The sequence below is a fragment of the Sinorhizobium sp. CB7 genome, from assembly GCF_041357635.1.
Classification (GTDB): Bacteria; Pseudomonadota; Alphaproteobacteria; order Rhizobiales; family Rhizobiaceae; genus Rhizobium.
In genome coordinates this window covers 171,941-287,283 of record NZ_JAULLL010000011.1, presented here as the reverse complement: position 1 = coordinate 287,283, position 115,343 = coordinate 171,941, and the positions used below count along the sequence as shown (strand labels likewise).

General features: G+C 58.9%; 107 protein-coding genes and 3 pseudogenes (2 of these 110 running past the window's edge). 58 read left to right on the top strand and 52 right to left on the bottom strand.

Annotation, left to right across the window (positions count from 1 at the left end; all coding sequences use genetic code 11):
- From AAE029_RS22115 to AAE029_RS22105, 3 genes are all read left to right on the top strand, one after another.
- Nucleotides 1-565, top strand: the 3' portion of a protein-coding gene (locus tag AAE029_RS22115; RefSeq protein WP_371075043.1) for a hypothetical protein. The gene continues 107 nt to the left of window position 1, outside the view; only the last 565 of its 672 coding nucleotides appear in the window; its start codon lies off the left edge, out of view; the stop codon is at nt 563-565.
- A gap of 201 nt (nt 566-766) precedes the next feature.
- Complete coding sequence (locus AAE029_RS22110) at nt 767-2,434, top strand: AAA family ATPase (protein WP_371075042.1); 1,668 nt, start codon at nt 767-769, stop codon at nt 2,432-2,434.
- A complete protein-coding gene (locus AAE029_RS22105; protein WP_371075041.1) occupies nt 2,431-3,324 on the top strand; it encodes an HNH endonuclease in 894 nt (297 codons plus the stop codon). The genes AAE029_RS22110 and AAE029_RS22105 overlap by 4 nt, the downstream gene beginning before the upstream one ends.
- 309 nt (nt 3,325-3,633) lie before the next feature.
- Here the strand turns inward: AAE029_RS22105 and AAE029_RS22100 are convergent, their stop codons facing one another.
- A complete protein-coding gene (locus tag AAE029_RS22100) occupies nt 3,634-3,978 on the bottom strand; it encodes a hypothetical protein (RefSeq protein WP_371075040.1) in 345 nt (114 codons plus the stop codon).
- Between the two features lie 391 nt (nt 3,979-4,369).
- Here AAE029_RS22100 and AAE029_RS22095 point away from each other — a divergent pair, with 391 nt between their 5' ends.
- Together AAE029_RS22095 and AAE029_RS22090 are read left to right on the top strand one after the other, a co-directional pair.
- Nucleotides 4,370-4,555: a hypothetical protein gene (locus AAE029_RS22095; protein WP_371075039.1), complete on the top strand. Its 186-nt coding sequence runs from the start codon at nt 4,370-4,372 to the stop codon at nt 4,553-4,555.
- A 73-nt stretch (nt 4,556-4,628) separates the two neighbouring features.
- Complete coding sequence (locus tag AAE029_RS22090) at nt 4,629-5,171, top strand: hypothetical protein (protein WP_371075038.1); 543 nt, start codon at nt 4,629-4,631, stop codon at nt 5,169-5,171.
- Nucleotides 5,172-5,597: 426 nt separating this feature from the next.
- Here the strand turns inward: AAE029_RS22090 and AAE029_RS22085 are convergent.
- The 3 genes and pseudogenes from AAE029_RS22085 to AAE029_RS22075 form a co-directional block, all read right to left on the bottom strand.
- Nucleotides 5,598-6,374 (bottom strand): annotated as a pseudogene (locus AAE029_RS22085) (IS256 family transposase); the annotation flags it as partial.
- An 84-nt stretch (nt 6,375-6,458) separates the two neighbouring features.
- The gene (ltrA, locus tag AAE029_RS22080) at nt 6,459-7,976 is read right to left on the bottom strand and encodes a group II intron reverse transcriptase/maturase (RefSeq protein WP_371075037.1); all 1,518 of its coding nucleotides are present in this window, start codon (nt 7,974-7,976) and stop codon (nt 6,459-6,461) included.
- Between the two features lie 612 nt (nt 7,977-8,588).
- Nucleotides 8,589-9,071: pseudogene (locus AAE029_RS22075) on the bottom strand (transposase); the annotation flags it as partial.
- 523 nt (nt 9,072-9,594) lie between these two features.
- Between AAE029_RS22075 and AAE029_RS22070 the strand changes: the two are divergent.
- From AAE029_RS22070 to AAE029_RS22045, 6 genes are all read left to right on the top strand, one after another.
- Entirely contained in the window at nt 9,595-10,512 is a 918-nt protein-coding gene (locus AAE029_RS22070; protein WP_371075036.1) for a recombinase family protein, read from the top strand.
- A 561-nt stretch (nt 10,513-11,073) separates the two neighbouring features.
- Nucleotides 11,074-12,288: a plasmid partitioning protein RepA gene (gene repA, locus AAE029_RS22065; RefSeq protein ID WP_371075035.1), complete on the top strand. Its 1,215-nt coding sequence runs from the start codon at nt 11,074-11,076 to the stop codon at nt 12,286-12,288.
- Nucleotides 12,285-13,274 (top strand): plasmid partitioning protein RepB, encoded by a 990-nt coding sequence (gene repB / locus AAE029_RS22060; protein ID WP_371075034.1) that lies wholly within the window; start codon nt 12,285-12,287, stop codon nt 13,272-13,274. Before repA ends, repB begins: the two co-directional genes overlap by 4 nt.
- A gap of 187 nt (nt 13,275-13,461) precedes the next feature.
- A complete protein-coding gene (gene repC / locus AAE029_RS22055; RefSeq protein WP_371075033.1) occupies nt 13,462-14,676 on the top strand; it encodes a plasmid replication protein RepC in 1,215 nt (404 codons plus the stop codon).
- Between the two features lie 1,040 nt (nt 14,677-15,716).
- Nucleotides 15,717-16,244 carry a transposase gene (locus tag AAE029_RS22050; protein ID WP_371075032.1) on the top strand — a complete coding sequence of 176 codons (528 nt, stop codon included), beginning with the start codon at nt 15,717-15,719 and terminating at the stop codon, nt 16,242-16,244.
- A 250-nt stretch (nt 16,245-16,494) separates the two neighbouring features.
- The gene (locus AAE029_RS22045; protein ID WP_371075031.1) at nt 16,495-16,935 is read left to right on the top strand and encodes a hypothetical protein; all 441 of its coding nucleotides are present in this window, start codon (nt 16,495-16,497) and stop codon (nt 16,933-16,935) included.
- A 76-nt stretch (nt 16,936-17,011) separates the two neighbouring features.
- Here AAE029_RS22045 and AAE029_RS22040 read toward each other — a convergent pair whose 3' ends face one another.
- Nucleotides 17,012-17,929: a nucleotidyl transferase AbiEii/AbiGii toxin family protein gene (locus tag AAE029_RS22040; RefSeq protein WP_371075030.1), complete on the bottom strand. Its 918-nt coding sequence runs from the start codon at nt 17,927-17,929 to the stop codon at nt 17,012-17,014.
- Entirely contained in the window at nt 17,919-18,749 is an 831-nt protein-coding gene (locus AAE029_RS22035) for a type IV toxin-antitoxin system AbiEi family antitoxin domain-containing protein (protein WP_371075029.1), read from the bottom strand. Before AAE029_RS22035 ends, AAE029_RS22040 begins: the two co-directional genes overlap by 11 nt.
- Before the next feature lie 459 nt (nt 18,750-19,208).
- Between AAE029_RS22035 and AAE029_RS22030 the strand changes: the two genes are divergently transcribed.
- From AAE029_RS22030 to AAE029_RS21980, 11 genes are all read left to right on the top strand, one after another.
- A complete protein-coding gene (locus AAE029_RS22030) occupies nt 19,209-21,341 on the top strand; it encodes a ParB/RepB/Spo0J family partition protein (RefSeq protein ID WP_371075028.1) in 2,133 nt (710 codons plus the stop codon).
- 101 nt (nt 21,342-21,442) lie between these two features.
- Nucleotides 21,443-22,099: a hypothetical protein gene (locus tag AAE029_RS22025; RefSeq protein ID WP_371075027.1), complete on the top strand. Its 657-nt coding sequence runs from the start codon at nt 21,443-21,445 to the stop codon at nt 22,097-22,099.
- Between the two features lie 75 nt (nt 22,100-22,174).
- Nucleotides 22,175-23,365, top strand: a complete 1,191-nt coding sequence (locus AAE029_RS22020; protein WP_371075026.1) for a DUF932 domain-containing protein — start codon at nt 22,175-22,177, stop codon at nt 23,363-23,365.
- 109 nt (nt 23,366-23,474) lie between these two features.
- Nucleotides 23,475-23,729: a DUF6117 family protein gene (locus AAE029_RS22015; protein ID WP_371075025.1), complete on the top strand. Its 255-nt coding sequence runs from the start codon at nt 23,475-23,477 to the stop codon at nt 23,727-23,729.
- A 131-nt stretch (nt 23,730-23,860) separates the two neighbouring features.
- Nucleotides 23,861-28,252 (top strand): strawberry notch-like NTP hydrolase domain-containing protein, encoded by a 4,392-nt coding sequence (locus tag AAE029_RS22010; protein ID WP_371075024.1) that lies wholly within the window; start codon nt 23,861-23,863, stop codon nt 28,250-28,252.
- 12 nt (nt 28,253-28,264) lie between these two features.
- Nucleotides 28,265-29,299: a toprim domain-containing protein gene (locus AAE029_RS22005; protein ID WP_371075023.1), complete on the top strand. Its 1,035-nt coding sequence runs from the start codon at nt 28,265-28,267 to the stop codon at nt 29,297-29,299.
- Nucleotides 29,300-29,624: 325 nt separating this feature from the next.
- Entirely contained in the window at nt 29,625-30,566 is a 942-nt protein-coding gene (locus tag AAE029_RS22000) for a DUF2493 domain-containing protein (protein ID WP_371075022.1), read from the top strand.
- 83 nt (nt 30,567-30,649) lie between these two features.
- Nucleotides 30,650-30,910: a type II toxin-antitoxin system Phd/YefM family antitoxin gene (locus AAE029_RS21995; protein ID WP_371075021.1), complete on the top strand. Its 261-nt coding sequence runs from the start codon at nt 30,650-30,652 to the stop codon at nt 30,908-30,910.
- Nucleotides 30,900-31,319, top strand: coding sequence for a hypothetical protein (locus AAE029_RS21990; RefSeq protein WP_371075050.1), 420 nt, complete (start codon nt 30,900-30,902; stop codon nt 31,317-31,319). Before AAE029_RS21995 ends, AAE029_RS21990 begins: the two co-directional genes overlap by 11 nt.
- A gap of 621 nt (nt 31,320-31,940) precedes the next feature.
- Complete coding sequence (locus AAE029_RS21985; protein WP_371075020.1) at nt 31,941-32,264, top strand: DUF736 domain-containing protein; 324 nt, start codon at nt 31,941-31,943, stop codon at nt 32,262-32,264.
- Nucleotides 32,265-32,321: 57 nt separating this feature from the next.
- Entirely contained in the window at nt 32,322-32,654 is a 333-nt protein-coding gene (locus AAE029_RS21980) for a hypothetical protein (RefSeq protein WP_371075019.1), read from the top strand.
- A gap of 64 nt (nt 32,655-32,718) precedes the next feature.
- Here the strand turns inward: AAE029_RS21980 and AAE029_RS21975 are convergent, their stop codons facing one another.
- Nucleotides 32,719-32,997 (bottom strand): HU family DNA-binding protein, encoded by a 279-nt coding sequence (locus AAE029_RS21975; protein WP_371075018.1) that lies wholly within the window; start codon nt 32,995-32,997, stop codon nt 32,719-32,721.
- Between the two features lie 396 nt (nt 32,998-33,393).
- On the opposite strand from AAE029_RS21975, the gene AAE029_RS21970 reads away from it, so the two are divergent.
- Complete coding sequence (locus tag AAE029_RS21970; protein WP_167383835.1) at nt 33,394-33,558, top strand: hypothetical protein; 165 nt, start codon at nt 33,394-33,396, stop codon at nt 33,556-33,558.
- Between the two features lie 185 nt (nt 33,559-33,743).
- Here the strand turns inward: AAE029_RS21970 and AAE029_RS21965 are convergent, their stop codons facing one another.
- Entirely contained in the window at nt 33,744-34,019 is a 276-nt protein-coding gene (locus AAE029_RS21965) for a WGR domain-containing protein (protein ID WP_371075017.1), read from the bottom strand.
- Nucleotides 34,020-34,525: 506 nt separating this feature from the next.
- Here AAE029_RS21965 and AAE029_RS21960 point away from each other — a divergent pair.
- From AAE029_RS21960 to AAE029_RS21875, 18 genes are all read left to right on the top strand, one after another.
- Entirely contained in the window at nt 34,526-35,011 is a 486-nt protein-coding gene (locus tag AAE029_RS21960) for a hypothetical protein (protein WP_371075016.1), read from the top strand.
- Between the two features lie 1,277 nt (nt 35,012-36,288).
- A complete protein-coding gene (locus tag AAE029_RS21955; RefSeq protein ID WP_371075015.1) occupies nt 36,289-36,624 on the top strand; it encodes a hypothetical protein in 336 nt (111 codons plus the stop codon).
- Between the two features lie 80 nt (nt 36,625-36,704).
- The gene (locus tag AAE029_RS21950; RefSeq protein WP_371075014.1) at nt 36,705-37,247 is read left to right on the top strand and encodes a hypothetical protein; all 543 of its coding nucleotides are present in this window, start codon (nt 36,705-36,707) and stop codon (nt 37,245-37,247) included.
- A gap of 328 nt (nt 37,248-37,575) precedes the next feature.
- Nucleotides 37,576-38,214 (top strand): hypothetical protein, encoded by a 639-nt coding sequence (locus tag AAE029_RS21945; RefSeq protein ID WP_371075013.1) that lies wholly within the window; start codon nt 37,576-37,578, stop codon nt 38,212-38,214.
- Between the two features lie 11 nt (nt 38,215-38,225).
- Complete coding sequence (locus AAE029_RS21940; RefSeq protein WP_371075012.1) at nt 38,226-38,681, top strand: hypothetical protein; 456 nt, start codon at nt 38,226-38,228, stop codon at nt 38,679-38,681.
- 137 nt (nt 38,682-38,818) lie between these two features.
- Nucleotides 38,819-39,964: a lytic transglycosylase domain-containing protein gene (locus AAE029_RS21935; RefSeq protein ID WP_371075011.1), complete on the top strand. Its 1,146-nt coding sequence runs from the start codon at nt 38,819-38,821 to the stop codon at nt 39,962-39,964.
- A complete protein-coding gene (locus tag AAE029_RS21930; RefSeq protein WP_371075010.1) occupies nt 39,961-40,332 on the top strand; it encodes a TrbC/VirB2 family protein in 372 nt (123 codons plus the stop codon). The genes AAE029_RS21935 and AAE029_RS21930 overlap by 4 nt, the downstream gene beginning before the upstream one ends.
- A gap of 3 nt (nt 40,333-40,335) precedes the next feature.
- On the top strand, nt 40,336-40,662 hold the full coding sequence (locus tag AAE029_RS21925; RefSeq protein WP_371075009.1) for a VirB3 family type IV secretion system protein: 327 nt from the start codon (nt 40,336-40,338) through the stop codon (nt 40,660-40,662).
- Nucleotides 40,663-40,665: 3 nt separating this feature from the next.
- Nucleotides 40,666-43,185, top strand: a complete 2,520-nt coding sequence (locus AAE029_RS21920; protein ID WP_371075008.1) for a VirB4 family type IV secretion/conjugal transfer ATPase — start codon at nt 40,666-40,668, stop codon at nt 43,183-43,185.
- Nucleotides 43,163-44,335 carry a lytic transglycosylase domain-containing protein gene (locus AAE029_RS21915; RefSeq protein ID WP_371075007.1) on the top strand — a complete coding sequence of 391 codons (1,173 nt, stop codon included), beginning with the start codon at nt 43,163-43,165 and terminating at the stop codon, nt 44,333-44,335. The genes AAE029_RS21920 and AAE029_RS21915 overlap by 23 nt, the downstream gene beginning before the upstream one ends.
- 20 nt (nt 44,336-44,355) lie before the next feature.
- Entirely contained in the window at nt 44,356-45,147 is a 792-nt protein-coding gene (locus AAE029_RS21910; protein ID WP_371075006.1) for a conjugal transfer protein, read from the top strand.
- Complete coding sequence (locus tag AAE029_RS21905) at nt 45,144-45,386, top strand: hypothetical protein (RefSeq protein WP_371075005.1); 243 nt, start codon at nt 45,144-45,146, stop codon at nt 45,384-45,386. The genes AAE029_RS21910 and AAE029_RS21905 overlap by 4 nt, the downstream gene beginning before the upstream one ends.
- Nucleotides 45,362-46,435, top strand: a complete 1,074-nt coding sequence (locus AAE029_RS21900; RefSeq protein WP_371075004.1) for a type IV secretion system protein — start codon at nt 45,362-45,364, stop codon at nt 46,433-46,435. The genes AAE029_RS21905 and AAE029_RS21900 overlap by 25 nt, the downstream gene beginning before the upstream one ends.
- Nucleotides 46,436-46,485: 50 nt before the next feature.
- Nucleotides 46,486-47,220: a virB8 family protein gene (locus tag AAE029_RS21895; protein ID WP_371075003.1), complete on the top strand. Its 735-nt coding sequence runs from the start codon at nt 46,486-46,488 to the stop codon at nt 47,218-47,220.
- A gap of 8 nt (nt 47,221-47,228) precedes the next feature.
- A complete protein-coding gene (locus tag AAE029_RS21890) occupies nt 47,229-48,050 on the top strand; it encodes a TrbG/VirB9 family P-type conjugative transfer protein (RefSeq protein ID WP_371075002.1) in 822 nt (273 codons plus the stop codon).
- 9 nt (nt 48,051-48,059) lie between these two features.
- Entirely contained in the window at nt 48,060-49,397 is a 1,338-nt protein-coding gene (virB10, locus tag AAE029_RS21885; protein ID WP_371075001.1) for a type IV secretion system protein VirB10, read from the top strand.
- Nucleotides 49,394-50,443 carry a P-type DNA transfer ATPase VirB11 gene (virB11, locus tag AAE029_RS21880; protein WP_371075000.1) on the top strand — a complete coding sequence of 350 codons (1,050 nt, stop codon included), beginning with the start codon at nt 49,394-49,396 and terminating at the stop codon, nt 50,441-50,443. Before virB10 ends, virB11 begins: the two co-directional genes overlap by 4 nt.
- Nucleotides 50,412-53,210 carry a type IV secretory system conjugative DNA transfer family protein gene (locus AAE029_RS21875; protein WP_371074999.1) on the top strand — a complete coding sequence of 933 codons (2,799 nt, stop codon included), beginning with the start codon at nt 50,412-50,414 and terminating at the stop codon, nt 53,208-53,210. The genes virB11 and AAE029_RS21875 overlap by 32 nt, the downstream gene beginning before the upstream one ends.
- A 508-nt stretch (nt 53,211-53,718) precedes the next feature.
- Here AAE029_RS21875 and AAE029_RS21870 read toward each other — a convergent pair.
- Complete coding sequence (locus AAE029_RS21870; RefSeq protein ID WP_371074998.1) at nt 53,719-55,065, bottom strand: hypothetical protein; 1,347 nt, start codon at nt 55,063-55,065, stop codon at nt 53,719-53,721.
- 9 nt (nt 55,066-55,074) lie between these two features.
- Entirely contained in the window at nt 55,075-55,368 is a 294-nt protein-coding gene (locus tag AAE029_RS21865) for a hypothetical protein (protein WP_371074997.1), read from the bottom strand.
- A gap of 390 nt (nt 55,369-55,758) precedes the next feature.
- Here AAE029_RS21865 and AAE029_RS21860 point away from each other — a divergent pair, with 390 nt between their 5' ends.
- Nucleotides 55,759-56,094, top strand: a complete 336-nt coding sequence (locus tag AAE029_RS21860; protein ID WP_371074996.1) for a helix-turn-helix domain-containing protein — start codon at nt 55,759-55,761, stop codon at nt 56,092-56,094.
- 36 nt (nt 56,095-56,130) lie between these two features.
- On the opposite strand, the gene AAE029_RS21855 is transcribed toward AAE029_RS21860, so the two are convergent.
- Genes AAE029_RS21855 through AAE029_RS21830 form a run of 6 tightly spaced genes read right to left on the bottom strand, consistent with a single transcriptional unit; the run spans nt 56,131 to nt 59,330 of the window.
- Nucleotides 56,131-56,700 carry a hypothetical protein gene (locus tag AAE029_RS21855; protein ID WP_371074995.1) on the bottom strand — a complete coding sequence of 190 codons (570 nt, stop codon included), beginning with the start codon at nt 56,698-56,700 and terminating at the stop codon, nt 56,131-56,133.
- The gene (locus AAE029_RS21850) at nt 56,697-57,068 is read right to left on the bottom strand and encodes a hypothetical protein (protein ID WP_371074994.1); all 372 of its coding nucleotides are present in this window, start codon (nt 57,066-57,068) and stop codon (nt 56,697-56,699) included. Before AAE029_RS21850 ends, AAE029_RS21855 begins: the two co-directional genes overlap by 4 nt.
- 8 nt (nt 57,069-57,076) lie before the next feature.
- A complete protein-coding gene (locus AAE029_RS21845) occupies nt 57,077-57,388 on the bottom strand; it encodes a hypothetical protein (RefSeq protein WP_371074993.1) in 312 nt (103 codons plus the stop codon).
- Nucleotides 57,389-58,012: a thermonuclease family protein gene (locus AAE029_RS21840; RefSeq protein ID WP_371074992.1), complete on the bottom strand. Its 624-nt coding sequence runs from the start codon at nt 58,010-58,012 to the stop codon at nt 57,389-57,391.
- Nucleotides 58,009-58,632, bottom strand: coding sequence for a thermonuclease family protein (locus AAE029_RS21835; RefSeq protein ID WP_371074991.1), 624 nt, complete (start codon nt 58,630-58,632; stop codon nt 58,009-58,011). Before AAE029_RS21835 ends, AAE029_RS21840 begins: the two co-directional genes overlap by 4 nt.
- Before the next feature lie 17 nt (nt 58,633-58,649).
- Nucleotides 58,650-59,330: a thermonuclease family protein gene (locus AAE029_RS21830; RefSeq protein ID WP_371074990.1), complete on the bottom strand. Its 681-nt coding sequence runs from the start codon at nt 59,328-59,330 to the stop codon at nt 58,650-58,652.
- A gap of 127 nt (nt 59,331-59,457) precedes the next feature.
- Here AAE029_RS21830 and AAE029_RS21825 point away from each other — a divergent pair, with 127 nt between their 5' ends.
- From AAE029_RS21825 to AAE029_RS21805, 5 genes are read left to right on the top strand one after another with little or no spacing between them, the layout of a single operon-like run.
- Nucleotides 59,458-59,856, top strand: a complete 399-nt coding sequence (locus AAE029_RS21825; RefSeq protein WP_371074989.1) for a hypothetical protein — start codon at nt 59,458-59,460, stop codon at nt 59,854-59,856.
- Between the two features lie 7 nt (nt 59,857-59,863).
- Complete coding sequence (locus tag AAE029_RS21820) at nt 59,864-60,613, top strand: ParA family protein (RefSeq protein ID WP_371074988.1); 750 nt, start codon at nt 59,864-59,866, stop codon at nt 60,611-60,613.
- A gap of 5 nt (nt 60,614-60,618) precedes the next feature.
- Nucleotides 60,619-61,017: a hypothetical protein gene (locus AAE029_RS21815; RefSeq protein WP_371074987.1), complete on the top strand. Its 399-nt coding sequence runs from the start codon at nt 60,619-60,621 to the stop codon at nt 61,015-61,017.
- A gap of 4 nt (nt 61,018-61,021) precedes the next feature.
- Complete coding sequence (locus AAE029_RS21810) at nt 61,022-61,414, top strand: hypothetical protein (protein ID WP_371074986.1); 393 nt, start codon at nt 61,022-61,024, stop codon at nt 61,412-61,414.
- Nucleotides 61,380-63,398, top strand: coding sequence for a relaxase/mobilization nuclease domain-containing protein (locus AAE029_RS21805; protein WP_371074985.1), 2,019 nt, complete (start codon nt 61,380-61,382; stop codon nt 63,396-63,398). Before AAE029_RS21810 ends, AAE029_RS21805 begins: the two co-directional genes overlap by 35 nt.
- 61 nt (nt 63,399-63,459) lie before the next feature.
- Here the strand turns inward: AAE029_RS21805 and AAE029_RS21800 are convergent, their stop codons facing one another.
- From AAE029_RS21800 to AAE029_RS21770, 7 genes are all read right to left on the bottom strand, one after another.
- Entirely contained in the window at nt 63,460-64,044 is a 585-nt protein-coding gene (locus AAE029_RS21800) for a hypothetical protein (protein WP_371074984.1), read from the bottom strand.
- Between the two features lie 395 nt (nt 64,045-64,439).
- The gene (locus AAE029_RS21795; RefSeq protein WP_371074983.1) at nt 64,440-65,492 is read right to left on the bottom strand and encodes an alpha/beta hydrolase family protein; all 1,053 of its coding nucleotides are present in this window, start codon (nt 65,490-65,492) and stop codon (nt 64,440-64,442) included.
- Entirely contained in the window at nt 65,482-67,089 is a 1,608-nt protein-coding gene (locus tag AAE029_RS21790) for an RcgA family putative transporter (protein WP_371074982.1), read from the bottom strand. Before AAE029_RS21790 ends, AAE029_RS21795 begins: the two co-directional genes overlap by 11 nt.
- Before the next feature lie 187 nt (nt 67,090-67,276).
- A complete protein-coding gene (locus AAE029_RS21785; RefSeq protein ID WP_371074981.1) occupies nt 67,277-67,810 on the bottom strand; it encodes a hypothetical protein in 534 nt (177 codons plus the stop codon).
- A 421-nt stretch (nt 67,811-68,231) separates the two neighbouring features.
- Entirely contained in the window at nt 68,232-69,137 is a 906-nt protein-coding gene (locus AAE029_RS21780) for a LysR family transcriptional regulator (RefSeq protein WP_371074980.1), read from the bottom strand.
- A gap of 494 nt (nt 69,138-69,631) precedes the next feature.
- Nucleotides 69,632-70,375 (bottom strand): SDR family oxidoreductase, encoded by a 744-nt coding sequence (locus tag AAE029_RS21775; protein ID WP_371074979.1) that lies wholly within the window; start codon nt 70,373-70,375, stop codon nt 69,632-69,634.
- Nucleotides 70,376-70,386: 11 nt separating this feature from the next.
- Nucleotides 70,387-71,169: an SDR family NAD(P)-dependent oxidoreductase gene (locus AAE029_RS21770; protein WP_371074978.1), complete on the bottom strand. Its 783-nt coding sequence runs from the start codon at nt 71,167-71,169 to the stop codon at nt 70,387-70,389.
- A gap of 491 nt (nt 71,170-71,660) precedes the next feature.
- Here AAE029_RS21770 and AAE029_RS21765 point away from each other — a divergent pair, with 491 nt between their 5' ends.
- Both AAE029_RS21765 and AAE029_RS21760 read left to right on the top strand, forming a co-directional pair.
- Entirely contained in the window at nt 71,661-72,515 is an 855-nt protein-coding gene (locus AAE029_RS21765) for an SDR family oxidoreductase (RefSeq protein WP_371075049.1), read from the top strand.
- 31 nt (nt 72,516-72,546) lie between these two features.
- Nucleotides 72,547-73,248, top strand: coding sequence for a RibD family protein (locus tag AAE029_RS21760; RefSeq protein WP_371074977.1), 702 nt, complete (start codon nt 72,547-72,549; stop codon nt 73,246-73,248).
- 74 nt (nt 73,249-73,322) lie between these two features.
- Here the strand turns inward: AAE029_RS21760 and AAE029_RS21755 are convergent, their stop codons facing one another.
- Both AAE029_RS21755 and AAE029_RS21750 read right to left on the bottom strand, forming a co-directional pair.
- Nucleotides 73,323-75,233 (bottom strand): methyl-accepting chemotaxis protein, encoded by a 1,911-nt coding sequence (locus tag AAE029_RS21755; protein ID WP_371074976.1) that lies wholly within the window; start codon nt 75,231-75,233, stop codon nt 73,323-73,325.
- A gap of 524 nt (nt 75,234-75,757) precedes the next feature.
- Nucleotides 75,758-76,531, bottom strand: coding sequence for a DeoR/GlpR family DNA-binding transcription regulator (locus AAE029_RS21750; RefSeq protein ID WP_371074975.1), 774 nt, complete (start codon nt 76,529-76,531; stop codon nt 75,758-75,760).
- A 188-nt stretch (nt 76,532-76,719) separates the two neighbouring features.
- Here AAE029_RS21750 and AAE029_RS21745 point away from each other — a divergent pair.
- Nucleotides 76,720-77,216 (top strand): annotated as a pseudogene (locus AAE029_RS21745) (NAD(P)(+) transhydrogenase (Re/Si-specific) subunit beta); the annotation flags it as partial.
- A gap of 120 nt (nt 77,217-77,336) precedes the next feature.
- Here the strand turns inward: AAE029_RS21745 and AAE029_RS21740 are convergent.
- From AAE029_RS21740 to AAE029_RS21685, 12 genes are all read right to left on the bottom strand, one after another.
- Complete coding sequence (locus AAE029_RS21740) at nt 77,337-78,203, bottom strand: N-acyl homoserine lactonase family protein (RefSeq protein ID WP_371074974.1); 867 nt, start codon at nt 78,201-78,203, stop codon at nt 77,337-77,339.
- Nucleotides 78,175-78,675, bottom strand: a complete 501-nt coding sequence (locus AAE029_RS21735) for a hypothetical protein (protein WP_371074973.1) — start codon at nt 78,673-78,675, stop codon at nt 78,175-78,177. Before AAE029_RS21735 ends, AAE029_RS21740 begins: the two co-directional genes overlap by 29 nt.
- A complete protein-coding gene (locus AAE029_RS21730; RefSeq protein WP_371074972.1) occupies nt 78,675-79,718 on the bottom strand; it encodes an aldo/keto reductase in 1,044 nt (347 codons plus the stop codon). Before AAE029_RS21730 ends, AAE029_RS21735 begins: the two co-directional genes overlap by 1 nt.
- 249 nt (nt 79,719-79,967) lie before the next feature.
- Entirely contained in the window at nt 79,968-80,918 is a 951-nt protein-coding gene (locus tag AAE029_RS21725) for an L-threonylcarbamoyladenylate synthase (RefSeq protein ID WP_371074971.1), read from the bottom strand.
- Between the two features lie 181 nt (nt 80,919-81,099).
- Nucleotides 81,100-82,080 (bottom strand): aldo/keto reductase, encoded by a 981-nt coding sequence (locus AAE029_RS21720; protein ID WP_371074970.1) that lies wholly within the window; start codon nt 82,078-82,080, stop codon nt 81,100-81,102.
- Between the two features lie 3 nt (nt 82,081-82,083).
- A complete protein-coding gene (oiaX, locus tag AAE029_RS21715) occupies nt 82,084-83,373 on the bottom strand; it encodes a 3-oxo-isoapionate-4-phosphate decarboxylase OiaX (protein ID WP_371074969.1) in 1,290 nt (429 codons plus the stop codon).
- 5 nt (nt 83,374-83,378) lie between these two features.
- Nucleotides 83,379-84,413: an aldo/keto reductase gene (locus tag AAE029_RS21710; protein ID WP_371074968.1), complete on the bottom strand. Its 1,035-nt coding sequence runs from the start codon at nt 84,411-84,413 to the stop codon at nt 83,379-83,381.
- A 66-nt stretch (nt 84,414-84,479) separates the two neighbouring features.
- Nucleotides 84,480-85,478, bottom strand: a complete 999-nt coding sequence (locus tag AAE029_RS21705) for a substrate-binding domain-containing protein (protein WP_371074967.1) — start codon at nt 85,476-85,478, stop codon at nt 84,480-84,482.
- 94 nt (nt 85,479-85,572) lie between these two features.
- Nucleotides 85,573-86,535: an ABC transporter permease gene (locus AAE029_RS21700; RefSeq protein ID WP_371074966.1), complete on the bottom strand. Its 963-nt coding sequence runs from the start codon at nt 86,533-86,535 to the stop codon at nt 85,573-85,575.
- Between the two features lie 36 nt (nt 86,536-86,571).
- Nucleotides 86,572-88,104 carry a sugar ABC transporter ATP-binding protein gene (locus tag AAE029_RS21695; RefSeq protein WP_371074965.1) on the bottom strand — a complete coding sequence of 511 codons (1,533 nt, stop codon included), beginning with the start codon at nt 88,102-88,104 and terminating at the stop codon, nt 86,572-86,574.
- A 70-nt stretch (nt 88,105-88,174) separates the two neighbouring features.
- The gene (locus tag AAE029_RS21690; RefSeq protein ID WP_371074964.1) at nt 88,175-89,062 is read right to left on the bottom strand and encodes a 3-keto-5-aminohexanoate cleavage protein; all 888 of its coding nucleotides are present in this window, start codon (nt 89,060-89,062) and stop codon (nt 88,175-88,177) included.
- A gap of 10 nt (nt 89,063-89,072) precedes the next feature.
- Nucleotides 89,073-90,425 (bottom strand): four-carbon acid sugar kinase family protein, encoded by a 1,353-nt coding sequence (locus AAE029_RS21685; RefSeq protein WP_371074963.1) that lies wholly within the window; start codon nt 90,423-90,425, stop codon nt 89,073-89,075.
- Nucleotides 90,426-90,571: 146 nt separating this feature from the next.
- On the opposite strand from AAE029_RS21685, the gene AAE029_RS21680 reads away from it, so the two are divergent.
- On the top strand, nt 90,572-91,366 hold the full coding sequence (locus AAE029_RS21680; RefSeq protein WP_028754333.1) for an SDR family NAD(P)-dependent oxidoreductase: 795 nt from the start codon (nt 90,572-90,574) through the stop codon (nt 91,364-91,366).
- 103 nt (nt 91,367-91,469) lie between these two features.
- On the top strand, nt 91,470-92,171 hold the full coding sequence (locus AAE029_RS21675) for a FadR/GntR family transcriptional regulator (protein WP_371074962.1): 702 nt from the start codon (nt 91,470-91,472) through the stop codon (nt 92,169-92,171).
- Between the two features lie 188 nt (nt 92,172-92,359).
- On the opposite strand, the gene AAE029_RS21670 is transcribed toward AAE029_RS21675, so the two are convergent.
- The 15 genes from AAE029_RS21670 to AAE029_RS21600 all read right to left on the bottom strand — a co-directional run bounded on the left by AAE029_RS21670 (nt 92,360) and on the right by AAE029_RS21600 (nt 108,913).
- Nucleotides 92,360-93,190 carry an oxidoreductase gene (locus tag AAE029_RS21670; protein WP_371074961.1) on the bottom strand — a complete coding sequence of 277 codons (831 nt, stop codon included), beginning with the start codon at nt 93,188-93,190 and terminating at the stop codon, nt 92,360-92,362.
- 408 nt (nt 93,191-93,598) lie between these two features.
- Nucleotides 93,599-94,072, bottom strand: coding sequence for an RpiB/LacA/LacB family sugar-phosphate isomerase (locus tag AAE029_RS21665; RefSeq protein WP_371074960.1), 474 nt, complete (start codon nt 94,070-94,072; stop codon nt 93,599-93,601).
- A gap of 10 nt (nt 94,073-94,082) precedes the next feature.
- On the bottom strand, nt 94,083-94,850 hold the full coding sequence (locus AAE029_RS21660; RefSeq protein WP_371074959.1) for a triose-phosphate isomerase: 768 nt from the start codon (nt 94,848-94,850) through the stop codon (nt 94,083-94,085).
- 43 nt (nt 94,851-94,893) lie between these two features.
- Complete coding sequence (gene fba, locus AAE029_RS21655) at nt 94,894-95,943, bottom strand: class II fructose-bisphosphate aldolase (RefSeq protein ID WP_371074958.1); 1,050 nt, start codon at nt 95,941-95,943, stop codon at nt 94,894-94,896.
- A gap of 6 nt (nt 95,944-95,949) precedes the next feature.
- Entirely contained in the window at nt 95,950-96,972 is a 1,023-nt protein-coding gene (locus AAE029_RS21650; protein ID WP_371074957.1) for a class 1 fructose-bisphosphatase, read from the bottom strand.
- Entirely contained in the window at nt 96,969-98,963 is a 1,995-nt protein-coding gene (tkt, locus tag AAE029_RS21645; protein ID WP_371074956.1) for a transketolase, read from the bottom strand. The genes AAE029_RS21650 and tkt overlap by 4 nt, the downstream gene beginning before the upstream one ends.
- A gap of 501 nt (nt 98,964-99,464) precedes the next feature.
- Nucleotides 99,465-100,412 (bottom strand): LysR substrate-binding domain-containing protein, encoded by a 948-nt coding sequence (locus tag AAE029_RS21640; protein ID WP_371074955.1) that lies wholly within the window; start codon nt 100,410-100,412, stop codon nt 99,465-99,467.
- Nucleotides 100,413-100,464: 52 nt separating this feature from the next.
- Nucleotides 100,465-102,081 carry a ribulokinase gene (locus AAE029_RS21635; RefSeq protein WP_028754325.1) on the bottom strand — a complete coding sequence of 539 codons (1,617 nt, stop codon included), beginning with the start codon at nt 102,079-102,081 and terminating at the stop codon, nt 100,465-100,467.
- A 2-nt stretch (nt 102,082-102,083) separates the two neighbouring features.
- Entirely contained in the window at nt 102,084-102,794 is a 711-nt protein-coding gene (gene araD / locus AAE029_RS21630) for an L-ribulose-5-phosphate 4-epimerase AraD (protein WP_371074954.1), read from the bottom strand.
- Between the two features lie 12 nt (nt 102,795-102,806).
- Nucleotides 102,807-103,781, bottom strand: a complete 975-nt coding sequence (locus tag AAE029_RS21625) for an ABC transporter permease (RefSeq protein WP_371074953.1) — start codon at nt 103,779-103,781, stop codon at nt 102,807-102,809.
- Nucleotides 103,774-105,309 carry a sugar ABC transporter ATP-binding protein gene (locus AAE029_RS21620; RefSeq protein ID WP_371074952.1) on the bottom strand — a complete coding sequence of 512 codons (1,536 nt, stop codon included), beginning with the start codon at nt 105,307-105,309 and terminating at the stop codon, nt 103,774-103,776. Before AAE029_RS21620 ends, AAE029_RS21625 begins: the two co-directional genes overlap by 8 nt.
- Before the next feature lie 52 nt (nt 105,310-105,361).
- A complete protein-coding gene (locus tag AAE029_RS21615) occupies nt 105,362-106,438 on the bottom strand; it encodes a sugar ABC transporter substrate-binding protein (protein ID WP_371074951.1) in 1,077 nt (358 codons plus the stop codon).
- Between the two features lie 90 nt (nt 106,439-106,528).
- Complete coding sequence (locus AAE029_RS21610; RefSeq protein WP_371074950.1) at nt 106,529-106,933, bottom strand: cupin domain-containing protein; 405 nt, start codon at nt 106,931-106,933, stop codon at nt 106,529-106,531.
- Nucleotides 106,930-107,400 carry a cupin domain-containing protein gene (locus AAE029_RS21605; RefSeq protein WP_028754319.1) on the bottom strand — a complete coding sequence of 157 codons (471 nt, stop codon included), beginning with the start codon at nt 107,398-107,400 and terminating at the stop codon, nt 106,930-106,932. The genes AAE029_RS21610 and AAE029_RS21605 overlap by 4 nt, the downstream gene beginning before the upstream one ends.
- A 10-nt stretch (nt 107,401-107,410) precedes the next feature.
- Entirely contained in the window at nt 107,411-108,913 is a 1,503-nt protein-coding gene (locus tag AAE029_RS21600; RefSeq protein ID WP_371074949.1) for an aminoacyl-histidine dipeptidase, read from the bottom strand.
- A gap of 655 nt (nt 108,914-109,568) precedes the next feature.
- On the opposite strand from AAE029_RS21600, the gene AAE029_RS21595 reads away from it, so the two are divergent.
- The 6 genes in view from AAE029_RS21595 to AAE029_RS21570 are tightly spaced (at most 54 nt apart) and all read left to right on the top strand, a layout consistent with a single transcriptional unit that may run on beyond the window.
- Entirely contained in the window at nt 109,569-110,699 is a 1,131-nt protein-coding gene (locus tag AAE029_RS21595; RefSeq protein WP_371074948.1) for a substrate-binding domain-containing protein, read from the top strand.
- Nucleotides 110,700-110,753: 54 nt separating this feature from the next.
- Entirely contained in the window at nt 110,754-112,337 is a 1,584-nt protein-coding gene (locus AAE029_RS21590; RefSeq protein ID WP_371074947.1) for a sugar ABC transporter ATP-binding protein, read from the top strand.
- Nucleotides 112,327-113,307: an ABC transporter permease gene (locus tag AAE029_RS21585; RefSeq protein WP_112434807.1), complete on the top strand. Its 981-nt coding sequence runs from the start codon at nt 112,327-112,329 to the stop codon at nt 113,305-113,307. Before AAE029_RS21590 ends, AAE029_RS21585 begins: the two co-directional genes overlap by 11 nt.
- Nucleotides 113,308-113,337: 30 nt before the next feature.
- Nucleotides 113,338-114,198, top strand: a complete 861-nt coding sequence (locus tag AAE029_RS21580) for an NAD(P)-dependent oxidoreductase (protein WP_112434808.1) — start codon at nt 113,338-113,340, stop codon at nt 114,196-114,198.
- Nucleotides 114,199-114,226: 28 nt separating this feature from the next.
- Nucleotides 114,227-114,934 (top strand): GntR family transcriptional regulator, encoded by a 708-nt coding sequence (locus tag AAE029_RS21575; protein ID WP_028754312.1) that lies wholly within the window; start codon nt 114,227-114,229, stop codon nt 114,932-114,934.
- A 13-nt stretch (nt 114,935-114,947) separates the two neighbouring features.
- On the top strand, nt 114,948-115,343 hold the 5' end (the start) of the coding sequence (locus tag AAE029_RS21570; protein ID WP_371074946.1) for an isocitrate/isopropylmalate dehydrogenase family protein. Its footprint extends 720 nt past the window's final position; 396 of the gene's 1,116 nt are visible here — the first part of the coding sequence; the start codon lies at nt 114,948-114,950; the stop codon falls past the right edge of the window.

The window sequence follows — 115,343 nt, the reverse complement described above, 5'->3', positions numbered from 1 at the left end:
GGCAGCAGCGCTGAGCTTTAAGACGCACGCGTCTCTACTTGCAGCCATACGGCAACAGCCTGGGTACCGACCATTGATTGGCGATTTTCAAGTCAGCGCTTTCCTTAGGAGGCTGACCTCGTTCAATATTTCCACATCTGTGGCAGCTATCTCTATTCAAGCTGAAGAGATTCGTGCCCTACCTGATCGTACGTGGCTGGACGCAGGCAGGGCTGGGATCGAGCTAAGGGATGTTTGGTTTCACGAGTGCAAGTTGCGCGACATTCCTTTCCTCTACGTCGTTCGCAATAGGAAATACGGGGAGCTTCATTGGGACTGCGTCTCCATCGACCCTGGGCACGAGTCGCATGTCCAAGGGCAGGAAGGGACGGAGCTGGTGAGGTCGATGTTCTCAACCTATCAGACGATCGCTGGAAGGCTCCCCAATAAATCGGAGTTTTTCGGTTCGAGTTTCGTCGGATCGATAAAAGGCCTGCCATTGGAGCTTCTCGGTGACATGGCCGATGAGATCTTCATGTCTCTCTATCGGCCGCTACAGCGATACAAGCTCCCAACCATAAATTGAATCAAGTCTGGAGAACAGCCATCGCCACATTCCCGTTTCCGCGAACGTCGTGTTCGGGAAAAAGCGCAACATCGATATTGTTGTCGGTGCCGTCCGGGTGTTCCGGCTTGGACGCGCTCTGGCGACAGCCCGCAAAGGTGCCCAATGAGCTCGGGCTTGAGGAACAATCCGTTTCAAATATTCCCTTGAGGAGATAGAGCGTTGACGATCACCGTTCAGTCGCCGAACCGAAATGGCATAAGCCCTTTCTCGACGATCTTCGCCCTTCAGCAGGACAATTGGAACGACTTCAGCTTTCGGACCCTCTATCACCTGTATCATCGGACAGATGATCCACATGAGCCGCCGACGTTGATCGGCGGCGTGAAGATATTGCGCGAGGGGCAAACAAAGTTCGATGATCTTCAAATCGGGCGAGATTTCGAGAGCCTCGATGATCGGTTCTGCTCGGTTGGCAGCTCGCTCGATTACTACCAGCGGCTTAATGAGATACCGCGACCTCAGCGTGATCAGATCCTGGATTCCTTGCGCGACGTGGTCGCTTTTCCCGAACTGCGCGACCGTTTCAGGAATGAACCCGGCTGGTCAATCTCGCTCTTCCGCGACAATCCCGATCCCGACGGATTTCTTGAGGATGCTCATTCGATCTATTCCGGCAACTTTTCAGAGATCGCCGATGTCAATCAATCCCTCACCTTCATTCCGGCGAATTGGGGCACATCAGTCTCTCTCGATTTTGACGCGCCGCGGCCCAATCTGCCGTCTACGCTTATTTGGCCCATGCCCGGAAAGCTCCCCAAAGGGCTTCCACGTCGTATCATTGCTATGATCGGGCGCAATGGCTCGGGCAAGAGCACGCTCCTTTCGCGCATCGCGCGCGTCGCGTACTCACCGCCCTCTGAACGCCTAAGGGCGGAAATCTCTGCCATCGGTCGGTTCGAACCGCTTTCCGTGGGTTTCATCAAGATCATCGCGATCTCATATAGTGCTTTCGACAACTTTATCGTTCCCGGTCTCTATGAAACGGACTTGCAGCAGATTGCAACTGACATCGAGAAGGGAAAGGGGCGATACATCTACGCTGGCCTCCGAGACATCGTTGCCGAGGTCCGTGACGATTTAAGGACCGCAGCAGCGAGAAATCTCCCGGTTTCTGAGAGGGCAGTCGTCGCAACACAGGATCGGCGGACAACAACACGATTGAAGTCGCTCGACCAGCTCGCAGATGAGTTCGACCGGCTGATCCAACAAATTTCCCTGAATAATGATGGCCCCCTGCTCGACGAGGCTCTTAAGCCAATTTTCGATGATCCGTCATTTGCTGATGTCGAAAGCCTACAGCTTCTCGAAATGGTAGGGAGCGATGCACGATCAGCCTTCCTTAGTTGGAGCACAGGACACAAGATCGTTCTCCATGTGGTTGCCTCGCTTGTGGCCCATGCCACTCAGAAGTCGATCGTGCTATTCGACGAACCAGAGACACATCTCCATCCACCGCTGATCGCGGCTTTGATGCACTCCCTCCGAATAGTGCTTGAGCGAAAGAACGCGGTCGCGATCGTCGCTACCCATTCTCCCGTTGTTCTCCAGGAGACTCTCGCACGTCATGTGAGAATTGTTCGCCGGGCGGGAAGCCATTTCGATGTTATCGCCCCAGGCTCGGAGACCTTCGGGGAAAATGTCGGAACTCTGACCTACGACACCTTTGGTCTGACGGCAAAAGCGACTGACTTTCATGCGGTGCTCGATTGGCTGATCGAAACTCACTCATCGCTCGACGAAATCAACCAATTCTTTTCGCCCCGACTGAGCGGTCAAGCTCTCGCGTACGTTATGGCTGGTTTGGCGCGAAAGGCTCAACAGCAGTGAGGAATCTGCCGCTTCCGTCCCGCGATCACGTCAGGCAGCACCTGACAACTGCGCTTGAAGTGTACGAGTGGAACGACGTTGCATACGGCTATCCCGCGACGGACGCCGAGATTGATGCTGTGATCGCTCTGTACGATGCCTACGATCTCGGAGGCGGCTCGCCAGATGAAAACCTCAAGGGTGGTGACCTCAACGCGGCTTTGAAGAGTGCGATCCAATCAGCATATGGTTTTACACAGGTTAGCAGGAAACTCGCGTCCATTCGCAATGACCTCATGCGCGGAGTCGAGCACTGCCCCATTTGCGGCATATCGGCTCCACGTCAGCTTGACCACTACCTTCCCAAAGCGACGTTCCAACCTCTTGCTGTATATACCCGCAACCTCGTGCCAACCTGCGGAGAGTGCAATCAATCAAAATCCGCTACTGTTGCAGCGGCGGCTGGCCAGCAGTTCGTTCATGCATATTTCGAGCAACTTCCACAGGTCGACTTCCTTCAAGCCTCACTGACAACTGATGGCGGCCTCGTGGTCAATTTTCACATAGATGGGAACGTCGGTCTGCCGCAGTTACTCCACGAACGCCTAACCTTCCAGCTGGTTCGGCTCCACTTAAATGAGCGCTACGCTCGTGAGATTAACACCTATCTTACTGGGCACACGGTGGCCCTACACCTGTCGTTCCGTCTTGGAGCCAACGCTGGAGTACGGGACTTTCTCATACAACAGGCACAGGTTGAGTTTGCTCGGTTTCACCGAAACCATTGGCGGCCGGTGCTCCTACGAGCGCTCGCCGCCGATCACGGCTTTTGCAATGGCGATTTCATGAGCATTCTGCCCACACCTGCCGCCGACCTTCCGATGATCGAAACTCTTGTCGTCGGTGAATGAAGCCTCCAGAAGATGTTCGACGAAGACTGCGATTGAACGCAGCGAATGCGGGTCGGTGGTCCGACCCGTTTAACGCAAAGGGGCCGAGCCGGAGCCACGAGGATTGCCGCAGAATGCAGATGCCGGCCCATGGCTCATTTAAATAGCGGTTTAAGCACATTACCGAAATCCGGTGCTTGAAGGTTAGCAACCGCTCTCAACACAGTGGCCAGTTCGTAGGCCCTCTTCCCTGTAGTCTTTACTGCGTCCTCCCCGCCAAACGGGTTGCCTTCAAAGTTGTCGACGAAGCGGGCACCAGCAGCCTGAGCCTCACACTCGTTCAAAAAAGGTCATGACGCGGTACACAATCTTCGGATCAATAGAGTGCCAATCGACATCTGCCGGATAAACAGGCGCCTCGGGAAGCATTATTCCGAGAGGCGTCTTTGTCTGCTCATAATGCGCCTCGGATGCGTCCAGCAACTCCGCGCACTTAATAGCGTATGCTTCAAGCGCGGTGGCAATCCGAATGCATAGATAGATCCGGTCGCGCTTGCGGCTCGATTGACCTCGGAAGTAGTCTACTATGAACGACGCGGAGCCAGAGACGATCCCCGTGCCCAGGACGGCCAGTATGATTTCCTTCGTCGTCCAGATTGAGATTTCGTCAGCCATATGCCCCTCGAATACCGCTACGACAGGACTTTCATGGTGCGCGACCGGCGTCAACCGGGTCCACGCAACCGGTGCTCTTCCGAACTCTTAAGCAGTCGAACGACGTTAGGATGCATTCCTGCCTCTTCGGTCGAGCGCTATGTCCAAAAACAGCTTGATCATGCCAGTGGGGAAACGGCCCGCAAATACCAGCGCCGGCGACCGCTTCGCGTCAATATCACCAAAGCCTCAGGCTTTGAGGGGCCCTCCTCTGCCCGATGTGAAAATCGTTAGGCGAAAATGGGGTTTCGGATTTTCAGCTTAAAGGTCCAATCGATATCGGAAGGTAAATGCCATCAATTCTGCCCCGCTTAGTACTTGGGGCAAAAGCGGGTGGCAGCGCGGTCCTGCCATGAAGAACCTGCTTTCCTCCCCTGAGCATGCCGACACGCTCTCACTTGATGCGTTGAGCAGTCTTGTCTCTGGTCTGCTGGAAACGTCGCAGCACGCGGAAGCCCGGTTCGACAAGCTTGACAGCGACAACGTCCAGGTTCGGGATGAAAATGCCAACCTTCGCCTTGAGAGGGAAACGAACTAGAAGGCCATCATCGAAAACGACAACCGGGTGAAGTATCTGATAAAGTCCTTTATTGTGGGTAGGAGGGCACATCGTGAAACTGGGATTTGGAGATGAACTTTCTAAAATAGATCGGTACGATCAACTGGCCGCCATTCGAAAGGGCGAGCCGTTACCACCCCCGACCGGAAAGCCCGCTGAACTTCACACGCCCTCCGAGCGTGAAGGCCTACGGCTAAGAAACGAGCGATGGCGGAAGCAAGAGGAAGACCTTGCCGTCGCTTTGGCGACCCTACGTCGAGACGCGATACGGGACGAAACAATCAAGGCCGCAGCGGCTGCTATTCAGCATGCGGGTATCAGTGCTGCCGGAAGAATCCGAGGCAAGACGCTGCTGATCGGGGCGGCTGATAATACGAGTCCTGAATATTCCAAAGCGATCATCAGAGAGAAGTTAGCCGAGGCTGAGAAACCAGGAGCGCCGCCTTGGGCGCTCGTCCTATGGAAGGCTGCCCTTGCCTCAGTTGAGCTGAAAGTGCAGGTGGTTATCGCCGTACCTCCCGTAACCGTTTGTTTCGAAATCGACCTAATCAAATTCGCCACAGAGGTGAAACGACTCCGAGAGCTCGAGATTTGAACGATTTAGCATGTCGGAAAATTGCGATTTCGAAGATATGGAAGTCCCGCCATGTCTTGCGCTTCGCTTCCTAGGATTTTTACCGACCAGATCCTGTCCCAAAGCCGCGTTGGAGTTATTAGGCTGTTCAAAAAACGTGGTGCCCGCTCACTCGATGCCATCACCACGAGTCACGTCTGGCCACACACCAACCATTGAACAACGATCTGCAGGATTTGGTATCTAGCGGAGATCTCGGGCGGCACGATGAGCCATGATGGTCTGATCGCCCGCGATACCCCGCTCCGTTTGATGAAGACGTGCCAGCTGCCCCCCCTCTCCTTTCGCAACTCCCACTACGCAGATTTCCCGGGATCAGCTGAACGCGCGCGCTGCTGTCAATGCCGCGTGAAATTTACCCAAAAGTGCCGAAGTAAAATTCCCCACTTATGCCGACGTGGACGACAAGGAGAGATGGCCATTTTTCGGTGGCCTGCCGCGCGGTTTTGGTGGCGGCGCGAAGGCGGGCGGAGTGATGAGCGGATCATCGCTCATTGTGGCGATTGTCTCAAGTGTCATGTAGCGGGATCGCTGGACGGCCCATTCATTGTTCTGTTCGAGCAGCAGCGCACCGACCAGGCGCACGATGGCGTCGTCGTTGGGGAAGATGCCGACGACCTCTGTGCGCCGCTTGATCTCGCCGTTCAATCGCTCAATCGGGTTGGTCGAGTGAAGTTTGGCCCAATGCTGCTTGGGAAAGGTCATGTAGGCGAGCACGTCTTGCTCGGCACTGTCCATGAGACTGGCGAGCTTCGGTACCTTTGCCCTGATCTGGTCGGCGACGTTGCGCCACTGAGTGCTTGCGGCCTCCGGCGTGTCCTGAGCGAAGGCCGTGGCAATGAAGGCGGAGACAACACGGCGTCCGCTCTTTCCAGCATGGGCCAAGGCATTGCGCATAAAGTGCACCCTGCAGCGCTGCCAGGTGGCGGAAAGCACCTTCGATACTGCGGCCTTGATGCCCTCATGGGCATCGGAGACGACGAGCTTGACGCCACGCAGGCCCCGCCTGGTCAGCTTTCGAAGAAACTCGGTCCAGATCGCCTCGGCCTCGGACGTGCCGATCTCCATGCCGAGCACCTCGCGTCGGCCGTCGGTGTTGGCGCCGACGGCGATGATTACGGCAACGGAGACAATACGACCACCGCGCCGGACCTTGAGGTAGGTCGGATGAGTAGGCGATACGCGCCTTACCGCATTGCGGCGGCAGGTCTCGCATCGCCTCTCGCCGAACCGGACGTGCGCCTTTCGCTACGCATCCGGCTCTCCAGAAGACATGGCAAAGTCAGGCATATCCATCCACGCAAGACGATATCGCTCGACAGGTGTCCAGCAGAGCACATGTTGCTCAATGGATCCCTCTCGCCAGACCCGTCTCGTTGCCCGGCGTCTGCTTGGCTGTTTCGAGCCCCACAGTTCGCTTGGGGTAGCCTTTGGACGTTTCTTACGTAGCCAGCAGTACAGACGCAGGCCAATGTACCAGTCTAGAGCGACAAATACGCGGCCGGCACCTACACAGTAGCGATAATAATTCGCCCATCCGCTGGTAATGGCATTCACCCCTCGAAGCTTTTCGCCAAGACTGACGGATATGCTATCACGTTGCGTCAGTTGCTTGACTTTGTGACGCAGGTTCGCGGCCTTTGCCTTGGGTATTTCAACGCGCGGGCCGTAGCCATAGCGTTTGTCCCAATGCACACTGAAGCGGAATCCGAGAAACTCGAATCCCTCTGTCATGGCCGTAACCTTCGTCTTTTCCGGCGACAGCGTCAGTCCGGTTGTCTTGATCAGGTAGTCGGCCAGAGCAGATTTCTCTGCCATTGCCTCCTCCAGCGATCCAGACACCAGAACCACGAAGTCGTCGGCGTAGCGCACCGGCAGATACACACAGCGTCCTGCTATACGATCGCTGTCCCGGGCGCTCGCCGCTGCCGCCACCCCGTTGCTTTTGCGACGGGCTTGGGTCTTTTTGCGGTGATAGGTCCACCTTTCATACCGCTCCTCGATCGCGCTAAGGGCGATGTTTGCGAGCAAAGGTGAGATGATCCCGCCCTGAGGGGTACCGGCGTCCGTCCGGAGGAATTGATCCTCCGTCAAAACACCGGCCTTGAGGAATAATCCGACCAATCGCACCACTCGTCGATCACCGATGCGCTTTCGCATCCGCTCGAGCAGGTGATGATGATTGATATTGTCGAAGCATCCTTTGATGTCCCCCTCAATAACCCAAGGGTATGGCAGCCGGTCTCGCCGAGTGTCCTTGTCCCGCTTCTGCGGCAAGGCTGCCCGACGAATGTACTCCAAGGCACCATGGGTGTTTCTGCCGGGTCGAAACCCATAAGAGACATGCCAGAACTGTGCCTCGAAGATTGGCTCCAAAAGGATCTTAACCGCGCCTTGCACGACGCGGTCCCTGATGGTGGGGATGCCCAAGGGCCGGAATTGCCCCGGTTTCCCGGCCTTTGGAATGAGCTTGCGTCTGGCCGGACTTGGCCGATATGCGCCGCTGCGCAGATCCGCTTGAAGATCGACCAGAAAGCGCTGTTCACTCCTGTTCCGAATACGCCCCACCGTCATCCCGTCAACCCCGGCCGTGCGCCCACCTTTGTTGGAGGCAACGCGCTGCCAGGCGTGCCGCAGCACCCTGAGGTCGGTCAACCAACCCCACATGTCGCGCCACTGATCATCGGGATTAGCCCTACTCCACTGATAGAGTTTGCTTTGAATGCCGAGTACCCAGACCTTATCGGTCCGATGATCCGTGTCCACAGATCACTCCTCCGTCTTTACAAGCCTATCGTCTTCCTGCTTCCCTTCGCCCTGTGCGTGGCTTTCCCGCACTCCGACTACTACGAAAGCTCCGCCCTTGGTGTCGTCCCTATCTGGCCGTCGCAGCGAGCCCGGCTTCCAACCGGGCAGACGATCCAAGTTCCCGTGTTCCGATTTCCAACCTTGTGCCGTTAGGCGGTGAGCTCTACCCCGTGCAATGCGGGAGATGGGGCATAGGAGCCAGTCCCATCTCGGGTCTCATTGAGAACCCGGCAACAAGGATCGACGAACCTTACCGCCTCTGATTGCTCTTCGTGCTTCCACGCCATCACGTCGATGGAAGCGATATGTGTATTCCGAGGCTTCTGGCGCCCACTTCGTTGTCTCGCCATAGGCATTGCGGTAGCCCGGCCCGCGGTTGATGGACAGCGTCCGGTACAGTTAAGGCCAATCTGCTTATGCAACCCAACCGGCGACGCCCGGTCAGGCTTCTCGGCCCCCTTCAACCCACTGCTCCTGTGAATCGGGCGGCATCGCAGCCGCCGGTCAAAAATCGGCAAGCTCGAGAGGTTACGCTAAATCATAAGCACCTCCCGCGCCGCACGGCGCACCATCGATCCACAGGTAGGGCCATTCTCCTTCGATGGGCCTGTCGAGGAAGGCCTTCACCTTCTCATCGATCTCCTCGCACAGCCGGGATACCTGGCTTTTGGAGATACCGCTCATGCCCATGGCCTTGACGAGGTCATCAACCGAGCGGGTCGAAACGCCCTGGATGTAGGCCTCTTGGATGACCGCCGTCAGAGCCTTCTCGGCCATGCGGCGCGGCTCCAGAAAGCTCGGGAAATAGCTGCCGGTGCGAAGCTTGGGAATGCGCAGCTCGACGGTGCCCGCTCGTGTCTCCCAATCCCGGTCGCGATAGCCGTTACGCTGGGCCAGTCGGAAGCCATTCTTCTCGCCATAGCCCGCGCCGGTCTTCGTGCCCACCTCCAGCGCCATCAGCTTCTCGGCAGCAAAGTCGATCATCTCGCGCAGCAAATCGGCGTCAGCGCTCTTCTCAACGAGTGAGCGCAGGTTCATCATGTCGTCGGTCATCGGTGGTGTCCCTCAGGTTGGCTCTAAGCAACCCGACCCTACCGGAAATCACCGATGGCTATGAAATCCAGCTACACCACTCCATGGGACACGATCTTTGCGTCTCATTAACCATATGAATTAATGCTGTTCTTTTCTGTAACGGAAGCGAACATTCCACTTTCTTCCGTCACCGCATAAGCCGCTCAACGCCCATGCCTCACTTCCGATAAGTATCTGGTATCGAATGTGTTTCGCAGGTGCTGCCGGCATGGGCGCCCTCCCCTGCGCTGGCGCCACGCAATTGGTCCAGTCGACGTCAGTTCGCTCTCCCCTCCCCTCCTCTAATCCCTTGTATTTCGGCGCTTTCGCCATAGAGGGCCACCCACGCGCGTTGGGTTGCCGCCATGACCCGACGATCGTCCGCAGCGCGATTTCGAGTCCGGCGGGCCGCCATTCTGAGGATAAAACACGCTTGCAAAGGAACGTTTACTCACGCATTGTTTATTTGTACAACGCTCTCTGGAAAAGGCGCGAAAAAGCCGTGGCAAAACAAAAAGCGGTTACACCATCGCCGGCCCAAAGACGGCTGATCGGCTACGCCCGCGTCTCAACCGACGATCAGCTTCATGATGCCCAGATGAGCGAGCTCCGTGCCGCAGGCTGTGATCGGATCTATCAAGAGCACGGCTCGGGTGCTTCGCGCGCTCGCCCGGTGTTGACCCGATTGCTCGCGGAGCTCACCGCTGGCGACGTTCTCGTCGTGGTGCGGCTCGATCGGCTGGCGCGATCCGTCAGTCACCTACTGCAGGTCATCGAGAATCTCGAAGAGCGCGGCGTCCATTTCCGGTCGATCCGGGATCCGATTGATACCTCTACGCCCCAAGGAATGTTCTCCCTCCAGGTTCTCGGTGCTGTCGCCCAGCTTGAGCGGGCGCTCATCGCCGAACGCACCAAGGCTGGCATTAATGCTGCTAAAGCCAGAGGAAAGCTCCCCGGAAATCCTGGTCTGCGGGAGCGCCGACCGGAGGCGATCAAGGCAGTGTCGAAAGCACGCGAGAAATTGTATCTCGACGATCTGATCTCGTCGGCACAAACTTGGCTGCCGACGGTGCGGCAGCTCCGGCCGCAGCATAGCTGGGAGAATGTCGTGCGGGTTCTCAATCGACGCGGTCATGACTGGACCGTCGAGCGCCTTCGCCGCGCCGTTCATCGCATGGTCCGCGAAAAACTCGCTGAGAAAGAGCTCCTCGCCCGCTCCCCCCGCCGAGCGCCGGAAGATCATCTCATGAAGCTCGTCGCCGCGATTGCCATTGCCGATCCCGATCTATCGCTTCGCGACATTGCCGCTCAACTGGATCAGATGGGAGAGCGGCCTGTGCGCGGTGGCAAAAAATGGCAGCCCTCCTCCGTCCGCGACCTGCTGGATGAAGCCCATCGCTTTGGCCTCATCCGCCATTAAAAGCACCTTCATCAGCCGCCTCGCAGCCCCGTACTGCTATTCCTGGCTTCGCCGCATCGGCTTTAATCCTTCAGCTTGTAAAATTTCAGGCGTTCGACGGGATCTGGTGAGCAGCCGGAGACGCTCGACGATTTCAAGCCGGTTTTCAGGAGGCGCCCGCAATTTTCCGCGCGATCAAACATTTGGTGAATTTGAAAGGCCGGATAGGATCGTCGTGGACCTTGACCCCTTGCCGGGGCGATCTAGCTTGCGGCCATCTCGGCGGGTTCCGGGAGCGATTCGCTTGCTTTGAAGTTGTTCAAGCGCCTTTGATTACTCATAGCGAGTTCTCTGCCCAGGATTCTCGACAACAAGGTTCAAGGAGGCCCGGTTGTCCCAAATGCTTGTTTCACTTGGGAATTGCTCGCGCTTCAGCCCATTTGCCTTGAGAAACCAGTAGCTTCGTTAAGATTTTGTTTACCATAAATAGCTTGCCGCGCCGACAGAATCGGGGCTTATTGCAACAGCGGTGTAAATCGAGTTGAACGCCGCAAAGCGCTGTTTTGGAAAATCGGGCTGAAAATGAAGCGGACGGCTGAACAGAAAATTGCGGCACAAGAGACGTTGGTCGATCTGATCGAGCGGCACTCCTCGGCGCTGGCGACACAGCTCCAAGCCCACCATCTGAGCACCTTCCCGCCTGTCGCGGAGAAAGGGATTCGCCACTTTCAGCCATCTGAAGCGGCCAAGCTCGTCGGTGTCAAGGAAGTCTATCTCCGGCAGGTATCCAACGATATTGAGGATCTTGAAGTTAGTATAACTGCCGGTGGCCGCCGCTCTTATTCCGTAGAAGATATCGACAAGATCCGCCGGCACCTCGACCGTGTTGGCCGGGCTGATAGGCGGTATTTGCCTCACAGGCGTGATAGCGAAGCACTGCAGGTCATCTCCGTCATGAATTTCAAGGGCGGCTCAGGCAAGACCACAACGGCTGCGCATTTGGCGCAATTTTTGGCATTGCGTGGCTACAGGGTTCTGGCGCTCGACTTGGACCCTCAGGCAAGCCTCTCGGCGCTTTTTGGCAACCAACCCGAGCTGGATGTCGGCTCGAACGAGACGATGTATGGCGCCATTCGCTATGATGATGAGCGCCGGCCAATTCAGGAGATCATTCGATCGACCTATATCCCGGATCTGCATCTCATCCCGGGCAATCTGGAACTCATGGAATTTGAGCATGACACGCCGCGTGCGCTGATGAAGCGGCAGGCAGGTGACGTGATGTTCTTTGAACGCGTTCGCCAGGTGTTGGACGAAGTCGAAAGCAATTACGATATCGTCGTCATCGACTGCCCGCCGCAACTTGGCTATCTCACCTTGTCTGCCCTCACAGCGGCAACGTCAGTGATCGTGACGGTTCACCCCCAGATGCTTGACGTGATGTCGATGAACCAGTTCCTGGCGATGGTGGCTGATCTTCTTCGCGAGGTCGCAACTGCCGGAGGAAATGTTGATTTTTCGTGGCTGCGTTACCTGATCACGCGCTTCGAGCCAGCTGATGGGCCGCAGAATCAGATGGTCGGCTACCTGCGATCGATCTTCGGTTCGCATGTTCTGAATTTCCCGATGCTGAAAACGACAGCCGTTTCGGACGCAGGACTGACCAACCAGACCCTTTATGAGGTCGAACGAGGTCAGTTTACGCGCACCACATACGACCGAGCCCTCGAAGCGATGAACAATGTCAATGAGGAAATCGAGACCTTGATCAAGAAGTCTTGGGGGAGAGCTGCATGAGCCGGAAAAACCTTCTCAATCTTGTCGCGGTGGATGCCGCCCGTCCGACAAAAACCCAAGGTCGTCCCCTGCTCTCGCCTGCCGCGCAGCCGGAGGACGGTTCTGCCGACAACAAGCTTGTCAAACAGGTCGGCACTACCATTCGTGAAGAGAAGGCGCGGCAGGCTCGAGCCGATGAGATCGAACGACGGTTAGCCGAGGGGCAGACCGTCATTGAGATTGACCCAGCCGATATTGAGCCCTCCTTTGCGCAAGATCGTATGCCCGGCGATATCGAGGGGCTGATCGCCTCCATAAGGGAAAGCGGACAGCAGGTGCCAATCCTCGTGCGCCCTCATCCGGAGCAGAGTGGGCGCTATCAGGTCGCGTTCGGGCATCGTCGCCTGCAAGCCGTTCACGCTCTTCAGAAGCAGGTCCGGGCGATCGTTCGCGAATTGACCGACGAGCAGCTCGTCGTGGCGCAAGGTCAGGAAAACAATGAGCGCCAGGATCTGACCTATATTGAGAAGGCTCTCTTTGCGGACAATCTCCAGCAGCGTTTCTCAAGGGATGTCATTATGGCAGCCCTGTCCGTCTACAAGAGTGATCTCTCCTATATGTTGTCCGTGGTGGTCAGGATCCCAAGGGAGCTGATTAATGCGATCGGCCCTGCCCCCGGGGTCGGCCGCCGCAGTTGGGTTGAACTTGCCGATCTGTTGGCCAAGGATGGCGCGCTTGACGCGGCGAATATTTTTCTTGCCACCTCCGAAGCCAAAGCCCTCCCCTCGGAGGCCCGCTTCAAGTCGCTCGTGACTCATTTGAAACCGCGGTCGACGACGGTGGCTGCACACGTGTGGACAACTGACAGCGGCAAGCGTCTCGCCAAAGTCCTCAGCACGGATGGGAAATTGGAAATTGCAATCGACAGAAAGGAAGCGCCGGAGTTCGCCGCGCTCGTCCTGGAGACGCTTGAGGGTCTCTACCGCAAGCACCGTTCGTCGAAATAACATACCCGATCAACAGACCACGGAGAAAACCCCGCAAAAGAAAAGAGCCCCCTCAACGTTGCCGTCGTGGAAGCCCTTATCTGTTCTGTAGCAAGACAGAGAATCGCATTTCCATGAATCTTCGTCAAGAGTCTTTGGCACCGTTTTGGTGAGCGGATTTCTTTTGCCTTCTGAAAGGTGAAAGACGATGCATACGGGAAGTGTGACGACGCCGTTTGGACGGCGGTCGATGACGCTTGCCCTCGTGAAACGGCAGGTGGCCGCGAACGAGATCAAGCAAGGCAAGTCCGTCGAGAAGTGGAAGGTCTTCCGTGATGTTGCTGAAGCCAGGGAGATGCTTGGCCTGCAGGATCGCAGCGTGGCCGTCCTGGACGCGCTCCTGACGTTCCATCCGAGCAATGAGCTTCGGCAAGACAAGCCCATGGTGGTCTTTCCGTCAAACGCCCAACTGGCGCTACGCGCCCATGGCATTGCCGGAGCGACACTTCGACGGCATCTGGCCATCCTCGTGGACGCGGGACTTATTGTGCGGAAGGACAGCGCCAACGGCAAGAGATTTGCGCGGAAGGATCGTGACGGCGAGATCGAGACTGCCTTCGGGTTCGATTTGTCCCCTCTTCTCTCGCGCGCTGAGGAACTTGCTCTAATGGCACAGGAAGTCGTGGCGGCCCGTACCGCTTTCAGGAACGCTAAGGAAACCCTCACCATTTACCGCAGGGACGTCAGAAAGCTGATCAGTGCGGCCATCGAGGAAGGTGTTGACGGCGACTGGCACGCAATCGAAAACGCCTATTTGGATCTGATAGCTCGCCTTCCACGCACGCCGTCGCACACCGACGTTGAAAGCACCCTGAACGAAATACAGCTGCTTTACACTGAAATCCTCAACCGCTTGAGAATTCAGGAAGAAGCCGAATTAAATAGCGCCAATGATGCCCATAGTGAGCGTCACATACAGAATTCAAAACCCGAATCCTTTAATGAACTTGAACCTAGCTCTGGAAAAGAGCAGGGAGCAAAATCCGGTGGAGGAGGCGTGCCGCCGCGCTCGGCGAACCTATCCTTCCCGTTAAGCCTGGTGTTGAAAGCCTGCCCGGAAATCTGCGCCTACGGGGCCGGTGGGGCGATCGGCACCTGGCGTGACATGATGTCGGCTGCGGTGGTTGTGAGATCGATGTTGGGCGTCAGCCCGTCGGCCTATCAAGAGGCCTGCGAGGTGATGGGGCCTGAAAACGCAGCTGTGGCGATGGCCTGTATCCTCGAAAGAGCAAACTTCATAAATTCTCCTGGAGGCTATCTGCGCGACCTTTCGAGGCGCTGGGAGCGCGGCGAGTTTTCACTGGGGCCGATGGTCATGGCGCAGTTGAGAGCGAACAATGGGGACACAGTTAGGCGCGCCTAACCACGGGCGACCCGGCTCGTGTTGGTGGTTTATTCGCCGATTTGAAATCGGGTGACGCTCAGAGTTGGCGCCTACCGGTGCTCCACGCTTCCCAGAAGCCTGACTGCGGAAGCCAGAGTTGCACCTGCGGGGTCAAATCCGATTGGCTCTTGGACACCTCCTTGCCAGAGACAAGGCCGCGGTGACAGAACAGTAGGTGATGGATTGGCGGCGCGAGGTCTTGCCCATGTCCGTGGGTCGGAGGGATGCCGGAAGGGGTTTCAATCAACAACGACTGAGACTGCTTCTCGGATAGCTTTGGCCGGGCTTTGTTTCCGGCGTTAGGCGCGCCTAACTGCATTTGTCTTCGGGTCTTGCGATCATTCCATGCCCCGGGGGGGTTGAGCTAGCTGTCACGTGCCGGGCAGGTCTGGCGCTGCTAGGGCAAGTGATAAAGTCGCGAACGCGAGCTTGTATTGTCGAGTTAGGCGCGACTAACTACTGCGCAGAGTTAATGACCTCCTGTCGGCCGGCGCGACGTTTTAAAACCGTCTGGGCGCGGCGACAGAAGCAGCCATCAATTGGGGTCAGCCTATTGACTGCAGCCCGGTTTTCAATTCAAGGCGCGCATCGTTGTCGGCGATAGACCCGATTTCAACGATGCCAGACGTCCGGGCGAGATAGGTCCGATTAAGACAACCAAAATCCCGGCAAGGCGGTAGGGCAATTGTTTTCTGAGATGTGCGCCAACATGGACGAGCCTGGCGCGGCCATACTGCGGACTCGTATCGGACGAGGATTCGATGCTACTTTTTCAGGAGATTGTTCCGAGTAAGGATATGGCAGCAGATCGCTGTCGATCAATCTGAAAGGCATGTTGATCAAGAGCTTCGCCGGAGTAGCCCTCGCGGATCAGCTTCAATTCTGGAAGTAGCAGGTGAGGGCGGCGGTAGTCGCCGCACCTGCCACGGGAACCTTCCGGGCAGAGATCCTCGGGCTAGATTGACGCGGGCGGATTGATGGATATTCCGCCTAGCTGAGCCAGGTGATCGCGGATGTGAGTGTTTCTCGATGCCCCAGGCCTGAATGTTGACTCTTGGATCGAGCTGGCCGACAAAGCAGTAATTCACAGAGGACGGTCAATGCCTAACGAAGAGAATCAGATTCCGCCGGACGGTGCCGGCAACGCGGAAGTTGAGCCGCCTGCGCCGAAAAAGACTTCAAGGGCCAGGAAGGCAACGGCGGCAAAGACCGGGGTAGGCTCGTCCAAACCCGTGAAGCCAAAAACCCGCGGCCTCAGCGATCAGGAAAAACTTGAAAAGGTCGGTCAGATCGAAGCCGAAGTCGCTGGTGGCGCAACCTTGAAGGATGCCGTCAAAAGCGCGGGTATTTCCGACCAGACGTATTATCAATGGAAGAAAGCGACGGCTCAATCTCCCGCACAGGTTTCGGTCGTATCTGTCTCCGTGGACGATGAACTTGCCGAGTTCAATCAGCTCGAGGAAGAAAATCGGAGGCTCCGAAAGCTGCTTTCTGACAAACTACGTGCGGAAAACGCCGCTCTTCGGAAGAGACTGGGGATGAGCTAGCGGTCTGACAGCATCTCTCATCAAATGATTTCCACGCATCCGCAGCGTTTGATGGCTTTTTGAAAGGTGCCACTGACTACGTCAGTGGGCGTCATCATCCAACCCAATATTTCGGCATATGAGAACATCACGATCCAATTTCGTCGTCGAATACAAGACGAACAGGCGCCATACAGGGGTCCGACCAAAGTCGATATGGGGCAATCTGGACTTGCGGGCGGTGGCTCGCGCGGTCGAGGCCGACAGTGCCATGACCGAGGTTGATCTGCCTCAACTCCATACCGGCGTGAAAAATATCGACGCAGTGGAACCCATTGTGGTTACCCCAGATACGCCGGTTGGCATCGACAGCTCTCCGGGCACTCCCGCTGCAATGCCTTCGCCAGACAAAGCTGCCGAGCCGACAGCTGGCGAGCATGACGCGCTCGACGGCGGACCTTCTGCGCTGGAGCAACCGGCCTCTGTGCAAACAGGGACTTCGAAATCTCGAGCAGCGACACGTCGCTCTCAGATCCCACAAAGTCCGGTGCTGCTCCAAAATCACTGCGACCTCTCAGTTCAGCACGGTTCGGACGAGGAGCTGGCAGCTCTTGAGGCTGAAAACCGCCAACTCAAACGCCTCCTCATCGTGAGCCTTCGCGAGGAGAACGAAAGGCTCAAGTCCATGCTTCGGCGATTTGGCGGCTCCTAAGCTCTGCAATCTATAGGTCATGGCTCCAGACGCGTGGGGACGTGCTCTGGGTCCGGAGTGAACAGAGCTACCCCAATTAACGGCTGAAGAGGCGCTCGATTTCTCGACGCTGCTCTGCGTGTTTTGTTGGATTGTCGTTCTTTAGGCGTTCCAGGTTCAGAAGCTTCCATCGTACGGCCGGCAACTCAAGTGCAGCCGGCAGCCCGATGGCATCGAAGTCAGGCTCGATGTCGTGTAGAGACAGCAGGAACTTTTGGGCTGCGTCGTCGAGGCGTTCGCGGATGTCGGCGAGAAATCGCTCACGGGTCTGCAGCAATTCGTCCAGCGAGACTTTTTCGATCGTCATGCCCTCGAATTCTCGATTGAAGACATGGGAAATCTCTGACCGGTTCGGCGCCAGCAATTCGTGTGGCGGACGTCCAGAGCTCACCACGTAGACCAGGAAAGTCCGAAACAGCAAATCGCTGATGCCTTCGTTTTCGTAAAGTAACTTGATATCGAACAGGTCGCGAGGATGTTGTCGATCGACTGCTGCATGCATCTTACCACCGAAGAGATCTTCGAATGCGACAACCTGCATTTCAGCAAATCCAAACTCGTCTTCGACCCGGTCGCTCACCCTTCGTCGTTCGACGGGATGAACCGTACCTCTGGCGACGGGGGACGTCTCTATCTTGATCGCCGTTTGCCCGCGCCTGACTTCGATACGCGTATCGCCACCACCGCCGCCGGCTATTCGCTTTGCCCGGACGTCCTTGATCCGTTCAACTTTGGCTGCGACACGATCCAGCGTCTGGTCGATGTCGATCAGGCTCGCCTCTCTCGGTTTGAGTGGCAGGTAGGTGAGATCGATATCGACCGAAAGGCGCGGAAGATCCCTATAGAACAGATTGATGGCGGTTCCGCCTTTCAGCGCGAAAGCGGGTTCGTCCGCAATCGCCGGCAGCACCTGAACGAGCAGCTTGAGTTGAGAGATGTATTGATCACGGGCCATTGGTGCCCTCTGTCTGTCCGGGTAGATATTCTTCGGGAATTGTGATTCGATAGATCGGATGGAGTTTCCCGCCCTTGACGAAAGAGCGGTCGCCGCTGCCTAGGTCGACGGCCGAACGATCGACGTGCTTGAGCCAAGCGTGCTTGTGGCGGTCGGCGAAGACGAAAAAAAGTCTCTTCACCTGAACCTTGGTGCAAGCCGCCAGAAGCTCTGTTACGCGGCGCGGACGCAGATTGCTCAACCCTTCAAAGATTGCGTCGATGTTGTGAAAGCTCTCGTTTTCCGGAAGTTCGTCTAACGCTTCCAAAACCGCCCGCTCCGGCGTCGAGGCCCGTATCGCCCAACGCTGTAGGTTCAGGATTTGGTCCGCCTCGGTTGGCAACGGCTCGACGCCGAGATCGGCCGTATTGAACAGGCGCGTGCTGCGGGCGATGACAAGACCGTTGGTAGGAAGACTAATCAGCCATCGGGGTGCGTTGCCATAGACAAAGATGTTTTCGGCCGCGCCGAGCGCGAGGTAATGCACGTGGCCTTGAAGCGCGAGTGCTGTGCGGCCGCCGACATGAAATTTGTAGTCCATGATCGTCTGTGCGGAAAGGACAGCGATACGCCAGTCCGTGCTTTTTTCCGCTGCACCCTCTCCTGGTAAAGGGCGTCGATAAACACCATGAATAACAGGTTCGAGCCAGCCTCGGCGAACGTAGTCATGTGTGGAGCTTCGGCGAATTTCCATTTTCCGCATCCATGCGGAGTCCACGAGGAAGCCGGCGGGGACCTCTTCTAATACGAACTTTAATTTTTTGCGTTTCTGTTCGTTCATAACGGACGAAAATTGCATGGAATAAAGTACGGGGCAAGTGCGCTTTAGAAATTTGAAAAAATGTCCGCTAAAAACGGACGTTTGCGAAATGTCGTGTGGCGACGAAGACGAGTCATGTGGAGTCCGCTGTGTCCGTCAAAACATCCCTGCACGGCGGCCCGAACTTTGCGAGATCCGTTTTAGGAAGCGAAGGGGAGGTCGGCTTCTTACTTAGAGCGCGGCTGCCGGCAAAGCGGAAGCTCGACGACCTTCATCTTCATTTCGGGCCTCCGTCACGAATGTAGCGACCGGTTAGCAATCGTCGGTGGCCACTTACGCCTGCCGCAGGAGAAGCTTCGCGCGGCGAGCAGACACCATGCGTAGCGGGGAGAGGAGGGGAGAGGGAGAGGAGGGAAGGGGATTTGTGGCGGGTTAGGAGGCTGGAGAGAGGTTCCGGCCGGTCCGCCATGGAGAAACGACATGGCTCAGGCCACATCCAAAATCACCCTCAGTGCAGCCCGGGATATTCCCTTCAACAAGCTGGTGCTCAGCCAGCAGAACGTCCGCAAGATCAAGGCAGGTGTTTCAATCGAGGACCTGGCGGAAGATATCGCGCATCGCGGTCTGCTCACCAGCCTCAACGTCCGTCCCGAGCTCGACGGCGATGGCAACGAGACCGGAATATATCGCATTCCGGCTGGCGGCCGCCGTTACCGCGCCCTCGAGCGATTGGTCGCTCAAAAGCGGCTGGCCAAAACCGCAGGCGTTCCCTGCATCGTGAGCAAAGGCGAAACGCTTGAAGTCGAGGACTCGCTCGCGGAAAACGTCCAGCGGGTATCCTTGCATCCGCTCGATCAGTTCCGCGCCTTCCAGACCCTGCGCGAGCGGGGGCTTGGTGAGGAGGAGATCGCCGCACGCTTCTTCGTCTCCGTTGCCACCGTCAGGCAACGCCTGCGTCTGGCGTCGGTCTCACCGCGGCTTCTCGATCTTTATGCCGAAGACGAGATGACGCTCGAGCAGATCATGGTGTTCTCGATCACCAACGATCATGTTCGCCAGGAGCAGGTCTGGGATACGGTCTCGCGCTCGCATAGCCGTGAACCCTATTACATCCGCCGGCTGCTGACCGAAACCGCCATCCGCGCCAGCGACCGCCGCGCCGTCTATGTCGGCATCGAAGCTTACGAAGCCGCGGGCGGTGTAACCATGCGCGACCTGTTCGAGCAGGATCAGGGCGGATGGCTGCAGGACCCGGCTCTGCTTGAACAGCTTGTGATGGAAAAGCTCAAGGCTGACGCCGAGGTGATCCAAATGAGCGAGGGTTGGAAATGGGTCGAAGCGGCCTTCGATTTTCCCTACGGCCACACATCCGGCCTGCGCCGCTTCTACGGCGAGCCGGCCGAAATGACTGATGATGAACTGGCACGCTATGACGCTACCCGTGCCGAATACGACAAGCTCGACGCAGAATATTCGGAGGCAGATGAGTACTCGGAAGCGACCGAACAGAAGCTCGAGGAACTCGGCCGCGAGCTCGACCGGCTCAATGATCGTCCCTACGTGTTCGATCCGCAGGAGGTCGCCCGCGGCGGCGTCTTCGTCTCGCTCGGCGCTGGCGGGGAGCTCAAGATCGAGCGAGGCTTCGTGCGGCCCGAGGACGAACCGAAGGATGAGACTGATCCGACGGATGATATCGGTGACGATCACGACGGTCATGACAGTGCTCTCCCGGTAACCGGCGCCGCTGGCGGGGAAGGCACCCAACCGGACGACGAGGACGAAACGATCAAGCCACTTCCCGATCGCCTGGTTCTCGATCTCACGGCAGTTCGGACGATCACTTTGCGCAATGCGCTCGCGAACGATCCTGTCATCGCCTTTGTCGCCGTCCTGCACGCCTTCGTCCTGAAGACCTTCTACGTCTACGGCTCGGACTCATGCCTGGAGGTGACGCTGCAGAGCGCTCGTTTCAGCCAGACGCCCGGACTCGGCGATACGGCCTGGGCGAAGGAGATCGATCAGCGACATGAGGCCTGGGGCCAGGATCTCCCCAAGGATCCGAACGATCTTTGGGATTTCCTGATCAAGCTCGACGAGGTCAGCCGGCACGCGCTGTTTGCCCATTGCGCCGCACTATCGGTCAACGCGGTGATCGAGCCCTGGAACAAGCGAACCCGGGCGATCGCCCATGCCGAGCAACTGGCCCGCTCGATCGGCTTCGATATGGTGGAAGCCGGCTGGGTGCCGACCGCCGACAATTATCTCGGCCGTGTCACCAAGGCCCGCATCCTTCAGGCGGTCCGAGAAGCCAAGGGTGACCAGGCGGCGGAACTGATCGGCCATCTCAAGAAGACCGACATGGCCCGCGAGGCCGAGCGGCTGATGACAGGCTGCGGCTGGGTACCGGAACCGCTTCGCATGACCGTCGAGGACGGCATCAACCAAACCGACGCTGTCGCCGATGATGCCTGCGTCGGGTCCGACGAGGGCGAGAGTGTATCAGAAGCCCCGGACCTGCCGGCCTTCCTGCTCGATGAGCCATCAACATCGAGCGATGACACCGGCGATACCGAGAGGGGGATCGACGGCGAGCATCTCGCCGCCGCCGAATAGGTTCGAGATCATATCAGCCCGACCCGATCGCCTTTGCGGTCGGGTCTTCTTCGCAAACAGCCCGGCCACCGCGCCGGGCTTTTCCGTTTCAGGAGGCAAATGTGCCTGGCTTCACCATTGAGACCACCTATCACCTGCCGGTCTTCCGGCATCGCACCTATGCGGCCGACACACTGGACGCGGCGTGCCGCGCCGCCATTGAGGATGACGGTTGGGATATCGCCGAGAAGGACTTCGATTCCTCAGGTCCAGTTCATGTCACCGGTATCTGGGATGGTGCACATGCGGCCTATGCGGGTCCACCGGTCCCTATCCCCCAGCAATTCAACGAACCCGTCCAGCGCCGGGCGCGTCATTTCGAGATCCTGCTAGGACTCTTGAAGATGCTGTTGGATGACGTCCGAGCGGCCCGGTCGCCGTCGCCCGATTGGCTCGCCCGGTCTGCCTGGGCGATCGCCCGAGGAGAAGCCATTCTCGCCGGCGACCCGGATCCTGAAGAGCCGGTCGACCCACCAAAGCTTTCCCACGTCCTGGTCAGGCTGCAGGAGGATCGTGTGCGCGATGCAATCAGCGCAGTGCTTGATGTCGACTCGAGCTATAGGGGTTTAACACCCGAGGCGGTGACCGACGACGAGGTCCACGCCGCGTGCCTGTCCATCGCCACAATGATGGACTTTTCCGACGTGGTCGGAAGTGCCGAATTCCAGGCGGCGCTCGCGGCGATCCGATCGGCGCATCGCCGGTTGGCTTCCGATTGATCCTTCTTCTTTCCCAGACATCCCTCAACCTCACCCGGCCACCGCGCCTGGGTTTCGTCCTATGGAGACAATCCAATGAACCCCCTTGCTTCCACAAACCGGCCCGCTTCCTCTGGCTTCAGGGTCGATATCTCTCGCGGCGAGCGGATCGGCCGCGTTTCGTCGGAATGGTTTTCGCGCCCCGATGACGAACGATTCCTGTCACTGACCGATCTCTGCGACACCGTCCGGTCCCGGGCTGAGCGCGCCCATGCCCGAACGATCGAGAGTGCTGCGATCCGCGTCGAAGCGACGCGCGACAACGCGGAGCGGCTTGAGCTTCTCGTTCCAGGTCAGAGGCAAGCGATCGCACCGACCCACTGGAGCTACGGCCAGCTTTGCAGCCTCGTTGGCGCACCCGCCAACTATATGCGGCAACTGCCGGCGCCGCTTGCGGCGATCAACCTCCAGCATGGCCTGCTCAATCACCGCGCCGAACTGGTGAAGACGCTCGAGATGGACGATGGCCGGCTGGAACTTCGTGCGGTGACCGGACCGGAATACGGTCGCATCTGGGATCATGAACTCGTGTCGGCGGTGATGAAGATCGCCGGCAACGGCACCGGCGACACGATGTGGAAAGTACCGGGTGTCCTGGATTGGGCGACGATGACCCACAATCCGTTCGTCGACATCACCAAGGATACGACAACACTTTATGCCAGCGACCGCGACGTCTTCCTGTTCCTGGTCGACGATACCCATCCGATCGAAGCCGGGCGATTGCCAAATGGTGAGCCCGACCTCTATTTCCGCGGCTTCTATGCCTGGAACTCGGAAGTTGGATCGAAGACCCTCGGCATCGCCTCTTTCTATCTGCGGGCGGTCTGCGCCAACCGCAACCTGTGGGGCACGGAAAATTTCGAGGAGATCACGATCCGCCATTCGAAGTTCGCGGCCCAGCGCTTTGCGCATGAGGCAGCACCCGCGCTGACCAGCTTTGCCAATTCCTCGCCCGCTCCGTTCATCGCCGGCATCAAGGCGGCGCGCGAGCAGATCGTCGCCCGCAAGGACGACGACCGCGAAACCTTCCTGCGTCGGCGCGGCTTCTCAAAAGGGGAAACCACAAAGGTAATCGAGATGGTGCTGTCGGAGGAGGGCCGGCCGCCGGAATCGATCTTCGATTTCGTGCAGGGCATCACCGCGCTGGCGCGCACCAAGACCAATCAGGACACGCGTCTCGAACTCGAAGGCAAAGCCAAGAAGCTGCTCGAAAGCGCTGCCTGACCATTTTCAGGCGCGGCCGGGCTCAGACTCCATCCGCGTCTTCAAAACCCCATCATCGTCATCCCAGAGCCCGGTCAAGCGCCGGGCCTCATTTGTCTGGAGCACCGCAATGGCTATCCCCGATCATGCCCGCACAAACTTCGACACGCTGCTGCGCGCCGCGTCCGATGGCAATCTTGCTCTCATGGAATGCCTCGATGCCGCTACACGCGAGCCGCGTTACGTGCTCTGCGCCATCGGCCGCAGTGACGGCGAATACGTCTTCACGCCATTCGGCCATTTCGCCGACGGCAATCCTTACCACGCCTACCTGCCGCCCGATCCTAAGGATTCGACTGGCTTCATTGTAGGCTCGTCGATCTAGGCGCTGACGATCGTCGGCAGTTCAAGCTGGCGATCCCCAATCCCCTCTGGCTGCCCCGACTTCGCTCTTTCCGAACCTTCGGCAGGACGCTGGGCTCCGCTGTTCTTCCCTCACTCTTGGAGCATCCTTCGATGAACATCATCTCGCATCCTCAAACCGGTTCCACCTCTCCACGTCCTGATATCAGAACCCGCGCTGAAGCACTTATGGATGCTGCCGGTCAGATCACGTCGCTTCTGGAGCAAGGTAAAGTCCTCGCCACAGCTGACCTGCGGCAAATTATGACCGCCGTTTTCGGCGGCAGCGACGCCGAGGGCCTCTGGCTGTGGAAGGAGGCATATGAGGCGACCGAGATCGCCCAGGTCCTGTTCCTGCGCAAATTCCACGCAATCGTCTCCCCCACCCATTCGCCCCAATCGACGCTCGCGATGCTGACCAAGGTGGCCCGGCTTCTGCCGACCCATACACGTCGATCCGAGGAGAGTCAGGCACTGCAGCAGTTCTCGACACCGATCCCGCTTGCTTTTGTCGCGTCCCGTGTTGCCGCCATCACGGCCGCTGACATGGTTCTCGAACCGTCCGCTGGAACCGGCCTCTTGGGGATCTTTGCACAACTCGCGGGCGCACGCCTGGCGCTCAACGAATTTGCGGCTGCTCGGCACTCGCTTCTGCAACAGCTTTTCCCCGGTGTTTCGGCCTCTCGACATGATGCCGCGCATATCGACGATTACCTCGACCGGTCCATTCGACCAACTGTCGTACTGATGAACCCGCCATTCTCTGCCGGAGTCCATGTCGAAGGTCGCGTCGCCGACGCTGCCTGGCGGCACCTGACGTCTGCATTCGGCCGCCTTGCCCCCGGCGGCCGGCTCGTCGCGATCACCGGCTCCAGCCTTTCTCCTGACAATCCCGCATGGCGCGATGCCTTCGTGCGGGTGGAGGGGCAGGGCACGGTGCTGTTCACCGCGGGGGTCGACGGCAGCATTTACGCCCGGCATGGAACGACGATGGAGACCCGCTTGATCGTGATCGACAAGATCCCGGCGCGCGATCCTTCGAAGCTGGTGACGTCGAATGGCAGAGCGCACGATTTGGAAACACTGCTGACGTGGATCGCCGGCCTTCCACCCCGCGCGCCCACGGCGGCGCCGAACCCTAACGGCGCACTCTCCATCGGTATCCCGCGCGCGGACACGACGCGTTCAGCAGCAGTTGCCGCACCGTCGAATCGCTCCGCGGTCGGCGGGCAGGCGCAGCCTTCACCAATCGCACGACCTGCACCCGTCGACGACCAGATCATCCAACTCTCCTACGAACTGCGCGATGCAGGGCCGAAAGATGAGGCAAACGCTGCCGACGGCATTTACGAACCCTACCGGCTGCAGTCGATCCACATCCCCGACGCGAAGCCGCATCCCGACAGGCTGGTCGAATCTGTCGCGATGGCATCTGTGGCTCCGCCAAAGCCGTGCTATCGTCCACATCTGCCGAAGCGCGTCGTCGTGAGCGGTGATCTTTCCGACGCCCAGCTCGAAAGCGTCATCTATGCCGGTGAAGCTCATTCCGGTTATCTTGCCGGCCACTGGAGCATCGATGCCTCCTTCGACAATCTCAAGGCGGTGGCATCCGATGCAGAATATGCCGTTCGCTTCCGTCGCGGCTGGTTCCTCGGCGACGGAACAGGCGCCGGCAAGGGCCGCCAGGCCGCCGGGATCATTCTCGACAACTGGCTCAAGGGCCGCAGACGCCATGTTTGGATCTCAAAATCCGACAAGCTGATCGAGGATGCCCAGCGTGACTGGGGCGCGTTGGATCAAGAGAAGCTGCTCGTGACGCCGCTGTCGCGTTTTCGACAGGGCAAGCCGATCAAGCTGGAGGAAGGCATCCTCTTCACCACCTTTGCAACCCTGCGCACCGATGAGCGCGAGGGCAAGCGATCGCGCGTGCAGCAGATCATCGATTGGCTCGGGAACGATTTTGACGGTGTCATCGTCTTCGATGAAGGTCACGCCATGGCCAACGCTGCCGGCGGCAAGACCGAGCGCGGCGACAAAGCGGCATCGCAGCAGGGCAGGGCCGGTCTGCGCCTGCAACGCGCCCTTCCGGACGCCCGCGTCATCTACGTCTCGGCAACCGGTGCAACTGACGTGGAATCCCTTGCCTATGCCGAGCGCCTCGGTATGTGGGGCAGCAGCGACTTTCCATTTCCTACGCGCTCCGAGTTCATTGCCGCGATCGAAGATGGTGGTGTCGCTGCCATGGAAGTTCTCGCAAGAGACTTGAAGGCTATGGGCCTCTACGCATCGCGGTCGCTCTCCTTTGAGGGCGTCGAATACGAGCTCCTCGAGCACGAGCTCACCGAGGAACAGATCCGCATCTACGATTCCTATGCTGAGGCGTTCCAGGTCATCCACAATCATCTGGACGCTGCCATGGAGGCGTCGGGCATCACTGGGAAATCCGGAACGCTCAACAAAAACGCCAAGGCGGCCGCGCGTTCGGCCTTCGAGAGTTCGAAGCAGCGCTTCTTCAATCACCTCTTGACCTCAATGAAAACGCCGGCCCTCATCAAAGCGACCGCTGCAGATCTCAACGAGGGTCACGCTGTGATCGTCCAGCTCGTCTCGACGGGAGCGGCTTTGACCGAGCGTCGGCTGGCGCAGATCCCCACCGAGGAATGGGACGATCTGCAGGTGGACGTCACTCCGCGGGAGTATGTGGTCGACTACCTGATGCATTCCTTTCCCGTGCAGCTCTTCGAGGAATTTTCCGACGCCGAGGGCAATCTCAGCTCGCGGCCGGTTCATGATGCGGACGGCAACCCGGTGATCTGCCGGGAGGCCGAGCGGCGACGTGACGAGCTGGTCGAAACCTTGGGCAGCCTGCCGGCGATCCCCACCGCGCTCGACCAGATCGTCCAGCACTTCGGCACCAGCCAGGTCGCCGAGATCACCGGCCGCTCGCGTCGCATCGTCCGTCGCGAGGACAGCAGCTCCATCGCCCGCTATGCCGTGCAGAACCGGCCGGGCAACGCCAATCTCGACGAGGCCCGCGCCTTCATGGACGACGAGAAGGGTATTCTCGTCTTCAGCGACGCCGGCGGAACCGGCCGATCCTATCACGCGGATCTTGCCGCCAAAAACCAGCGCCTGCGTCTTCACAACCTTCTGGAAGCCGGATGGCGCGCCGACGTGGCGATCCAGGGTCTCGGGCGCAGCCACCGCACCAACCAGAAACAGCCCCCGAAATTTCGGATGATTGCCACGAACGTTAAGGCGGAACGGCGCTTTCTCTCGACCATCGCCCGCCGCCTCGACACGCTCGGCGCCATCACCCGCGGCCAGCGCCAAACCGGCGGGCAGGGCATGTTCCGGTCCGAGGACAATCTCGAATCGCAATATGCCCGCGATGCACTGCGGCAGTTCTATGGACTGCTGCATGCCGGCAGGATCGAAGGCTGCTCACTCGACAAGTTCGAAAGCATCACTGGCCTATCGCTGACCTCGGAGGAGGGCGGGCTGAAGGACGAGCTGCCGCCGATCCAGACCTTCCTCAACCGCATGCTGGCGCTGACGATCGCCATGCAGAACGTATTGTTCGAGGCCTTCGAGCAGTTGCTTGCCGCCCGCATCGAGGGGGCGATCGCGGCCGGGGTCTACGACAAGGGCCTGGAAACGATCATCGCCGACAGCATGATGGTCACTGAGCGCCGACTGATCTACTCGCATCCGGTCACCGGTGCGCAGTCGCATCTCCTGACGATCGAGCGTAGGGACCGCAATGCACCGATGCAGCTCAAAGATGTTCAGAGTCTTGTGCAGCAGGATCCACGCGCCAAGCTGATGATCAACGGCAAATCCGGGCGACCTGCCGTGATGGTCCCGACCCGCTCGATCATGCTGGACGACGGCTCCATTCAGCCGCGCGTGGCGCTGATCCGGCCGATGGACGAGCTGCGCTTCGAAGTCCGGCAGCTCGAAGAGACCAACTGGCAGGAAACCGACGAACGGGCCTTCGCGGAAGCCTGGGATGCCGAGGTCGCTGCCGTGCCGGAACTCTCGACGTGGACGATGCACATCGTTAGCGGGTTGTTGCTGCCGATCTGGAAATTGCTGCCGCAGGACTTTTGCCGGGTGCGGCGACTGCAGACCGATGACGGCGAGCGGATCGTCGGCCGGGTCATCGCTCCGGATCGGCTCACCGGCCTCTGCCGCAACTTCGGGATCGATCAGACCACGGTGATCGCGCCGGACCAGGCCTGGGCATCGGTGGTCGATGGTTCCTCGATCATCGGGCTTGCCGGCGACATGACGCTCCGCCGCGTGCGCGTCATGAACGAGTACCGCGTCGAACTGACCGGCTTTACCGACGGGATGCGCGACTGGCTGAGGTCGATCGGTCTGTTCTCCGAGATGATCAATTGGAAGCTGCGTTTCTTCGTGCCGGTGACAAACGAGGGTGCGGCCATTCTTTCGAGGATGATGCAGCGTCATCGTCTTGTCGATGTCGCGCGCCGGTCGTGACGGAGGTCTGCCATGCTCTCCGCCTCCGATCTGGCGGGCCGTCTCGCGCAAGACGCGGAGGCGGTCTGCCGCCACTACCTCTCCGCCGGCCGCCGGGCCGGCAACTACTGGCTCGTCGGCGATGTCGGCAACAACAAAGGCCGATCTCTTTACGTGCATCTGATCGGCCCGCGGGCCGGCCGCTGGACGGACGCGGCGACCGGCCAGTTCGGTGATCTGCTCGATCTCGTTCGTGAGACCTGCGGTCTTGTCGATTTCCGGGATGTTGCCGAGGAGGCGCGCCAGTTCCTTAGCGTTCCTCGGCTAGAGCCGGTGTCGTCTCGCACGGCGGACGCCCGCAATTCTGCGCCGGTCAAACGGCCTTCTGCTGAGCGGGCCGGTCGTCTGTTTCGTATGACGAAGCCTCTGGCTGGCACGCTTGCCGACTCCTATTTGCGCGAGCGCGGCATCCTACGGGCATCCACCCATCCGGCATTGCGCTTTCATCCGTCCTGCTACTATCGCGATTTCGTCACCGGCCAGACGAGCAGCTATCCGGCTCTGATTGCCGCCGTGACCGACGCCGCCGGCGCGATCACAGGAGTGCATCGCAGCTGGCTCGATCCTGACGGCGTCGGCAAGGCCAAGGTGGACGATCCCCGTCGCGCACTCGGCAGGCTGCTCGGCAATGGCGTCCGTTTCCGCTTTCCCGTCACCGATCCTGTACCGGTCCTGGCGGCGGGCGAGGGTCTCGAAACCATGCTGTCCTTGTCGCATGTGATGCCCGGCATGCCGATGGTCGCCGCCCTGACGGCCAATCATCTCGCGGGCTTCCACTTCCCACCCGGATGCCGGCGTATCTATATCGCGGCCGACGCGGATGCGGCCGGCCGCCATGGGATCGAGGGATTGAGCCGACGAGCGCAGGCGCACGGGATCCTGCCGTTGGTGCTGTCGCCGGAACTCGGCGACTTCAACGAGGATCTGCGCCGGTTGGGTCCGGACCGGCTGACAGGAAGCCTGCGGCTTCAACTCACTCCGGAAGATGCGATGGACTTCCTGCCCTGATGAGGTTGGCGGGAAGGGCAGGCGGGTGGGGCGGGCCGGTGGCGTGGCGAAGGACGGTCCACGGCGCCGGCTTTCGTATTGACGCGCGCCCGCGGGCCTGCCGAGAGGCGACCCTTACCACGCGGGCCTCCGGCCTTCAGCGGGTCGGTCGAGTTTCTTCCCCGCGCTGGCTTCGCCAGCGCTCCTCGCGGATCAAGAAACCCTCCCTCCGCCGCCCGGCGCTACGCTGGGCCGCTACGCTTCGCTTGCGGTTCCGGCCTCGGCCCGCGTGACCCGGGTTCGCCGTCAGGCCGCGAGAGGCGCGGCCCACCGAACGGAGACCATCATGGACCTTATCCTTCACGCCGACGACGGCTTCGAGCCCCATCACGCTTCCTCCCCGACCGACCGCTTCATCTACGAGATGCAGATCTTCGGCTATCGCCCCTTCCAGGACGAGCCCGATCCACGGCCATTGCCGGAGGAGCCGCAGGTCCAGTCATCGATCACCGCGATCTTCGATGCCTTCACCGAAATGCTCGGCGACACCCGGCTGGAGCCCGATCTCGAAGACCTGTTCTGGTCGATCCCCAATCTCTTCCATCGCGCCGGCGAGCGCATCCAGCGCGAGCTCGACCGCAATGAGGAAGCGCAGCGCACCGGCCAGCGCGAGCAGGACGGCTCGGAAGTGAAGAGTGTCGAACTGGAACGCCTCATCGCCGAAGGCATCACGCTCTTGGAACGTAGAAATAGCTTCGAGTTCATGCGCGACTACGCGGCCGATCTGTTCGAGGGGCAGACCGGCTCGTCCTGGCGGCCGCGCACCGGCTCGAAGGTCAACCACGCTAACATGACGGCGGCGATGATCGATAGCCGGGACTTCCTCTCCGCGCGCCGGCGCGCCGAAACCGAGGTGCTGATCCCCGCCGGCACCAAGATCGCGTTCTCCGGCGGCATGGACTATAACGACCATGAGCGGATCTGGGCCAAGCTCGATCAGGCGCATGCCAAGCATCCCGACATGGTGTTGCTGCATGGCGGTTCGCCGAAAGGTTCTGAACGTATCGCCGCCTGCTGGGCGGAGGCTCGGAAGGTCACGCAGATCACCTTCAAGCCCAACTGGACCAAGCACGCCAAAGCCGCCCCGTTCCGGCGCAACGACGAGATGCTCTCGGTCATGCCCGCGGGATTGATCGTCTTTCCCGGAAACGGCATCACCGGCAATCTCGCCGACAAGGCACGCCGGCTCGGCATCCCGGTCTGGCAGGCATCAGGAGACGGCACGTGAGCGCCGTTTTCCTCGAAAGATGGAAAAGATGGAAAACATGGGAAAATTGGATTATATGGAGAATCGTACCGGAGACCACAGCCATGAAGCAGTTCACGACAGGCGACTTGAATAAACAAATCGGAGATATTACCGATGCGGCAAGCCGCGAGCCGGTCGTGCTCACCCGTCACAAGAAGCCGCGCTTTGTGCTGATGAGCTACGATCACTATGAGCGCATGCGCACCGGCGGCGACCCGCGCCGCGCCTATCATATCTCGGAAATGCCCGACGAGCATGCAGCACTGTTCGATGAGGCGCTCGATCGGCTGGCGCGTGGCGAAGGTTACGATGATGAGCCGTGAATTCCACCCCGGCGAGGTCATCTCCTATCCCTATCTCTGGGCCTGGCAGCAGCAACGCGGAGAGACCGAAGGTCGCAAGCAGCGCCCGGTCTGTGTCGTCATCGCCATCCGAAGCGCGGCCGACGGAAACACGCACCTGGCGCTTCTCGCCATCACCACCCAACCGCCGCAGACGGGTCGGGCCGCACTGGAGATCCCGGACATCGAGCGCAAGCGCGCGGGCTTAGGCGATCTCAAGCAGTGCTGGATCATGGTCGACGAGTACAACTACGATATCCTCGAGCGCTCGTGGTACATCGAGCCCGATCAGCAAATCCTCGGCCGCTTCAGCAAATCCTTCATGGTGAAAATCGCCGGCCTGTTTGCCGAGACGCGCGGACGAACCGGCCGGGTCAACCGTCTCGATTGAGACTTGCCGCCGCTTCATGCGGCTTCTTCTCCTTCTTGATCCCTGCCGCCCTCCCGAAAACGCGTCTCCGCCATGGCGGATCTTTGGCGCTCTCTATCGATGCGGCTACGATTGCGTAATCGGCCCGCCGGTGGCGAACTGTTCACGATCGATCTCGATGCTTCACCATCGATGCACCCCGGGGGCGGCATCCCCGAAAATCACATCAGTCATGCGATCCTGCTCCGCACAACTGCAGTCGCGTCAGAGGAAGGCCGACAATTCGAGTGTCACGCCGACCGAAGCCGTCTCTGATGACGAGGATGGGATTAGGACGGTGCTGATCTCTCGCATCGCGTCCGATGGGTGGACGGCTAGCGTCCGTTGACCCGCCCCCCACCGACGCATGCCACGAGCGCGGCACTCGGCGGGTCCGCAAAGGGCAGCCAAGACGAGGTCTCCTGCCGACGTCGCAATCAAGGACCATTCCCGTTCTTCATGTCGCCTTTCTAAGGGACCGGCCGCGATCAGCGTCAACCCGCAAGGGGTTCCCCTTCGCTCACGCTCCGGTGACGCCTGCGGCGAGGCCCCTTCTTCGGGCGCCATCGGGAATGGTCCCGATGCAACGAAGGAGACAATCCCATGGCTACCACGATCGCAACCCTCACCGAAAAGACCGACGGCACTCTCGAAGGCGTCTTCGCCACCATCCGGGTCAACGCCCCGATCGCCATCGTCCCGAACGCCAACAAGGCGAGCGAAGAAGCCCCGGACTACCGCATCATCCACCGCAAGACCGGCTTTGAGATCGGCGCAGGCTGGAACCGCATCTCCCGCCAGACCGGCGAAGAATACATCTCCACGAAGCTCGAAGCGCCCGAAATCGGCGTGATCTTCGGCAACGTCGCCCCGGCGCCCGGCGGCGAGCCCGGCAAGAAGGTCATCCTCTGGAACAGCCCGGCCTGAACCGGACCGCCGGCCCCGATTTCGGGGCCGGCGTCCCCCATTCTAAAGGAGGCCGCCATGAGCCGCTACACAATTACCGTCACCAGGACCGCATCCCGCTACGCCGATCCAGACGCTACCATTGGCTACGACCGCCCGCTTCAGACGTTCTTCCTCCAGGCATTTTCGGACGCTGGTGGCGAGGATCTTGAACTCTGGCTTGGCACGGACTTCCGGGAGTTCGAAACACTGACGCAACTACGTACCGCAGCAGTCGCACGCGGTTTCGACTTCATACCCTTGGCATCCGGCATTCTTCACAAGCTGCTGGACGACCACGCCCGCGAAGCGCATCACACGGTCAGCGACACGATCATCCAGGATCTTCTTGAGCGGGCATTCGCCCGCTGACGCAAACCGAAAACGAACATAGCCCGGCACGGCGCCGGGCTATTTTTTTGCCATGAGGAGAAGATCACTTGTTCAGTGCAACCTTCAGGGCCTTCGCTGGCGTGAACGCCAGCTTCTTCGCCGCGGCAACCTTGATCGTCGCGCCGGTCGCAGGGTTGCGCGCTTCGCGCTCCGGTGTCGCCTTCACCTTGAACTTACCGAAGCCGGGCAGCGACGTCTCGTTGCCGGCCACGGCCGCCTGGGTGATCGAGGCGATCACTGCCTCAACAATGGCTTTTCCCTGAACCTTGGTGAGGCCATGCTCGCTTGCAATCTTGTCGGCGATTTCATTGGTTGTGGTCATTTTCTTCTCCGCATCGTTTCAGACGCAGAATCCCTGCCATTGCCGACCGGACCTGTCATTGACACGCTGCGGCAAATGGCGCGGAAAGCCCGGGATCTCCACAGTTATTCACCTGATCACATATCAGTAACCCGATGACGGGCATCGAGCCCGTCCTCGCGTTCGGGTGCTATACGGAGAGGAAATGTCTGCTCAGTCCGTCCGAGGATGTCATGGGGGCGTGGCGGCCTCAAGGACGAGCGGTGCCCCCAATTTTGCCTCCGCTCCGGTTCCCTGCACTCCGACAAAATCGGCACCCCCACTCGCCGCCGCTGGCGGTCGCGTTCCGCGATCCCTGACCCCGCCACGCCCCCATGACCGCGCGCGTCGTCTTTCACAAAGGTCAAGGAGACGACGATGCTTTTGGAACAACACATTGAAGAGCTTCGCCTCGAACTGCGCGAAGCAATCGACCCGGTCGAGCGCCGCGAGATCGAAATCGAACTGGAGCTGGCTCGCGCCGAGCTGGCGGTGATCACCGCAGAGCAGGAGGGCGCAATCGACGCCGAGCCACCCTTCTAAGGGTGACTTTTGCCATGCCGCCTGGCCTGTCGCGCCGGATCGACCGGCGCTTCAGGGCCGAAGCCTCGCTTCGCCATCAGCAGGTGCCAGAGCGGGAAGGGCGGAAGCGGTCGGATTCACCACTGCACTTTGAGCCCATACCATCGACACGAAGATGTCATCAGCCCCCACGGGGACTCCCTTTGCTATCGATCACTCGATGCATCTTGCCCGATGAGCAGTTTCGGCCTGTATCCGCGCGACCGTCTCTTTCGCAAAAGCTGAAGGAAGAGCCTGACCGCCTCTTCCTCCCGTGCGAAATGATGCTCCCGCCTTTGGCCTCTTGCGCCGATACGACCCCATCGGCGGATGAGACAGGCCTCGCCGAACAGGTTTGGCTCGATCGACATGGCATAGTAGCGGGCCATGTTTTTCTTGGCGTCGATGCGTTCGACATAGAGCTGGTAGCGTTGCGCAATCATGAAACGGAGAATCGGGCAAGGCGGACTCGGCGTCCAACGACATATTTGAATCGGTAGATCTCGATTGATTCCTGCTGATGATGGGTTGGCGGCTGATGATCCGGGCGAGCCGCCTGCGGCGGACGGTGCTATTCGCCGTCGCTCACGGAGCCCGTAAGCGGTCTCCGCCCATTCGGGTTACGCCCCTCTCGCAACTGCCGCACCGGCGGCGCGAAGTCTCCGCGATGGTGGCTGAGGATAGACTCCATGGCCGGCTGGACGCCGGATAAGGACACGGCGCCTGGGGGGCCGTGGTTCTCTCTCTCTCTGACGTCCCATTGTGCACCCGCCACTCCGGCGTCAAGGACTGCGCGGCCCCCTCCAATTTTCAGCCGCCGTCCCTTCGGGCCATCGCCGGAAAATCGGTTCCTCCGCTTGCCGCCGCTGGCGGTCGCGGTCCGCGATCCCTGACCCCTCGCGGCTACGGTGCGGGCTCCTTTCGTCAAAGACAGAAAGGAGACACTACAATGTCCGATGACTGCTACTACGTCCATCAGCTCGCAGTGCTCGCGGGCTTCAGGCTTATCGTGCTTGCAAATCGCTTGGCTTGCGAGGATGAATTCCTATTGGAACTGCATGACGGGCTCGCCGAGGGGCTGGCAGCGGCAATTGCGCGGCTGCGATCTATCATGGCGCTGGAGCGCCAAGTCGCCAGCGAGACGGATGAGGAAGGCATCGCCGCTTTCCAGCTTCATGGCGAAGAGGAATGCTTTGCGCGTTACCGGATCACCTTGCTCGACGACCTCGAAATCGACTTCGACACAAACGAGTACCGTGTGAACGGCGGCGAATGGCACTATGCGCTGTCGGCCGATTGCGACGGCGTCGAGATCAGCTATCCGCGCCTTGTCGACCTCACCGATGCCGAACTCGGCACGCTCGCCCCAATCATCCGTGCCATCCGCAGCCAGGCGGGCATCGATATCAGCATCGCACGCGTCGTCTACGATTGATGCGCCGGTGAGAGACGGACGTCTCCGTCTCTCACCTCTTCCTAGGCTTGACCGCTCTGCAGGCATCGAGCCTGCGCGCGCTCTTGAGGGGAGAGACTTGCCGCCTCTCCCCTCAAGCTCCCCTCTCCCTGGAGTGCGGGTCAAGACCCGCCCGGCCTTTCGGGCCGGTAGACGGACGCTGCCGCGACTTCCCCAAACAACACGGAGCGGAGGATCACCTTACGCTGCGCCCTCATGTTTCGGGCATCCACTTCAGGCGATCCTCCTCTCCTGCGGTGCGCTCGCCGGTTCGTCGCTCATATGCCATCGATGTCCGCTCCCTCCGGTCACGGACATCCCGGCACTTCGCGCCGACGGCTCGCTTCAGCATCTCTCATCAAACCGGCCTGGCCATCGTGCTGTTCCTCCGCCGCGGATCACAGGCCATGAGCCTGTGATCGCTATTGCTTCGTCTGACGACTCGCAACAGCATCGGCGCGTCGGGCACAATGGCCAGGCCGGTTTGATGAGAGATGGCAGGATAGGCTAACGGTATACCGTTAGCCGTTTCGCCCGAGGGGCGACTACCGCGGCGAGCCCGACCGCAGCCGCTTTCGATTGACAGCGTGGCCGAGAATGATGTCCGGCGGCAATGCTCATAGATTCGGAAAGGGGAGGAGGGGGGAGGGCAGACCGCCCGGTCGTGAAGGGCTCTAATCAGCGAATGCACGTGTGAGCGTTTCGGCGATAAGGCGAAAGGTTGGTTCCCCCGCTATGCGGATCGGTGAGCGCGCGAATAGGTGAATAACCAGATCTGCGAGTAAGCGCAGCGCGCAATGAGTGAATAGCTCGACGCGCAGATAGATGAATCGGCGATCTCACGATCCGGCAAATCCGCGCGTCGGCGAATTGGTGGATGGGCGGATCGGTTGTTGTGCGAATGATGATATTTGCGATTCCGCGAACGAGCGTATCCGCGAACGACTTCTTCCGTGATTATCTCAAAAGCGATCTCGCGCAATGCGGGAATGAGCGAAAGAGAAAATCGTCGCCATGAACAACGAGTGATACGGCGGATCGGCGGACCGGTTATCGCCGCGTTTTCCGCGGGTCACGTGCGAGTAGTGCCACGTTTGCTTTCGCAACATGGGAACGCTCTGGAAAACAATAGTTGCCGGCTTTTATCGAGTTGGATGGCCGGATCAGGCCATTTAGTTGGTGGAAATTGATCAATAAGCGCCGTCGCCAGACATCCATCCTTCATTTACACTGCCGCCTTCAACCACGAGGGCTTCATCATGAAATCCTTCAGCTTTGCGGTGGCGCCGGAGAAGCTTTGGCAAGCCATCAATCCATGGACGCTTTACCAGCAGGGAGCACAGTTCGGATTCATCAACATCGATCTGGGTTCGACACCCGCGCCCCAGACAGAGCAGACCATCCTGGACGAGGTAGGCAGCTATGGCCGGCAAATCGGGCGGCTTGGCGATGCGCTGGAGGTGCTACTGCGCCATGTTCCTTTAGAGAATCTGTCGAAAGACGAGACCGATGCGCTAGACGTCCTCAAGGGTCAGCTCGCCGAGATACGTCAGATCAAGGAGAGACAGGGACGCAAGCAACCCCCACATCCTTGATCAACAAAGCTATGATTCATCCCAAAGAGGAACTGCCGCGAATATTTCAGGCGAATCTCTTCCGCTTTTATGAGCGTGTTGTGGCGCCGGCTTTTGACAATCTCCCTGAACCGCCGCCGCTGGAATTCGGTGATGTCGATACAATCGACGTCTTTCTCGACAGAACGGCTGCGCAAGTCGACGCCCACACGCGCAACGAGGCCGCCAAAGCCTTCGTACTGACGACCGCCGGTCTGTTCGAGCGCCAACTGCGTCACTGGGCGCTTCACCTTTTCGGGCACGCGCGGCTCCTTGATGTGCGCACTCAGGGTTTCGAGGCATTGCTCACTGACTGCCTTCGGGAAGTCGGCGTAGATGGCGGTCCAGATGACGTTGCGCTGGATTTGATCGAGGCCTTTCTGGTGGCAAATGTCGTGCGTCACGGCGATGGCCGGACGAGCATCAAGCTACGCTCTGCAGCTCCAAGGCTATGGGCCTATGATCGAAGCGAATATGTGGACATCAATGCGGGGCAGTCGCCGGATAGCGAACAAATCCGTATCCGGGCGGACGATGTGAAGCGATATTTTCGAGCCAGCTTACGCTTTTGGGGGACGCGTCGATCCACTCCCGATGGCGGCTAGGGAACCGCCGATTTAGATCATCCCTCGGCATCCTTGAAGCGGTATCAATCCCACTCGGCCGGGGACGTTTCAGCTTTTCCCGCTTGAGCAAACCATCCGTCGCTGATACTTATACTAGAGTATAAGTATACCATTTGATCAATCCAGCGGGGCGGGCAACAGACCGTTCAATCAACAATCGGATTTGGCTCTGATACACAATCGATCCCTCCTGACGAAAGAATGGTACAAAGTGCCGTTCTCAGCGGACTGCCCAGGTTGTGGTGCACAGACGCGGTCTGCCGCCGTCGTGGTCGGCCCTTCGAGCCTGGTCGGGGACGCAGGGTCCGTGTCGGAAAGCGATATACTGGCGAAGCCCCGCAGACCACTTGATGCTTTCGCATTCGTTGAGGCACTGGGCGGTCAGACCGAACATGTCGAGCGATCCGTCGTCAACCGCTTCCATAGTACCTTCGCTTTCCTGAACGGCAAACTGACCTCCATTTGCGAACACTGCGCAGAAAACCTTCCACCCGCTGCAATCCGCTCCGCCGTCATGAACGGCTTTGTTGGGCTTGGCCAGAAGCGCCTTCTGGTGAACGAGCGCTTGATGCTCTTTGCCTCTGACGCGGTGCTGACGGAATTTCGTGGGGAGACCTCGATAGAGGAAGGCGCTATGCGCGATCCGGATTATGCGCTCCTGCTCATCTGCGACACAGAAAGCGCGATCGGCGAAACCGGCACGATCGAGCTCTGGCATAGCATTGCGCGTGACGACTACGCCATCGTGGTCAAAGGCCACGATGGTCGCGAGATGTTGCGGGACGCCTTCAACGATGACCTGAAGGACGTCGTAACAACTATTTTCGATCTCGGACTGGTGCTCACCCAGCTTCACTTGGCTCAGGCATCGTCACCCTATTGCGGGCTTGCCCGCGACCTTTTTCTCGAAGCCCTCGAACATGCCGGCTATCGGCAGGCAAGCTAGAAAGCAACACTATGCGGACTTTCACGAAGCTCTTCGGATCTCTCGCGGCGATGGCGGTGCTGGCAGGATGTGGTCACCAGGTTGAGCGGTCGCGGCCACAGCCGCCAGCGCCGTTTGCGTATCTGAGCCTCGCAGCCTGCAAAGCCTATTCCAGCAACATCGTCGAGTGCCAACTCGAGTATGGCACCGACTTCGGAGGCCAGCGTCTTGGCCCGGTCCAGGAGAGGGGCCTGTCGATTGCCGGCGACGGCGAACGCTACCAGATCGAGTCCTGCTATCCAGTGGCGAGGATAAAGAGGGAATTGCCAAACTTCGTGTGCCGAATCTCTGTCGGGACCTCAGGCGCTGAAGCCGGTTCGGTATTGGTCAAGGGCGGTACCGCGGTCCGTCTTGCTCGCATTTTGGGAGACCGCGAACAGCTTCAGTATCGCTGGACCCCGGATAAATGGTCGCGGCTAAAGGACTGAATTTCTTCAGGAAGCTCTCCTCCTGACGTAGCCCAGCTACGCTATAATTATACTCCCGTTAAACTTTAGGGTTGATTTCCGCAGCCGAATGCAGTTCAAATTCTTATACCGCAGTATAAGTTTGCATTGGTTCTGCCATGGATCGCATCCCGCTTTCGCCTGTGAAGAGACCGCACAAGACATGGTCGCGGAGCGCGCTGTGGATCGCCGGAACGTCGGCTCTTCTCCTCACCGGTTTTGCCTCCGGCCCAGATGACAACGGCGGTCACATCGCCTCGGGAGTATCGACACAGGTCGATCATCCCAGCGGGATGGAGCTGAAGGCGGGCAATATCGCGGCCCTGCCGCCAAATCCCGCGTCCTCTGCCTTTATTGCTTCGCCACAGGATGTGCCGATGATCGATCCTGACAGCTTCAACGAGCGATTTAGCGGGCCGTTTACTGAAGATGCGCTTCGCGCCAGCGTTCGCCCGTTGGATTTCATTGGAGGGTTTGATGACGGTGTTGAGCGATCGCCCAGGGAAGCGGCTGGAAGCACGAATGCGCGGCGCGAGCGCGCGGTGCGTTCGCTGGTGGGCGTCTACTCACTTGACCGGGCTTCTCTTCCCGGTCTTGCCGAGGCGCCAATCGAGCCTCATGAAGATGTCAGCGCACCGGCCACACAGGCCCGACCCGATCTTTTATCCGGCATCCCCACGGACTATGCCAAACTGGCATTGACGGTCGCCGGCAAGGAGGAGGTTGATCCGAACTGGGTGCTTTCGGTCATGCGGGCCGAAAATGCCGCGTTCGATCCAGACCTGGTGAGCTCCGCCGGCGCCATCGGTTTGATGCAAGTCATGCCCCGGATCGGCGAAGCCTTCGGTGCGACCGATCTGACCGATCCCGAACAGAACATCCGCGCCGGCACGCGATTTCTCCGTGTCTTGATCGCCAAGTACAGAAATCCTGTGCTGGTCGCCGCAGCCTACAATGCTGGCGAGCCGAACGTCGACCTTCGCCATTCCCTGCCATTGATCCGCGAGACCGCCGACTATGTCACGCGTGTCGTCGGATACTACACCGGCACAGCGGCTGGTCCGACCATCCCCCAAGCCGGCCCGCCGTCGGAGTTCGTGCCCAGGTCGAAGCGCCGCACCGGGCCTGCCGAGCGGGCCAAATCCCCCATGCTTGTTTTCTCAGCTGCAACCCCGTTCCCGCCAGACGTCCGTCCTCAGCGTGAGGAGCGGCGGAAAGACGCCGGCGGGCCGGTCAAAATTGTCAAGGAAGAGGTGTTTCAATGAATCCCATCGCGTTGGTAGTTCAGACAGCCGTTCTCTATGGCAGTGTTGCCTGGTCCGCTTTGGCCCGGCGCAAATGGGGTGGCAATGCCGCCATCGTGCTTGCGGCCAGCCTTATCTTGCTCGTCAGCCAGTACGAGCCGGCGGCGGCGCAGAACCTCGATGCCTTGCAAAACGCCGCGGATCGGCTGGTGCAGTTCTTTGTCGGCCCGTTCGGTCGCTCCGTGGGGGCGATCGCCTTCATCGGCATGTTTCTCGCCGCAGCCTTCGGCTATTGGTCTTGGGGAGCGCTGCTTCGGGTTGGAGGAAGCCTTGCCGGCATGTATGCCTCCGCCGAACTCGTCGACTTCCTGGCCGGTAGTGGATCTTGAACCATGGCTGGAGCAGGCAACACCGCCGGCGGTGGCGACGAGTACATCGAGTCCTATCCCGTGATCTTGGCGCTGACGCGCCCGCCGACGGTCATGGGAATACCCTACACCTATTTCCTGGCCGAGTGCTTCGTCTCTTTGATGGCCTTCATGATTCTCGGATCCATTCTCTGGTTCCCGGTCTCCTTCGTGGTCCTCCACAGCATTCTCTACGTCCTCACAGTCAAGCTCGATCTTTGGTTTTTCGAGATCGTCGGACGTCTCAGCATGTGCGGTGTCAACCCTCTTGGCCGAAAGCTCGGTGGCGGCGTCAGAACCTACGGGGTATAAGCGATGAACACGATGGCGAGATCGCTGAAAGGCAGTCTGTCGAAGGGTTGGGAGATCTTTGCGGACCGCAATGTCGCGACGCATGTTCCTTTCTACGTTCCGATCGAAAACGGCATCATCCGCCTGAAGAACGACTGCCTCGTCTCGACCCTAAAGCTCACCGGCTTTTCCTTCGAGACGGCCGATATCGAAACGATCAACATGTTGCAGCGGCAGCGCAACGCCGCCTTCCGTGCGATCTCCTCGATCGGCAGCTTCGCACTTTATACCCATGTGATCAGACGTAAGGTTGCGCCGTCGTTGCCGTCAGCCTTCGCCGATCCGTTTATGGCGCGTCTCGATCACGTCTATCAGTCGAGCATCTCGAAGAACGAGATGTTCGTGAACGACACTTATGTCTCGCTGGTCGTACGCCCAATGTTCCGGAAGGGATCCGCGCTCTCCCGCCTGATGGGCGCGGGCGGCACGATCGTGCGCAAGGAACAGTTCCGCGCTATGCGCGACAAGCTAGTAGAGGCAACGCGAGCGCTGGAGAAATCGCTTTCCGTCTATGGGCCGAAGGTCCTTCGCGACGTGCAACGCGTACAAGCTGACCTCGGCGATAACAGAAAAGTCTTCCGCGACGTCTCCGAAGACATGATGGTCGACGAGGTTGCCCGCAAAGTCTGGTTCTCCGAACAATGTGAGTTCTTCTACACACTGCTGAACGGCGGACGCGTCCGACCGATCCGTCTTGGGAACATCCCGATCGACGAGATGCTGCCGGCCCGCAGGACGTCGATCGGCAATCGCATCATCCACCTACAGGGCGACATACCGGACGACGATCGTTATGCGGCGATGGTTTCGCTCAAGGAATATCCGCCAGAGACCGGAGCCGGCATGCTCGACTATGTCCTCAAGCTGCCATTCGAGCTTGTGCTGACCCAGTCGATGTCCTTTGTCGACGATATGGCGGCGCGAAGCCGGATCGAGCGGCTGGACCGACAGATGTCGAAGGCTGACGAAGGCGGATCGAGCGTCCAGGCCAATCTCGACATCGCCCGGGACGAACTTGCCCGCAAGCGTGTTGCCTTCACCGAGCATCATCTCACCGTGATGCCGGTCGCGAAAACCACCGCCCAGCTTGATGATGCCGTTGCCTTGATCGGCAACGAACTTGGCGCGCTCGGCGCCTCCTATGTCCGCGAAGATCTGAATGCGGAGCCAGCCTACTGGGCGCAACTGCCAGGCAATCAGGCCTATATCGCACGACGCGCGCTGATCTCTACGCTGAATTGTGCCGGCTTGAGCAGCTTTCACGCCTATCCCTACGGCAAACCTGACGGCAACCACTGGGGGCCGGCAATCACGATCTTCGAGACGACCTCAGGCACGCCCTTCTTCTTCAACTTCCACCAGGGCGACGTCGGGCACACGACCGTCTTCGGTCCGACCGGTTCCGGCAAGACCGTCATCATGGCCTTCCTGATCCTGCAGGCCTATCGCGTCAGTCCGCGTCTGAAGACAATCGTCTTCGACAAGGACCGTGGTCTCGACATCATGGTACGGGCGGCGGGCGGAACCTACATGTCGCTGGAGCCCGGCCAGCCGTCGGGATGGAATCCGCTGCTGCTCGACGACACCGAGGAAAACCGCGTTTTCCTTTACGGGCTCCTAAGCTTCATGCTGAAGCCATCAAAGGACGGCGAAAGCCTGACCCCGCAGGAAGAGGCGATCATCCGCAATGCGATCAAGTCGGTCCTCAAGACGAAGGACAGGTCGTATCGTCGTCTTTCGTCGCTGAGGGCATTGCTCGCCGGCAGCGAGCGGACCGAGGGCAGCCTGATTGCCCGGCTCGAAAAATGGGTCGACAAGGGACCCTACGCTTGGCTCTTCGACAACGCCGCCGACAATCTCGATATCTCGCGACCGATGATCGGCTTCGACATGACGTCGATCCTCGACGATCCAACGGTGCGCACCGCAGCCCTTCTCTACATGTTCCACCGTCTGGACGCGATCTATGACGGCAAGGCGCCGATCATCAACCTGATGGACGAAGCCTGGAAGCTGCTCGATGACGACGAATTCAAACGCACCATGAAGGACTATTTCAAGACCATCAGAAAGCGAAATGGTCTTGTCATCTTCGGCACGCAGTCGGCCGACGATGTCGTGCGTTCGAGCGTCAGCCGGACAATTATCGAACAGACGTCGACCAACATCTTCTTTGCCAATCCGAAGGCTGACGAACACTCCTACATGGAGCACTTCGGCCTCTTGCGGGCGGAATTCGACTGGGTCAAGAACGGCGATCCGAGTTCGCGTTTCATGCTGATCAAGCAGGCAAAGAGCAGCGTAATCGCTCGCGTCGACATGTCCCACATGCCGGAGTTCATCAAGGTGCTCTCGGGCCGCGAGGAGACGGTGCGCGAAGTCGAGATGTTGCTCGACGAGTACGGCGACGATCCAAAGAACTGGCTCTCAAAGTTCTGCGACTGGGATGGGGTGACGGTCGATGAAGAACGCAAAGCACCTTGAGGGAGCCGCGGCCGGCGTTTTGGCCTTGGCTCTCGTCTTTCCCGTCGGCACAAGCCATGCGCAGGTCCCGGTCATCGACCAGGCGCGCCAGAAGATCCAGCAGGCCACCGAGAACTGGTATCAGTCCTATCAGGCCGATACTCGCAAGGTCAAAGGCGCCTCGGGCGGAACGACTGATAGTGTCGCCCCCGGTCAGGGCTCGGGCGCGCCGGCCGATTGCTCGGCCGACGGCATGGGGGGAGACACCGCGCCCGCGGCGCCATCGTCCCGGACGCCGAGCCAGCAGGAGGTTGCCAGCATGGTCCAACAGGAGGCGATCCGACAGGGTGTCGATCCGAATTTCGCGATGGCGATCGCCGAGCAGGAATCGCGTTTCCGCCAGTCGGCGCGGTCGGCGGTCGGCGCCACCGGTGTCATGCAACTGATGCCGGGCACCGCCGTGCAGCTCGGCGTCAACCCCTACGACACCCGTGACAATATTCGAGGCGGCGTCAAATACATCAAGCAACTCCAGGGGATGTTCGGTGACCGCTATGACCTGATTGCCGCCGGCTACAATGCCGGTCCATATCGGCAGTCGCTGCAGAACGGTCAAATCCCCAACATTCCGGAGACGCAGGATTACGTCCAGAAAGTCTCCGCCTACTATGCCCGTAACAAGACCCAGAACGGTGATCATGCCCCGATGGAGGGCACGGCCGAGCCCGAGACGGCGAGCTACGGAAACGGCTGCGGCGAGCAACTGAAGAAGGCGGTCGATCGCAACACGCAGGCACAGATCGAGCGCGGTTCGGTCTGGAACGAGTTGGTCGGAAAATCCATCGCTGCAAACCAGCAATACCTTCAGCGTCTGCAGGCCGGCCTGCAATCGTCATCGGCAGGTTTGCGGGGTAGTGGCGGGGGAAATTCCAGGGACCATGACGGCTCGCTTGTCATGGCCGAGATCCGGTGCCCGACCAACATCATCGACACCGGCGGCACGCGTTGCTTCGCCGTCCCATCCAACGCCACCACCGAACAGATCCAGCGCTGGCTTTCCGACCTGCAGGAACAGGCACGTGCGAATGGCGCGGTCGCGACCTTCACAGCGATGCAGGATCCCGCACTCGGCCTCGTCACGGTCGTCGATTCCAGGCCGACGTCAAATTGAGAACAAGAGAGGTTAGGCACATGAAGACAGCAGTGATCGCAGCGGCCTTTGCCATTGTTTCTGTCCCTCACGCTTATGCGCAGGTTCCGGTCAAGGATTCGCAGAACATCTCGATCAGCGAGGAGATCAAGCGCCTCTCGTCCGAGATCCAGCAGGACACGTCCGTCGTCAAGGATAACACCACGAAGACCTTGGCAGCGATCACCGGCGATCGGACGCAGGATGCGAGCCAGTTTGCCAAGCTCGCTACCGGCAATGGCTTCACCATGGGACAGGCGCCGGATTTCAGTACGGTGCTATCCAGCAACGCGGCGGTTTTCGGAGGCATCGGCGGGCAGTTCCAAAATACCGCAGCGAAGCTGATCAACGGCCTCAACCTCGTGAAGATGGTGGTCGATACCGTCAAGGGCGGTGAGCTTTCCGGCGCCAACCAGGCCTATTCGCAGGGCATCAATGCGCTGACAACGCTGACTGCGCTGACCGATGCCATGAACGGCGCCACCAAGGACCGGCAGAATTCGTTCATGCAGGCAACGCAACAAATCGGAACGGCGAAGGATCTGAAGGGGGCCCTGGAGCAGAACACGCAGATGGTGCTTCAGGGCAATCAGACCGCCAACGAAGCCGTCGGCTCGCTCAACAACCAGGTCATGCTCCTGAACCAGCAATATAAGGCCGCGCTTGCAACGTCGTCGCAAAACCTCAAGACCTTCGCGCCCCTACCCGACAGCGTCATGCGTGACGGGGGTACGCAGCCGCAGGGTACTTCAGTTCGCGACCAGCTGAAGGCCTTCGAGGACCAGAACCAGTGAAGGCTGTTCTCGTATTGGTGCTGACCGGTGCAATGCTGGCCGGTTGCGCCGGAAAGTACGAACAGCTCGCGAAATGCTCGGCCGATGAAAACCCGGTCCCGGCGCTCGGTTATGACACCCAGCCCGCGGCCACGCCCGCTGAGAATGCGCTCGCGGGCGTCGTCAAGGACGATTGCGGCCCGATGCGACCGGTCAATAACTTTCAGGATGAGACATGGATCCCGTCGGCTACGCGATAAACTTCTATGGCGACGCGCTACGATATTTTGACAAGATCAACGAGGCGTCGTTGGAACGGGCCTGGGGGCTTTTTGCCGAAAACAGAAATCTCGTTTCCGGCATCCTGGCGATCTTCCTGATCCTCTATTTCCTCTGGGGCGCGCTCGGACTGTCTAGCGTCTCCCTGCAGGACATGGCGGTCACCGCATTCAAGATCACGCTCGCCTATGCTCTTATCATGTCCTGGGCGCTCTTCTACGACAATATCGGCCAGTTCGTGCTGTCGGCGCCGCAGGATCTGGGATCGGCCATATCCTCGGCGATGGGTGGGCAATCGGCCGGAGCGGACATCGCCCAACAAGTCGCCAGCATGGCTCGAAAGGTCTACGACTTTGCCATGCAGCTCTTCAATTCCTACGAGTCTGGATGGTTGCCGAATGTAACGGGCGCTGTTGTCGTCTTCATCGTGCTGGTGTTCGGCCTCCTGCCGATGCTGCTGATCCTCACCGGCGTCACGCTCTTTGCCAAGATGATCACCGCCGTTATGCTGTCGATCGGTCCGATCGCCATCCTCTGCTATTTCTTCGGCATCAGCCGCTTTGTCTTCGACGCCTGGGTGAGGGGCGTTGCCTACGGCATGTTTATGTTGCTCTTCACCTACATCATGGCCGGCCTATCGTTCGGTTTTCTGATCGGCATGATGGACACGATCAACGGCGATATGGCCACCAAGGAGAACGCACTGGCGATCGTGCTCGCCATGGTGCTCTATCTCGCGCTGATCTCCTATTTCATCTTCCAGGTACCCGATTTCGCGCGGACCTTCGCCTACGGAGCAGCCTTCTCCGGTGTCCCGGGCGGGGGCGGCGTGGACACCGCCTACAGCAGTGCCCGCGGGCGCCTCTCCTCCAGCAATTCCCGCACCGGCCAGGCTGCGGCCATAGCGCTCAGCACGCTTGCCGGTCCGAGGGGTGCCGTCACGGCTGCGGCACTTGCAGGCCGCGGCAGTGTCGCGGGAGCCGGCGCGCTTGGCCGAATGCTCACCAATCGCCGCCGTAACAGCGAATGACGCTGTCGAGGATCAGCGATTTTACTCATTGCGACTTTGAGGTTTGAAACTTGGTATTGTTCAAAAGGCAATTGAAGCACGCGCCATCCGATCGTGCGCCTGGTCCCCAAGACATCTACGATCAACACCTCTCATGGGGAGAGAAGATTCGCTCGCTGCGGACCCTGATCGGTCTCATCCTGCTGGTCTTTGCGGTGGCGGGCTGGATCGTGGCCGGCGTACTGTCCTTTTCCGTCGCGCAGCTCTTCCCGCTCGTCCGCACCGAGGTCGTGCCCCTGATCGTCGACAAGAACACCGGCTACATGGAGACGGTGACAACACTCGACAGGGACCGGTCGAACGTTTCGGAAATCCAGGCGGTTCGTGCGTCCTTCGTCGGCAATTACGTCATCCGCCGCGAGACCTACGATCCCCGATATCTGTCGGAAAACTTCGACATGATCGCCCTTTGGTCGGACCCGGACTCGCCGGCCTTTAAGGATTATTCGGAATGGATGAACCCTTCCAATCCGAGAGGTCCGGTCAAGACCATGGGAACGACGGGCGAGATCCGACCGGAGATCCTGTCGGTCAATCCTCTCAACGCCACGACCATGTCGGTGCGCTTCGAGACCCGGGAGCGGCGCCGCGGCGGCGAGGTCGTCAATCGCTGGTCCGCGACGGTTCGCTACCGCCAGATCAATCTGCCCGCCAGCAACCGGGTCCGGCTTTATAACCCCCTCGGCTTCGTCGTCACCGAATACGTCAAGGTTCCTGAGACCATGCCCTCGGGGCTCGTGCAATGAAGCGGACGATGGCTGGAATCATCATGTCACTGCTTTTTGCAGCTTCATCGGTCCAGGCCGAACTCATTGCCCGACCGGGCAGGCTCGATCCGCGGGTGCGGACGTTGCCCTATTCGGCCGAGCAGGTCTTCGTGGTCACCGGCACTTACGGCATGGTGACGACCATTCTCTTTGGTGCGGATGAGGAGATCACTCAGATCGCTGCCGGCGACACGGTGTCTTGGCAGATGCTCACGTCAGCCGATCGACGCTCGCTCACCCTGAAGCCGATGGAAAAGGACGCGCCGACCAACCTCTCGGTGGTGACGACGAAGCGCACCTACTCGTTCGATCTACGCGTGAACGACAGCAAGGCGATTCAAACCCAGACTTTCAAGCTCCAGTTCATCTATCCGGAGGATGCTGGCCTAAAGGGGACGGCCGAACTCTGGAAGCAGGCTCAGGACGCCGAGCGCAATCCCAACATCAAGAACATCCGCCGCGACAAGGTCAATTATGACTATGGCTTCAAGGGCAGCGATGCGGCGAGACCCTTGTGGGTGTTCGACGACGGACTAAAAACCTTCATGAAATTCACTGGCGACGTGCCGGCGATCTTCATTGTCGATAACAAGCGGCGGGAGAGCCTCGTCAATTATCGCCGCGAGGCGGACTACATCGTCATCGACAGGGTCTCGCGGCAATGGACGCTGCGCTACGGCACCGAGAACGAGACCTGCCTGTTCAATCTCAGGACCGCCCCAGCCGACGTGCCGGCGCCGATCGAGGGTGCAGTGGCGCCGAAGCGGCTCGGCTCGTCAAGCACCGGCTCACCATTACAGTCACGGTAGGGAGGCACGATGTCTGATCCGAACTATCATTCGATCGAAACCGACACTGCAATTGGCGGACAGGTGAGGCGCTCCGGGTTCGGGCTGATGCGGCCGATCGCCGTGGTTGCGGCCATTGCTGGCATTGGTGTCGTCCTCTATTTCCTGCTTTCCGGCGGCGAGCGAGAACCGGCGGTCGATAATACACCGCATGAAGAGTTCCGTCCGGTGCAGGCACCGAGAAACGAAGGTTTCAATCCGCCAGCACCGCCCCCCTTGCCGACCGTGCAGGTGCCGGAGGCACCGCCTCCTCCGCCACCCCCGCCACCGGCGCCCGTGGTTCCGGCGCCGGCCCAGATCGCGCCGCCGGTCGATGTCGATTGCTCAAGGGGGAAGAACCCTGACGATCCAAAATGCATCGAGCTCGCCCGGCAGGCGAAACTGCTTGAGCGCGTGCGCTCCACTGCCGTCGTCTTCGATCAATCCGAACAGACAAACGGGGCGGCAAGGGCTTCGTCCGATACCACGGGAGCCGGCTTGTTCGGCGCGAATGGCCCGGCAGGCACGCCCGCTGGCGCGCCTGCCGATGCAGGTGGTGCCGTCGATGGCGATCGCGCCTTTCTGAAGGCGATGGGTCGGCAGGGGGTGGAGGTTTCGGTCGCCGCCGAGAACCGCCGTATCGATGCCTGGATCCCTCAGGGCACGATGATCCGCGGCACGCTGGAGACGGCGGTCAATTCCGACCTCGCTGGCATGGTAAAGGCGATCGTCCGGGAGGATGTCTATTCCTTCGACGGCCGACGCATCCTGATACCCGCGGGCTCCTCGCTGATCGGTGACTACAAATCCGGTGTCGAACGCGGGCAGGAGCGCCTGTTCATCGTCTGGACCCGCATGATCCGTGGCGACGGCGTTTCGGTCCAGCTCGGCTCGTACGGCACGGACCGTCTCGGCCGCTCCGGCATGACAGGCATCGTCGACCGGAAATATTGGGAACGGTTCGGGCCGCCGGCGCTGATGACGATGATCGGCGGGGTCACGCAATACATCGCCCAGCTCGGTCAGAAGCAGGACCGAAATATCACGGTCGTCAACACGGACGGAACCGTGACCAGTATTCCGCAGGACAACGGGACGGCCTCGCAGGACCGGGCGCGCGAGATCGGCGCCGAGACGATCGCGTCGGGCATTCAGCAACTCGCGACCGAGGCTTTTCAGGACACCCGCAACATCCGCCCGACGATCCACATTGCCCAAGGCTCCGACATCACCGTCTTCGTCACCCGAGACCTTGATTTCTCGGATCTTTATCCGGACCCGGTGCGCGAGGAGTTCGACCGCCTGCGCCGAAAGAAGGCCGGCAAATGAACGCGCACCCGTCGATCTCCGCCGAGCAGCACTTTCTTTCCGAGGCGCTCGAACCCATCAGACAGTTTCTCGACGATCCCGCAGTGGTCGAGATTTCCTGCCAGCGCAGCAACGAAATCTGGCTCGAGCGGATCGGCCAGCTCAGCATGATCAGGCAACAGGTCGATGGGCTCGATCAGGAGGCGATCCGCCATATGGCGTCGCGCGCGGCTTCGTTTACCAAGCAGACCATCAACGCTGAAAATCCGCTGCTTTCGGCAACGCTCACCAACGGCGAACGCGTCCAGTTCGTGCTCAATCCAACCTCCGCGACGGGCCACGCCTTTTCGATCCGTAAGCAATTTATCCGGCGCTTCGACCTCGACGACTACGAGAAGGCCGGAGCTTTCCGCTTCACCAAGGTGACGGGCGACGACTATATCGACAACGTCGATATCGAGCTGTCGCGCTTGCTGCGGGCAGGAAAGGCGCGGGCGTTTCTGCAGCTTGCGGCGATTAATCATCGCAGCATGCTCATCTCGGGCGGCACGTCTACCGGCAAAACGACATTCCTCAATACGATGCTGACGGCGATCCCCGACGACGAGCGTTTCATCCTCATGCAGGACACGGCGGAGCTGGAACCGCGCCAGGAAAACGTCGTCTCGCTGCTGGTCTCGAAGGGCGCCCAGGGCGAGGCGAGGGTCACGATGACCGATCTTCTGGCTTCCGCTCTGCGTCTCAGGCCAGACCGCATCTTCATGGGCGAATTACGCGGCGACGAGGCTTTCGACTTCCTGAACGCGATCAACACCGGCCATCCCGGCTCGATGTCGACCATCCACGCAAACTCGCCGCATCACGCCTTCAACCGACTGTCGACGCTGGTGCTGAACAGCAGTGTCCGCATGGAGCGCGACGATATCATCCGCTACATCCGCTCGATCATTCCGATCGTGGTCCAATTGAAAAAAGGCGATGCCGCCGGCGGCCGCGGTGTCAGCGAGATCTATTTTGCAGACGAGGTGGACGAAGATGGCAACCGTATACACGGACGCAGAGGCTGAACGCCCCAAACGGACGAAGCTTCAGGAGGTCTCGGTTTTCACGTTTCCGGTCGCGATGTGCGGTGCCGTGGCGATATGGCTGTTGTTCTTTACGCTGATCTACGACGCCTATGTCACATCCTTCGGGTCGACGTCCTATTACGATTATGTTGCCCAGGCGCGTGTTCTCGACAGCATTGCCTACACATGGTCGATCATCCGTACGCGAAACACCGTCGGGCTCTCGATCCTGGCGTTCGTTCTTGCCTCGCCATTTCTGTTTTTCCTGCTGAGCCTCTGGATGCTGAAAGGGGGCAGAGCGCTATCGCGTAAAATCCTCTATCTCCTGCATGTCAGGTCGATGTTCACCCTGATCGCGCATACGGCACTCATCTTCGCTGCGGCCTATGTCGCAGTGATTGTCTACGGAACGGTCTTTTATCTCGTTGCAAGCAAGGCCGGTGGGGTAGCCGGAATCGCGGACTATTATGGGGCTCACCTTGCGGCGATGTATCAGGCGCCCTTTGGAGCGACTGACGCGGCCGGCGCCTACCAGCGGCCGTCGCGGCAGACTGTGCTTGCGGCGCTCGCCGGTCTGGCGGCAGCAGGCGCCTTGGTTGGGTTTCCGATTGGGGCGGCGATCCAGAAACGCCAGCGCATGATCATGGGCAAGGCGCGACTGGCAACCTTGAAAGACGCCGCCGATTTCCGGCTGCGCGACAAGCACGGCATCGTTCTTGGTCTCAAGCAGGGCCTTCTTCTGCGTAACGACGGCGACCAGCATGTCATGGTCATCGGCTCGCCGGGGCAGGGCAAGTCCCGCGGCTTCGTCATTCCGACGATGATGAGTTTCAAGGGATCGCAGATGGTCCTCGACATGAGCGGCGAGCTGTTCGAGGAGACGTCGGGCTATCTGAAGGACCAGGGCTACGAAATTTTTCTGCTAGCGCCAGGATCCAAATTTACCGATGGCTATAATCCACTCGACCTGATCAGCGCCGATCCGAACCAGCGGATCACCGACCTGCAGAAGCTGACGCAGATGTTGCTGCCGGAGCGTCTGCGCTCTGATTCATCGGATTTCTGGGAAGAGAGCGCCAGGATCCTGCTGACGGCCATGCTTGGTTTCGTGCTCGAATGCCCGGACACCCGAAAATCGCTGAGCGAACTCTACCGCATCCTCAATTCGATGTCGGACGAGCGCAAGGCGATCATCCAGCTCCTGGAAAATTACGAGGCCGTTCTTTCCGATCAGACCCGCATGCAGCTCACCAAATTCGCGGGCCGACATGAAAAGCTCGGAGAGGGGATCGCGGCGGAGATCGTCGCCAAGCTCAATTTTCTCCAGAACCCTCTCGTCGAGGCCCTGACCTCCATCACCACGATCCCGATCGAAACGATCAGAAAGCGCAAATTGGTGGTCTTCGTCCACGCCGACTGGAATGCGATGCAGATCTACGAGCGGCTAATTTCGATGTTCATCCAGCAAATGGCTGACAAGCTCGTGCAGATGGGGCCGTTGCGGAACGGGGAGCACGAAGTGCTAATGATGCTCGACGAGTTCGGAAATGGCGGGCGCATCGACACGGTCCTGACGCTTGCGCCGTTGATCCGCAAGAACGGCGTTCGCTTCGTCTTTATCCTGCAGGACGGTGCGCAGCTCGAACGATTGTATCAGCGCTCCGGGCAGAAGATTCTGATGGGCGCGTCCACGATCAAGCTGTTCATGAACTTCCAGAACCAGGAGGACGCAGCCGCCGTCTCTGCCGCAGCGGGCAGGACGACGGAGTGGGTCGAGCAGTCCTCCTACTCCCATCGCCATGGTCGCAGGCAGCGATCCATATCGAAGGTTCCGGTGTCAGTCGACCTGCTTCCCGTCAACACATTGATGATGATGAAGCCGGAGGAGGCGATCCTCCAGGTCACCGGCATGCCGCTCATGCGCATCATGAAACTCGATTCCGGCGGGGAGCGGATGTTCTCGAAGGTGCGGAAGTTCAAGCCAGTGACCAGGCCCTGCATCCAGCCGGTCGAATGGACGGTCGCCGACAGCAAATCCTTCGGCGCGCCGCAACCTGAAACCGCTCCATCAGAGAGAATGGAGAGCCAATCGCCGGTCGGTGGGATGGACATCGATTTGGGCGCTGTCAATCGGCCGAACCGGCCACAGCACATTCGGTTTATCGTCAAGGAGGGTGTGCGACACATCTATATCTCGTCGCTCGACGAACTGCGGCAGCGTCTGGATCTCGACGAAACGCGTGAGGCCGGCCGGACAGAGGAAGAACTGCGAAATGAAGAACAGATGACGGCACAGAAAAAGCAACTCGCTGCAACAGGCGGCCGCGAAGGAAACCGCAGCGCAGCGCGCGCTTCCGGCCCCATCCGGGTTGACGACGTCCATATCGAGCTGGATCAGGCGAAGTTGGACCGCAGTGTGTATCCGGGCTCTCCACGAGGACCACGGAATCGAGTTCAACGCAGTTCGGATGTTCAGGATGAGGCTGGAGATCGCCCCACCTCAGCTATCCTGCGGCGACAAGACGTCCGTGGCGCGTTCGGAGCGGACATCAAGGCCTTGAACGAGGCAATTTTTGAGCAGGCGGATGCAGGCTCGTTCGACCCGATAGAGTTGAACGCAGATGTCGAGCTCTTGATCGGAACCCTCTCCGAGCGCCTGACCGAGGATAGCTCGAAAGCATTCCTGCGCGAGTTTGCCGATCGTGCTCGCGATCCGCTGCGCGAAGAGGGGCCGCCACACGACGACGCCGAAGACCGGTCCGAATAGGCGCAAAGGATGCGCCGAGGTGCGGCATACCGCTGCGAAGATTGAGGAGCGGCATTTGCCAGTTTCAGTAACAGCCGACAGAAGGAGGAAGATTCCGTGGGCGAAATCAGATACCTCGCAAATCGAGACCTCTTCAAAGACGATGGTTTCGAGAGGATCGTTGCGGCAGCGAGGGCTAACGCTGGTCTTTGGCTGATGGTCAAGGAGCGTGTAATGGAAAAGCGCGCTATCAAGGCCGAACTGAACGCCGGGGAGCGGAGGAAAATGACTGGGACCGGCTGTTTTCCCAACAACCCTAACGCCGACGATTGCCGAACTCGCCGAAGAGCTTGTGTCCACCATGTTCGGCAACTGCCCGCCGGAGATCGGATCTCGTGCTCAGATCGCTCTGCTTAAGGCAGCGGAGTCCGAGCTTGATGGCGGCTCGGCACAGTCTTAGAAAGGCGTGAGAACCCCACCGCCCAGCTATCTCCTCAGCCGATCATCGACCAAGCATTGCGCCACAAGTTCAGCCGTCGGCTAGTTTGTCGACGACCCATGCCTGCAGCCGGCGCCCAGTCCGTTCGGAATTCGCTTCGGTAAGATCCTCCGGAAAAATTCCGAAGATCGGCCCGAGGTGCTTCATTCGCGGGATGGTTTTTTCCTTGGCCTCCAGATATTCCTCCGTCTCCATCCCAAAAGCCTCGACGAGCAGTCTGCGCGGTTGCTGATCTCTATAGGCAATTTCCAAAACGAAATCTGGCCTGCAAAGACCGATGGGCGTTTCCATGGCGAAGAGAGGCTTGATAATGGAGATCCGAAGTTCCGGAGCCGCATCGAACAGCGATTGCTGAAGCCAGAACAGCAGATGGGAAACGTCACGCTCAAATCCGGACTCGACGGGAAAGAGCGTATCGCCGTTGTAGACTGGCTGCCCATAGGCTTGCACTGCCCGAACCGGTCCTTCATCGTTTTCCTGGAAATCCACGTTCAGAAGCGTCAGGAACGGTCCTCGGCTTGCCGGGTCGCCTCGAAGCGGCTGGCGCACCTTGGAAAGGATGTCGATTGTTCGGGAGGTGGATGCCGGCATGACCACCTGTGTGGAAACGGTGGTCGAAAACAGCAGCATGAAGCCGGTGCGGCGAAGCCCCTCGGGCCAGTCGCGGCGCGAGGTCGCAAGCAGCCGCTGCCAACGGCTCTCCGGATTCCAGTAGTCGGCAGCCCAGGTCGAAAGAAGCGCGTTCAGTGTCCAGGTCCTGAGCACCCTCAGCTCCCGCGCGGCCGAACGCAGCCGGGCGAGCTGGTTGCCGAGTACGAGATCCGCATTGTCCTGCAGAGGAGGGACCACATTCGTCCCCGCCTTCTCAAGCATTCGCCAGAGGATGCCGCCCAGCCTCGATGGCCGATCATTTCGTTCGCTCAATTGCGAGGGATCCTGACCTGAGACATCGGCCAGGCGAGTGGGAATGGCGGGAAGGGCATCGATATACGTGCGGTCGGATTTGGGCAGCGGGCGAAGATGATAGCTGCGGTCGATGAGGGAGGGGTTGGCATCCTTGTCGACATGAAACGGACACGTGAGGGCGTGATTTGGCCGCTCCTCATGCCGATCGGGGGCATTGTCCTTCGCCGTTAACCGCCGCAGGGTAAAGGTGCGTTCCTGCTGGATCGGGGCGAGCAATGGCTGATGTCGCCCCTCCACGCAGTCGCATTCGATCCAGCCATTCATCACCTTGACGCGCCGGATAACCGCAAGCGCAATTGCCTCATCCGCGCTAGAGGCCGCGTTGCCGTGCCAGGCCCGTAACGCGACGGCCTCGCGGTCGCTCAGTTCAGCCAACGCATGGGTCGGGCTATTGCGGACCACGATACGCATGGCTCGCCGTCAGTACCCGATCGACCATAGGCTGAAGCCGAGATATCCGACGCCCGCGGAGCCAGCGACAGCGAAGGCCGTCTCCGCCCAACCGCGAATGTCCCAAAAGCTGCCTCTCCCGGTCCGAGCACCTTCAATCGCGACCGACAGGAAGATGTAGGATGGGATGACCATCGCATAGCCCAGTGTCAGACTATCTCTAAAGGCCACCCGAGCAGCGACGAATGCGAGCGCCAGGAATAGGGCTGTTATTCCTAACCGCGTCATGTCAAACCGATAGCCAAACCGTTCGAGCCATCCCATCAGTTTTCTCCACTCGATAGAACACATCAAAATTTAACCGCAGTTAAAGTTTGACGCAATTGGAGATCGGTGTGCAAACCGGGGAAACATCAATAACAGCGGGAAGCAAGGCCTGTAGTGGAGCATCCATCTCGCAGACCGCAAGCGTTCCCTTGCACGGGCTGTCGGCTGCGGTGTATTGAGCGTAACGGACTTGTGAACAGTCGCATGCAAAGATGAACAATAAAATGTTTGCGCTTACCCTTCTTGGTCTCTGAACAACGTCATGCATCGAATGAGCGGTAGAACTTTGAAACATTCAAGCAGCTGTGGGTGCGCTCTTGCGCCCGGTTATCGGCGCCTGCCGATCGGCGTCGGGTTCATGAGACCTGCGAGTGAGGATGGCATTCGATGCCGAGGCTGAAGGACGATCTCTCCGACGGTCGCTCCAACGTCGTCGATCTGAAGTCACTCTCCTTTCAGGAACGACTCGCTATTGGTCTTATGCGATTGAAGGCCCAGCGCCGGTTAACGAACAAGGATCTGGCCGAGCAACTTGGGGTCTCTGAAGCGTACATGTCGCAAGTGGCCCGCGGCATGCGGGACGTCAAGCTGTCGACGCTCGACAAAATGGAGCGCGAGTGGAAGGTCACCATCGAAGATTTGTTCAAGATTACGGAAAGCGACTTCGCACGAGTCGCGGCTTGGAAAGCGCGTCGTAGAAAAAAGAGAGTTGCCGAGGAGTGAAATGGGTTCTTTCCCCCCGCAACCGATCGACGTGGACTAGTGTTTCAGGTCGAACCAGAATCTTTCTTTAACACCCTTATCGTTTGGAATGTCGAAGTAGTAGGGATCCGCGCGACGCGGCCGCGGAGTCGCGATCTGTTCAATGCAGCTATTGCCTCGGTCGCCAAAGCTTCGACGTATCACACCACCCCTTAGGTCGGCGTCGGAAGCGTGCTGACCAGGAGTGCGGCAAACATCGACCGTCTTGATGCATTGGTCAGGCTCGCCGCTCCAGCCGTTGCCCATCTGCGAACTATAGCCAACCGTGGTGCCCGACGGGCAGTCTCCATAGGTCTCGTGACCCGGTTTTCCGGCATTGGCCTCATGGCAGATTGGCCACGAAAACCCCGGCTCCTTCATGGCCGCAATGAGTTTTGTCATCGGCGGAACGCAGTAGGGAACCCCAGGCCAGGACGGGTTCTGTGAAGCGGCGCAAAGCAGAACCTGGCATCCCCAGGATGGATTCTCGGCTTTTGCCGGGGTCGCTGATGGCGCAAAGGCCGAACCAACCATGATTGCGGCCAATATCAGTATCGGTTTCGTTGTCCGCTTCTTCGAAGTGTTCATTGGATTTGCCTCCAGACGCCATCAATTTTAGCAAAGGAGAGCACGCCGGATTGGCTTGCTCCGGCAAATGATCCCGCGGTCGTTGTGATGATGCCTGAGCAGGTCACACCTGGCACGGCCTGACGCGGTTTGCATTCAGAAATGCGCATCGACCGCCCGGATTTCGCAAGCGCAGCGCTAGCCTCCTCGTCACTTGGAACCTCAGCTTTCGTCTTTTGTGACGCTTCGTCTTTCAGCCGGGCGACCTCCTGTTCGAGATCGGTCTCGTGGCCGCTTCTGATCACTTCGTTGATCGCATAGCCGCCGAATGCGCCTACCAGGAAGGCGATTGCCGCTGCTAAGACCGCGCCTCCGGAAAGCTTGTTCATTGCCACTTTCAGTATCCCTCAATCCCAAGTCGTTTCAGAATAGCGGCCGGATTGGTTTCGCAGTCTTTCCTCCAGTCGGGATGTTTGGCGCAGGCATAGGCGTACTGGCTGAGATCGGCTGACGAGAGATCGGCGAGCCTGTTGCCGACAGCTTTCCACCGTTGCACCTCGGCAGGATCGCAACCAGCACCTCCGGCTCCGCAAAAGCCCGGATCGCGCTGCTCTATCTGCCTCTGGGTAGCGCCGTCCTCGGCGATCGCTATCGAAGCGGATCCGGACAGCAACATAAGCGCTACAACGGCTCCAACAATGCGGTTCATTCAACCTCCATGCACTTCGTTAGGAGTGGGTGATTTGGCGGGGACAACGGGCAAGGGCAGGGGCAAGTCGCCGTCAGGTTCCAGTGAAGAACCCCTTGCCTTCTCCCCATTCGCCTGCGACGCGGTGTAGAGCCAGGGAGGAAGGAGATCCGACGATGACCAGACGCCGTATCCGAGGCCACGGGCCTTCCGCTCGATATCGAAATAGGCAGGAACCTGGGGTTCGCCGCGGTAATTGAACGCGTAGCCGATGCCTTCTGCGATCGCCGTGGCCGCAAGGTTTGTCTCTCCGACAAAGCAATGCGCGAGGATCACACCGTTGGCGTCACGAGCAATAGGTGCGCAGTTGACGTCCTGCCCGAGTGTGCGGAGGATCATCCAGGCCCGCGAGACCTGACCCGCCGGCCAGTCGACGCCGTCGCTCGTTGCCGTTTGCTCGAGGCGAGGGGCCTCATATCCGGCAAGCCGCACGGTCTGTACGCTCTTCCTGAATTCGAATGTCGTGGCGTTCACGACCTGAACTTTTCCATAGATCTGCCGTGGGATGTCAGCCGGCCGGACTTGTGCCGTCGTGGGCGCCGCCGTGATCGTCAGAAACATGATCGACAGCGAAACAGGTTTCATCGTTGTGCGCTCCCTTGGCCCCTCAGGATTGCGACGGGGTGAGGCATGTCCGAGTAGGCCCACAGCCCGGCGCGTGCCGATCGTGCGCTTTCTTCTGCCACCCTGTAGCCCGGAACGATCAAATGGCCGGAGGTGTCCACGGCGGCAAATCCCCACCCCTCGGCGATCATGTAAGTTGCCAGATCATAGCGCCGTTTGCCTGTTGTCGTCTGGCAGCCGACCACGGCATTGTTCTGATCGAGATCCTTGATGGTTGTGCAGACGGGCTTCGTATCTCTTATCAACGCTTGTACCATGATCAGGTTGAGCTCTCCGCAATCTCTGACAACGCCAGGAGAAATTGTGACGGAGGTCCCGCGGAGACACGCCTGCAGGCCGTAGAGACGATATCTCCGCCCGCCGGAAATCCAGGTGTCGCCGGTTTCGAATTGCGCTTGTCCTGGAAACGGGATGAATTCGGCTCCATCGCGTTCCTGGCTGCCTGCGGCGCCTTGGCTCTCAAGTGCCTGAATGGGTATGGTCGCCGGCCGGTGACGAGGAGCGTCGGGAAGGCTCGGCCCGGCCAGCATCGGCATGATACTGATGCCTGCGTAGAAGCCGGAAGCTGCTAGAATAGACATCAACATCAGGAACCTCATCAGTTCGTTGAGGGTTTTGCGCGATAGCGCTCACCGTAGGGATGCGTGAAGTGGGCGTTAGCCCAGATTCCGGCTTTCGCTTTCTGTGCGCGTGTCTCTGCCTGTGCATATTCCGGAAACACTGCCCGGCCGGTGCGATCGCGTGCCGCGAACGCTACTCCCTTGGTGATGAGAACTTCGGAAAGCGATTGTATCTCACCGTCCCTCACGAAAAAGCATTCAGCAAAACGCACGGTCGGCGAGCCGCCATTTTGGCCGAGGAAATGGCACGGGAAAGCATTGCCAGCGGCAGCCGCGGCCTCGCCGAGCATGGTGGTTAAACCGGCGAGCGAGACCATCGCGCATGTCGTCTGCAGGCCGGCGAATTCTATCTCCTCGGTCGAGAGGCAGCCTTGGGCGCCGGCCAATTTGACGATGGTTCCGTCGGAGGCGAGAAACGCGCTCCCGCTCACTGCACCTTCAGGTGTGATGGTTTGCAGGTCGAGCCGCTCGGCGATCGACGAGGTATCGAGGGGATTTCGAGGGGCAGGGATCAGATCGCGCCCTTCTGCGTAGGCCTTCTGATAATAGCTGACAAATTTCGAAGCCGCATCCTCTTCGCCGGCGGCCGCCACGGCATTCGTCGTGCATGCAACGGTGCAGAAGAGGAGTTGAGCGAGCTGTCGTGCGCCAGGATTCATGCTTACATCCGTCATCAATTGGCTCTGGCGATGATGCATAAAATTATACTGCAGTGCAAGTCTAGAAAAGTCGTGAGGATTGCGATATGTCTTTTCAAACACGGAACTGGCACATGGAGAAAGGCAGATGTCGGCACAGCAAAAGGCCATCAGGATCGTGACTTTCCCCTTCAGGGCCGTGTGGTTCCTGATTTTGAGCGCCAACTTCCTGCTCGTCTCGGCCGCCTGTGTCCTGTTCGCGGCTTTCGTTGCCTACGCTCTTGCGCTGACGATTTCGTATCTCTTGTTCCCGGCGGAATGGACGCGGGCACTATGGCAGTGGGCAGCCAATCTTTATGCGCAGTCCCCTTGGTTCAAAGGCGCGACGATCACCTTCTTCGTGCTCCTAGTTCTCCCGATCCTGAAACTCTGGCCAGCTCGGGACACCAAGGCGGACGCAGCCCGCGAGCGCGAAGCGATGAGGATCAACGATGATCTGGTCGCGGCTCGCCAGCGGGCGCAGAGCCAGGCGAAACTTCGAGGCTGAGGGCTCCATGACAGGCAAACCGCTTTCGCTTGCAATCTCGACCTTCAAGGGCGGCGCGGGGAAATCGACCTTGAATGTCAATCTCGCGGCCGAGTTCGCCCAGCAGGGACATAGGACACTGCTCATTGATTGTGACGAGCAGGAATCGTCGACGCGCTGGTACAATGTCTCCATGAAACGAGGGCTGCTCCCAAGCGACGGCACCTTGCTGCATCTGCGAGTCGCGCCGGACGACCGGTTCGCAGATCGCCTTGCGGAGGCGCCTGCGGCTGATATCCGGATCTACGACGTTGGCGGATATGTCCACCAACGCGCAGTCGAGGTCTATCACGAGTGCGATGCCGTCCTCATTCCGGTCATACCCGAACCAACGGCCGCGACCTCAGCCATCAAGGTGGCGACGATCTTGAAGGAGATTTCCAGGAAGCGGGCGCAAGGTCCGATCCCGTACGCGGCGATCTGGAACTATGTGGACATGATCGCCCTCAAGCATAATCGCTCCCTTCCGGAGGTCCATGCTATCCTGACGAGCGGCCGAATTCCGATGGTGGACACGGTCATCCGGAAGAGCAATCACTTCAGTGATGTTGGCGCCGGCTTCGGGTCGCTCTATTCCAAGCTCGCCAGCATCGAGAACAATCCGGTGCTGACGCCCTCGGCCAAGCGGCGTGCCTCAGAAAGCGTGCTTGACGCGATCGATCTGGTCAAAAAGATCAACAACGAATTCATCGGCCTTCTGCAGGCCGAGGCTGCCTGAGCGCGATGTCGAGGGAGAGAACGCCAGCCGGCAACATTCTCGCTCTTGCCCGATCGAGAGAAGACCAGGCGAGGGACGTGCAGGAGGATGCGACCTCCTACATGCCGACCAGCCTCGATCTCGACAAGCTCATGCCGGAGGATCCCCCTCAGGCGCGAGCGCTGACGGTCGAGAAGGAAATTACGTCAGAGCACCGCCGTCCTAAAAGCGAAACTCGAGAAGAGCAGGCAGTAAAGACCCAAGCCAATGTGAACGTGGGATCGGTCAAGCGAAAGCGTATTTCCCTTTACCTCGACGACGACGTGCTGACGAAGATTTTCCGCGTATCGCTGGAACGGCATGAGCAACTATCATCGGCGACCCACAGACTGATCCTCGAAGCCTTGAAGGCGAGGGGGATGTAGGCAGATGCGTAAACCGGCCGTCATGTTCCGTCTACCTGCCCATGTCCTCAGCAACGTGGAGCTGCTTGCCAGCCGTCTCGATATCTCCGTCAACCTAGTCGCAAAACTCATCGTTACCAGGGAAATCATGCATATACCCGCGATCCTGGAAGAGCATGACCAACAGTTGGGAAACATGCATCAGTTCCTCCGCGAGCTCGCCTTTCGAAACGAGGAATTTCTGTCGGAAGGGCGCGACCAGGCCATCGTCGCCTCGGCCATTATGGCTAAGCTGGACGAGGTGATGGGCGCCCTGGATTCAATCAGGGACGCAGCTTTCGTCAGACCATCAACCTTTATCGCCGACCTGATTAGGAGACACGATGAACGACCTCACCAGAAGTCGCTCAGGGTCTAGGCCTGAGGGCCGCAGGCTGCCGAGCTATTTCGAGCTCATCGAGGACGAGCTTCGACGGCGTGGCGGCGGGGGCGGTGGAGCGAAAAAGGCGCCGCCGAGGACAACAGCCGGCATACCCTCGGTAGCGCGCAACGCCGGCGCAGCGACAGCTTTCAGCCGAGCGAGTGGTAACAACGCCGTCGTCGTCAAAGTCTTGTCCTATGGAGCCGGCGCGGCGTCAGCCCGCAACGTGCTTGCCTATCAAAGTAAGGAAGAAAAGGCGCATGATCAGGATGGCCGCGAAGTCACCGATCTCAACGCAGTCCTCCAATCCTGGGAGCGCGAGTTCGGAAACCGGAAAGGAAGCAAGGACGTTCTACGGCTGACCTATGAGCTCGAGAGTGCCGACCGAAAGCAGGTTGCACGCGCACTCGGCTCACTTGCGTCAGAGGGGTTCCGCGACGTTGGTGATACCGATCGGACCTATGCGTTCAGCGTCAGCGAGGGGGTGAAAGGCCAAACCCGTCTAAACCTGGCGCTGGTGATTGCGCATGAAAAGAGGGACCGATCCGATCGTGGCAGCCGGAATCGCATTGCCGCTGAAATCAATGACGTGCATGCGATCGATGCACGGGTGGACGAGGCATTGCGTACGGAGGGGATCACGCCGGTCTCGCGCTATCCGGTGGAGTTTTCGAGCGGTCCGAAGGGGTTGACCGCGACCCTGCATGCGATGCAGCGGGGAGGCGCGGAAGTGACGCTCTCAACGAAGACGCACATCGAGGAGCGTCCAGGAAAAAGCGGCCGCTATCATCAAGGCGTTCCTCGGCGGGAGACGACGACATGCGATCACAAGCAACTCACGGCGGAGGGCAAGATCGTCGGTGCGCTCATGCAGACGCGCCAGCCTCGCGATTTCATGCATCTGTTGTTGTCGGGGCCGGCCAATGTTGACCGTGATCAGTTCATCCTCGCTGGTCGCGACTTCCTGAAAGAGCAATTTTCCGGTCATCGCTATGCTTTTGCCGTCCACAACCGCAATGACCTTGATAAGCATCCGCACCTACATGTGATCGTCGGGCTGCGTAGCAGTAGCGGAAAGATGCTCAATCCCAATATCCGCGACTTCACCGAGTGGCGGACTCGCTTCGCCGAAAAGGCGCGGGACCGTGGGATAGCTATTGAACGTCAAAAACGCGTTGAACGTGCTGGTCCACCGCCCATCAAACGATGGGAATGGGAGATGTTTCACCGTATGGGTGCGACAGCACCGACTGATGTCGTCGATAAGGTGATCTCCAAGCTTCGCGACACGCCCACCGCGCCAAAGCTCGAAGAGGCGAGGAAGCGGTTCGATCAGACCCAGCATTCCGTTGGGCGCGTCATCCAGATGCTGGAAGGCATTGCGAAGGACCGAAGTGCACCCAGCACGGCGCGGGAATTGAGCCACGATCTGTCGGTCGGGCTGCAGCGCGAATATCGTCGGTTGGAGGTAGCCGTGCGCGACGGACATGATCCCACCAGAATGAAAGGAGAAGAACACATGCTGCGATCCACACCCATCAGCGCCGCTCAGGCGAAAGCAGCGAAGGAGACGCTGGCGACGACCGCCATCAGCGCTGCCGCGAAAATCCTCAATCCCGCCGATCGGCTGCTCTTCGAGCAAGCAACGAATTTTATCGGTAAGGTGGTCGGGCTGCAGCTCGACTCGCGCGTAACCAAGAATCGAGATCGGGCGGAGGTCGGCAAGGATAAGCGCTCCTCGGATGGCTTGGAAACGAAGTCGGCGACCGGTCGCGACCACGTCGCGGAGCAGGGAATAGACAACAGGACTTCGAGCAACCGCACCGTCGACCAAACCCGCATAGCTCGCTCAAATGCCGAGCACGATAGTTCTGAGAACAGTCGTACGGATCGCGAACGCAACCAGCGGCGTGACCGCGATCAGTCAAAATCGACCAAACTTCGCCCACCACAGGATAAGGATCGAGATCGAAGCCGGTAGCCGAGTGGCCCGCGTCGGGAAACACGCTTTTGTCGACCTGATCTCGACTGCCGAACCAAACTCACGGCAGTTTCAAAGCATGCTTGATCTTCGTCTTAAGCCAAATCATTGTTGCCCGCCGATCGCCGTCGGATGAGCCGGCGGCGCTTAATCCTGGATAAACAATTTCGGTGAAAGCTGGCGTCTTTGAGCTAAAGCGAGAGAAATCTCCTTTGCGCACCACGACCGTCATCGTCGGATCGACTTCGTACCATTCAGTCAGTTTCAATATCAATTCGAGCTCGGAGGTTCCGGGCCAACGCCGGAGTTGACCTGGACCCGGTGAATGGATTGCGTCTATCCAGAAGTCGGGTACGGCGCCCAAGACCTTCAGAAGATCGTCGAGCAGCCGCGTAAGCGTTGCACTACCAATGCGTTCACCACGATCGAATGGGAAAGTCGTGTGGTGCGAAATAAATCCAAAGCGAACGTCGATTTCGCGCATATCCTGAAGCATTGCCAAGAATTCAGTGTCGATATCTCCGAGCGTCTGGTCGGCGAACTGCGGCCTGCGCCGCAGCAGAATGTCATCACGCTCGAAAATGACTAAGCCAACTGAACCTTCTCGCCTTTGGATGCCGTGAACGTCGAGTACGTCAGTCTCCATAGCTGCTCTCATGCCGGGTTGCTTTCCCTGGTGCTGTAGTCCGCGATCAGTGGCCGTCCCACATTAGGCAAGCCCGAACCTCGACTGATTTGCGAGACGCCTTCCAGTTTTTGATAATTGATGAAAACGACGATTACCGCAGATTGCACGATATGATGCGAAACCAACCGAAACAAAACGAAACGGTGCTGATAAGTGTTTGCTTACAAACGCGGAATTTTACGGGGACTCGGGGCGCGTCCGCAGCGGGAGAACATCGAATTCCTTGGGGAGCCTGCAGTTCGGCCTCCCCACAATAAGTTCTTAGCTTGCGGGCTTAGGCGCGATTGCGCCGGGGAATGGGAAATTTCCATGGTTCACGCAAAGACGGGGTCGGAAAACCGAGGGGCTTATCCTTAGCTTCTGGACTTCCGAATCGCTGATTGAGCGACGCCATCTGGAGCTCTTGCGCGCGACAGAAAACGCTTAAGGCTCCAACCTGCTAACAAAATGTACGGGGGCGTCGCGAGCGAATAGTGGCCGCAGTTCAGCTTCAGAAGTTTTGGCTTGGCTCCTGCTTGATGCAGTTTTTCGATGAAGCGTTTCGTTAGCTCGGGCAACACCACCTTGTCTCTTGTTGCGAACACCACTTGAAGCGCGAGATCGGGCCGTGCCAGATTATGCGCGAAATTCTCCAAATTCAGCGGACCCCATGCCCTCCGCAGATCCGCGAGCGCAATTGCCGGTTCTAAGCTTTCGCGGATCGATCGCGTCGCGCGTCCTGTCCAAACCATGTCTGCGAGACTCCCGGCCGTCAAAAACAGCGAAGCCTTCGATACGGCTGGCTCATGAGCCGCAATCAGACCCGCCACCCACGAGCCGAGGCTCATGCCAAGCACCGAGATCTCTCCGTAGCCTTCGCTCTTCAGCCACCGGATGAGCTTTCGCCCATCCCATACGGCCTGCCTTAACGACTGGATCGTGCGGCCGACATTTGAGCTAAGCATATAATCAGCGTACAGCGCGCCGGGTCGGCTGCGTTCGAAGTGGTAGGGCATAGCTATCTCCACGACCGTGATCCCACGTTGCGCGAAGAATCCGGCGATCTGGCGATTTCGGGCGCTGGCATTCCAATGATGAAAAATCACCAGAACCTGATCACGCGAGCCACTTTCGGTGAGTTTTGCCCAAACGGTGTTGTTCTCGCCCACATCGGTGGCGATCCCCGAAGGAAACTTGAGCCACCCATCGTGCTTTTCAAAGCCTTGGGCGCTCCCGCCCGGTTCATCGTAAAAGCCTGGATCAGACACAGCGTGGTCGGCAAGGACACAAAACTCTTCGAGAGAGTCTATCCCCTCCGCGTCGGGGAAGGCGCGGCCGGCGTCGAGAATGAAGTCCGTCGCTTTCTTTGCTTCTTCACCGCGTTGAGCCCGACGTTCGTCCCAACGATCTAGCCACCTATGATACACCCTGATTGCTCTCCGATTTGCGCGATCGCGGCAGCGCGAACTCTGGATCAAAGAGGCTGTATGTCGCAGTCAGCACTCCAGCGATGAGGAGGATTGAAAAGCCGTCAAAGGCATCGATCAATAGATAGGTGGCAAAGAGCAGGCCCACGGCCGCCGACATCTTCCATAAAGCCTCACGAAACCGCGCTCCGGCATTCAGGCGGATGGAACCGTAGAGAAAAACGACACAGGCCGAAATGGCGACAAGGAGGCTGCTGTAATGCGTTGGCATTCTATAGCCGAAGCTGTTGGTGGCCTGATGCTGACGATAAACGACCGAAGACAAATCGCGGAATATCCAGGTTGCAATATCCTCTCCGTTCGAGCTCAGATAGGAGCTTTGAACCTTCATACATATTGCAACGAGGACACCAACGATGGTGCACCGGAAGATCCCCCGCATAAGTTTGATGCGGATTTCACCGCCCTCGCGGCGACGATCTCCTCCAAGCCGCGGCATCAATATTTCTTCGATTCTCCAGAAATCGTGGATGATCGTGTGGAGCAAAATGAGACCCGCGAAGAAGAGATAGAAGCACAGGCACATATACAGGTATGCCAGCCCCGTGAAAACGATCTCCATTGGCACTGATATGAGATCAGGTTGCACAATGGCTATCGTGCCCCAACTCGTTGCGTAGTCGTCACCGCCTTCCAGCAGCGGGATCAAACACACCCCGATCCATTGGAAAACGCCGGCAAAGAGCAAGCAAATCACGAAAACCGCCCAGTAAGTGTAAGAATAGGCCTCGATGTTTCGCGGCCAAGAGGCTTCGCGTTCGAACCGGTTGGCTTGCGCCAACAGCCTGAAGCGCGCGTCCTGTTTCCAAAAGAGCAGCAACTCTATCACGAACAAAAAAAATAGCGGTAAGAGCACCATGAACAAGAACGTCCAGTTCGGCGCCCATAGGAAGCCGACCTGCTTTACGACCCCGTCCGGCCGACTATATGTGACGCTGTGGATCCCCACGATGTACGACAAAAATCCGAGGGCAGAGGCCCCAGCGAATGTGGATGCAGGGAGGTTCAAAGGAGATCCGCTACCAAAAAGCGCCTCCGATCGGTTGGCCAAGCTGAAGCCCTTTTTTTGCCGAACGACCTCGCCTTCTTGTGCCCGGTTGTCCGCAAGCTGCGTATGATTTTCAACGGTCACTGGGCGGGGAATATCTGGCGGTGCTGCGGTAACAGCCGCTTTCTTTGAATCTCGCCTCTTAGCGGTGAGGCGTGATTGCGCCGCGCTGAGCTCCAGGAGCCATTCGCTCGTCGCTTCCTTATCGTCGCAGCCGAAGATCCGTGCCAGCCAGTTAATGTTGGAGGGGCTGATCCCCTTATCGTTCTCTTGAAACCATAGCTGTACCGTGCGTAAATCGACTCCGGCTCGATTGGAGTCGATCTGCGTAATTGCCTCTGCCAGGAGCTCTGGTGTCCATGGTCCCTGTGGAAAGCCGTCAATTCCTACCGGACGGCCCGCACCGACAGCAGCTAAGTGCTTGAACAATTCCTTGAAGTCGCTTCCGTCCTTGGGCGGGGCGACAAAAATCTTCCCGTTCTTTTCCAATGGTTCAAACGCTCGAATGTGTTCAGTTTTTCATCTGCGTGGCGGTCTCTCCGCCTATGTGAAGGTCTTCCGGTTGACGGAGTGAAATCGCTTCCCGCCCTCATCGAAGCCATCGCAAAGCTGCCGCAGGACCCCGATCTAGTCTCCGCGTCCGCCAGGGCGACGTCTGCACTGTTTAATGACAACTTTATATATGGCGAACGCCGGCGCGAAAAGAAAAAACATCTCCCGCGTGTGGCAAATCCGCGAAATATTGACATAAAAATGATAAATAAAATGTGATTAAAGAATATCTTATGGAATCGAGAAATTCCACCGCCGCTAGGGCATGGGTCCGCCGGCACTTCAATCTGAGATTGAAAATCGCATAACCTAATTTATGGAACTCGGCAGCGCGTGCCGGTGAGTTTCGCACCGTCGAAGTGCTGATTTCCGCGCCCAGACTTCGTCTTGCACAGTCAAACGACTTCCAGCGGCGGATGCGGAATGTCGTCCGACTCGAGCAAGGACATTGCAAATGCGACGCCAATGATGTTGTCCGCGCGCCTTCATGTTGAAAGTCGTGCTGGACGCCCTCATAGACAATGTCTGTATGCCCATCGAGGATGACTGTCGGAGCATTTTGGTAGCCGGGAGTACCGGTCTTTTTGATCAGGAGATTGCCAATATCATCCCGGCAGACATCGATGCCGCGGCAAAATCGCCGCTGTGATCCTGACATGGTTTCTCTGTGTAAGAACGGCGCGGAATTGGGCTTACCCCTCGAAACCAAGGAAATCGTGGCTCGGGGCCAGCTTATGCTTTCGGTTGATCCAAGCTCAGAGGCCCTCCTTGCAACGAACCATCTTCGCTTTTTGCTGCCATTTCAAACGCATTATTTCGTGAAATGGATGAGGTTTTTTCATCTGAATTTGCTTTTATCGTACACGTTCATGCAAGTCTGCGCGTCAGTCGTGGTGTCAAAAGGATGCACAGCCGGACCGATGAGGTCCAGCAACCATCTGCTCGTATTCTTCGCGAAGTAGGTTTCGTACCGCCGTAAATCGGCAGCAAAGAAATATTGGGAACGCCTTGCGGTCGCCGTTGCGGGAGCCGCGAGGTGTTCCGCTAGACGCGCGCCTTAGCTGTAGGGTCGTCAGCCTTCATACATCCGAAATCGGCGCCTTAAGGTGATCGAGAAATGTCCGGAGAGCGGACGGCACCTGTCGGTGCGAAACGTAATAGGCGTGGAAACCTGGCCCTTTCGACGTCCAGTCTGGCAACACTACCTCGAGCACGCCAGCGGCGAGTTTGTCCTCGACCCGTGCCCGCAAACAATAGAAGAGACCGCACCCCTCCTCCGCCATGCGGATCGACAGTTCCGAATCTCCGAGCGTGAGCAATCCCGGAACGTCGAGAGTCACCATGCGATCCCCGTTGCCGAGTTCCCATTTGTAGACGTGATCTGTACCGGTTCGGATCCGGATGCACTCGTGTTTTAAGAGGTCCGTCGGCCGTTCGGGTCGCCCGCGCTCGTTGAGATAGGCTGGAGAACCGACGACGATCCATTCGAGCTCGGGCGTCAGGCGCGAAGCGATCATTCCCTCGGGAACGGTTCCCCCGTAACGGATTCCGGCGTCGAAGCCTTCCGCGACCATGTCGATAAAGCGATCGTCAACGCTGATTTCGATTTCGACATCTGGGTAGCTGCGCCGAAAACTTGGCATTCGGGGAGCAATCAGCAGCTGGGCCGCGTCACGGAGAGTGTTCACTCTCACTCTGCCGCTAGGCCCGCTTCTGAAGCTGTCAAGAAGATCGATCGCGGCCTGTATGCCGAGGAAACGTGGTTCAAGCTCGGCAAGGAGCACTTCGCCGGCAGCGGTGAGACTGATGCTCCTACTTGTCCGATGAAACAGACGAACGCCGAGGCGGTTCTCCAAACCTCTGATCGAGTGGCTGAGAGCGGAGCCCGAGACGCCGCGAATTGCGGCGGCCTTTCGGAACCCTCCCGCCCGCGCGATCGCGACGAAAGCTTCAAGGTCGGCTAGATCCGCTCGCGTCGATGCCATGGGTGAACAATACTCACGCCTGCGCTGAATTAAAATTGCCTTTACACAAACCGAGACGGAGTTGCAAACAGCTCCTTCATTCCTAATCCGATTGGTCTTGTCTTCCCCGGGTATTTGATGCGGGAAAAAGGCAGTTAAACATATGCCCTAAACGAGTTGGTGCTGTTGCAGGCAGGATGGGTCAACCTCGAGATGCTCGATTTGAGCACGTTGAACGATCGGACTCCAGCGTGTACGACTTTAGCGTCTCGTCGGTGGTCTTCGGTTGACGAGATGGCGAGGGTCCCCGCACATAAAGACGACCTCCAAGCTGCCCACGGTTACGCAATAAGGCCGCCTTCGTGATCCTCAGGCCACGAGATGGCCCAATGAACAGGTGACATTGCGCAGACGCCGAACAGGATCCAGCCGTGAATGAACTTACTGCCGGCTGACAGTCTTGGAGGCTCAAAATCAACGGCGCTGAAAACCGACCAGCATCCAGCGCCGACGATCTACCAGTCCTGCCGAGTTGGGTGCACGACGATATCATTGATCGTGATCTCCGGAGGCTGGTCTAGGGCATAGATCACGGCGTCCGCGACCGACAACGGCGGAATACCTTGCTTGTTAAGCTCGCCAGCGATCTTCCTACCCGTTTCGTCTTGGACCTTGTCGGCCCAGCCGGTGTCGATTACGCCAGGACTGACCATCGAGATCTGAATTCCATTTCCGACCCCGACCTCCTTTCTGAGGCTTTCGGTGATTCCGCGGATGAAAAACTTTGTCGCGCCGTAAACGCCTGCCGCCTCGCCGACATGGACGCCAGCGATAGAGCTCATGTTCAAGATTCGGCCCGACCTTCGCTCCAACATTGAAGGCAGCACCGCAGCGATTGCATGCAAGTAGCCACGCAGGTTGGTGTCGATCATCTTGTTCCAGTCGCCGACCGCGACATCCTTCCAATATGAGAAGAGCATGAGCCCCGCATTGTTGACCAGGATATCGACCGGGCCGTATGTCCTCCTGGCGAAAGCGACCAGCGCTTTGGTGCTTTCGAAATCGGTCGCATCGGCAACGTGGTGGCTGGCGATGCCGCCCGATGTGGTGATTTCCTCGACGATCTTCGCGAGGCGTCCCTCGTTGCGGCCGGCAAGGACTACGCGTGCACCCTTCTCCGCAAGGCGTCTAGCTGTCGCCGCTCCAATTCCCGACGAAGCTCCTGTGACGATGGTGACCTTCTCTTTAAGATTCGACATAACGGGCTCCTTCACTGGGGTCGAGTCAGCTCGGCTTGGCGGGCGGCTTTGACGGGCTCCGGGATCGTCCGGTTTTCTATCGCCTGCAGCTTGGTCTCCTGATCTCCGCCAACGACATGGTCCACATCGTTCATGAGGGCCTCGAACCCTTGCTTGGCGACGAGCGTCTTGTCGTTCTTCTGTTGGCCGCCCAGCTTTGTGCCCCCCATTCCGGCGTTTGCGTGGAAGTCGCTGTTGGTGGCGCCTGGAAGCAGCGCCGTCACGGTGACCCCGGTCGAGCGCAACTCCTCCCGCAGGGACTCCGCGAACATGTAACCGAACGCTTTTGAAGGGCCGTAGACGGTTTCGTACGGAGTCGGCTGTGTCGCTGAAACGGAGGAGGTGATGAGAATCCTGCCGCGGCCGTTCTTAACCATGTGCTGGACGACACGTTTAGCCATATGTACGGTACCCGTGACGTTGATTGCGAGCAGGCGAAGCTCATCATCGAGGTTGTTGTCCACGAAGGCACCACCAATACCGACGCCAACGTTTAGAGCAGCGGCTTCCACTGGGCGGCCTAGTCCCTGGGTGAAGGTCCAGAAGCTCTCAACGCCCTCGTACGTCGAGGCGTCTGCCTTGAATGGATAGGCCTCGGCGCTTAAGCGTCGGAGGACGTCGGCCGCTTCGCTTACCTTGTCGCTGGAGCCGGAGATGGCGACATCGAAACCATTCTGAGCGAACTGCTTTGCAAGCTCGAGGCCGATCCCCGACGAACCGCCAGTCACCAATGCGAGGGGTTTATTGTCTGTCATGATTTCACTCCATTGCTTTTCCTCGACGCCAGGGTCGTCCCAAGGCGTCGCCTAAGAAAGTCAGGGAGAGCCGCTTTTGTTACATGAGCAAAATCGACCGGGGCGGTGAGCGAAATTCATCGAGGTGACCTGCAGAAAACCAAAAGCCGACCATCTGCATTGGCCACCTATTATGACGCGGACAGAGACCCAGTGACCCCCGAGCACGGCGTCTCAAGCTCGTTCGCGATGCGTGAGCAGTAATCATCAGTGTGTGCAATCAGCCTCACTTTAAGCGTTCGGCCGAGTAAACTATCTTTTTCCAACGATGAAACGGCGGCGTGGTACCGCAAGGCAAATGGCCCGATCTGGCTCAAGTTGGCCTGAAGGCGATGAATAGTTTGTACCGGCGGTCGTCAGCCGAATCGAAAATGGGAACCCGCATGCACTGGCGGGACGACGGCGCGACTTCCACTGGCGAGGGCCACGAGTCGACAATAAGAAGGAAAAACATGAGCGAGAGAATGGAAGGGATCGTTGCTCCCGGCCGCGTTGCAGTCGTCACAGGCGCTGCGAGCGGCATCGGGTTGGCAATTGCGAGGACTTTTGCCGCCCGCGGCATGCGGCTTGCGCTGTTCGACCTAGACGCGGACGCGCTCCAGAATGTTGCCTCAACACTTGGCGCCGAAGCCCTCTGCGTGAGCGGCGACGTGTCAGATCTCTCAGCGTTGACGAGGTTGCGCGACGAAACGCTTTCCCGGTTTGGCGAGGTGGCCGTGCTTGTAAATAACGCAGGCATTACGCAAGGAGCGGGCCCCTGGGACGATCCCGCAAAGTGGCGACGTCAGATCGAAGTAAATTTTGGAGGTGTCCTTGCCGCGCAGCATCTTTTCGTGCCGTACCTGATCGAGTCGAGCCGCACTTCGGCGGTCATCAACCTTGGTTCCAAGGAAGGTATCACGACTCCTCCGGGCAACGCTGCGTATTCGGTGGCGAAGGCAGCGGTTAAGGTACTGACCGAACAGCTGGCGCACGAGCTACTGAAGGTGACGGCAGGCCGCGTATCGGCACATCTTCTCGTCCCAGGCTACACATGGACACCGATGAACATGGCTCTTAAGCCACAGGGCGCAGCGAAGCCAGATGAGGCATGGACCGCCGAGCAGGTGGTGGAATACTTCCTGGCTCGTCTCCTTCTAGACGAGGACTTCTACATAATTTGCCCGGATAACGCGGTCACGTCGCAGACTGATGCCAGGCGGATCCGCTGGGCAGCCGATGATATGATCCTGAACCGGCCGGCGCTTTCACGTTGGCATCCCGACTGGAAAGAAAAGTTCGCGGCATGGTTAAACGCCGGACGCTGACGGCGAATGTTTAGCGGAGGAAAATAGTCCAATGACAAGACCATATGTGATTTGTCACATGATGTCGCCGCTGGACGGCCGACTGATCGTCAATGACTGGGCCGAGGGGACCGGCCATTCGATTGATGAACTCGTGAACGTCTACGACTACTTGCATGAGAAGATCGGCGCCGACGCCTGGCTTTCCGGAAGAGCGACGGGAGAGGAATTTGCCGACGCGGTCGACCAACCTTATGAAACAACCGGCATAGCCGAGCGACCGGTCCATATCGCCGATCCAGATGCCAACGAGTTCGCCGTGATCGTCGATAAAGACGGTCGGCTGCGCTGGGACAAGGGCGACATCGAGGGCGCTCACGTTGTCGTCCTGACCGCACGAGACGTAGACGACGTATACCTGGCGGGCCTGATGCAGGCCGGCGTTTCCTATATTGTGTCCCAGGCTGATGCCGTCGATCTAAAAAATGCGCTAGACGTTCTCGGCGAACAATTCGGCGTGAAGCGTCTGATGCTGGAAGGCGGAGCACAAACGAATGGGCATTTCCTGAACGCGGGTCTTGTTGACGAGATCAGTGTGGTCGTCTTTCCGGCGATCGGAGGCAAGTCGAATTCTCCGGCTATATTCGAGGGAGGTGACGATGGGCTCGCGGACAAGGTGAGGCTCACGCTTCTCAGCGTCGAGCCAGCCCGCCTTGGCTCCGTACATCTCAGATATCGCGTCGACCGCCCATGAGAGAATATCTCGGAGCGCGCATTCGCGCTTCCTTACGCCTCTAACTCATTCTGCGGTAATTTGTTAGAGGCAGGTTATGCTGTTAGCCTTGAGACCCTGCTTTGCAGGATCGACGTTGACGATGCTAAAGCCACAGAGAACGATGGCTGTTCAGCGCAGCTAGTGTTTGCTTTCCCATCGTCTATCTGGAACCTGGATAACATCTCGAAAAGCGAAGCTGCCTCTTTCGCGAGATTGTTGACGGCAGCGGTCGACTCTTCCACCATCGCTGCGTTTTGTTGCGTCGCTGATTCAATCTTTCCTACTGAGAAATTGATGTCCTTGAGCCCGTCAGCTTGCACGCGAGAAACTTGAGCAATGGCGTCGACGTTTTGATTCACACTCTGCACCTGAACAACGATTTGGCCCAAGGCGTTGCCGGCTTGGTGCACGCGCTGAACCCCACCATTTATATGTACGTTAGATACCTCAACCAAGGATTTGATTTCCTTCGCAGCCGCCGCAGACCTTTGCGCCAGGTCTCTCACCTCCTGCGCAACCACCGCAAACCCACGGCCAGTCTCACCAGCGCGAGCCGCCTCAATGCCTGCGTTCAAGGCCAACAGGTTTGTTTGAGACGCGATTTCATCGATAACGCCGATTATATTGCCTATTTCAACTGAAGAGGCCCGAATTTTCGTCATAGCCTCAACAGCTTCACGCATTATAGTGCCTGACCTCTCGACGTTCTCTTTGGTTTCACCGACCAGGACCCCTGCTTCGTGTGCTCTATGGCTTGCGTCCACCACCTGTCTTGTCATATCTGCGAGGACCGACGCCGTCTGCTCAACAACAATGGCTTGTTGCTCCGTCCTTATCGCGAGTTCGCCCGAGGAAGTGCGGATTTCTTCAGCACCGGCAGCAATCGCCTGCGCATTATGGTTCACCTCGGACATCGCATCACGAAGTTGGCTGATAGCTGAATTAAAGTCCAATCTGAGCGGCTCGAGAGCGTCCGTGAAAGGACGATTGAGCTGAACGTGAAGGTTGCCTCTCGACAATTCCTTCAAAGCACCGGCAACTTGTTCAACGGCAGAACTGGTCTGTTCGGCAGCCCGCTGGCGCTCCTCCCCTTCCTTCTCCAAACGCTGCCGCTCAGCATTCTGTCGATGATGTTCGGCAATCGCATCGCGCTCAGCTTTTTCTGAAATATGGGTCTTAAGCCTGGATATCTGCCTAGCTAGCTGGCCGATTTCATCCATTCGTCGCTCAAGTACTCGGTCGATCTGCATGTCGCCGGCTATCATTTGACGGACTGAGTGCTGCAGCTTCGCCAGTGGCGCTATGATTGAGCGGGTAGTGAGCGCTGCCGCAAATACTCCGAACAAAGCAGCCACACTTAGCGCAGTGAGGGTCAGGGATTTAAACTCGTCAGAAGCCGCTTTGACTTTGCCGCCGACCCCCTGGTTCAATGCTTGCTCGTAATCGATCAATTTGTTCAAAGCACCAATCCATGCAGTCAACTTGGGTCGAAGTTCATTTAACAGGAGTGGCTTTGCCTGGTCCTTTTTTCCGTCAAGTGTCAGCTTGATAACTTCGGCGATTAATGGCTCCGCTTCATTCTGAAAGGCCCTCAGACCCTCAACGAGACGATGCTCAGCGGCAGTGCTGAAGACATCGGAATTAACGGCGTTCTGCAATTCCACTGAGTTGGAGGCATAGGAAGCCTGCAGCTTTTTCATCATCACGATTGTCGTCGCTTGATCCGTGTCTGAGACGGCCAAAACGATGTCGCGCAATGCAATAGCTCGATCTCGGACCGTTCCGAGCATATCAATGCCGTTTCGGTATTTTTGGCTGTTACTGCCGTTTATGAGGCTGAGCTTAGCATTTATCTCATTTACCTGCCTGATTGACGAAAGGGACAGAACTCCCATCGCGAACAAGAGCAACCCAAAAGCGATCGACAAACGTAGCGTCACGCCGAATTTCCGAATATCTCGCATTATTCCTCCGTCCCCTGAAGCACACCTGTTGAACGAGCTATAGGTATGACCTTATACCTAATACCTTTAATTCGAGTTAAATGTGAGGCGGCATGTTCGGCGCATCTCCGCGGCCAGAAGAAAGGGAGTCGACGCAGATCTGCAGACGCCCGCTTCCCTACAAGTTGATGCAAGGAGGCATCATGGGCGATGGTTCAAGCTCAGCGCGTGGTGCTTCGGATCACCGAACGCTTACCCCATTGCGGAGATCTCCGAGCGTGAGCCCGCGCTACGATCGGAAGAAGAAGTTCGCCGCGACAAGCGCCGAGGTCAGCGACGAGGTCGACTAGATTGGACGGCTGAAAAAGGAATTGGCTCGCCTCACAAAGGAACGCGACGGCGGCGTCATAGCCAAGGAGGCGAAGTGAAATAGTCCTTCGTCGCCGAACATCGAAGGCAATTCTCGGGCGAATGACGTGCTCTGCCTATGTATCGATCCCAGCGGCTTCCTTGCCCGGCTCAGCCAAAGGATCGTTCCCCTATATTTACTCGCTCTCGTGTGATGCGACGCGAAGGGGCACGTTGGCTCTCTCTAACGCCACGCGGGCATCGTCCGGGGGTTCTTGGTCAGTGATGATGACTTCGAACTCATCGACCGTGGCGAGGACATGAAGAGCAGTGTGATTGAAACGCTTGTGGTTCACGAGCAGGCAACGGCGCGCAGCGCTCTCAATCATTGCTCGTTTCGAGCGGATGACGTTGTCATCCATATGATAAACGCGCAATCCTGAAACCGCTGGCGTGGAGATGAAGGCGATGTCGGCGCTAAGGCGCGAGAGGGCTTCTTCGGCAACGACGCCGAAAAATCCATTGAACTTCACCGAATAGCTTCCGCCAACTGCGATCAGGTTGACGCCCGACTCCGCCTTGAGCCGATCGATCACCGCTGCGTTGTTCGTGATCACTGTAAGCGGCCTCTTCTGTGGCAGCATTTCACCTAGGACTGACGCCATAGATCCGTCGTTGACCATGACTGTCATTCCGGGCTCAATGAGTTCGAGGGCAGCTTCGGCCATACGACGTTTGGCGTCGCCCTCCTGCTGCTGCCGGAACCGGAAATCGCTTTCGAATTGGCCTCCTGCCTCGATGGTTGCGCCACCACGGACTTTGCGAAGCATCCCCGCCTGCTCAAGATCGTCCAGATCGCGGTGGATGGTCATCTTCGATACTGCAAATCGATCGGATAGGTTGTCGAGATCCACCATCCTCTGCTCGACCAACAGATCCATGATGGCCTGCCTCCGATCATCTCTCTTCATATTCCATTTCTCCGACGCTCTGAATTAGATCTTCTAGCACCAAGCCCACACCAATTCAAAATCACATACTCAAGCTGTTAACTGTGATTTTGGGATTTTCGTTGTGAAGTTGGCGTTCGGATGGCAGAGGCGGTCTAAGAGTCGGCAATCACGACTGACAAAGGCGGGCTAGCGGGAGGCGCCATCGACTGGCCGCCGCGCTCAACGACGCGCAGAGCATGGTGATTGTACCGGGTTACGGAATGGCTGTGGCTCAGGCGCAAGCTGCGGCATCGGAACTGACGCGCAAGCTGCGCGCCGCCGGCAAGACCGTGCGCTTCGCGATTCATCCTGTGGCGGGTCGATTGCCTGGCCATATGAATGTGCTCCTTGCCGAGGCAAAGGTGCCTTACGACATTGTCATCGAAATGGACGAAATAAACGACGACTTCCCGCAGAAGGACGTCGTCATTGTCATAGGCTCGAATGACATCGTGAACCCGGCAGCGCAGGACGACCCGAACTCACCGATCGCCGGGATGCCTGTTCTGGAGGTATGGAAAGCGCGGCAGGTATTCGTGTCGAAGCGTGGACAGGGTACGGGGTATTCGGGGATTGAGAATCCGCTGTCTTCAGGGAGAACACTCGGATGTTCTATGGCGATGCGAAGAACTCGGTCAGCCAATTGATCCCTCTGCTCAGGTAGATGTGGCTAAGGAAATTGGAAAAAGGCCGGGGTCGTAGACACCCGGCCTTTCTCTGCGCATCGCCTTGGGGAGGACGATTCTGAACTAAGCGACTTCGCGTTCGTGGACATTCCAATCCGTCACACTCTTGAACGCTCTCCGTCGGCCAAACATATCTCGACGAGCATGAGCTCGCGATCGGTTACGCGTGATTGATAGATTTTTGACAGCTTTTCCTCGTGCATGGGAACAATGCGGCGTTCGTCCATTCCGACGATTTTCAGCATCTCTTCCGCGGACTCGATCAGGCGTGTCTGGCTGCCATTGGCGAGACCTGGCGGCACGAAGTAGGGATCGTTGTCGTCCCCGCCCGTGAGATTATCGTAGGTGTAGATGACGTCGCCGGACAGGACAAACTTGTCGGCTCCGTCGCTGGTCTCTACCACCACATACTGCGATCCTGCGGTGTGGGTGTCGAAGGCGGGATAGACATGAACGCCGGGCACCAAATTCTCGCGCTCTCCCTCAAGCAGTTCGAGGCGGCCTTCGATGTTCGCCTGCGTCAGATATAGGATGTCCGCCGGGTTCAATCCGGCCTGCAATGAACGGAAGCGGCGACCCTTTGCCAGAATCCACATCCAGGATTCCAATTCCTTTTTCTGAATATAGATTTTCGCATTCGGAAAGAACTTGAGGCCACCGATGTGATCGAAGTGCGCGTGCGTGAGGATGATATGCGTGACGTCTTGGGGCCTTATCCCGCATTCCCCGAGAACGATGTCCGGAGGCGTCCAACCTGTAACGCCGATTGAATTGGCGATCTGGCCTCCTAAATCGGCGGCGTCATGCCCGACATCGACCAGGATTACCGCATCCACTGTCTTGACGAGAATGTAGGCGAACGGCAGGTTCATTGTGCCCTGATTGTGGGCGCCATAAAACACTCCGCTGACCGGATGCACCGGACTACGTGAGTATTCAAGTACCCAGATCGAATGCGCTCCCATAGCTTTCCTCCCAGTGTTTGAATAGAGACCCTCCACAGCATGCGCTCGTATCGAAGGTCGTCGTGCCCAAGATGGCGGCCGAACGCTTCAGTTCGGCCGCCGCGTTTGCAAGCAAACCCAACAGCGTCGCGTCGGAGCCGAACATGCCGCGCTGAAGCTGCCCGTCCGCCTCGACAAGCAGGCGGTCGGTGTTTCCGAGATGAACCAGCGTATGGCTATCGCGCGTGAAACCATGTGAGACGGACCACACGTGACGGATCGACCGCTTAATCTCGGCAGCGCGGTCGGCGAGTTCGCCAGCCAGGAGGCGCATGCTCTTCTCCTTCGACGCCAAATGCATGAATGAGTACACCGCGAGGAGCTCCCCATATGTCCGGACGAGCGCCTCGAGGCTTGCGCGCATCTCGCTCAGCGCGACAGGATCGACGATCGCGTCACATTTGAAGCTGCGGCGCACCGTACCGCTGCTCATTATCGGCCAGTCGTCGGTAGCGGCGCGTTCGGCGGAATAAGGTTTGCCTCTTTCAAATCACTCCAGAACGCAGGGGATATCGCCTCGTTGATCGCTTTGACATTCTGGTCGACTTCGAACTGGCTCTTTGCGCCCATGACGAGAGTAGCTACCGCGGGATGGGCGTAGACGAACTGCATCGCCGCTGCCGGCAGGCTCACCGAATATCTTGAGCAAATGTTTTCGATAGCCTTCACCTTTTCGACGACGGCGGTCGGAACCTTGCCGTAATCGTACGTGGCGGTGGCGCCGCCGACTCCGGTTGCCAGGATTCCAGAGTTGAAGATACCTCCCGCGATCACGGATACGTTCCGCTGGAGCAACTCGTCGAACGCAGCCTCAAGAGGAGCATGGTTCAAGAGCGTGTAGCGCCCTGCGATCAGCGAGCAGTCGATCGGAAATTCACGCGCGACACCAACGACGGATTCGGTTTCGTTGACCCCGAGGCCGATGGCTGAGACGGCGCCACTGGACCGAAGCTCGTCGAGTGCCTTGTAACCGGAGGCCCGGAGCTGGTCCCAGTAGAACTCGCTTTGGTCGCCGTGCCAGGCGCGTCCAACGTCGTGCACCAGAAGAACGTCGATATAGTCAAGCCCAAGACGCTGCTGGCTGTCTTCGAATGCACGCATTACGCCGTCATAGGTGTAGTCGTAGGTGTCGAGAAACGGAAGCGGGTCGATCCACTCGATGCCATAGACGGTCTCGAGCTTCTTCGTCCTGCTTGCGGGCTTTAGCACGCGTCCGACCTTGGTACTCACCACCACGTTTTCGCGCAGCTTGTTCGCCCGGAGGGCGTGACCGAGATAATGCTCGGATTTCCCAAAGCCGTACATCGGTGCGCAATCAAAATAGCGTATTCCCGCCGCGTACCCAGCGAGGATCGTAGCTTCGAATTCGTCGTAGGAGACATCGGCGTTGAAGCCAGAGAGCGGCACCGTGCCTAGCCCCAGCGAAGTCACCTGTACTTTGCTTTTACCGAGAGGCCGAATTCCAAGTTCAGTCATGTGTTCATCCTTGAGATGTCGATAGGAAGTGTCGGGACGACCTGACTTCGGTCTTGCCGTCCTTTTTTTGGGAAAGCCCGCTTTGAATACGCCATCAGGGGACGCGACTTGCAGTGCAAATATCCGCGTCCACTCATCAGAAAAGCTTGATGAACACCTCCTCGGTCTGACCCCTCAATCAGCGAGGTGTAAGGTATAAGGTCATACCTCAGGACGCAAGCTTTTTTTCAAGAAGGTACATATGATCGGCTAGGTCGAACGCGGCGCGGCAGCACGTTTCAATCGGTCATTGATCGTGAGACCGACGAGCGGCACCGAGGCAAATGCGATCACATCCCCCGGCTTTGCGAGAGCGTCGGCTTCACTCATGACGGTGTAGAGGTTGTGGGCAGCTTCCTGGAGGTCGCCAGAACAGGACAGCGTTAAATGGCAGCCCTTGCTTTCCGGTCCGAAGCCGATCCAGACCATATTGCCTGTGGGACTGTTGATATTCATCTCCACTGTGGCTTCCGGAGCGTAATGGCTCTTCAACTGGCCCGGAACCGCGACCTTCTGGGGCGTACTGTCCTCGGCCATCGGACCGAGTAAAGCTTCCAGTGCTTCCTGAGGAACGGACCCATGGCGTAGAATGATCGGGGCCCCGACTAGCGACAGAATGGTGGATTCGAGGCCGTGATCGCATGTGTCTTCTTGCACGAGGCCCGATATCCGCCCGTTCAATTGACGAAAGACCTCTGCGAACCGTGTCGAGGTAATTTTACCCGAGCGATTGGCCGATGGCGCTGCCACCGGAAACCCGACGGCTCGGATCAGCCGTTGCGCGACGCTTGATGAAGGGAAACGGATGGCGACATTGTTCATGCCTGCAGTGACTGCGGAGGCAAGCCCCGCGTCGGCCCTCTTGGGCAGAAGCAATGTCAGGGGTCCCGGCCAGAAGTTTGCAGCAATCAACTCTGCCTGCGGATTGAAATGCGCCATTCTGCGCGCCATTTCGAGATCGGAGACGTGGATGATCAGTGGGTTATGGCGGGGGCGCCCCTTGGCTTCGTAGATTCGCTCAATCCCAGCTGGGTTGCTAGCATCCGCGCCAAGCCCGTATACCGTCTCGGTCGGAAACGCCACAACTTCGCCATTTCGCATTAGTTGTGCGGCAGCTTCGATGGCGCTATCGCTAACGTCAAACCGATGGGTGACGGGCATTTTTCCTCGCGATGATACTGGAGCGATCGTCTTCACTTTCTTGGTCCACTCGCCGACGAGACGCCTTCATCGGCCTGGCGTCGCTTCTCCCGAAGCCAAGATCGAAACGACCTGTCCACGTGTCCGGGAGCCAGGTTCCAATTGCCCCTGACAGTTCCAACTACGTTCCCGCTGAGATAACTCAGTTCAAGCCCACCACCCTATGCGGCACATAAGGCTCCTCGAGTTCATGGATCTCGTGGTCGTTCAACTTGACGTCCAAAGAAGCGACGGCGTCCTTCAGATGCTGAAGCTTGGTCGCGCCGATGATAGGAGCCGTCACGCCCGCCTTACTGTTAAGCCAAGCCATCGCAACGAGTGACCGCGAGATGTTCCTGGCTTCTGCTATCTTTGCGACCACATCTACCACGCGCCGATCCGCGTCGTCCGCGTGGCCATAAAAACGCGCCGTCACGTTGTCGGTCTGAGACCTCAGGCTGCTCTCCTCCCAGGGCCGGCTGAGCCGGCCGCGAGCAAGCGGGCTGAACGCTATGATTCCGACACCTTCCGCTTTGCAGAGAGGCAGCATCTCCCGCTCCTCCTCGCGATAAAGGAGGTTCATCTGGGCTTGCATCGAAACGAAGCGTGACCATCCAGCAGCGTCGGACTTGTAGAGCGCGCCTGCGAATTGCCACGCGTAGCAATTGCTTGCCCCGATGTAGCGGACCTTGCCGCTCGCAACCAGGTCGGTCAACGCCTCCAGGGTCTCTTCGATAGGTGTCGAGTTGTCCCAAAAGTGAATCTGGTAAAGGTCTATGTAGTCGGTCCCCAGCCGCTTGAGGCTGGCTTCGGCCTCGGCGATGATCGCCTTACGGGACAGTCCAACCGCATTTGCTCCATTGCGCATCTTGCCGTAGACCTTGCTGGCAATGACAATTTCGTCGCGAGGGACCATCTCCTTCAGCAGCTTGCCGACAATCTCCTCGCTGGTGCCGTCCGAGTAGACGTTCGCCGTGTCGAAGCAATTGATGCCCAGCTCGAGCGCCTCTTTGATGAAGGGCCTGCTGTCGTCTTCGGACAGGGTCCACGCATGGTTGCCGCGATCCGCGACGCCGAAACTCATGCAGCCGAGAACCAGTTGCGAGATTTTCAGACCTGACCGGCCAAGTTGACGGTATTCCATCTTCTATTTTCCTTCTGATACGGTTTTCGAGCCGAACTTGGCGAGCGCCTGCGCCAACTCCGGGTGAGATTTGGCATATTCATGGAGATCAATTCCGCCGACTGCAGCGTCCCAAGCTGCGCGGACAGCTTTCACGCCCGCCGACGGCCCGCCGGGATGGCTGACCACCCCACCACCGCAGAGATAAAGATGGTCTATCGTCTGCCCCGTCCTCCGATAAGTCTCCGGTGCCTGCCCGCCCCACTGGCCCGAGCAAACGACAGGCAGAGGGCGATCGCCGTCATCGAAGATCGGCTTCTGGAGATCATGAAATGACTGCACGAAAGAGTCGTCCGGTTCCCAGTATTTGGCAGAGATCCCGTTGATCTGGAATTGGTCGACGCCAAGCAGGCGCCAAAGCTGCTGGTAGACCGAGAAGTCGAACCCCAAGCCTGGGTGCCGAGTGAGAAGATCCCAACCGTTTCGATGAGCATGCAAAACCAGAGATGAACGTCGACGCAGAAACAGGAAGGCGCCCATGCCGATTGAATTGATGTTGATGACTGCGGCGTTGCCGCCCTCGCGCAACACCATGTCGTGCTTGCGGACCATCTCGTCTGGATCGACGTCAGATATGCCGAAGGCATACATCACCTTCTTACCGGTACGCTGCTCTTCGTCACGGATGATCGGCATGATTGCTTTCACGCGCGCCTCTAAAGAGGAGTAAGGTGGCGAGGCGAGCTTCTCGTCGTCCTTGATGAAGTCGACGCCGGACGGTGCCAAATCGGCAACAACTTCCGCCGTCTCGTCCGGCGTAAGCCCGAGCGCCGGCTTGATGATCGTGCCGATGATTGGTCTGTTGTAGACACTAGTCAGTCGCCGAGAGCCCTCGATACCGAATTGAGGGCCCGGGTAGACGCCATCGAACTCCGGCGGCAACTGCAGGCTGATGATCCGCAGTCCGGTAAGCCCTTTGATCGACCAAACACCGCCGAGCGCAATCGTCGTCAGAGCCGATAGGTCGGTGCCGACCGCTTCGAAGGGGTACGCGATGGTCGCCAGGGCGCGATTGAACGCCCTCCCCTCCGTGGGAAGAGACGGGACGTTGGTCGCGCCGAGCTGCTCGAACGCCACAATCCTCGCGGCCGCGCGGGCTTTGAGCTCCGGCGTCTCGCCCTGCAACGCAACGAACGTCCCGGTAGATTGGTCGCTCGCTATCTTGGCGGCCAATGCCTCGGGGTTCCCCGCCGTCTCGATCCGGTAGGTGACCAGTATGTCAGAGGGCCTTGGTTGAGCCAATTCTATCGTCATCGGAGTCACGTCGTTGGTACTGGGGCGGCCGCAGGGATGAGGCCGGATGACTTCAAATCGTCCCAGAAGGCGCCCGGTATTGGGGTTGAGATCGCCGCGACGTTGGCCGTCACATGTTCCGGTGTCAGTGCGCCTTGCACTACCGCAGTCACTGCAGGATGCGCATAGACGAACTGCGTCGCGGCAGTTGGGAGGGAGACACCATGGCGTTCGCAGACTGCTTCGAGCGCTTCAACCTTCCGCACTATGGCCTCTGGGGCGGGCTGACAATCGTAGGTGCGGGTCGTGGTCCGCGATTTGCTCCCCTCGGCGAGGATGCCTGAGTTGTAGATACCGGCGGCGATGATACCAATGCCCCGTCGCTGCATTTCCGGATAGAAGTGGTCGAGCGCACCGTGGTTCAAGAGGGTATACCGTCCTGCTACCATAGAGCAATCGAGATCGAACTCCTCCGCCACTTGCAGGACCGACGCCGTCTCATTGACGCCGAGACCGATCGCCTTAACGGAGCCCGTCCGTCGCAGTTCGTCGCAAGCCTTGTAGCCACTCGATCTCAGCGCCGACAGATGGGTAGCATAGGCTTCGCGGTGCCATTCGCCGCTCACGTCGTGGAGATAGAGGATGTCGATGTGGTCCATGCCCAGCCGCTGCTGGCTATCTTCAAAGGCGCGCATGATGCCGTCATAGGAATAGTCGTATTCATCGACGAACGGCAGTGCTTCCACCCAGTCGATGCCGTAGAGGCTCTCCGCGCGCTTGGCGCGGCTTTCGGGCTTCAGTATCCGGCCCGCCTTGGTGCTGACGACGACCTTCCCGACAAGGTCGTTGTTCCTGAGAACATGGCCGAGGGAGTGCTCGGATTTTCCGAGACCGTAGAGGGGCGCAGTGTCGAAATAACGAACGCCGAGCTCATAGGCTTTGAGGACAACCGCTTCGAAGGCTTGGAAGCTCACGTCGACATTGCAGCCGCCGAGCGGCGATGTCCCTAATCCGAGGGAGGTGAGTGTTACATCGGTCTTTCCAAGTGTTCTCTGTAGCATGCTGATCGTTCCTTATTGCCATAATGCTAAGCGGACGGCCTTCGGCCGTCCGCCCCAGCTTCTTGATTACATGTATTTCTCGACGTTGCTGGCATCGAGGATGAGCCACGGAACGACGTAGTCCCTGTCCTTGCCGCCCTTCCAGTCCATCAGCGAGCCCCAGATTTCAGCCTGCGGCTTGTAGTCGTCGCCCTTGATGGCATGCAGCGCCAGGTCTACGGCGCCCTGGCCTTCGGCGCGGGCATATTTGTAGAGCGACACCGCCAGTTCGCCCTTCTTCACGGCACGCTTGGCATCGGGAATGCCGTCGATCGAAAGGACCGGAACGGTCTTGAGATCAATACCGGCGCTCTTCATTGCCTCGATCGCGCCGAGCGCCATCTCGTCGTTCTCAGCGAGAACGCCATTGATCTGACCGGGATGCGCGAGCAACCAGTTCTCCATGAGAGCCTGGCCTTCGGCGCGGCTCCAATTGCCTGTCTTGGCTTCGATGAGCTTCAGATTGGGGAACTTGGCGAGGCCGGCATCGACGCCAGCGCGACGCTCGATCTGGGCAGACTGGCCGATAGGCCCTTCCATCAGGACGACATTGCCGCCGTTGGGAAGCCGCTTGCCGAGTTCTTCGGCGATAATGCGCCCGCCTTCGGTGTCGTTGACAATGATAGAGGCGGTGTAGTTCTTAGACTTGGTTTTGAGCGCCGATACGATCAGCGGGATTTTCGCTTCCGCTGCTTTGTCGATCGGCGGGGCCGACGCCTCGAGGTCGAAAGGCGCCATGATGATGGCGTTAAACTGCTGCGTGATCGCGGTGTCGATCTGGTTTGCTTGAGTGAGCGGGTCGTACTTGCCGTCGAAGACGGTGATCTCGACCTGGCCCGACTTAACGGCGGGATGGTTCTTGATTTCAGTCGACCAAGCCTTCATGTATTCGCCGGACTCGCCGAACGATAGAGCCGCAATGCGGATCTTGTCTTCTGCTAACGCCAATTTGGGTCCAGTCAATGTCGCCGCGACAAGTGCCAGTCCCGCACCTGCCTTGAGCAGGCTCCTCCTAAACATCTGCATTTTCTTGCTCTCCTCTGGTTTGAAAACTGCCCAACCACGCCCTTGCATGACCGAGCATTGTCGCCGACCACGTCGGCGGCAATTCCGAAACTCGTTATTTGCGGATTTGGTCGGCGATAACCGCGACCACGATGATCGTGCCCTTAAGCACCTGCTGGTAGTAGGACGAGACCCCCATCAGATCCATGCCGTTATTGATGGTGCCAATGATCAGCGCGCCGATAAGAGTGCCAAGCAATGAGCCACGGCCGCCTGCAAGGCTCGTCCCGCCGATGACGACGGCAGCGATCGCGTCCAGCTCGTAGCCAATGCCCGCCTGGGGCAGTGCTGCGGTTGTCCGTGCGGTCAACACAAGCCCAGCCATACCGGCGAGCAGGCCGGAGATCACGTAGGTGGCGCCGACGATGATCTTCGTCGAGATACCGCTCGTGCGCGCCGCCTTCTCGTTGCCGCCGACAGCGTAGACGTAGCGGCCGAAGGTCGTGTAATTCAGAACCACCCAACCGACGATGAACACGAGAAACAGGATGATGATCGGAACAGGGAGGTACATAACCTGGCCGGAGCCGATCCACTTGTAGGCGTCGGAAAGATTAGGGATTGGGCTGCCCTGGGAAAAGATCAAGGTCAGACCGCGAGCCACACTCAGCATTCCAAGCGTCACAACGAACGGGGGAACCTTTATCGCGGCAACGAGGACGCCGTTCACCAGGCCTAGGCCAGCTCCGACTGCAAGTCCGGCCAAGATGCCAATGAGGACGAAGTGCTCGTTTGTTTCAGTCACCAGGCTCGCAGCAATCATGCCGGAAAGTGCCATCACCGACCCAACGGACAGATCTATGCCTTTGGTCAGGATCACGAAGGTGACACCGATCGCCAAAATGCCGTTGATCGATGACTGTCGGACTAGATTGAGCCAGTTCGGCCAGCTCATGAAATAAGGGCTCGCGAACGAGAAGAACGCGACAATCAGCAAGAACACCAATACGATGCTGAATTGCCTTATTATTTCTCCGGCACGGAAGCTTCCTGGTTTTCCCACAGCGATTGTACTCATACTCAAATCCTCCCATTGACGGATTGGGGCTGGTGATCAGCTCGCCAAGTCCATGAGCGTCTGTTGTGATGCCTCGGCACCGTCGATTATGCTGACGAGCTGCCCCTGTTTGAAAATTGCGATCCTATCGCTAAGCTGCATGATCTCCGGTGCTTCCGAGGAGACCACGAGAACGCCGTTGCCCTTCGCCGCGAAGTCCCGCAGGAAGGCATAAATTTCCTGCTTCGAACCTTCGTCGATGCCACGCGTCGGCTCGTCGCAAATGAGGAGCTTTGGATTTGTCAGAAGGCATCGGGCCAGCACGACTTTTTGTTGATTGCCGCCAGACAATGTTTCGACGGCAACGTCGGGCGAGGCCGACTTGATCCTCTGCGAGACGATCATTTCTTTGACCGCGCTCCGCTCTTTATCGCCTCGGATGAAGCCGCTGATGGCCACCAAGGCGAGTGAGGAGAGCGTAATGTTATGGGCAATCGAAGCCGACAAGACGAGACCGCTGTCCTTGCGGTCCTCGGTCACCATCGCCATTCCACGCTGGATCGCTTCCTTGGGACTGCCTGGTTTAACCTTGCCGCCGTTGAAGACAACTTCGCCCCCAGTCGGCGAATGCAGACCGAATATCGTCTCGAGGAACTCGGTTCGTCCGGATCCGAGCAGCCCGTAGATGCCGACCACTTCGCCCGATGCAACGTCCAACGAGATGTCCCGGAAATGCGAGCCTCTTGCCAAGTTCGAGACGGAAAGGAGGATGGGTGCGTCTTCAAGAGGCTTGCCCTTCTCGACCAGCTTGACTTCGCGGCCAACGATCTGTGTCACGAGATGACGCCGATCGATGTCCTTAATGTTTCCGGTCTCGATGAAACGGCCGTCGCGAAACACCGTGTATTCATCCGCGATCTCGAAGATTTCGGTGAGTTTGTGGGATACGTAGATAATTGCGGAACCGCGCTCGGTGATCTTACGGAGCGCATTGAACAAGACGTGGACTTCGTGTTCGCCAATAGCCGATGTCGGCTCGTCCATGATGACGATGTGTGCCCGATAACTGAGAGCCTTCGCGATTTCGACGAGCTGAATCTGGGCGAGGCTCAATTCCCCCATCTTCTTACGAGCGTCGACTTCGAAACCCAGTTCGTCGAGAAATGCCTGGGCGTCCCGGCGCATCTGACTGAAGTCGACAAGCACCCCGAGCCGCTTCGGCTCGCGGCCAAGGTAAAGGTTCTCGGCGACGGTCATCTCGGGAACCGGAGAAAGCTCCTGAGTGATGATCGCGATCCCGTGACGCAGAGCGTCAGCAGCACTTTTGAAGTCAACCGGCTGACCATCAATCTCAACTGTCCCACCATCGCGGCGAAGCAATCCCATCGTGATATTGAGGAAGGTCGATTTGCCCGCTCCATTGCCACCGCACAGCGCGTGGACGGTACCGGCCTTCAGGGTGAGTCGCCCATCAACGAGCGCCGGGACACCGTTGAAAGACTTTTCCACGCCCTCAGCCCGGAGAAGTACGCGTGCCGGCGAAGACTGCGCGGTTGACGGGGCTTCGATCTTCTCAGTTGCATTGACCATGATATGACGTCATACCTCATAAAACCGAAAAATAGGCCGCATGTATGGGCGCGGCAGGTTCGCGCTGGTGCTACTTGCTCTCCAGCCCCAGGATTGCGCGTGCCTCGTCAGGTGTGGCGGGCTCGCGTCCCACTCTTTGTGCAACCTCTACAGCACGGGATATCATATCCGCGTTCGTGGGCGTGCCGAACTCACGATAGGGGTAATCGCCGATGCCGATTGCCATATGGCCGCCCAGTCGGGAAATCGCAGGAGCGATGTTTATTAGATTTCCCCCAAGGCAATTGACCGTCCATTCGACAGGCCTGTCGTCTGGCAGGAATGAAAGATGCGCCATGAGACCGGCCTCTGTCGGCGGATGCCCGGTGATGTACCGCCCTCCCGTGAGGTGGAGGAGAAAATAAGCAGGACCCTTCACAAGACCCGCATCCATCAGAGCGATGGCGCGACGGGTGAATCCGACGGACCACGAGACTAGCTTCGGTTTGACGCCTTTTTCGGCCAACGTACGCGCATAATGCGCGAGGCTTTCGGTCGTGTTCAGATAAAGCCGCTCGGGGTTTTCGAACGTGCGCTTCTCGGCATCCCATAGTTCCAGATTGGCCGATCCGGTGTCGATCGGGGCGATGTCGGGCCGTGTGGCCGGATCCAATGCCAGGGTTGCGACTGTATCGATGCGCTTCTTGGCGTCGGAGTCGTTCGAGATGAAGCCAAGAGTAGGGAGGATGAGCAAATCCGTGGCGCCCCTGACTTTGCGGATGATTTCGGCATTCGCTTCGACGGTGTTCGTCGCACCTCCGTCGGGCGTTCTCGCATGGTAATGAAGGATCGCCGCTCCCGCCTTTCGAGCTGCAACGGCGGCTTCGACGATCTCATCGGCGGTGTAGGGGATATTGGGATTGGAGGTGCGCGGCGCGTACTCGTTGACCCTAGCTTCGAGAATGATCTTCTTTTGCATCTTCCAGTCCTTATGCCGCCACTGAACCCACAGTGCCCGCCTTGGCGCGGAGGAAGAAGTCATCGGCGCCAATCTGCCCGCCCTTCAACATGACTTCGAGACCATTGATCTCGGCGTCCTCCGGTGCTTCCAGACGACAAACATGGCAGTTCTGAATTCTATCGAATACGATGATCTCAAGCGCTTCCGCTCCAATCGTCCGCACCGCGTAGCTAGAACTGTCACCGCCGGAAAAGACAATGCGCGGTAATGAAACCACACGGCGGACAGCGCGGGCGACGTCGCAGTAGATGGCTCCCAAACGTTCCGCCGGGACTTCGCCGCCCGCCACCCGGCCGGACTCTCCGCGGGCCGTGTAGATGATTGTCGGGCGGCCACGATCAAGTCCTTCGACCGCCTTTAGAGCAGTCTCCTGGGCAACTGCCGCAACTTGGCGGTCGGACTCGATCTTAGAGACATCCAAGTGGACCATCTTCCAGCCAGCGGCTTCCGCCGCGGCGATCTGACGCCCAGTCTGGAGCGCGCAGCTGCCAGACAAGACCAGCAAATTTTCGACTCCAGCGATTTCAGTCTTCACCGGCTCGGACGACGACAGCAATCCCAAACGTGCCCAAAGGGCGCCAAGTTGTTGCGCAAGGCCTTGAGCTGCAAGCGCAAACTTAGGTGCCGCCGAACACCGTGCCCAAAGCAGTTCAGCGACAGCGGCAAGATCGGTGTTTTCAAGGCCATCGAAAATGACCCCTGCCCCCTCCTGGAAAGCTTTAAACACGCGCTCGTCCATTGCCGAGCCGTCCCGGATCATGGGAAGCGTGACGTTGACGAATTCCATGTCCGTCTGCCCGGCCAAATGCATGCGTAGGTCAGACTCGTGCATCGGCGTCCTAGGATGGCGTGACATGCTTGGATGACGGTCCAGCCGCTCTATTCTGTCGGCGAAGCGCGCAAAGTGGTTTCCGAAGCAGGTGTAGCGCCCGAAGTCCGGAGTTGCGGCGAGGACTGAAACGTCCCTCTTGCCGAAGTGAGCCGCGGCACGCGCCAGGACGGCGCCGTAGCTTCCGACGGCCGGCGACGAGTCGAAAGTCGAGCAGATTTTATACTGGATGAATGGACTATCGAGCGTGCTGATAATCGAGAAGGCGCTGTCGAGTTCCTCGTCAAGTTCGGCCCCAGACAATGCTCGTGCAGTGCCGGCAAAACCAAGCACGTCATAGGACTGGGCATCTACTGCCACTTTCTCTACGGAAGGACGCGCCAGATACAGCTTGCCTTTCACCCCGCTCCGATGGAACTGCGCCAAATTCTCGGACGAGCCCGTGAAGTCGTCGCCGTAAAATGCGGCCTTGAGCTTGCCAGGTGATGTCATCGGATTCTCCCAATCTCCCGGCCGAGGATATCTGCCTCCATACTTCGGCCGGGGTCCACTCTTGACAATACTCATAGAAGCAGCTCATAACTCTGTCAAGGTCATACCTTATACCTTATACCTCGTATCAAAAATTGGAGGACAAAATGAGACTGTCTGGACGTACTGCGGTGGTGACCGGCGCCGGCCGAGGCATTGGACTTGCAATCGCTGAAGCGTACGTTCGCGAAGGCGCGAACGTCGTCATCGTCGACCGCGATCGGGAGGTTGCTAACGAGGCCGCGGTCCGGCTTGGGGACCGGGCGCTGGCCGTCCGCGCCGATATTTCGGTCGATGAAGACGTCGAGGCTATCGTTAAGGAAGCAGTCGGCCGGTTCGGTACAGTCGAGATACTCGTTAACAACGCAGGCGTGGGCGCGACCACCTTGTTCCTCGAAAGCTCGAGGGAGGAATTCGAGCGTGTTGTCCGGATCAATCTGACGGGGACATTTCTCGTGGCGCAGGCCTTCGCGCGGATCATGGCGGCCAAAGGCTACGGGAGAATCATCAACATCGCTTCCTTGTCCGGTCAGAAGGGCGGGGTCGGCCGTTCCGCTTATGGCGCCTCCAAGGCAGGCGTCGAGCTCCTCACGAAGGTGATGGCGGTCGAACTCGCCGAATCGGGAATCAACGTCAACAACATCGCCCCCGGCCCGATATTAACCGAGGTGTCGAAGGTCATGCATACGGTCGAGACTCGTGAAGCCTATCATCGACTTGTTCCGCAACGCCGTTACGGCGAGCCGTCGGAAATCGCCGACGCCGCGGTGTTCCTGGCGAGCGACGAGGCTGCCTATATCACGGGACACACGCTGAACGTCGACGGCGGCTTCTTGGCCGCTGGCCTCATGTTCCCATTCGATCCAAAGGCCTCGAAGCGACTGGGACAGATCAGCGAATAACTTCGATAAATGGCCAGTTCCACCGTTCGGCATTTGTCGCAAAACGCAAAACGCGGTATGACCTCGTACCTTCCTCAATTTTCTGATCGGAGCGTGACTAGGAATGCTGTCTGTTGACCCAAAAAAGATCCCAAGCCGGTTGGACATTGCGCTCGATTACATTACGGGCGAGATTGCCAAAGGAAACCTTGGACCCGGTGACAAACTTCCCAACGAAAAGGAACTGGCCCAGCTTCTCGGCATCAGCCGCACCCCAATCAGAGAGGCGATTAAGACACTTGCGGTGTCGGGCCTCGTCGAGACTCGGCATGGCTTCGGCAATTACATCCGCAAGGACGAAGGCCTTCCGGCGATGCCGCTCGCAATGTTCCAACTCTATCTTCAGAGTTCGACGCCCGAAATGCTGATGGAGCTGCGCTTTATTTTCGACCGCAACTGTTCTGAACTCGCTTCGTTACGGCGCACGGACGAAGACCTCGCCACAATGAGGGAGTGCATCGACCGACTGAAAAGGTTGTCGGATGATCCGAACTCCGCGATCGAAGACCTCCTTAAGGCCGATCTCGATTTTCACCGCGCCATATACAAAGCCGCTGGTAACCCGTTGATTGTGGTGATCGCGGACTTCGTGCTCACCATGGTCGCACCGTGGGTCCAGAAGTCGCTCGAAGTCAGTGGCAAATGGCGCGCGGTCGGCCTTCACGAACGCATGTACGAAATGATCCGCGACAGGAAGACCGGTGACCTCAGCCGCGAAAGCGTCGAGGAGAACATGGAACACTTCCGCACGTCGTTGTTGAAGTAACGAGAGGCTTGATCTTATTTCGGTGATCAGAGGTGCGGCGTGGCTCGCGTAGCAGAGCCTTTACTCGCGCGGCACAGGATCAATGCGAGTCCCGGGAGTTCGCCGACAATGGCAATCCCTCTAAAGCCTGCGATGGAAGAGATCCGCTCAGTAAAATGGCCCACCCCGTTCAGGGTAGGCCACGATCATTAGCGATCGGCACCACGGCTCACCTGTTCGCGGGCAGCGATGTCGGCTCGTATCATGTCCATCTTTTCGAGAAGGCCATCGTAGGCGAACTTGCCAAGCGGAAGTCTTTTTGGCGGATTGGCCTCGTGTGCCACATCAACGATCGCTATGGCTGCCTTTGCGGGATCACCAGGCTCTTTTCCCACATTGGCACGAAAGGTTCGGCGTTGGGCGCCGGCTGTTTGATCGTAGTCGGCGATGACTTGATCGGCTCTTACTTCATTCGCGGAGTTGCCTGCCCAATCGGTCGCAAACGCGCTGGGCTCGATCAGAACGACTCTGATCCCCAGCGGAGACACTTCCAGGTCGAGCGCCTCAGAAAGGCCTTCGACCGCGAATTTCGAGGCATTGTACCAACCAACAGCGGGAAATGAGCGAACGCCGCCGATGGATGAGACGTTGAGGATGGTTCCCATACCACGTTTCCTCATCGAAGGAAGGATTGCATTCGTAACCGCAGCAAGCCCGAAGACGTTGATCTCCATCATCCTTCGCACTTCAGCATCATCGCTCTCCTCGACTGCGGCGAAATAGCCGATGCCCGCATTGTTGAAGAGGATGTCGATGGAGCCGAATTTTTCTTCGGCATCCTGAACCGCCGCCGAAATCGACGCTTTGTCGGTAACGTCCACTCGGAGAGCGAGGATGTTATCCGAACTCGCCTTAAGCAGTTCTTCCAGAGCCTCTGGATTTCGCGCCGTTGCTACGACGCGATCACCTCTTTTGAGAGCTTCGGCAGCGACTAGATTGCCGAACCCGCGCGATGCGCCTGTGATAAACCAGGTTTTCATGTTCGATCCTTTTCGCTCTTGGCCGGCGTCGATAATGCTGCCGGGCATCTCGCCAGATGGATCGTTGTGCGTTGCCCTTAAAGGCCGCGCATCCTCATCGTACCGATGAGCGCTATTCACCATTGGAGGCCAGCAGCCTCGTCGGTGTTTTCTGATTGAGCGCCGCGGGTCCAGTTTCCCGTTGGCAATCGCAGAATCACTTCATTCGCGGCCATTTGATCCTACAACTGACGACCCGCAACGAGCCTACCCAATGACTTGGTGGTGAAGTGCACGGACGCCGCGGCTTCCAGGAAATTGACGACGCTCGCCGTTTTTTCGTCGCGCATTATCAGATCGCAAGCGGGCCAGCCAAACCTCAGCCAGGAGACCCGCCTGCGCTGTCCAAGTCTATCCTGTGACGATCCACTAACTGCTCGAAATCGGCGTGCTGGGATGATATTTGCTGTCCAGCTCGTTGATCGCCCTGACATTGCCAGCAGAATGGCCGCCTTCGTCGAACGTCTTGCCCAGAAACGTGTCGGCGATCGACTTAGCGTGCTCCGGTCCGATTACACGAGCGCCCAACGTGATGATCTGCGCGTTGTTCGAAAGGGCAGCACGCTCGGCGGAATAGGTGTCGTGCGTCAGGGCGGCGCGGATGCCGGGAACCTTGTTCGCTGCTATGCAGACGCCAATTCCGGTTCCGCAAACGAGAATGGCCTTGTCGTATGTGCCTTCGAGCACGCCGGAGGCGACGCGCTCCGACAGATTGGCGTAAAAGGGATCGGGACCGGCCTCGGTTCGCGAGACTTCATACACGTCAAAGCGATCTTTCAGGTGTTCGGCCAAAACCTTGGCAAGACCTTCGCCAGCGCTGTCTCCTGCAACGGCAACCTTCATATTTTTCTCCTTAGAGTTTGGCGGCGCATTTCTCAAGAATGTCGAGATATCCCTCGACGCTCCACGCCGAACGGCCAATGAAAAGCCCGTCTATGTGCGGGCTCGAAATCAGTTCTTCACAGTTCTGCGGATTGACCGAGCCGCCATACAGGCAGGGGACCTTCCGACCTATCACCGCCCCGGCGATGGCAATAATTTCGGCCTGACGCGCATCGGCGTAGTCAGCGGTTGCCGGAACACCCGTCTCGCCGATCGCCCAGACGGGCTCATAGGCAAAAAGGATCTCTGCCTCCTTCTGCGTAGCTGTCAGTTTCGAAAGCGCGCCACGCACCTGGGTAGCCAGAATTTTCGAAGCGTTTCCGCTGTCGCGGTCTCTTGAAGTCTCACCTATGCAGATGAGCGGAATGAGACCGTGCCGGACGGCGGCTTCTGTCTTCAGAGCCACTGTGTCATCAGTCTCACCGAAATGTTCACGCCGCTCAGAGTGGCCGAGTTCGACCAGATCGAGCTTGCAGTCCTTCAGCATCAGCGGCGAGACTTCGCCCGTCCAGGCGCCCCGTTCGGCCCAATGCATATTCTGGGCGCCAACCTTCACCGAGGTTCCCGCGAGCATCGCCTTCACCTCGCGAAGAACTGTGAAGGCCGGAATGACGAAGCGCTGGATGCGTGGATGATCCGTCGAGCTTGCCTTGAGATCGCGCACAAAATGCTCGGCATCGGCGAGTGTCTTGTTCATCTTCCAGCTGGTGCCAATCCAGATGCGTTTCTTCTCGGTCATGTCCCGCTTCACCGCGTTTCCATTTCAGTTGACGCTGCCCGACCTAAAGTGATCCGGCCCGATACCGCTTCGCCATCTCTGAAAGCGGGATGACGTTGATAGAGCTTGCGCGTCCGGCCGTTCCGAAGGCTTCGAATCTTTCGCGACAAAGCTTTGAAAGAGCCGTCATCGCGGGCTTCAAGTACTTGCGAGGATCGAATTCAGTCCGATCCTCGGCCAGCACTCTGCGCACCTGCCCGGTCATGGCCATTCGGCAATCCGTGTCGATATTGACCTTTCGCACGCCGTGCCGGATGCCCCGCAGAATTTCATCGAGCGGTACGCCCCAGGTCGGCTTCATCTGGCCGCCGAACCGATTGAAAATTTTCTGCAACTCCTCCGGCACGCTTGAAGAACCATGCATGACGAGATGCGTGTTCGGCAGCTTCCGGTGGATCGCCTCGATAACATCCATTGCGAGAACATCTCCGTCTGGGCGACGTGAGAATTTGTACGCGCCATGGCTCGTCCCCATTGCGACGGCAAGCGCGTCCACCTTCGTCTCCTTTACGAATTTCGCGGCCTCGTCCGGATCGGTCAGAAGCTGATGCGGATCGAGCTTGCCTTCAACGCCGTGACCGTCTTCGGCTTCGCCCATACCGGTCTCCAGCGAGCCTAGAACACCAAGCTCCCCCTCCACCGAGACGCCTGCCCAATGAGCGATCTCGCTGACGTCTTTCGTGACCTTAACGTTATACTCCCAGTCCGCCGGCGTCTTCCCGTCCGCGCGGATCGAACCGTCCATCATCACCGAGGTAAAGCCATGTTGGATTGCGGTGACGCAGGTGCTCGGTTCATTCCCGTGGTCAAGGTGGACGCAGACGGGAATATGCGGGTAGATCTCCGTCACCGCGTCCATCATGTGTTTGAGCATGATGTCATTGACATATGCCCGTGCCCCGCGGCTCGCCTGCAGAATGACAGGCGAATCCGTATCATCGGCCGCTTCCATGATCGCAAGCGCCTGTTCCATATTGTTGATGTTGAATGCTGGGACGCCGTACCCTTGTTCGGCAGCATCGTCCAACAGTTGGCGGAGAGTGATCCTGGCCATGAAATCTCACTCGCTGGTTAGATTGGAATTGAGATAGCTCGCGATCAGTTCGACCTCGGCTGCCGAACCGAAGACCAGCGGCGTGCGGCAATGATAGGAGGCCGGAACCTTATCGAGGATCGCCGAAATGCCATCCGTCGCCAGCCCTCCGGCCTGCTCCATCAGGAACGCGATCGGGTTTGCCTCGTACACCAGGCGAAGCCGTCCATTTTGGTACCCTGACCTCTTGTCGGCGGCGTAGAAAAAGACACCGCCCCTGAGGAGGATCCGGTGGAGCTCGCCGACGGCCGACCCGAGCCAGCGCATGTTGAAATCGCGGCCACGCGCTCCATCCTTGCCCGCCAAACAATCCTGAAGATACAGGCTCAGACCGGGCTGCAGGTGGCGGTGATTGGAAGCGTTGTATGCAAGTTCCGACGTGTCCCGAGGTATCTGGACCCGCCTTCTCACAATCAAGAACTCGCCAGTTTGCGGATGCATCGTCGCCAGCAGCACGCCTTCTCCGACCGAGAAGCCCAGATCCACCGTGTTGCCGAATGACACGTAACCGGCGGCTGCCTGTCGCCTTCCAGGAACGAGAAAAGGGTCTTCAGCTTCGCTGAATGGAATGATCGAGAAAATCGTTCCGACGGGCGTGCCCAATCCGACATTCCCCGAACCGTCGATCGGGTCGATCGCCACGGCGAAACGATGGCCTTTGAACACAAGCGGCGCGTCGGCCTCCTCGGACAAGACGCGCGCAGCCCCTGCCCGTTCCAGAATCTCGAGGAACAACTCGTGCGAGGAGACGTCGATGGCCTTTTGCGCGTCTCCGTCGGAATTGCATCCGACCAGACGCGCTGGGTCGCCCTCCAGGGAACCCGCCGCGATGCGCTCGGACAACAGACAGGCCGCGTCCAATACACCGTTTATCAATGCCGTCACGCCCTGACGCGCCGTGTCCTCACCGGCCCATGTCGTAAGATACTCATCAACCGACCCGCACTGGACGCGGGTTTGTTCGTTCGCGAGAGTTACCGGTGCGGTCATTCGTCGACCCTCACCTTCGCAACAGCGCGCGCGACGATCGCCTTGCGAGTGATTCCGAATTTTTCGTACAACGTCTCCGCCGGCGCGGAAGCGCCGAAGCCGGACATCCCGATCACGTCGTCTTCGCTGTCGACATACCTGGTCCAGCCGAACTTCGAGAGCGCCTCCACGGCGATGCGTGGTGCGTCTCCCAGGATCGCGTTCCGGTACTCCTTCGCCTGCCTTTCGAAGAGGTCCCAACTCGGCATCGAAACGACCGCCGCTGGAATGTTTCTTGCCTCCAACTCTTCGGCGGCCTCGATCGCAAGCGCGACTTCCGTTCCAGTGGCGATGAGCGTGATGGCGCGGTCCTTACTGGCTTCCCGCAGCACATAGGCTCCCCGTGCGCAGCGATTGATGCTATCACGCTCGGAGCGGAGCTGCGGTACATTCTGCCGCGAGAGTGCCAGAACGGATGGGGTGTTCTTGCTGTTTATGGCAAGGTCCCAGCATTCCAGCGTTTCGATCGTGTCAGCGGGCCGGAACACATGCAGGTTCGGCATCGCTCTGAGGCTGGCGAGGTGCTCGACGGGCTGATGGGTCGGGCCGTCTTCGCCGAGACCGATGGAATCATGCGTCATCACGAAAATAGAGCGGACGCCCATGAGAGCCGCCACACGAATGGCATTGCGGCAGTAGTCCGAGAACACGAGGAACGTGCCGCCATACGGTATGAAGCCGCCATGAACCGCCATGCCGTTCATCGCGGCGGCCATGGCGAACTCCCTCACACCATAGCTGACATAACGACCGCTCTCAGCGGGGGTGAAATCGCTGTCGACGGCGGGAACACGGGTCAAGTTCGAGTGGGTGAGGTCGGCCGAGCCGCCGATCAGTTCGGGAAGCAACTCCGCCAGCGTCTCCAGCGCAATCTGGCTCGCCTTGCGCGTGGCCACCGATTGCGGCTTGTCGAGCAGCTTCGCCTTGGCGGCGCTCACCGCTTCCGTGTATTGCGGCGGCAACGAGCCATTGGTGCGACGCTGAAATTCGCTTTTGACGTCCGGTTCCGCGGTTTCGAGCCGCGCTTGCCACTCCCTGCGTGCCGTAGCGCCCTTTGCACCAATCTCGCGCCATGTTTCCAGGATTTGAGCGGGAATCTCGAAAGCATCTGCCGTCCAGCCGTAAACTGCCTTTGTCGCGGCAGCTTCGCTCGCGCCCAGCGGTGCGCCGTGCACTGAGCTTGTTCCTGCCTTCGAGGGAGAACCGTAACCGATGATGGTTTTCAGAGCGATCAGGGACGGCCTTGACGCTTCCGCACTCGCGTTCGAGATCGCCGCATCGATCGCTTCAGCATCATGGCCATCTACGCGTTGAGTGTGCCATCCGTAAGCATCAAATCTCGCAAGCACGTCTTCCGAAAACGCTATCGCGGTCGAACCGTCGATGGTGATGGAATTGTCGTCATAGAGGACGATCAACTTGCCGAGTTGAAGGTGGCCCGCCAGTGAGGCAGCTTCCTGACCGACACCTTCCATGAGGCACCCGTCTCCGCAGAAGACGTAGGTATGGTGGTCGACAAGTGCAGCGCCGAATTCAGTTGCCAGGCGTCGTTCCGCTATCGCCATTCCGACTGCGGAGGCGATTCCCTGCCCCAATGGGCCTGTCGTCGTCTCGACGCCGGCTGTGTGCCCGTATTCCGGGTGGCCCGGTGTTTTAGAGCCCCATTGGCGGAAATTGCGGATCTCCTCAATGGTCAGGTCTTTGTAACCGGTGAGGTGCAGAAGGCTGTAAAGCAACATTGAGCCGTGACCATTCGACAAAACGAAGCGATCTCGGTCTGGCCACCCGGGTTCGCTTGCGTCGAATTTGAGGTGCCTGCCGAAAAGGACGGCCGCCGCATCCGCCATACCCATCGGCATACCGGGGTGACCCGATTTTGCCGCCTCAACCCCGTCGATCGACAGGACACGGATGGCGTTCGCGAGATCACGGATCGAAACTGCTGCTGACAAGTCTTCCTCCCTTTTATCCGATCCTATTGTGGCGCACTTCGCGCAAAATCACAACAGAAAATCACAAAGGAACATTTACTTTTGTTATCTTGTGAGAATTCGTAACGCATTACCTTTTAAAACGCACAGGCTTTTTCGCTCGCAGTCAGGTGGCGGTAATGGTCAGCCAGCGTGGTTCGTGCCTTTGGTCAGAAGAGATGCACGTGACTTTAAATCGAGCAGAAGAAGCATTTCCGCCGACGATGTCTGCACCCAAACGAGGTGCCGGTAGCCCAATGGTACAGGATCACTTTTCAGGGCATCCAAGGCTCGAAGGAGCACGCTGGCAACCCATTCTGGAGGCTGGCTCCCGCAAGCTCTTTGGCTGAGGTGGCCAGTTCTGCGAAACCAACCGATCGCTCATCTGGACGGCTGCAGCCAAGGTCTCTTTGTCAAATGGAGGCAGGTCTTCAATCATCGCTTCAAACATCTTGAAGGGTTCCCAGCTCATCCACAGTCCTCTCACGCCATACGACGGCGGCCATCGTTCGACGATTTGCTTTGAATGATCTCGACTACCTGTCTGTCATCAGTCCAGACCGTCTCTAGCCAGGCCTTGAACGCGCTGATCTTCGGCGAACGGAGCCGAGACCTAACGTAGGTGAGGCTGTGGCAGCCCATATTGGGTCCCGTCATGCCGAATGGCAGAACGAGATTGCCCTTCTCGACGTCGCGCTCAAGCAGGCGGTAGCTCTCGAGGCAGACCCCTCTGCCCTCCACAGCCGCCGCGATCGACATGAACGCGTCACGGAACCGCGGGCCACGCGTAAGGTCAATTTCGAGATTGTGGTCCTTGGCCCACTGGTGCCAGCTGTATAGTGTCTGCTCCGATCGGATCAAAGCTTGGCCCAGAAGATCGGACGGCTTTCGGATGGCCTTTTCTCCCGATGCGATTTCCGGCGAACACGCGACTACGATCGTCTCCAGGGGAAACTCTTCCGCAGCGATCGATCCGAGCTTGGGAACGCCGCCGAAGCAAATGTCGACGTCGACCGAACCGTCGTTCAGCTTGGCCGGATCCGACGATGAGAGCAACCTTGTCTCGATGTTCGGGTAAAGTTCCTCAAACATCGGCAGGCGCGGCATCAACCAGAGCGATGCGAGGCTCGGAACGCATCCCACACTGAGAACGTCGACGCTATTGCGCCTCGACACCTCGTTCGTCGCGTGCTCAATAATCGAGAGCGCTTCCGCAAGATCGCGATAGTATCGCTCGCCGATATCCGTGAGCGACACGTTGCGTCCGATACGGTGGAACAGCTTCTCCCCGAGGTCCTCCTCCATAAGGCGAATCTGGTGACTGATCGCCGAGGGGGTGAGTTGGAGCTGCGCCGCCGCCTCTAGGAACGAGCCCAAGCGGCTGGCTGCTACGAACGACTGGATCGCGCGTATCGAGGGAAGCGCCGTCATGAGGTCTCCCAGTCCCGGGCGCGCGCGCCGCCCGACTGCGCGAATGCGTTCGTCATAATGAGGCTACCTTCCGCTGCGCCCGCTGTCCGAAGTCGGAACGCACCTCCTCGCCTGCCGCAATGCGTTTGATATCGCCGAGGACCTCGGAGAAGTTGCTTCGGCCGGAGGTGCCGAATCCCATGTAGACCTGCTTGTAGAGCTGGTAGAGCATCTCATAGCGCTCGCGGGTCGCCGGATCCGGGTCGAACCTCTTGAAGCCGACGCACATGGCCGCTTGAGCCGTCTCGATGCTTCCGTGGTCCTTCGATGCAAGGCTTGCGAAGATACCTGATCCCAGTCCGGTTGGCAGGCCGTCGGGCACGAGGATCGGCTTGCCGAGCACGTTGGCGTAGATCTGATTGAGCAAGGCGTTCTTCTGCGGCACGCCGCCGGCGTTGATGACCCGGTTGACGGGAACGCCGTGCTGTTCCATCCGCTCGAGAATGATACGCGTGTGGAACGCCGTTCCTTCGATCGCAGCATAGAGCTCGTCCTGTGCAGTGTGCCCCAAATGCCAGCCGATCGTCATGCCCCCAAGATCAGACCTGACCAGAACGGTGCGATCACCATTATCCCAGGAAAACCGCATGAGGCCCGTCTTCCCGCCCTCAATCCTCCCAAGGCCCTCGGACAGTTTCGAGACCGTCGTTGATGCGCGGCGAGCAATAGCGTCGAAAATGTCTCCCGTCGCGGATAGGCCAGCCTCGACGCCGACTAGGTCCGGATGGGCGCTTCCCGGCACTACGCCGCAAACTCCCGGAATCAGCTTGACGCGCTCACTCACCGCGATGATGCAGGTCGAGGTCCCGATCACGTTCACGACATCGCCCAAACGGCAGCCTGCTCCAATTGCGTCCCAGTGCGCATCGAAGGCTCCGACCGGGACCGGAATTCCCGCGGTCAATCCGAGCTTCTCCGCCCATTCGAGGCTCAGGCGGCCGGCAACCTTGGCAGAAGTCTGGTAGGTCCCACCGATCTTCTCCCGAACTCCATCGAAAAGCGGATCGACGCGTGAAAGGAACGCCTGGGACGGCAGCCCGCCCCACTTCGGGTTCCACATCCACTTATGGCCCATCGCGCACACGCTTCGAACCACCGCGGAGCTGTCCGTGACACCTGTCAAGACGGCGGCAGCCATGTCGCAATGTTCCAGCGCGGTGCCGAAACGGTCGCGGAGTCCGGGATTGTGCCGGAGCCAGTGGAGAAGCTTGGCGAATCCCCACTCATGCGAGTAGGTGCCCCCGCACCATTCGATGGCTTCGAGATGGGTCTCGTGCGCGGTCGCCGTGATTTCCTCGGCCTCGGCCTTGGCTCGGTGGTCGCACCAAAGATAGTAATCGCTGAGCGGATTTAGATTCCGATCGACAGGGATCACCGATGACCCTGTCGTGTCGACAGCAATCGAGCGCACCGTCGTCGAATCGATCCCGCACTCGACAGACACGCGCCGCATGGCCTGGACCAGACCGTCCATATGGTCGGCATGCGATTGCGTCGCTAGGTCGGGCTCGGAGCGGGATCTGCCGAGCGGATATTCTGCGATGGCGGTGCCTAGAGGGCCTCGCTCCGTATCGGCGAGCGTCACGCGGACGCTCAGCGTGCCAAAATCAACACCAGCTACAATCGACATCGTCATACCTGCTTTGATCGCGCGGGCTGGCCGTAGGTGGCCGACTTTCCGTGCTTTCGTTGGAAATGCCGATCGAGGAGTGCCGCCGAAATTTCGAGACTCTCCTGGCTGATCTGGCGTGAATGGAACGCGATCCTGGCGACCGCCTCCAGCATCTCGGCGTTGTGAACCGCGTCGGCTGCGTCGACACCCCAGCAAAACGGGCCATGATCGTTGACCAGCGCCGCGGGAATCGCGAGCGGATCATTGTTGCCGAGTGCTTCGGCGATCACCCTCCCGGTGTTCCGGACGTAGTCCTCGCGGATCTCGGCGTCCGTCAGTTGCCGGGTCACCGGAATGGTGCCGTTGAAGTAGTCGGCATGGGTGGTACCCATCGCCGGGATCGCACGGCCGGACTGGGCCCAGGCCGTGGCGTAGAAGGAATGAGTGTGGACGACCGCGCCAATCGCCTTGAAGCTCTTGTAGAGCTCGATGTGGGTGTCGAGGTCGCTCGACGGGCGCATGTCGCCGTCGATGATGGTGCCATCCAGGTCGGTGACGACGATGTCGCTAGCGTTCATCGCCTTATAGGAGACGCCGCTCGGCTTGATGGCGACGATGCCGTTGTGGCGATCGATGGCGCTGACATTTCCGAACGTGGAAATGACGAGCCCGCTTTCATAGAGTTCGAAGTTGGCGTCGAGGACGGCCTTGCGCAGTGCGGAATACTTCACGTTCGCCACCTCTTAAGCCTTCCGGCTGCGGTTGAAGCGGTCGGCTGCGACGGCAACGAGAATGATGGTGCCGATCACGATCTGGTGCCAGAAGGTGTTGACGTTCAGCAAGTTGAGGGCGTTGCGAACGACCGCCATCAGAACGGCGCCGACGACTGTTCCGAAGAGCGTCGCGCGACCGCCGGACAGGCCGGTGCCGCCGATGACGACCGCGGCGATAACGTCCAGCTCGTAGCCTTGTCCCGCCTCCGGCATCGCCGATTCCAGACGGGAGGTCAGCATGATCCCGGCGAAGGCGGAGAGCGCCCCCGCCAGCACGTAGACTGCGATCTTGATCCTGTCCGTGGGGATACCCACGAGCCGCGCCGCATCGGGGTTGCTGCCGATCGACAGAACGAAGCGGCCGAAACGGGTGTAGTAGAGAAGATAGTAGGCCGCAACGAACACGATGGCGGTTAGGATCACAGGGACTGGAATGCCCGCGAGATAGCTCTGGCCGATGGCGCGGAAGGCCGGATCCGAGGCGCCCGTGATCGGGATGCCCTGTGTGTAAACCATGACGACGCCGCGGCTGACGACCATGATCGCCATCGTCGCTATGAAGTCGGTAATCCCTACCTTGGTGATCAGGAAGCCGTTGACGAGGCCGATGAACGCACCGAGCGCGAGGCCTGCCAAGCAGGCGACGGGAACGGGGTATCCGAGAACGAGAACATTGGCGGTGACAAGCCCGGTCAGCGCGAGCGTCGAGCCGACGGAGAGATCAATGCCCCGCATGCCGATGACGAAAGTCGCACCGAAAGCAATGACGGCTATGGGCACTGCCTGCCGCAGGACGTCAGTCATGTTGCCGAAGGTGAAGAAACGGGGAGCCGCGAAACCCAGCCCGATCAGAAGAATGACGAATGCGACGTAGACACCAGCGTTGCCGCTGGCGCGGCCGACCTTGAAGCCTAGCCGTGGACGAGTGACTGCAACTTCAGCCATTGATGCCTCCCATGGTGTTCAGGGTTTCCGGCGGCCTGACCGAATGCAGGGCCAACGTCTCTTCCTTGGACGTGGCGGCATCGACCACCGTGGTGATTTTGCCTTCGAACATCACCGCCACGCGGTGGCAAAGTCCGAGGAGTTCGGCGTTGTCCGCCGAGACGACGATTACGGAGCAACCGTCTTTGGCAGCGGCCTGAACCAGTGCGTAGACCTCGGATTTTGCTCGGACGTCGACACCTCTGGTCGGCTCTTCGAGGAGCAGGACCTTCGGCTGGGTCAGGAGCCATCGGGCGAGCATGACCTTCTGCTGGTTGCCGCCGCTGAGCGACGCGATCTCCGCCTGCGGGCCGTCGCATTTGACGCCCAGCTTGGAGATGTAGTCTCCGGCAATCTCTCTCTCGCGGGCCGGCTTCAGTGTGACTTTGCCGAGAACACCGAGGTTTGCGATAGACAGATTCCAGCCCACGGAATGCTCGGGGAAGATCCCTTCCACCTTGCGCTCGGCGGGCAGGAAAGCAAACCGTTCCCTGATCGCGTCGGTGACGTCGACGATGCGGGCATCCTTGCCGCCGATCACAACGGTCCCGCTGTCGTAGGGCCGCTGGCCGAAAAGGGATCGTAGCAGAGCGCTCTTGCCTGAGCCCTCCAGCCCGGCGATGCCGAAGATCTCGCCCTTCGAGAGCGAGAAGGAGATATCCTCGAAGGCTCCGGCCTTCGAGAGGCCCCGCAACTCCAGAGAGGGTTCGGACCTCGCAGGGACACGGGGAGGAAACTGTTTGGACAGCGATCCGCCAATCATGGCGCTGACGACTTTGTCGACGTCGAGATCTGCGACCGGGAGGTCGGCGACAGTGCGCCCATCCCGCAGAACCATCACTCGGCTGCAGATGCCGAGTAGTTCCTTGATGCGGTGCGAAACATAGATGATCGCCTTACCAGCAGCCTGAAGGCGCTTGATGATGGCGAAGAGTTGCTTGCGCTCGACTTCCTCGAGAGCCTCCGTTGGCTCGTCCATGATGATGATGTCGGCGTTGGTGCTGAGTGCCTTGGCGATTTCCACCATCTGGCGGTCTGACAGGCTGAGTTCTCCCACCGGGCGGTCGACGGGTACGTCGACACCGAGTTCGTCGAACAGGATGCGGCGTGCTTCCTTGCGCATGCGGGCGTGCGCCAACGGAGCAAGCACGAAATCACTGGTGCGCAGTTCCCGGCCCGCGAAAATGTTCTGGGCGGCATCGAAATCGGGGAACAGACTGAGTTCCTGGTAGATGATGGCAATGCCAGCGTCTGCTCCGGCCTTCGGATCAGCGAGCTCGACAGCCTTGCCACGCACCGAGATCGTACCGCCATCGCGACAATATGCTCCGGCAAGGATTTTCATGAGCGTGCTCTTCCCCGCTCCATTTTCACCGACCAGGCCGAGCACTTCACCCGCGCTTATGGCGAGGTCGATATCGCGCAGCGCGACCGTGTTGCCGAAGCGCTTGCCGATACCCTTCATTTCAAGCAGCGGATTGTGGGTCATCTCTAAGATCCTCGGAGTGAGTGCGGCCCCCGGCGTGGGGGCCGCGTCGTGATCACATCTTCTGCTGGGGGACGTAGACGTAGTCACTCTGGTCGAACGCCTTGATGTTCTTGGCATCGTAGGTCTTGGGCGCGACGAAGATCTTCTTCGGCAGCGGATGACCCTTCATCAAAAATTCGTCGACGGCACGGATGATGTTCCTGCCTTCTTCCTTGGCGCCCGTATCGACCGTCGCCGCGAAGTCGCCCGTCAGGATCGCGTCGTTGGCCTCCTTCATGTTCTCGTAGCCCACGATCGCGACCTTGCCGTTCAGGCCCTTGGCCTTGAGTGCCTGCAGTCCGCCGAGTGCCATCTCGTCATAGAGAGCGACAAGCACTTGGATGTCCGGATTGGCCGTGAACATGTTTTCGGTCACCGAAAGGCCCTGGGCGCGCACCCAGCCCGCTGGCTGCTGAGCCACGATTTTGAAGTTCGGATGCTTCGAGATGATCTCGTTGAAGCCCTTCATGCGCTGGCTCGTGTGGGGACCGGGTAGGCCTTCGAGGATGCCTATCTTCACTTCCTTGTCGCCATAGGTGTCGACGAGCCACTGGGCCTGCGCGCGGCCGCCGTCCGACTGGTCGTAGCCGATGTCGCTGACATAATACGGGTTGTCGGCGACCGGGGAGTTGAACAGGAAAATCGGGATGCCCGCTTCCGTCGCGCGACGGATGGACGGCAGGAGAGCGCCTTCGTTGTATAGCGCGACCGCTATGGCATCGACACCATCGTTGATCCAAGCCTCCATGGTTCTAATCTGGTCATCCGTGGCCGACTGACTGCTCGGAGCCTGAACGAGCAGATCGATCGTGTCCGCGCCGCCGCGCTTGTCGATCTCTTCCTTCACGCCTGCAAGAACGCGCTGATAGTAGGTGTCCATAGCGGTCGGAAGGAAGCCAACCTTCAGAGGGCGGTTGTCCTTTTTGACCGGCTTCATTTCCTGACCTGTCGGCTTGATATCCTTGTTCAACAAGATCCCGGGAAACACTGCATTGTAGTCGGGATCCTGCGCGAACGCAGGGCTGAAGCTGACGGTCGCCATCAGGCTGAGAGCGGCGGCAAGCACGGTACGTCGTTTGAAAATTGTCACGAGGTTCCTCCCTTGTTGTGACAAGACACACTCCTCCTGTCCGCGGGACGATCCCGCGGAGGAATTCATTGAAGCGATGAAATCAAAGGCTCAGAGGCCAGGCGCGATGGTGAAAACCATCCGGATGGGATTGGAGCCGTAATTCAGGCACTGATAGCTGACGCCCCCCGGCAGGAAGAACGCCTCCCCGTCGCGGACGTGGAATGTCTCGTCGCCATCGGCGACGTAAAAAGTGGCCGGGCCTTTAAGGATGTAGAAGATCGCGTCGCCATCGTGGCTGTTCGGTTCGCTCGCCCTGGGACCAACGCCGCCGACCGGGATCACGATCTCTCCGACGTGCATGCAATCGTTGGTCACGCACAGCTCCATCAGGACAGGATGATCCTGCCCGAAGATGAGATTCACCCGATCCTCGCGGGCAACCTTCACGAGGTCACCCTTGGTCCTTGCCTCGGCGCCATCGACCGGGTAGTTCGCAAGCTTTTTCAGGCTCATTCGGCAGCCCTCCGTTCGGACTTGAAGAGACGCGTTGCACCGAAGTAGCCAGTAGGCGGACCCTTCTCGTCCCAAATCCGGGGCGCTATGCAGAAGAGGATGACCGCTGCCTTGTCAGTGAAGTTGTAGCCGCGATGCGGCACGCCCATCGGTATGAGGATCGAGTCCCCCGGCCCCATCCGCTCGGTCTGTCCGGTTTCCGGGTTAAGCAGGTGCACCTCGCCCTCGAGGACGTAGTAGACCTCGTCCCCCGCATGGATGTCAGCGGGGTCGAAGTTGCTGCCCGGCGCCAGCTGGTAGATGCCCGTGGTCATCTTGTCGGTGCTGGCAAGCAGGTAGTTCAAGTCGCTCGAATAGGGCTTGTTGCCCGTATAGATGAACATCTTGAAGCGGTCCGCCGTCAGATGATGGGGTCTCTTCTCGTCCGGCGGGAACGGAAAGTTTCCAAAGTATGCGGGAATGGTCATTGCGGGAGCCTCAGGTCCTCAGTTCGGAGAGCAGCGCCTTGAGGAGACGCCAGGTGGCTTCGACGGTGGTGTGGTTGAGGCGTTCGCGCGTCGTGTGGACGTCGAACGCCTCCGGTCCAATCGAGAGCATGTCGATGTCCGGCACCTTCTTCCGGAAGAGACCGAGTTCAAGGCTCGAATGCGAGACTTCGACGTGCGGCTGCTCACCGAATTCCCGCTCGTATGCCGCACGTCCGGCCGCCAGCATGCGGGACTGAGGGTTGTACGGCCACTCCGGGCAATCCGCGAATGTCTCGACCGATGCGCCCAGCCCGATCACTTCCGAAAGCTGCCGGATGCGATCGACGATGTTGTAGCGGCGCGAGCTGACCGCACTCGGGATCGTCGAGGTGATCTCGATGCGCTCCTGGTCGTTGGAGATAAGTGCGACGGTGTTAGAGCTCTCAACGAGGTTGTCGACAATAAGGCTGCGGCTCTGGACGCCATTCGGCAACAGGCACATTGCATTGACCGCGCCTGTTGCGACCTTCTCCGAGAAGACGGAAAAGAACAGGCCCGGGTCTTCCTCAAATGTGATCTTCAGGTTCGGATCGCTTGTCGAGTATTCGGCCGCGATGGCTGCAGCCTCCGCTTCGATCTTGCTGCGCAAAGCCCCTGATACGGAGCGATCAAAACTGATAAGCGCTTCGGCTTCGCCTGGAATGACATAGCGGTTCACGCCGCCTTCAACTTTGGCGATGCTTACGTCACCTTCCTTGATCGCGAGGCGGAGCAAGCGACCGAGCAGTACGATCGCGTTCGCCCGCTCGAGATGAATATCGAACTCCGAATGGCCGCTGCTAAGGCCCGATACACGCAGCCGTGCAGCTTCTTGTCCGTTAGGACGCTCGGACCATTGCAGCGGGATTCTGAAGTGCGCGGAGATGTCGCCGGCGCAGCCTGCGAACAGCGACTTCGGGTCATGCCAGTTCATGTCGAGCAGGCGCTTGCCTGTCAGTTTCGTGCCGTCGAAATGCTGAGCACCGCCTTTGCCGACTTCCTCCTGAACGGTCAAAACCACTTCCAGCGGCGGATGCGGGATGTCGTCGGAAGCGAGAAGCGACATGGCGAACGCAACGCCGACCGTGTTGTCGGCGCCGAGCGTGGTTCCGGTTCCATGGATGAAGTCGCCGTCGAGGCGGAGCTTGATGCCTTCGTTCTCGAAATCATGTTCGACCCCTTCATCGCTTTCGCAGACGATGTCGGTATGGCCGTGCAGGATAAGCGTCGGGGCATTCTCGTAACCGGGCGTTCCAGGCTTCTTGATGAGAAGGTTCCAGATTTCGTCTTGATAGACCTCAAGACCGCGGGCACGGGCAAAGTTAGCGATATGGTCGCTGACCTGCTTCTCGTTGTAGGATCCGCGCGGGATTGCGCTTAGCTCCTCGAAGAAGCGAAAGAATACCGCTGGCTCCAGACCGGCCAGGACAGAATTGGTTTGAGGGTGCACGACTTTGTTGGCAGATACGCTCATCTGCTCATCCTCCCTTTGTGAACATTGGGCAGTACTTTCCCGTCTTCGGAATCGCGTTCCAAAGGATAATCGTATGATTGTACTGCGCTTCGCTTGGACCTACCCGGGTGAGTTCCTTCCAGTCACCCCTGGAGCCGAACCTTGTTATTTTCGGAATTCAAATTCAAACGCATATTTTGGCGAAATAGATGAGCAATTTTCATCTGAACTCCGCAATGCATGCGCTAACGCATACATTAATGCGGATGGCCGTGGCGTGTGCAAGTGGCGGAGCGCGAATTCTGCTCAATGCAACGCTGAATTTTACTTATCAGCCAGCAGTCTGCTTACTCCAAATGAGCGTGGATCGCCGAAGGCTCGGATCTCGGAATGAAGCCTGCCATCAAGCCACCGGGTGAACCTTTTCCGTTCGCCCCACAATTCAGATTAGCAGCCGCCTGTACCCCTTGAAGGCAACGCCCGTCTGTATAGTTGTAGCCCGCACTGCAACCGCAAATTTCCCTCATGTCTCCCAGGACTTATCTCGCGCTCGTTTGGTGGTCTTGATGGTCTCAAGTCCGACTAGCAGGTTGACTCCGTCCCAAATTGGATTAATGTATACGTTACCGGATGCGAAGACGTACGCATTCGCGGTTCACTCGTTGGGAGGAGTCCAATGAACGTAGAAATTCGCAAGCCAGTTCGTAGCCTGATGGTGGTCGCCGCCCTCGCTCTCAGCGCATCATATGCGCCCAGCGCGTTTGCGATCGACATCGACCAGCAGATCAAGGATATCGAGAGCCATCCGGCCAAGGGACCGAACGGCGAAGAGGCTACGCTCGCCAGCGATCTCAAGCTGTCGCCAGACGAGATCGAGAAGATCAAGGCCAAGCACGCCAAGGCCGCCATCGTGATGCACTACACGGCATCCGACTGGGCGAAGGCCCAGATGGCAGGACAAAAGAAGGCTCTTGAAGAGCTTGGCATCGAAATCGTAGCCACGACCGACGCAGGCTACCGCGCCGAACAGCAGGTTTCCGACATTGAGAGCGTCATGGCCCTCAAGCCGGACGTTATGATCACCGTCCCGGCCGAGCAGTCTGCCACGGCAGCAGCCTACAAGAAGGCTGCGGCTGCAGGGATTAAGATCATCTTCCTCGACCAGACAGGCGCCGGAATGGTTGCCGGGAAGGACTACGTCAGCCTGGTTTCCTCGGACAACCGCGGCATGGGCAAGGTCGCCGCGCTACTCATGGCCAAGGCTCTCAATGGCAAGGGGGATATCGGACTGATTCCGCACGCTTCTGACCTCTTCGCCACGAAGGAGCGCCTCGTGGGCTTCAAGGAAGCAATCAAGGATTACCCAGATATCAAGGTCGTGCAGGAAACGGGCGTCGGCGGTCCGGACTTCTCCAGTGAATCTGAGCGCGTAGCCTCCGCCATGCTGACCGCACATCCGAACCTCAACGGCATCTGGGCTGTATGGGACGTTCCGACCGAAGGCGTGCTCTCGGCAGCGCGTGCGGCAGGCGCCTCCAAGGATCTCGTGATCACGACGTGCGATCTGGGTGTGAATATCTCGCTCGACATGGCCAAGAAGGGCTATGTGAAAGGCACGGGCTCCCAGCGTCCGTACGGCGCAGGTTATGCCGAGGGCATCCTTGCGGGATACGCTCTCCTTGGAAAGGACGCACCTCCATACGTTGTGCTCCCTGCGCTTGCGGTTACCCGCGACAACCTGATCGAGGCATGGCCGCAGTCGAACGGCGACCAAGCTCCGAAGATCCTCACCGACGCAATGAACTAAAGGTGCGCGGGAGCGACTCCGGTCGCTCCCGTCCCCCGGCGGCGGACAACGACCATGAAACCTCAATCAATCACCGAAAGCGTCGCGGCCGTAAGGATGAGCGACGTCCGGAAATCGTTTGGCGGCGTGCACGCATTGCGCGGTGTCAGCCTGACGATCCAGCCTGGAACCATCCATGCGCTGGTCGGGGAAAACGGCGCGGGCAAGTCTACCCTGCTTAAGATCCTGCAGGGTGTCGTCACACCGACAGAGGGATCCATCGAGGTCTTCGGCGAGCACATGTCGTCGAACTCTCCGGAGAACTCCCGCAGGCTCGGCATTGAGATGATCTTCCAGGACCTTAGCCTGATCCCCACGCTGTCGGTTGCCCAGAACATCTTCCTGAACCGCGAGCCCCGCCGCCTGTCGATCTTGGTCGACGAGCGCCGGGAAATCGCACAGGCAGCAGAAATCATCGGACAGCTCAATCTCAGGGTCGATCCCCGGACACCTGTTTCCGAACTCAGCCCTGGCCAGGCCCAGCTCACCGAGATCGCGAAGGCCATCCACCAGAAGGCCAGGATCTTGATCCTCGACGAACCGACCTCGTCGCTGAGCGCACAGGAAGCCGACACTTTGTTCGGCATGTTGAGGAAGCTCACCGCCGCGGGAACAGCCGTAATCTACGTATCGCACCGCATGACCGAGATCATGACCATCGCGGACGAGATCACGATACTGCGTGACGGTCAGAACGTGACTTCCGGAAGGACTTCAGAGTTCACGCTTGACTCGATCGTGCAGCACATGGTCGGCAAGCGTGTTACGGGCTTCCAGTACCAGGCGCGCCCCATTAACCGCAGCGACAATCCAGCGCTGACCGTGCGTGGCCTTTCCGGGCCCTCAGGAAAGCCCAGCGATGTCAGCTTCGACGTTCACAAGGGCGAGATTGTAGGGATCGCGGGCCTCATGGGCGCAGGCCGGAGCGAACTCGCCCGCCTCCTCTTCGGCGTCGACAAGAAGACTGCGGGAACCGTGGAGCTCAGTGGGAGGGCCGTGGAATTCAAGTCGCCTTCGGACGCGATTAAGGCTGGCATCGTGCTCGTTCCCGAGAGCCGGCACGACGAAGGCCTCGTCGTCGAGCATAGCGTCGGCGAAAATCTCGGCCTGCCGCAGATAGACCAGCTCGTCCGCGGCCCCTTCATCGACCGTCGGCGGGAAGGTTCGTTGACGTCCGATCTCATCAAGCAACTTAGGATCAAGACGCCCTCTGCGGAAAACAAGGTGAGGAACCTTTCCGGCGGAAACCAACAGAAGATCGTCATTGCGAAGTGGCTGGCTACCAACCCTTCGGTGGTCATCCTCGACGAACCGACGGCGGGCGTCGACATCGGCTCCAAGTCCGAAATCGTCGAACTGATCCGCAGCGTCGCCTCGTCCGGCAAGTCTGTCATCGTCATCTCGTCCGAGCCAGCCGAGTTGCTGGCAACTAGTGACCGAATCCTCGTCATGAACAACGGACGGCTCGCGCGCGAGATCGAACGCGACGAAATTGAGAGCTGGGCCACCAGTGCTGGCGATGAAACGCAATCTCCGCTGATCCGCACCGAACTCGGTCTGCAGGTCGCGATTCAGAAGGCAACCCAAAATGTCCACTGAAGTCAAAGTCTTGAAGCCAGCGGCTGACTCACAATCTCTCCGCAGACCCTGGCACAGCAACTGGCGCGATTACGTCGTCTATATCGGCTTCGTCGTCATCTTCATCGTGTTTGCGATCCTGCTGCAGGACCGCGGTTTCCTTTCTTCGAACAACCTTCTGAACATCCTGCGGCAGACGGCGATCGTCGCGATCGTATCCATGGCGATGTCCTTCGTTCTCTCCGCAGGCGAAATAGATCTCTCCGTCGGCGCGATCGCTGGACTGTCATCCGTGATCGCTGGCCTGGTGCTGACGCATTATGGCCTTGTCCCTGGCATTCTGGCGGGTTTGGCGCTCGGTTTGCTGGTTGGCGCGATCAACGGCGGCCTCACAGCTTATCTCAGCATTCCGTCGTTCCTAGTGACGCTCGGCATGATGGGGATCGCGCGCGGCGTCGGAATGTGGGTGAGCGGCACCTCCCCTGTTCCGATCATCGATGACACGTTCATCTTCATCTTCGGCTCCGGCAACATCGGTCCCGTACCCGTTCTCGTCCTGTGGGTCGCCGTTCTCGGCACCATCGCCCACATCGCGCTGCGCAAGACTCCATTCGGCCGCAAGGTGATGTCCGCAGGCGGCAACCCGACCGCAGCCCGCTACAGTGGCGTTGATGTCCGAAAGATCAAGTTCCAGGTGCTGCTGCTTACCGGAACAGCCGCTGCGATCGCTGGCATGCTCTATGCCGGACGCCTGCAGTCGGGACGCTTCCAGCTTGGCGAGGGCGACGAGCTGTCGGTCATTGCAGCCGTGGTGCTTGGTGGAACCAGCCTCTTCGGAGGACGCGGAACCGTGATCGGTTCCATCGTCGGCGCCCTGCTCATCGGTGTCATCAACAACGGGCTTATCCTTGGCGGTCTCGACTACAGCCAGCAGCTCATCGCCCGCGGGATGCTCATCATCCTCGCCGTGGCGGTCGGCCGCAGCCGCTAACCAGAACAGATATTCAGGAGGAATATTTCAATGCGAGTAATAGTGACAGGCGGAAGCGGCAAACTTGGCCGGGCCACGATCAAGGATCTTCTCGAGAACGGCCACGACGTCGTCAACGCCGATACGGTCGAGCCGCAGTCGAACACGTGCCCGTTCATCAAGGTCGACTTCGAGGACATGCGGGCGACCATGGAAGCCATTGCTGGCTACGATTGGAATCATGACCGGAAAACCGATGCCGTCGTGCATCTGGCGGCCGTCCCGATGCCGGGCCGTGTTCCCCCGGCCGAAGTCTTCCGGGTGAATACGATCTCGACCTTCAACGTGTTCGAATCCTGCAGGCTGCTCGGCATCAAGAACATTGTTTGGGCATCAAGCGAGACGCTGCTCGGCATCCCTTACGCGATCAAGCCGGACTACTTCCCTGCCGACGAGGAGTATGAATCCCGCCCCGAAACGTCCTATTCGCTCTCCAAGCATCTCGGCGAGGAGATGGCCAAGCAGTATTGCCGCTGGAACAAGGATCTCAAGATCGTCTGCCTCCGCTTCTCTAACGTCATGGACGAGAGCGAATATGCGGGCTTCCCGGACTTCGAGAAGGATCCAGGCAGCCGTCGCTTCAACCTGTGGACCTACATCGACGCCCGCGACGGCGCGCAGGCCATCAGGCGTTCGCTTCAATGGCAGGGTACGGGTGCCGAAGTGTTCATCATCGCTAATGACGATAGCGTGATGAGCACGTCAAACGAAGAGCTCGTGGCCAAATGGTATCCGGGCGTTCCGTTCAAGCGCCCGGCCCACGGGACCGAAACCTTGCTGTCGATCGAGAAGGCTAAGTCCGTTCTCGGATATCAGCCTGAGCATAGTTGGCGCAGATATGCCGAAGGCTAAGCAAACCAGCCAGACCAGGGGGAATCACATGGCGTCGACCAGTCAATCCGAAACGGCCGAGATCAGGGAGGAATCCTTTGCGAAAACTATGACCGCGACGGCTCACCTAAAGCTTCGGCAGCTTATCTTGAACAACAAGTGGCCGCCGGGCTTCCAGGCAACCGAGCAGGAGGTCGCTTCTCAGCTCGGCATGAGTCGCACCCCTGTCCGCGAGGCGCTCATGCGCCTGCAGCAGGACGGTCTCGTTTCTGTGATCCCCCGCCACGGCATGCGTGTTCTTCCCGTCTCGACGGCGGACATGAAGGAGATCTACGAGATCCTCACGTCCCTCGAAAGCACGGCGGCCGAGCTCGCCGCCGGGCGCGGCCTTTCCGACGAGCAGCTTCATGGTCTGGAAAAGGCGACCGCCGACATGGATCATGCATTGTCGGAAGACGATCTGGAAGGCTGGGCACAGGCCGATGCACGGTTCCACGAACAGCTCTTGGAGCTGGGCGGAAACCAGATGCTGAAGTCGGTCGTGCTCAACTTCATCGACCGGGCACATCGCGTTCGGATGCTGACTTTGAAGATGCGTCCGAAGCCGGTGAATTCCACGCGCGAACACGCCGCTCTGGTGGAGGCAATTCGCGCAGGAGACCGCGAGAAGGCAAGAAACATTCACAGGGCGCATCGCGAGCGTGCGGGCACGGAACTGCTCGCGCTCCTCGAACGCCTCGGGCTCAATCATCTTTAGAATAGGCTGAATAATGTCATCCCTGAAAAACTCGTTCAAGATCGCAGTCCTTCCTGGAGACGGTATCGGCCGCGAGGTCATGCCCGCTTGCCTCGAAGTTATCGACGCTGCCATAAAGGTGGCTGGCGCACCAACGATGTCCTTCGAAACCCATCAGGCAGGCGCACAATTCTACGCCGAGTCCGGGGAAGCCCTGCCCGCGAGCGCTCTTGAAGCATGCCGCAACGCCGATGCGATCCTTTTCGGCGCCATGGGCTGGCCAGACATCCGCTTCCCTGATGGCACGGAGATCATTCCCCAGCTCGACCTGCGCATGGAGTTCGGCTTATTCGCAGGGGTACGTCCCATCCGCTGGTTTCCGGGACTTCCAAAGGTGCTGTCAGATCCGCGTGCAGAAGGGATCGATTTC

What these genes read in the sequence shown, in the direction of transcription:
- AAE029_RS21610 (WP_371074950.1), bottom strand. Translation starts at nt 106,933, where the DNA reads ATGAGCCTGAAAAAGCTTGCGAACTACCCGGTCGATGGCGCCGAGGCA.
- oiaX (WP_371074969.1), bottom strand. Translation starts at nt 83,373, where the DNA reads ATGACGATAGAATTGGCTCAACCAAGGCCCTCTGACATACTGGTCACC.
- AAE029_RS21760 (WP_371074977.1), top strand. Translation starts at nt 72,547, where the DNA reads ATGACAAGACCATATGTGATTTGTCACATGATGTCGCCGCTGGACGGC.
- virB11 (WP_371075000.1), top strand. Translation starts at nt 49,394, where the DNA reads ATGAACGCGCACCCGTCGATCTCCGCCGAGCAGCACTTTCTTTCCGAG.
- AAE029_RS21855 (WP_371074995.1), bottom strand. Translation starts at nt 56,700, where the DNA reads ATGAACACTTCGAAGAAGCGGACAACGAAACCGATACTGATATTGGCC.
- AAE029_RS21585 (WP_112434807.1), top strand. Translation starts at nt 112,327, where the DNA reads ATGTCCACTGAAGTCAAAGTCTTGAAGCCAGCGGCTGACTCACAATCT.
- AAE029_RS21635 (WP_028754325.1), bottom strand. Translation starts at nt 102,081, where the DNA reads ATGTCGATTGTAGCTGGTGTTGATTTTGGCACGCTGAGCGTCCGCGTG.
- AAE029_RS21705 (WP_371074967.1), bottom strand. Translation starts at nt 85,478, where the DNA reads ATGCAGATGTTTAGGAGGAGCCTGCTCAAGGCAGGTGCGGGACTGGCA.
- AAE029_RS21815 (WP_371074987.1), top strand. Translation starts at nt 60,619, where the DNA reads ATGTCGAGGGAGAGAACGCCAGCCGGCAACATTCTCGCTCTTGCCCGA.
- AAE029_RS21900 (WP_371075004.1), top strand. Translation starts at nt 45,362, where the DNA reads ATGGATCCCGTCGGCTACGCGATAAACTTCTATGGCGACGCGCTACGA.
- AAE029_RS21770 (WP_371074978.1), bottom strand. Translation starts at nt 71,169, where the DNA reads ATGACAGACAATAAACCCCTCGCATTGGTGACTGGCGGTTCGTCGGGG.
- AAE029_RS21990 (WP_371075050.1), top strand. Translation starts at nt 30,900, where the DNA reads ATGAGCCGTGAATTCCACCCCGGCGAGGTCATCTCCTATCCCTATCTC.
- AAE029_RS22010 (WP_371075024.1), top strand. Translation starts at nt 23,861, where the DNA reads ATGAACATCATCTCGCATCCTCAAACCGGTTCCACCTCTCCACGTCCT.
- virB10 (WP_371075001.1), top strand. Translation starts at nt 48,060, where the DNA reads ATGTCTGATCCGAACTATCATTCGATCGAAACCGACACTGCAATTGGC.
- AAE029_RS21875 (WP_371074999.1), top strand. Translation starts at nt 50,412, where the DNA reads ATGGCAACCGTATACACGGACGCAGAGGCTGAACGCCCCAAACGGACG.
- AAE029_RS21940 (WP_371075012.1), top strand. Translation starts at nt 38,226, where the DNA reads ATGCGGACTTTCACGAAGCTCTTCGGATCTCTCGCGGCGATGGCGGTG.
- AAE029_RS21675 (WP_371074962.1), top strand. Translation starts at nt 91,470, where the DNA reads ATGCTGTCTGTTGACCCAAAAAAGATCCCAAGCCGGTTGGACATTGCG.
- AAE029_RS21870 (WP_371074998.1), bottom strand. Translation starts at nt 55,065, where the DNA reads ATGCGTATCGTGGTCCGCAATAGCCCGACCCATGCGTTGGCTGAACTG.
- AAE029_RS21620 (WP_371074952.1), bottom strand. Translation starts at nt 105,309, where the DNA reads ATGACCCACAATCCGCTGCTTGAAATGAAGGGTATCGGCAAGCGCTTC.
- AAE029_RS21670 (WP_371074961.1), bottom strand. Translation starts at nt 93,190, where the DNA reads ATGAAAACCTGGTTTATCACAGGCGCATCGCGCGGGTTCGGCAATCTA.
- AAE029_RS21660 (WP_371074959.1), bottom strand. Translation starts at nt 94,850, where the DNA reads ATGACCGAGAAGAAACGCATCTGGATTGGCACCAGCTGGAAGATGAAC.
- fba (WP_371074958.1), bottom strand. Translation starts at nt 95,943, where the DNA reads ATGGCCAGGATCACTCTCCGCCAACTGTTGGACGATGCTGCCGAACAA.
- AAE029_RS21825 (WP_371074989.1), top strand. Translation starts at nt 59,458, where the DNA reads ATGTCGGCACAGCAAAAGGCCATCAGGATCGTGACTTTCCCCTTCAGG.
- AAE029_RS21810 (WP_371074986.1), top strand. Translation starts at nt 61,022, where the DNA reads ATGCGTAAACCGGCCGTCATGTTCCGTCTACCTGCCCATGTCCTCAGC.
- AAE029_RS21785 (WP_371074981.1), bottom strand. Translation starts at nt 67,810, where the DNA reads ATGTCAGGATCACAGCGGCGATTTTGCCGCGGCATCGATGTCTGCCGG.
- AAE029_RS21700 (WP_371074966.1), bottom strand. Translation starts at nt 86,535, where the DNA reads ATGAGTACAATCGCTGTGGGAAAACCAGGAAGCTTCCGTGCCGGAGAA.
- AAE029_RS22035 (WP_371075029.1), bottom strand. Translation starts at nt 18,749, where the DNA reads ATGAACGAACAGAAACGCAAAAAATTAAAGTTCGTATTAGAAGAGGTC.
- AAE029_RS21985 (WP_371075020.1), top strand. Translation starts at nt 31,941, where the DNA reads ATGGCTACCACGATCGCAACCCTCACCGAAAAGACCGACGGCACTCTC.
- AAE029_RS21970 (WP_167383835.1), top strand. Translation starts at nt 33,394, where the DNA reads ATGCTTTTGGAACAACACATTGAAGAGCTTCGCCTCGAACTGCGCGAA.
- AAE029_RS21625 (WP_371074953.1), bottom strand. Translation starts at nt 103,781, where the DNA reads ATGGCTGAAGTTGCAGTCACTCGTCCACGGCTAGGCTTCAAGGTCGGC.
- AAE029_RS21890 (WP_371075002.1), top strand. Translation starts at nt 47,229, where the DNA reads ATGGCTGGAATCATCATGTCACTGCTTTTTGCAGCTTCATCGGTCCAG.
- AAE029_RS21910 (WP_371075006.1), top strand. Translation starts at nt 44,356, where the DNA reads ATGAAGACAGCAGTGATCGCAGCGGCCTTTGCCATTGTTTCTGTCCCT.
- AAE029_RS22020 (WP_371075026.1), top strand. Translation starts at nt 22,175, where the DNA reads ATGAACCCCCTTGCTTCCACAAACCGGCCCGCTTCCTCTGGCTTCAGG.
- AAE029_RS21995 (WP_371075021.1), top strand. Translation starts at nt 30,650, where the DNA reads ATGAAGCAGTTCACGACAGGCGACTTGAATAAACAAATCGGAGATATT.
- AAE029_RS21575 (WP_028754312.1), top strand. Translation starts at nt 114,227, where the DNA reads ATGGCGTCGACCAGTCAATCCGAAACGGCCGAGATCAGGGAGGAATCC.
- AAE029_RS21580 (WP_112434808.1), top strand. Translation starts at nt 113,338, where the DNA reads ATGCGAGTAATAGTGACAGGCGGAAGCGGCAAACTTGGCCGGGCCACG.
- AAE029_RS21975 (WP_371075018.1), bottom strand. Translation starts at nt 32,997, where the DNA reads ATGACCACAACCAATGAAATCGCCGACAAGATTGCAAGCGAGCATGGC.
- AAE029_RS22005 (WP_371075023.1), top strand. Translation starts at nt 28,265, where the DNA reads ATGCTCTCCGCCTCCGATCTGGCGGGCCGTCTCGCGCAAGACGCGGAG.
- AAE029_RS22045 (WP_371075031.1), top strand. Translation starts at nt 16,495, where the DNA reads ATGACCGAGGTTGATCTGCCTCAACTCCATACCGGCGTGAAAAATATC.
- AAE029_RS21930 (WP_371075010.1), top strand. Translation starts at nt 39,961, where the DNA reads ATGAATCCCATCGCGTTGGTAGTTCAGACAGCCGTTCTCTATGGCAGT.
- AAE029_RS21605 (WP_028754319.1), bottom strand. Translation starts at nt 107,400, where the DNA reads ATGACCATTCCCGCATACTTTGGAAACTTTCCGTTCCCGCCGGACGAG.
- AAE029_RS21775 (WP_371074979.1), bottom strand. Translation starts at nt 70,375, where the DNA reads ATGTCGAATCTTAAAGAGAAGGTCACCATCGTCACAGGAGCTTCGTCG.
- AAE029_RS21665 (WP_371074960.1), bottom strand. Translation starts at nt 94,072, where the DNA reads ATGAAGGTTGCCGTTGCAGGAGACAGCGCTGGCGAAGGTCTTGCCAAG.
- AAE029_RS21765 (WP_371075049.1), top strand. Translation starts at nt 71,661, where the DNA reads ATGAGCGAGAGAATGGAAGGGATCGTTGCTCCCGGCCGCGTTGCAGTC.
- AAE029_RS21685 (WP_371074963.1), bottom strand. Translation starts at nt 90,425, where the DNA reads ATGACATCACCTGGCAAGCTCAAGGCCGCATTTTACGGCGACGACTTC.
- AAE029_RS21860 (WP_371074996.1), top strand. Translation starts at nt 55,759, where the DNA reads ATGCCGAGGCTGAAGGACGATCTCTCCGACGGTCGCTCCAACGTCGTC.
- AAE029_RS22095 (WP_371075039.1), top strand. Translation starts at nt 4,370, where the DNA reads ATGAAGAACCTGCTTTCCTCCCCTGAGCATGCCGACACGCTCTCACTT.
- AAE029_RS21595 (WP_371074948.1), top strand. Translation starts at nt 109,569, where the DNA reads ATGAACGTAGAAATTCGCAAGCCAGTTCGTAGCCTGATGGTGGTCGCC.
- AAE029_RS21845 (WP_371074993.1), bottom strand. Translation starts at nt 57,388, where the DNA reads ATGAACCGCATTGTTGGAGCCGTTGTAGCGCTTATGTTGCTGTCCGGA.
- AAE029_RS21805 (WP_371074985.1), top strand. Translation starts at nt 61,380, where the DNA reads ATGAACGACCTCACCAGAAGTCGCTCAGGGTCTAGGCCTGAGGGCCGC.
- AAE029_RS22040 (WP_371075030.1), bottom strand. Translation starts at nt 17,929, where the DNA reads ATGGCCCGTGATCAATACATCTCTCAACTCAAGCTGCTCGTTCAGGTG.
- AAE029_RS21920 (WP_371075008.1), top strand. Translation starts at nt 40,666, where the DNA reads ATGAACACGATGGCGAGATCGCTGAAAGGCAGTCTGTCGAAGGGTTGG.
- AAE029_RS21840 (WP_371074992.1), bottom strand. Translation starts at nt 58,012, where the DNA reads ATGAAACCTGTTTCGCTGTCGATCATGTTTCTGACGATCACGGCGGCG.
- AAE029_RS21965 (WP_371075017.1), bottom strand. Translation starts at nt 34,019, where the DNA reads ATGATTGCGCAACGCTACCAGCTCTATGTCGAACGCATCGACGCCAAG.
- AAE029_RS22100 (WP_371075040.1), bottom strand. Translation starts at nt 3,978, where the DNA reads ATGGCTGACGAAATCTCAATCTGGACGACGAAGGAAATCATACTGGCC.
- AAE029_RS21650 (WP_371074957.1), bottom strand. Translation starts at nt 96,972, where the DNA reads ATGACCGCACCGGTAACTCTCGCGAACGAACAAACCCGCGTCCAGTGC.
- AAE029_RS21725 (WP_371074971.1), bottom strand. Translation starts at nt 80,918, where the DNA reads ATGCCCGTCACCCATCGGTTTGACGTTAGCGATAGCGCCATCGAAGCT.
- AAE029_RS21835 (WP_371074991.1), bottom strand. Translation starts at nt 58,632, where the DNA reads ATGTCTATTCTAGCAGCTTCCGGCTTCTACGCAGGCATCAGTATCATG.
- repA (WP_371075035.1), top strand. Translation starts at nt 11,074, where the DNA reads ATGAAGCGGACGGCTGAACAGAAAATTGCGGCACAAGAGACGTTGGTC.
- AAE029_RS21730 (WP_371074972.1), bottom strand. Translation starts at nt 79,718, where the DNA reads ATGACTGAACTTGGAATTCGGCCTCTCGGTAAAAGCAAAGTACAGGTG.
- AAE029_RS21690 (WP_371074964.1), bottom strand. Translation starts at nt 89,062, where the DNA reads ATGCAAAAGAAGATCATTCTCGAAGCTAGGGTCAACGAGTACGCGCCG.
- AAE029_RS21960 (WP_371075016.1), top strand. Translation starts at nt 34,526, where the DNA reads ATGTCCGATGACTGCTACTACGTCCATCAGCTCGCAGTGCTCGCGGGC.
- AAE029_RS21850 (WP_371074994.1), bottom strand. Translation starts at nt 57,068, where the DNA reads ATGAACAAGCTTTCCGGAGGCGCGGTCTTAGCAGCGGCAATCGCCTTC.
- AAE029_RS21755 (WP_371074976.1), bottom strand. Translation starts at nt 75,233, where the DNA reads ATGCGAGATATTCGGAAATTCGGCGTGACGCTACGTTTGTCGATCGCT.
- AAE029_RS21915 (WP_371075007.1), top strand. Translation starts at nt 43,163, where the DNA reads ATGAAGAACGCAAAGCACCTTGAGGGAGCCGCGGCCGGCGTTTTGGCC.
- AAE029_RS22000 (WP_371075022.1), top strand. Translation starts at nt 29,625, where the DNA reads ATGGACCTTATCCTTCACGCCGACGACGGCTTCGAGCCCCATCACGCT.
- AAE029_RS21980 (WP_371075019.1), top strand. Translation starts at nt 32,322, where the DNA reads ATGAGCCGCTACACAATTACCGTCACCAGGACCGCATCCCGCTACGCC.
- AAE029_RS21600 (WP_371074949.1), bottom strand. Translation starts at nt 108,913, where the DNA reads ATGAGCGTATCTGCCAACAAAGTCGTGCACCCTCAAACCAATTCTGTC.
- AAE029_RS21750 (WP_371074975.1), bottom strand. Translation starts at nt 76,531, where the DNA reads ATGAAGAGAGATGATCGGAGGCAGGCCATCATGGATCTGTTGGTCGAG.
- repC (WP_371075033.1), top strand. Translation starts at nt 13,462, where the DNA reads ATGCATACGGGAAGTGTGACGACGCCGTTTGGACGGCGGTCGATGACG.
- AAE029_RS22030 (WP_371075028.1), top strand. Translation starts at nt 19,209, where the DNA reads ATGGCTCAGGCCACATCCAAAATCACCCTCAGTGCAGCCCGGGATATT.
- AAE029_RS22015 (WP_371075025.1), top strand. Translation starts at nt 23,475, where the DNA reads ATGGCTATCCCCGATCATGCCCGCACAAACTTCGACACGCTGCTGCGC.
- AAE029_RS21720 (WP_371074970.1), bottom strand. Translation starts at nt 82,080, where the DNA reads ATGGAATACCGTCAACTTGGCCGGTCAGGTCTGAAAATCTCGCAACTG.
- AAE029_RS21710 (WP_371074968.1), bottom strand. Translation starts at nt 84,413, where the DNA reads ATGCTACAGAGAACACTTGGAAAGACCGATGTAACACTCACCTCCCTC.
- AAE029_RS21820 (WP_371074988.1), top strand. Translation starts at nt 59,864, where the DNA reads ATGACAGGCAAACCGCTTTCGCTTGCAATCTCGACCTTCAAGGGCGGC.
- AAE029_RS21640 (WP_371074955.1), bottom strand. Translation starts at nt 100,412, where the DNA reads ATGACGGCGCTTCCCTCGATACGCGCGATCCAGTCGTTCGTAGCAGCC.
- AAE029_RS21590 (WP_371074947.1), top strand. Translation starts at nt 110,754, where the DNA reads ATGAAACCTCAATCAATCACCGAAAGCGTCGCGGCCGTAAGGATGAGC.
- AAE029_RS21780 (WP_371074980.1), bottom strand. Translation starts at nt 69,137, where the DNA reads ATGGCATCGACGCGAGCGGATCTAGCCGACCTTGAAGCTTTCGTCGCG.
- AAE029_RS21800 (WP_371074984.1), bottom strand. Translation starts at nt 64,044, where the DNA reads ATGGAGACTGACGTACTCGACGTTCACGGCATCCAAAGGCGAGAAGGT.
- repB (WP_371075034.1), top strand. Translation starts at nt 12,285, where the DNA reads ATGAGCCGGAAAAACCTTCTCAATCTTGTCGCGGTGGATGCCGCCCGT.
- AAE029_RS21740 (WP_371074974.1), bottom strand. Translation starts at nt 78,203, where the DNA reads ATGGGAGCGCATTCGATCTGGGTACTTGAATACTCACGTAGTCCGGTG.
- AAE029_RS21865 (WP_371074997.1), bottom strand. Translation starts at nt 55,368, where the DNA reads ATGGGATGGCTCGAACGGTTTGGCTATCGGTTTGACATGACGCGGTTA.
- AAE029_RS21680 (WP_028754333.1), top strand. Translation starts at nt 90,572, where the DNA reads ATGAGACTGTCTGGACGTACTGCGGTGGTGACCGGCGCCGGCCGAGGC.
- AAE029_RS21935 (WP_371075011.1), top strand. Translation starts at nt 38,819, where the DNA reads ATGGATCGCATCCCGCTTTCGCCTGTGAAGAGACCGCACAAGACATGG.
- AAE029_RS21955 (WP_371075015.1), top strand. Translation starts at nt 36,289, where the DNA reads ATGAAATCCTTCAGCTTTGCGGTGGCGCCGGAGAAGCTTTGGCAAGCC.
- AAE029_RS21925 (WP_371075009.1), top strand. Translation starts at nt 40,336, where the DNA reads ATGGCTGGAGCAGGCAACACCGCCGGCGGTGGCGACGAGTACATCGAG.
- AAE029_RS21695 (WP_371074965.1), bottom strand. Translation starts at nt 88,104, where the DNA reads ATGGTCAATGCAACTGAGAAGATCGAAGCCCCGTCAACCGCGCAGTCT.
- AAE029_RS21830 (WP_371074990.1), bottom strand. Translation starts at nt 59,330, where the DNA reads ATGAATCCTGGCGCACGACAGCTCGCTCAACTCCTCTTCTGCACCGTT.
- AAE029_RS21735 (WP_371074973.1), bottom strand. Translation starts at nt 78,675, where the DNA reads ATGAGCAGCGGTACGGTGCGCCGCAGCTTCAAATGTGACGCGATCGTC.